This window comes from Pelodictyon luteolum DSM 273, from assembly GCF_000012485.1.
GTDB classification, from domain to species: Bacteria; Bacteroidota; Chlorobiia; order Chlorobiales; family Chlorobiaceae; genus Chlorobium; species Chlorobium luteolum.
In genome coordinates, this window is the sequence record NC_007512.1 from 1 (window position 1) to 105,000 (window position 105,000).

Annotated in this window: 98 protein-coding genes, 2 tRNA genes and 1 pseudogene (1 of these 101 only partly in view); 67 read left to right on the forward strand and 34 right to left on the reverse strand. The window is 57.5% G+C overall.

Going from position 1 to position 105,000, the window contains the following annotated elements:
- Positions 1-295 precede the first annotated feature (295 nt).
- From dnaN to PLUT_RS00015, 3 genes are all read left to right on the forward strand, one after another.
- Entirely contained in the window at positions 296-1,420 is a 1,125-nt protein-coding gene (gene dnaN, locus PLUT_RS00005; protein WP_041463698.1) for a DNA polymerase III subunit beta, read from the forward strand.
- A 134-nt stretch (positions 1,421-1,554) separates the two neighbouring features.
- On the forward strand, positions 1,555-2,664 hold the full coding sequence (gene recF / locus PLUT_RS00010) for a DNA replication/repair protein RecF (protein ID WP_011356770.1): 1,110 nt from the start codon (positions 1,555-1,557) through the stop codon (positions 2,662-2,664).
- Between the two features lie 2 nt (positions 2,665-2,666).
- Complete coding sequence (locus tag PLUT_RS00015) at positions 2,667-2,960, forward strand: DUF721 domain-containing protein (RefSeq protein WP_011356771.1); 294 nt, start codon at positions 2,667-2,669, stop codon at positions 2,958-2,960.
- 137 nt (positions 2,961-3,097) lie between these two features.
- Here PLUT_RS00015 and PLUT_RS00020 read toward each other — a convergent pair whose 3' ends face one another.
- The 3 genes from PLUT_RS00020 to mnmG all read right to left on the reverse strand — a co-directional run bounded on the left by PLUT_RS00020 (position 3,098) and on the right by mnmG (position 8,752).
- A complete protein-coding gene (locus tag PLUT_RS00020; RefSeq protein ID WP_011356772.1) occupies positions 3,098-4,321 on the reverse strand; it encodes an FprA family A-type flavoprotein in 1,224 nt (407 codons plus the stop codon).
- Between the two features lie 80 nt (positions 4,322-4,401).
- Positions 4,402-6,780, reverse strand: coding sequence for a DNA polymerase domain-containing protein (locus PLUT_RS00025; RefSeq protein WP_011356773.1), 2,379 nt, complete (start codon positions 6,778-6,780; stop codon positions 4,402-4,404).
- A gap of 106 nt (positions 6,781-6,886) precedes the next feature.
- Positions 6,887-8,752 (reverse strand): tRNA uridine-5-carboxymethylaminomethyl(34) synthesis enzyme MnmG, encoded by a 1,866-nt coding sequence (mnmG, locus tag PLUT_RS00030; protein WP_041463950.1) that lies wholly within the window; start codon positions 8,750-8,752, stop codon positions 6,887-6,889.
- 233 nt (positions 8,753-8,985) lie between these two features.
- Between mnmG and secD the strand changes: the two genes are divergently transcribed.
- The 3 genes from secD (at position 8,986) to PLUT_RS00045 (ending at position 13,104) form a co-directional block, all read left to right on the forward strand.
- On the forward strand, positions 8,986-10,773 hold the full coding sequence (gene secD, locus PLUT_RS00035) for a protein translocase subunit SecD (RefSeq protein WP_011356775.1): 1,788 nt from the start codon (positions 8,986-8,988) through the stop codon (positions 10,771-10,773).
- Positions 10,774-10,795: 22 nt separating this feature from the next.
- Positions 10,796-11,731: a protein translocase subunit SecF gene (gene secF, locus PLUT_RS00040; protein WP_011356776.1), complete on the forward strand. Its 936-nt coding sequence runs from the start codon at positions 10,796-10,798 to the stop codon at positions 11,729-11,731.
- A gap of 104 nt (positions 11,732-11,835) precedes the next feature.
- Positions 11,836-13,104, forward strand: a complete 1,269-nt coding sequence (locus PLUT_RS00045) for a peptidylprolyl isomerase (RefSeq protein ID WP_238974595.1) — start codon at positions 11,836-11,838, stop codon at positions 13,102-13,104.
- 158 nt (positions 13,105-13,262) lie between these two features.
- Here the strand turns inward: PLUT_RS00045 and gyrB are convergent, their stop codons facing one another.
- Positions 13,263-15,197, reverse strand: a complete 1,935-nt coding sequence (gene gyrB / locus PLUT_RS00050; protein ID WP_011356778.1) for a DNA topoisomerase (ATP-hydrolyzing) subunit B — start codon at positions 15,195-15,197, stop codon at positions 13,263-13,265.
- A gap of 119 nt (positions 15,198-15,316) precedes the next feature.
- The gene (locus PLUT_RS00055) at positions 15,317-15,934 is read right to left on the reverse strand and encodes a ribonuclease HII (RefSeq protein WP_041463699.1); all 618 of its coding nucleotides are present in this window, start codon (positions 15,932-15,934) and stop codon (positions 15,317-15,319) included.
- A 260-nt stretch (positions 15,935-16,194) separates the two neighbouring features.
- Here PLUT_RS00055 and PLUT_RS00060 point away from each other — a divergent pair, with 260 nt between their 5' ends.
- From PLUT_RS00060 to PLUT_RS00070, 3 genes are read left to right on the forward strand one after another with little or no spacing between them, the layout of a single operon-like run.
- Positions 16,195-17,907, forward strand: coding sequence for an Rne/Rng family ribonuclease (locus PLUT_RS00060; protein WP_011356780.1), 1,713 nt, complete (start codon positions 16,195-16,197; stop codon positions 17,905-17,907).
- Positions 17,908-17,923: 16 nt separating this feature from the next.
- Positions 17,924-18,787, forward strand: coding sequence for a 2,3,4,5-tetrahydropyridine-2,6-dicarboxylate N-succinyltransferase (locus PLUT_RS00065; RefSeq protein WP_011356781.1), 864 nt, complete (start codon positions 17,924-17,926; stop codon positions 18,785-18,787).
- Positions 18,753-20,486, forward strand: a complete 1,734-nt coding sequence (locus tag PLUT_RS00070; RefSeq protein ID WP_238974596.1) for a S41 family peptidase — start codon at positions 18,753-18,755, stop codon at positions 20,484-20,486. The genes PLUT_RS00065 and PLUT_RS00070 overlap by 35 nt, the downstream gene beginning before the upstream one ends.
- On the opposite strand, the gene PLUT_RS00075 is transcribed toward PLUT_RS00070, so the two are convergent.
- From PLUT_RS00075 to PLUT_RS00110, 8 genes are all read right to left on the reverse strand, one after another.
- Positions 20,476-21,171: a DUF3593 domain-containing protein gene (locus PLUT_RS00075; protein ID WP_011356783.1), complete on the reverse strand. Its 696-nt coding sequence runs from the start codon at positions 21,169-21,171 to the stop codon at positions 20,476-20,478. The genes PLUT_RS00070 and PLUT_RS00075 overlap by 11 nt on opposite strands.
- Positions 21,172-22,314: a geranylgeranyl diphosphate reductase gene (locus PLUT_RS00080; protein ID WP_011356784.1), complete on the reverse strand. Its 1,143-nt coding sequence runs from the start codon at positions 22,312-22,314 to the stop codon at positions 21,172-21,174. It abuts the gene before it with no gap.
- Positions 22,315-22,334: 20 nt separating this feature from the next.
- On the reverse strand, positions 22,335-23,804 hold the full coding sequence (locus PLUT_RS00085) for a glycine--tRNA ligase (protein WP_011356785.1): 1,470 nt from the start codon (positions 23,802-23,804) through the stop codon (positions 22,335-22,337).
- 60 nt (positions 23,805-23,864) lie between these two features.
- Positions 23,865-24,194 (reverse strand): ATP-dependent Clp protease adaptor ClpS, encoded by a 330-nt coding sequence (locus tag PLUT_RS00090; RefSeq protein WP_011356786.1) that lies wholly within the window; start codon positions 24,192-24,194, stop codon positions 23,865-23,867.
- 54 nt (positions 24,195-24,248) lie between these two features.
- Positions 24,249-25,199 (reverse strand): S66 peptidase family protein, encoded by a 951-nt coding sequence (locus PLUT_RS00095; RefSeq protein ID WP_011356787.1) that lies wholly within the window; start codon positions 25,197-25,199, stop codon positions 24,249-24,251.
- Between the two features lie 66 nt (positions 25,200-25,265).
- Entirely contained in the window at positions 25,266-25,532 is a 267-nt protein-coding gene (gene atpC, locus PLUT_RS00100) for an ATP synthase F1 subunit epsilon (protein WP_011356788.1), read from the reverse strand.
- A 13-nt stretch (positions 25,533-25,545) separates the two neighbouring features.
- Positions 25,546-26,934, reverse strand: coding sequence for a F0F1 ATP synthase subunit beta (gene atpD / locus PLUT_RS00105; RefSeq protein WP_041463700.1), 1,389 nt, complete (start codon positions 26,932-26,934; stop codon positions 25,546-25,548).
- Positions 26,935-27,005: 71 nt separating this feature from the next.
- Positions 27,006-27,078, reverse strand: a tRNA-Thr gene (locus tag PLUT_RS00110).
- A 185-nt stretch (positions 27,079-27,263) separates the two neighbouring features.
- Here PLUT_RS00110 and PLUT_RS00115 point away from each other — a divergent pair.
- From PLUT_RS00115 to PLUT_RS00125, 3 genes are all read left to right on the forward strand, one after another.
- A complete protein-coding gene (locus tag PLUT_RS00115) occupies positions 27,264-27,791 on the forward strand; it encodes a TlpA family protein disulfide reductase (RefSeq protein ID WP_011356790.1) in 528 nt (175 codons plus the stop codon).
- 149 nt (positions 27,792-27,940) lie between these two features.
- A complete protein-coding gene (locus PLUT_RS00120) occupies positions 27,941-29,806 on the forward strand; it encodes a phosphoenolpyruvate carboxykinase (GTP) (RefSeq protein ID WP_011356791.1) in 1,866 nt (621 codons plus the stop codon).
- Positions 29,807-29,960: 154 nt separating this feature from the next.
- Positions 29,961-31,346, forward strand: coding sequence for an OmpP1/FadL family transporter (locus tag PLUT_RS00125; protein WP_011356792.1), 1,386 nt, complete (start codon positions 29,961-29,963; stop codon positions 31,344-31,346).
- A 103-nt stretch (positions 31,347-31,449) separates the two neighbouring features.
- Here PLUT_RS00125 and PLUT_RS00130 read toward each other — a convergent pair whose 3' ends face one another.
- Positions 31,450-31,656, reverse strand: a complete 207-nt coding sequence (locus PLUT_RS00130) for a dodecin (RefSeq protein ID WP_041463701.1) — start codon at positions 31,654-31,656, stop codon at positions 31,450-31,452.
- 339 nt (positions 31,657-31,995) lie between these two features.
- Here PLUT_RS00130 and PLUT_RS00135 point away from each other — a divergent pair, with 339 nt between their 5' ends.
- The 27 genes and pseudogenes from PLUT_RS00135 to PLUT_RS00265 all read left to right on the forward strand — a co-directional run bounded on the left by PLUT_RS00135 (position 31,996) and on the right by PLUT_RS00265 (position 56,949).
- Positions 31,996-33,567 carry a 4Fe-4S dicluster domain-containing protein gene (locus PLUT_RS00135; protein WP_011356794.1) on the forward strand — a complete coding sequence of 524 codons (1,572 nt, stop codon included), beginning with the start codon at positions 31,996-31,998 and terminating at the stop codon, positions 33,565-33,567.
- Positions 33,568-33,586: 19 nt separating this feature from the next.
- Positions 33,587-36,454 (forward strand): molybdopterin-dependent oxidoreductase, encoded by a 2,868-nt coding sequence (locus PLUT_RS00140; RefSeq protein ID WP_011356795.1) that lies wholly within the window; start codon positions 33,587-33,589, stop codon positions 36,452-36,454.
- A gap of 97 nt (positions 36,455-36,551) precedes the next feature.
- Positions 36,552-37,509: pseudogene (locus PLUT_RS00145) on the forward strand (sulfite exporter TauE/SafE family protein).
- Complete coding sequence (locus PLUT_RS00150) at positions 37,506-37,934, forward strand: hypothetical protein (protein ID WP_011356796.1); 429 nt, start codon at positions 37,506-37,508, stop codon at positions 37,932-37,934. Before PLUT_RS00145 ends, PLUT_RS00150 begins: the two are co-directional and overlap by 4 nt.
- 158 nt (positions 37,935-38,092) lie before the next feature.
- Positions 38,093-38,602: a sulfur carrier protein DsrE2 gene (dsrE2, locus tag PLUT_RS00155; protein ID WP_011356797.1), complete on the forward strand. Its 510-nt coding sequence runs from the start codon at positions 38,093-38,095 to the stop codon at positions 38,600-38,602.
- Between the two features lie 23 nt (positions 38,603-38,625).
- The gene (locus PLUT_RS00160; RefSeq protein ID WP_011356798.1) at positions 38,626-39,099 is read left to right on the forward strand and encodes a rhodanese-like domain-containing protein; all 474 of its coding nucleotides are present in this window, start codon (positions 38,626-38,628) and stop codon (positions 39,097-39,099) included.
- A 48-nt stretch (positions 39,100-39,147) separates the two neighbouring features.
- Positions 39,148-39,384, forward strand: a complete 237-nt coding sequence (locus tag PLUT_RS00165) for a sulfurtransferase TusA family protein (protein WP_011356799.1) — start codon at positions 39,148-39,150, stop codon at positions 39,382-39,384.
- A 3-nt stretch (positions 39,385-39,387) separates the two neighbouring features.
- A complete protein-coding gene (locus PLUT_RS00170) occupies positions 39,388-40,824 on the forward strand; it encodes a cobyrinate a,c-diamide synthase (RefSeq protein ID WP_011356800.1) in 1,437 nt (478 codons plus the stop codon).
- Between the two features lie 279 nt (positions 40,825-41,103).
- Positions 41,104-41,439, forward strand: coding sequence for a TusE/DsrC/DsvC family sulfur relay protein (locus PLUT_RS00175; RefSeq protein WP_011356801.1), 336 nt, complete (start codon positions 41,104-41,106; stop codon positions 41,437-41,439).
- A 58-nt stretch (positions 41,440-41,497) separates the two neighbouring features.
- Positions 41,498-42,751, forward strand: coding sequence for a dissimilatory-type sulfite reductase subunit alpha (dsrA, locus tag PLUT_RS00180; RefSeq protein ID WP_011356802.1), 1,254 nt, complete (start codon positions 41,498-41,500; stop codon positions 42,749-42,751).
- Positions 42,752-42,892: 141 nt separating this feature from the next.
- Positions 42,893-43,972, forward strand: coding sequence for a dissimilatory-type sulfite reductase subunit beta (gene dsrB / locus PLUT_RS00185; protein WP_011356803.1), 1,080 nt, complete (start codon positions 42,893-42,895; stop codon positions 43,970-43,972).
- 17 nt (positions 43,973-43,989) lie between these two features.
- A complete protein-coding gene (locus PLUT_RS00190) occupies positions 43,990-45,726 on the forward strand; it encodes an NAD(P)-binding protein (protein WP_011356804.1) in 1,737 nt (578 codons plus the stop codon).
- Between the two features lie 58 nt (positions 45,727-45,784).
- Positions 45,785-46,156 (forward strand): hypothetical protein, encoded by a 372-nt coding sequence (locus PLUT_RS00195; protein ID WP_041463953.1) that lies wholly within the window; start codon positions 45,785-45,787, stop codon positions 46,154-46,156.
- A 46-nt stretch (positions 46,157-46,202) separates the two neighbouring features.
- Complete coding sequence (tusD, locus tag PLUT_RS00200) at positions 46,203-46,562, forward strand: sulfurtransferase complex subunit TusD (RefSeq protein WP_011356806.1); 360 nt, start codon at positions 46,203-46,205, stop codon at positions 46,560-46,562.
- Positions 46,563-46,568: 6 nt separating this feature from the next.
- Entirely contained in the window at positions 46,569-46,937 is a 369-nt protein-coding gene (gene tusC, locus PLUT_RS00205) for a sulfurtransferase complex subunit TusC (RefSeq protein WP_011356807.1), read from the forward strand.
- A 57-nt stretch (positions 46,938-46,994) separates the two neighbouring features.
- Entirely contained in the window at positions 46,995-47,288 is a 294-nt protein-coding gene (gene tusB, locus PLUT_RS00210) for a sulfurtransferase complex subunit TusB (protein WP_011356808.1), read from the forward strand.
- A gap of 26 nt (positions 47,289-47,314) precedes the next feature.
- Positions 47,315-47,758: an RsbRD N-terminal domain-containing protein gene (locus tag PLUT_RS00215; protein ID WP_011356809.1), complete on the forward strand. Its 444-nt coding sequence runs from the start codon at positions 47,315-47,317 to the stop codon at positions 47,756-47,758.
- The gene (dsrM, locus tag PLUT_RS00220) at positions 47,755-48,750 is read left to right on the forward strand and encodes a sulfate reduction electron transfer complex DsrMKJOP subunit DsrM (protein ID WP_011356810.1); all 996 of its coding nucleotides are present in this window, start codon (positions 47,755-47,757) and stop codon (positions 48,748-48,750) included. The genes PLUT_RS00215 and dsrM overlap by 4 nt, the downstream gene beginning before the upstream one ends.
- Before the next feature lie 2 nt (positions 48,751-48,752).
- On the forward strand, positions 48,753-50,402 hold the full coding sequence (gene dsrK, locus PLUT_RS00225) for a sulfate reduction electron transfer complex DsrMKJOP subunit DsrK (protein ID WP_011356811.1): 1,650 nt from the start codon (positions 48,753-48,755) through the stop codon (positions 50,400-50,402).
- Positions 50,392-50,772 (forward strand): sulfate reduction electron transfer complex DsrMKJOP subunit DsrJ, encoded by a 381-nt coding sequence (gene dsrJ, locus PLUT_RS00230; RefSeq protein ID WP_011356812.1) that lies wholly within the window; start codon positions 50,392-50,394, stop codon positions 50,770-50,772. Before dsrK ends, dsrJ begins: the two co-directional genes overlap by 11 nt.
- Complete coding sequence (gene dsrO / locus PLUT_RS00235; RefSeq protein WP_041463702.1) at positions 50,772-51,527, forward strand: sulfate reduction electron transfer complex DsrMKJOP subunit DsrO; 756 nt, start codon at positions 50,772-50,774, stop codon at positions 51,525-51,527. Before dsrJ ends, dsrO begins: the two co-directional genes overlap by 1 nt.
- Before the next feature lie 33 nt (positions 51,528-51,560).
- Entirely contained in the window at positions 51,561-52,736 is a 1,176-nt protein-coding gene (gene nrfD, locus PLUT_RS00240) for an NrfD/PsrC family molybdoenzyme membrane anchor subunit (RefSeq protein ID WP_011356814.1), read from the forward strand.
- On the forward strand, positions 52,733-53,200 hold the full coding sequence (locus tag PLUT_RS00245; protein WP_011356815.1) for a precorrin-2 dehydrogenase/sirohydrochlorin ferrochelatase family protein: 468 nt from the start codon (positions 52,733-52,735) through the stop codon (positions 53,198-53,200). The genes nrfD and PLUT_RS00245 overlap by 4 nt, the downstream gene beginning before the upstream one ends.
- Before the next feature lie 11 nt (positions 53,201-53,211).
- Entirely contained in the window at positions 53,212-54,579 is a 1,368-nt protein-coding gene (gene cobA, locus PLUT_RS00250) for a uroporphyrinogen-III C-methyltransferase (RefSeq protein WP_041463954.1), read from the forward strand.
- Between the two features lie 37 nt (positions 54,580-54,616).
- Positions 54,617-54,832 carry a hypothetical protein gene (locus PLUT_RS00255; RefSeq protein WP_041463703.1) on the forward strand — a complete coding sequence of 72 codons (216 nt, stop codon included), beginning with the start codon at positions 54,617-54,619 and terminating at the stop codon, positions 54,830-54,832.
- A gap of 133 nt (positions 54,833-54,965) precedes the next feature.
- The gene (locus PLUT_RS00260) at positions 54,966-55,667 is read left to right on the forward strand and encodes a uridine kinase family protein (RefSeq protein WP_041463704.1); all 702 of its coding nucleotides are present in this window, start codon (positions 54,966-54,968) and stop codon (positions 55,665-55,667) included.
- Positions 55,654-56,949 carry an MFS transporter gene (locus PLUT_RS00265; protein WP_011356819.1) on the forward strand — a complete coding sequence of 432 codons (1,296 nt, stop codon included), beginning with the start codon at positions 55,654-55,656 and terminating at the stop codon, positions 56,947-56,949. The genes PLUT_RS00260 and PLUT_RS00265 overlap by 14 nt, the downstream gene beginning before the upstream one ends.
- Before the next feature lie 43 nt (positions 56,950-56,992).
- On the opposite strand, the gene PLUT_RS00270 is transcribed toward PLUT_RS00265, so the two are convergent.
- Genes PLUT_RS00270 through PLUT_RS00285 form a run of 4 tightly spaced genes read right to left on the reverse strand, consistent with a single transcriptional unit; the run spans position 56,993 to position 61,432 of the window.
- Positions 56,993-58,612: a DHA2 family efflux MFS transporter permease subunit gene (locus PLUT_RS00270; RefSeq protein WP_011356820.1), complete on the reverse strand. Its 1,620-nt coding sequence runs from the start codon at positions 58,610-58,612 to the stop codon at positions 56,993-56,995.
- A gap of 12 nt (positions 58,613-58,624) precedes the next feature.
- Positions 58,625-59,623 carry an HlyD family secretion protein gene (locus PLUT_RS00275; protein WP_011356821.1) on the reverse strand — a complete coding sequence of 333 codons (999 nt, stop codon included), beginning with the start codon at positions 59,621-59,623 and terminating at the stop codon, positions 58,625-58,627.
- A 7-nt stretch (positions 59,624-59,630) separates the two neighbouring features.
- On the reverse strand, positions 59,631-60,104 hold the full coding sequence (locus PLUT_RS00280) for a universal stress protein (protein ID WP_011356822.1): 474 nt from the start codon (positions 60,102-60,104) through the stop codon (positions 59,631-59,633).
- On the reverse strand, positions 60,101-61,432 hold the full coding sequence (locus PLUT_RS00285; RefSeq protein ID WP_041463705.1) for a TolC family protein: 1,332 nt from the start codon (positions 61,430-61,432) through the stop codon (positions 60,101-60,103). The genes PLUT_RS00280 and PLUT_RS00285 overlap by 4 nt, the downstream gene beginning before the upstream one ends.
- Positions 61,433-61,642: 210 nt before the next feature.
- Here PLUT_RS00285 and PLUT_RS00290 point away from each other — a divergent pair, with 210 nt between their 5' ends.
- Together PLUT_RS00290 and PLUT_RS00295 are read left to right on the forward strand one after the other, a co-directional pair.
- Complete coding sequence (locus PLUT_RS00290; RefSeq protein ID WP_011356824.1) at positions 61,643-63,742, forward strand: sigma-54-dependent Fis family transcriptional regulator; 2,100 nt, start codon at positions 61,643-61,645, stop codon at positions 63,740-63,742.
- Between the two features lie 118 nt (positions 63,743-63,860).
- Complete coding sequence (locus PLUT_RS00295; protein WP_041463957.1) at positions 63,861-64,655, forward strand: DUF4412 domain-containing protein; 795 nt, start codon at positions 63,861-63,863, stop codon at positions 64,653-64,655.
- 3 nt (positions 64,656-64,658) lie between these two features.
- On the opposite strand, the gene PLUT_RS00300 is transcribed toward PLUT_RS00295, so the two are convergent.
- On the reverse strand, positions 64,659-65,543 hold the full coding sequence (locus tag PLUT_RS00300) for an SDR family oxidoreductase (RefSeq protein ID WP_011356826.1): 885 nt from the start codon (positions 65,541-65,543) through the stop codon (positions 64,659-64,661).
- A gap of 60 nt (positions 65,544-65,603) precedes the next feature.
- Here PLUT_RS00300 and PLUT_RS00305 point away from each other — a divergent pair, with 60 nt between their 5' ends.
- Positions 65,604-66,152 (forward strand): hypothetical protein, encoded by a 549-nt coding sequence (locus tag PLUT_RS00305; RefSeq protein ID WP_011356827.1) that lies wholly within the window; start codon positions 65,604-65,606, stop codon positions 66,150-66,152.
- Positions 66,153-66,170: 18 nt separating this feature from the next.
- Here PLUT_RS00305 and PLUT_RS00310 read toward each other — a convergent pair whose 3' ends face one another.
- Positions 66,171-66,608 carry an arsenate reductase ArsC gene (locus PLUT_RS00310; protein WP_011356828.1) on the reverse strand — a complete coding sequence of 146 codons (438 nt, stop codon included), beginning with the start codon at positions 66,606-66,608 and terminating at the stop codon, positions 66,171-66,173.
- 336 nt (positions 66,609-66,944) lie between these two features.
- Between PLUT_RS00310 and PLUT_RS00315 the strand changes: the two genes are divergently transcribed.
- Positions 66,945-67,412, forward strand: a complete 468-nt coding sequence (locus tag PLUT_RS00315; RefSeq protein WP_011356829.1) for a COG4315 family predicted lipoprotein — start codon at positions 66,945-66,947, stop codon at positions 67,410-67,412.
- 22 nt (positions 67,413-67,434) lie between these two features.
- Here the strand turns inward: PLUT_RS00315 and PLUT_RS00320 are convergent, their stop codons facing one another.
- Genes PLUT_RS00320 through PLUT_RS00340 form a run of 5 tightly spaced genes read right to left on the reverse strand, consistent with a single transcriptional unit; the run spans position 67,435 to position 72,599 of the window.
- Positions 67,435-68,628: a PLP-dependent aminotransferase family protein gene (locus tag PLUT_RS00320; RefSeq protein WP_011356830.1), complete on the reverse strand. Its 1,194-nt coding sequence runs from the start codon at positions 68,626-68,628 to the stop codon at positions 67,435-67,437.
- Between the two features lie 18 nt (positions 68,629-68,646).
- Positions 68,647-69,075: an ACT domain-containing protein gene (locus PLUT_RS00325; protein WP_011356831.1), complete on the reverse strand. Its 429-nt coding sequence runs from the start codon at positions 69,073-69,075 to the stop codon at positions 68,647-68,649.
- A gap of 16 nt (positions 69,076-69,091) precedes the next feature.
- Entirely contained in the window at positions 69,092-70,390 is a 1,299-nt protein-coding gene (locus tag PLUT_RS00330; RefSeq protein ID WP_011356832.1) for a phenylacetate--CoA ligase family protein, read from the reverse strand.
- Entirely contained in the window at positions 70,387-71,004 is a 618-nt protein-coding gene (locus tag PLUT_RS00335; protein WP_011356833.1) for an indolepyruvate oxidoreductase subunit beta, read from the reverse strand. Before PLUT_RS00335 ends, PLUT_RS00330 begins: the two co-directional genes overlap by 4 nt.
- Positions 71,001-72,599, reverse strand: a complete 1,599-nt coding sequence (locus tag PLUT_RS00340; RefSeq protein ID WP_011356834.1) for a thiamine pyrophosphate-dependent enzyme — start codon at positions 72,597-72,599, stop codon at positions 71,001-71,003. Before PLUT_RS00340 ends, PLUT_RS00335 begins: the two co-directional genes overlap by 4 nt.
- A 281-nt stretch (positions 72,600-72,880) precedes the next feature.
- Here PLUT_RS00340 and PLUT_RS00345 point away from each other — a divergent pair, with 281 nt between their 5' ends.
- Positions 72,881-74,107 (forward strand): type III sulfide quinone reductase, selenoprotein subtype, encoded by a 1,227-nt coding sequence (locus tag PLUT_RS00345; protein ID WP_011356835.1) that lies wholly within the window; start codon positions 72,881-72,883, stop codon positions 74,105-74,107.
- Positions 74,108-74,131: 24 nt separating this feature from the next.
- Here PLUT_RS00345 and PLUT_RS00350 read toward each other — a convergent pair whose 3' ends face one another.
- On the reverse strand, positions 74,132-75,346 hold the full coding sequence (locus tag PLUT_RS00350; RefSeq protein WP_041463960.1) for an ArsA family ATPase: 1,215 nt from the start codon (positions 75,344-75,346) through the stop codon (positions 74,132-74,134).
- A gap of 306 nt (positions 75,347-75,652) precedes the next feature.
- Between PLUT_RS00350 and PLUT_RS00355 the strand changes: the two genes are divergently transcribed.
- Together PLUT_RS00355 and PLUT_RS11860 are read left to right on the forward strand one after the other, a co-directional pair.
- The gene (locus tag PLUT_RS00355) at positions 75,653-77,107 is read left to right on the forward strand and encodes an NAD(P)/FAD-dependent oxidoreductase (RefSeq protein WP_011356837.1); all 1,455 of its coding nucleotides are present in this window, start codon (positions 75,653-75,655) and stop codon (positions 77,105-77,107) included.
- A gap of 59 nt (positions 77,108-77,166) precedes the next feature.
- Positions 77,167-77,325 carry a hypothetical protein gene (locus tag PLUT_RS11860; RefSeq protein ID WP_011356838.1) on the forward strand — a complete coding sequence of 53 codons (159 nt, stop codon included), beginning with the start codon at positions 77,167-77,169 and terminating at the stop codon, positions 77,323-77,325.
- A gap of 347 nt (positions 77,326-77,672) precedes the next feature.
- On the opposite strand, the gene PLUT_RS00360 is transcribed toward PLUT_RS11860, so the two are convergent.
- From PLUT_RS00360 to PLUT_RS00380, 5 genes are all read right to left on the reverse strand, one after another.
- Complete coding sequence (locus PLUT_RS00360) at positions 77,673-78,209, reverse strand: nitroreductase family protein (RefSeq protein ID WP_011356839.1); 537 nt, start codon at positions 78,207-78,209, stop codon at positions 77,673-77,675.
- The gene (locus tag PLUT_RS00365; RefSeq protein ID WP_011356840.1) at positions 78,206-78,817 is read right to left on the reverse strand and encodes a DUF1997 domain-containing protein; all 612 of its coding nucleotides are present in this window, start codon (positions 78,815-78,817) and stop codon (positions 78,206-78,208) included. Before PLUT_RS00365 ends, PLUT_RS00360 begins: the two co-directional genes overlap by 4 nt.
- Positions 78,818-78,867: 50 nt before the next feature.
- On the reverse strand, positions 78,868-79,944 hold the full coding sequence (gene prfA, locus PLUT_RS00370; protein ID WP_011356841.1) for a peptide chain release factor 1: 1,077 nt from the start codon (positions 79,942-79,944) through the stop codon (positions 78,868-78,870).
- A 17-nt stretch (positions 79,945-79,961) separates the two neighbouring features.
- The gene (gene rseP, locus PLUT_RS00375; RefSeq protein WP_011356842.1) at positions 79,962-81,326 is read right to left on the reverse strand and encodes an RIP metalloprotease RseP; all 1,365 of its coding nucleotides are present in this window, start codon (positions 81,324-81,326) and stop codon (positions 79,962-79,964) included.
- An 86-nt stretch (positions 81,327-81,412) separates the two neighbouring features.
- The gene (locus PLUT_RS00380) at positions 81,413-82,561 is read right to left on the reverse strand and encodes a 1-deoxy-D-xylulose-5-phosphate reductoisomerase (protein WP_011356843.1); all 1,149 of its coding nucleotides are present in this window, start codon (positions 82,559-82,561) and stop codon (positions 81,413-81,415) included.
- Positions 82,562-82,718: 157 nt separating this feature from the next.
- On the opposite strand from PLUT_RS00380, the gene PLUT_RS00385 reads away from it, so the two are divergent.
- Positions 82,719-82,792 (forward strand) — tRNA-Val (locus PLUT_RS00385).
- Positions 82,793-82,868: 76 nt separating this feature from the next.
- Here the strand turns inward: PLUT_RS00385 and ftsH are convergent.
- The gene (gene ftsH, locus PLUT_RS00390; RefSeq protein ID WP_011356844.1) at positions 82,869-84,989 is read right to left on the reverse strand and encodes an ATP-dependent zinc metalloprotease FtsH; all 2,121 of its coding nucleotides are present in this window, start codon (positions 84,987-84,989) and stop codon (positions 82,869-82,871) included.
- A gap of 238 nt (positions 84,990-85,227) precedes the next feature.
- Here ftsH and pyrF point away from each other — a divergent pair, with 238 nt between their 5' ends.
- The 9 genes from pyrF to PLUT_RS00435 all read left to right on the forward strand — a co-directional run bounded on the left by pyrF (position 85,228) and on the right by PLUT_RS00435 (position 93,707).
- The gene (gene pyrF, locus PLUT_RS00395; RefSeq protein ID WP_011356845.1) at positions 85,228-86,052 is read left to right on the forward strand and encodes an orotidine-5'-phosphate decarboxylase; all 825 of its coding nucleotides are present in this window, start codon (positions 85,228-85,230) and stop codon (positions 86,050-86,052) included.
- Between the two features lie 64 nt (positions 86,053-86,116).
- Entirely contained in the window at positions 86,117-87,961 is a 1,845-nt protein-coding gene (gene glmS / locus PLUT_RS00400) for a glutamine--fructose-6-phosphate transaminase (isomerizing) (protein ID WP_011356846.1), read from the forward strand.
- Positions 87,962-88,012: 51 nt separating this feature from the next.
- Positions 88,013-88,387, forward strand: coding sequence for a hypothetical protein (locus PLUT_RS00405; RefSeq protein ID WP_011356847.1), 375 nt, complete (start codon positions 88,013-88,015; stop codon positions 88,385-88,387).
- Between the two features lie 141 nt (positions 88,388-88,528).
- On the forward strand, positions 88,529-90,043 hold the full coding sequence (locus PLUT_RS00410; RefSeq protein ID WP_011356848.1) for a COG3014 family protein: 1,515 nt from the start codon (positions 88,529-88,531) through the stop codon (positions 90,041-90,043).
- A gap of 35 nt (positions 90,044-90,078) precedes the next feature.
- Positions 90,079-90,429 carry a YcfL family protein gene (locus tag PLUT_RS00415; protein WP_238974599.1) on the forward strand — a complete coding sequence of 117 codons (351 nt, stop codon included), beginning with the start codon at positions 90,079-90,081 and terminating at the stop codon, positions 90,427-90,429.
- A gap of 21 nt (positions 90,430-90,450) precedes the next feature.
- Positions 90,451-91,059: a penicillin-binding protein activator LpoB gene (gene lpoB, locus PLUT_RS00420; protein WP_011356850.1), complete on the forward strand. Its 609-nt coding sequence runs from the start codon at positions 90,451-90,453 to the stop codon at positions 91,057-91,059.
- On the forward strand, positions 91,053-91,322 hold the full coding sequence (locus PLUT_RS00425; protein WP_011356851.1) for a hypothetical protein: 270 nt from the start codon (positions 91,053-91,055) through the stop codon (positions 91,320-91,322). Before lpoB ends, PLUT_RS00425 begins: the two co-directional genes overlap by 7 nt.
- A gap of 18 nt (positions 91,323-91,340) precedes the next feature.
- Entirely contained in the window at positions 91,341-92,648 is a 1,308-nt protein-coding gene (locus tag PLUT_RS00430) for a CsgG/HfaB family protein (protein WP_011356852.1), read from the forward strand.
- 117 nt (positions 92,649-92,765) lie between these two features.
- A complete protein-coding gene (locus PLUT_RS00435; protein WP_011356853.1) occupies positions 92,766-93,707 on the forward strand; it encodes a TIGR01777 family oxidoreductase in 942 nt (313 codons plus the stop codon).
- Between the two features lie 117 nt (positions 93,708-93,824).
- Here PLUT_RS00435 and PLUT_RS00440 read toward each other — a convergent pair whose 3' ends face one another.
- Positions 93,825-94,097, reverse strand: a complete 273-nt coding sequence (locus PLUT_RS00440; RefSeq protein WP_041463706.1) for an RNA recognition motif domain-containing protein — start codon at positions 94,095-94,097, stop codon at positions 93,825-93,827.
- A 324-nt stretch (positions 94,098-94,421) separates the two neighbouring features.
- On the opposite strand from PLUT_RS00440, the gene PLUT_RS00445 reads away from it, so the two are divergent.
- The 3 genes from PLUT_RS00445 to PLUT_RS00455 all read left to right on the forward strand — a co-directional run bounded on the left by PLUT_RS00445 (position 94,422) and on the right by PLUT_RS00455 (position 97,104).
- The gene (locus PLUT_RS00445) at positions 94,422-95,753 is read left to right on the forward strand and encodes an ammonium transporter (RefSeq protein WP_011356855.1); all 1,332 of its coding nucleotides are present in this window, start codon (positions 94,422-94,424) and stop codon (positions 95,751-95,753) included.
- A gap of 16 nt (positions 95,754-95,769) precedes the next feature.
- Positions 95,770-96,111, forward strand: coding sequence for a P-II family nitrogen regulator (locus PLUT_RS00450; protein ID WP_011356856.1), 342 nt, complete (start codon positions 95,770-95,772; stop codon positions 96,109-96,111).
- Positions 96,112-96,192: 81 nt separating this feature from the next.
- The gene (locus PLUT_RS00455) at positions 96,193-97,104 is read left to right on the forward strand and encodes a C1 family peptidase (RefSeq protein WP_011356857.1); all 912 of its coding nucleotides are present in this window, start codon (positions 96,193-96,195) and stop codon (positions 97,102-97,104) included.
- A 6-nt stretch (positions 97,105-97,110) separates the two neighbouring features.
- On the opposite strand, the gene PLUT_RS00460 is transcribed toward PLUT_RS00455, so the two are convergent.
- Positions 97,111-97,671 (reverse strand): tetratricopeptide repeat protein, encoded by a 561-nt coding sequence (locus PLUT_RS00460; RefSeq protein WP_011356858.1) that lies wholly within the window; start codon positions 97,669-97,671, stop codon positions 97,111-97,113.
- Between the two features lie 225 nt (positions 97,672-97,896).
- Between PLUT_RS00460 and PLUT_RS00465 the strand changes: the two genes are divergently transcribed.
- From PLUT_RS00465 to PLUT_RS00500, 8 genes are all read left to right on the forward strand, one after another.
- Entirely contained in the window at positions 97,897-98,664 is a 768-nt protein-coding gene (locus PLUT_RS00465) for a segregation and condensation protein A (RefSeq protein ID WP_011356859.1), read from the forward strand.
- Positions 98,657-99,931, forward strand: coding sequence for a DUF1015 domain-containing protein (locus PLUT_RS00470; protein ID WP_011356860.1), 1,275 nt, complete (start codon positions 98,657-98,659; stop codon positions 99,929-99,931). Before PLUT_RS00465 ends, PLUT_RS00470 begins: the two co-directional genes overlap by 8 nt.
- A gap of 7 nt (positions 99,932-99,938) precedes the next feature.
- Positions 99,939-100,379, forward strand: coding sequence for a tRNA (adenosine(37)-N6)-threonylcarbamoyltransferase complex ATPase subunit type 1 TsaE (tsaE, locus tag PLUT_RS00475; RefSeq protein WP_011356861.1), 441 nt, complete (start codon positions 99,939-99,941; stop codon positions 100,377-100,379).
- Positions 100,376-101,080: a tRNA (adenosine(37)-N6)-threonylcarbamoyltransferase complex dimerization subunit type 1 TsaB gene (gene tsaB, locus PLUT_RS00480; RefSeq protein ID WP_011356862.1), complete on the forward strand. Its 705-nt coding sequence runs from the start codon at positions 100,376-100,378 to the stop codon at positions 101,078-101,080. Before tsaE ends, tsaB begins: the two co-directional genes overlap by 4 nt.
- A gap of 64 nt (positions 101,081-101,144) precedes the next feature.
- On the forward strand, positions 101,145-101,540 hold the full coding sequence (gene rsfS / locus PLUT_RS00485; RefSeq protein WP_011356863.1) for a ribosome silencing factor: 396 nt from the start codon (positions 101,145-101,147) through the stop codon (positions 101,538-101,540).
- Positions 101,541-101,664: 124 nt separating this feature from the next.
- Entirely contained in the window at positions 101,665-104,154 is a 2,490-nt protein-coding gene (gene gyrA, locus PLUT_RS00490) for a DNA gyrase subunit A (protein ID WP_041463708.1), read from the forward strand.
- Between the two features lie 59 nt (positions 104,155-104,213).
- Positions 104,214-104,441, forward strand: coding sequence for a CDGSH iron-sulfur domain-containing protein (locus PLUT_RS00495; protein WP_041463709.1), 228 nt, complete (start codon positions 104,214-104,216; stop codon positions 104,439-104,441).
- A 36-nt stretch (positions 104,442-104,477) separates the two neighbouring features.
- Positions 104,478-105,000 carry the beginning of a CTP synthase gene (locus PLUT_RS00500; RefSeq protein WP_011356866.1) on the forward strand. 1,271 nt of this gene lie beyond the right edge of the window, so 523 of the gene's 1,794 nt are visible here — the first part of the coding sequence; its start codon is at positions 104,478-104,480; its stop codon lies off the right edge, out of view.

A 105,000-nucleotide genomic window follows, 5' to 3' on the forward strand; every position in this document is an offset into this window, starting at 1 on the left:
CCTCCCCTGATTGAAGACGTTGACAATATGTTGACGTCCTGTTGGCGGAATATGGATAAGGACAAGGCTATCAACATATTCTTGAAGCACCCGAAACCATCAACAAACAGTAAACACCCGGAACAGTAACGCACCAACAGGTTATCAACATGAAATGGGCGCTGCTGAAGAACAGTAAAAAGTTAAAAAGTATAAAGTTACAGGTTCAAGAAGAAGAGTTATCAAGATATCAACACCCTCTACAGCAACAACAGTCTTCCTTTTAAAAAATTTCAAACAGTAAATGTTGGACCAGATGAAATTGACCTCCTCAATCCGGCAGCTGCAGGATGCAGTCAGTAAAGTTGCCCAGGCTATTCCTGCAAAATCGATCGATCAGCGCTTCGAGAACATCAACCTCTCCTTAGAACCCGGTGAGCTCACGCTGTTTGCTTCGGACGGAGAAGTTTCAATTACCGCAAAAAGCGGAGTCGAATCCTCTGACAGCGGCAATATCGGCATCCGTGCCAGGACGCTGCAGGATTTTCTCAGAAGCATGTACGACACCTCAGTCATGTTTTCGATCGAACGCCAGGAGATCAGCGATCACGGAACTGTAAGTATTTCGACCGACAAAGGCCGTTACCGCATTCCCTGCCTTTTCCAGAGCAAGCCTGAAAAACAGGACAAGCAATATGATATCTCCATTGAGATGGAGACATCTGAAATGCTCGATCTGATACAGAAAACCACCTTTGCCTGCAGTGTGGACGGCATGCGTCCTGCAATGATGGGTGTTCTGTTCGAACTTGAAGGAAGCATCATCACTGCCGTTGCAACTGACGGTCACCGCCTTGTGCGATGCCGCAAGGCCTCATCTGTCGATCTGAGCGAGAAAAACAAGGTGGTTGTTCCTGCACGGGTACTTTCCATCCTCCAGAAACTTGCCCAGACCGATTCTGTCACCATGCAATTCGACAGTGAAAGGAAGTTTGTCCGCTTCATCTGTGGAAGCATTGTGCTCGATGCCGCCCTCATTGTCGAACCCTACCCGAATTATGAGGCTGTCATCCCGGTTGAACACGACCGGAACCTCATCATCAACCGTTCAATGATCTATGATTCTGTCCGACGGGTCGGCAGGTTTTCGAGCATAGGCGATGTCAAGGTCGTTCTAGAGGGTCAGATGATGAAGATTATGGCCGAGAATACCAATGAGGGTGAGTCGGCGCAGGAGGAACTGGCATGTGAGTTCAGTGGTGAGGATATGGCCATCGGATTCAATTCACGTTTCATCGAAGCTGCTCTAGCCCATCTTGATGAAAACGAGATACGCATCGAATTGAAAAGCCCCACGACCGCAGTTATTTTCCGCCCTCATGGAGAAGAAGAGAATGACAACCTGATCATTCTTGTCATGCCTGTCCGCATAAACAACTGAGCCTGACTCTGAAAGCCGTCAGCACTGCGCAGTCGGCTTTTTTCTTCCCTGCATCTGCTGATCCTGCAAACAATGATGAGTGGCATCCTGAAAAGCGCCGATTTTCGACGAGTGCCTAAAATGAGGTACTCTCCTTGAGGCTCAAAAACATACAGGTTGAGAATTTCAGGAACCATCACTCACTTGCCTTCCAGCCTGAAGAGGGTATTACGGTGCTGTATGGTCCCAATGGATCCGGAAAAACTTCGGTGCTTGAAGCCATCCATTACTGTGCGCTTACAAAAAGCCTTCTGGGCGCGCCGGAATCCGAGTGTCTTGCGTTCTCAGAAGAGTATTTTATCATTTCCGGTGAGTTCGTTAGTACGCGTGGCACGTCGCTCAGTGTAAAGGTATCATACGGAAAAGACAGAGGGAAGCTGGTACAGCTGAACCAGAGTGAGGTTAAACCGTTTTCACAGCACGTCGGCACCATTCCCTGTATAACCTTTTCTCCTTCTGAAATAGCCATTGTCAACGGCTCACCGGGGGAACGAAGGCGCTTCCTTGACAATGCACTCAGTCAATCGGACCGGCGTTACCTTGACGAGCTGCTTGACTACCGCAGGGTGCTGCAGCAGCGCAATGCCCTTCTTCTGCAGCTCGCTTCTTCAAGCGGTGGATCACGAGAGATGCTTGATCTCTGGACTGAGAACCTGGCCGATCTTGCTGCCGGAGTTACCCTCAGGCGCATCAGCTTCCTTGGTGAGCTTTCGGTTTATTTCGAGCCACTGCAGACCAGTCTTGCCGGAAAGGGATCCCATCTGGTCACGTATCGTTCTTCATTCGGGACTATCGATTCAGGCCTTTCTCGTGATGAACTTCGGGACCGTTACATAAAACGCTTCAAAGAGACTCAGCGGCAGGAGCTACTTCGCACTCAGACAATGTCCGGGCCGCATCGTGATGATCTGCTGTTTCTTTCAAACGGCAGGGAAATTAAAAAATACGGTTCACAGGGTCAGCAGCGCGCTTTCCTCATAAGCTTGAAGCTTGCCCTCTTCCGCTACTTCAGCCATCGGCTTCCCGAAAGCCCAATATGCCTGTTCGACGATATGTTCAGTGAACTTGATGCAGAAAGGACATCCGAAATTTTCAATATCCTTGAGGATTGCGGCCAGACTATTCTAACCACGACGGATGGAAGCCTTCACCCGGCATCTCAGGCTGTCAGCGTTACAGCACTTCCGGGATACAGAGGGGGCTGAAGATGGCAAGAACTCGCAATCCTAAACCGTTCTCTGCTATTGCAGGGGAAATGTACCAGACGCTTGGCATGCGGGAGGCGTTCCTGCAGTTCAAGGCGCTTGAGGCCTGGGGCGGGGTTGTCGGTCCTGCAATTGCTCGTGCAACCACAGTAGAGCGGTTTTCGGACGGCCAGTTGTTCGTCAGGGTCCGCAACTCCTCATGGCGGATGGAGTTGAACTACCGCAAGGTGGATATTGTCCGGCAACTCAACGCAGTTCTTGAAAAACCAATGGTAAAGGAAATCATTTTTCGCTGATTTGCCGCGCCCCCTTCGGGGGTTCTTTTCTGCATCTTTGGCTGCTACGAGGCTTATCTGAAGCCGAAAACCCTCCTTCGCATGTAGCAGCGGGGGAGGGTTTTCTATTGAAGCAAGCCGTCTTATGGCCGTTCTGTTCAGATGTTGCAGCTAAGGCGGTACATTTCAATCATTTTCTCAGCGTAGGCTTTCCCAAAGTCGATGCACTCTTTGAACGCCTCTTCGTGTGGCTTGAACTTCACCATCATGTTGCGCTCGAATACCTTCAACTTGAGCATAGTGAAATTACCCTCAATCATTTTTGACGCCTCCCCGCTCCAGCCATACGACCCGAATGCAGCTCCAAGCTTGCCCTTGTCCCTGATGGGATTGATTGCACCGAAGAATCCGTAGATCTGCGGCAGAATGTTTTGATTGATGGTGGGAGAGCCGAGGATGATGCCTGATGCATGGGCAATCTTCTCTTCAAGCTTTGAGAAATGCATATGCTCGATATCGCACACGTCAATGGTGAAGTCGCAGGAACTCTTCAATCCTTCGGCAATTTTATTTGCCAGAAGCATCGTGTTCTCATAGGCCGAAACATAAGCAATGAGGATGTTCTTTTCGTTCGGCAGTGCGATGGCTCCCATTGCATAACGCTGCGACATGTCGACATACTTTTTCCAGTCGCTGCGCAGAATTGGACCGTGCCCGGGACAGATGACTGAAATGTCCAGGGGTTTTATCTTTTCGATCGCCTGTATCATGTATTTGCTGAACGGTCGTAGAATCGCGTCGAAATAGTATGTGAATGCGTCGTCGAAGTCCCCTACTTCATCATCGTACATTTTTTCATTGCAGAAATGTGAACCGAACGAGTCGCAAGTAAAGAGTACGCGCTCCTCCTCAAGCCAGGTGTAGATCGTATCGGGCCAGTGGAGATTCGGGGCATTTATGAAATGAAGTGTTTTGTTTCCGAGGTCAAGCGTGTCGCCGGTTTTCACAGCGATCGAGCGGAAGTCGTGGCCGGTCTGGTCGCGAAGAAATTTCAGCGCGTTGCCGCTGCCGACAACAGTGGCATTCGGCGCAATCTTGAGCAGGTTGGCAACGTTTCCGGAATGGTCTGGCTCGGTATGGTCTACTATGATGTATTCAATCTCTGCCGGATCGGTAACCTGTTTTATCTTGGCGAGATATTCAGGCCAGAACTTCTCTTTGGTCGTTTCTACGATGGCCTTCTTCTCAGCATTGATGAAATAGGAGTTGTAGGTCGTACCGTATTTAGTCTCCATGACGATGTCAAAGGTGATAAGTCCGGGATCAAGTACGCCGATCCAGGTCACGCTTGGGCTTACCGGGAGGATGTTCTTGTCTGTCATATTGATGTTCCGTGGGTTTGATGTTGATTCTTCAGATACCTTTACTACGCTTATACTTACAGTTATCGTTCCCTCCTGGCTTAATCCCCTTCTCCGGGCGAAAGGATCAGTTCCTGAAGCTCAATGCCTTCTGGAGAAAATGAGAACAGGGTGTCATCTGAAAATATAGAGCTGTAATCCTGCGGTTTAAAGAAAGGTATGAATTTCTGGCAGTATTCATCCAGCCGTTTCAGATAGAAGGAGGTATTTTCATCCGGTTTATCCCTGCTCCATTCCGCAGCTGGTTTCCCTCGGTCGCTCGCTGCTCCGCCCTGTCCAGTTCCTGCGATGTAGTAGGTGATCCGGTCGCCTTTCGTTACCATGATGGCGGAGCGGATGGCGGTTTCGTACGTGATCGATTTTGAGCGTTTTCCTGATGCTACATCTTCCCGGTACTGCTCAAGAGAACTCTTCATGCTCTCGGTGCGTGAAAAATCAGTAATATCCAGTCCGTGGTTCAGGATCTTGTTTCTGTACTCACGGTAGAGGTCGTGAAGTCCCGTGATATCCTCGGCAAGGAGCTGTTCAAATCCCCTTCTTATGAAATCCCTTCCAAACTTCTCACCACTACGGCTGGTCAGTGAAGAACCTTTCATTTTCATTATGCCGTTATAGTCCAGCAACGCATAGTTTTTTTTCAGGTAGGAAATCATTTTTCGGAACCGACCGTCAAAACCGATGTTGATGCCATCGGGCATCAGTTCAGAGACATCCTGAACCAGGGCCCGTTCTTCTGCCTCACTCTTGACGGAGTCGGGAGGAATGAAGAGAATTCCGTCAGTATCGACTTCGATGATCCTGCATCCTCTCGATTCGAATTCACGGATCATTTTCTTTGCGATGGACTGTCCGGTGGACGTCACCCTGTCGGCCTCATCAAAATCGTTGAACAGGCCGCCGCTGAATCCGAGATACCCGTACATTGCGTTGATGAGGATCTTGAACGATCCCTGCATGGCATCGTAATTTGCAGCCAGCGAAGTATTGCCCATTCTCTTTTCTTCACCGGCAAGGGCCTTGGCTTTCAGCCTGAGTTCTCGCAGGTCACCCAGTACGCCCGGAAAGACTTTCAAACTGTCACTTTTGGGGCAGACTCCGTACGAGAGCATAATCGACGGGTATAGCGACTCCACGTCAGCATAGACGATCGGCCCCAGCACCCCTTTCCTGAACACCTCGGTATAGCCTCCCGCATGCTGCTGACCAAGTGTCGGACGGGGGACGGAATGTTTGAGGCGGAGATATTCCCTGATGAACAGAGCTTCGATTTTTGCCGCCTGTCCGATTCTTGCAGTCATTGCATAGGTGTAGGGGAGCATCTGTGAGAGGTAAAAGCTGCTTCCGGAAAGAAGGGTGGAGAGTTCCCTGGTCTCACGAACGTCATCCAGAGCATAGGCCAGGAGTCTGTCGTCCCTCGTCCGCCACATTTCGGCAATATCGCTGTACTCCACATAGGTCCTGTTTTCCGAAGCAAATCCGAAGTGCCTGGCAACAGCTTTCAGTCCATAACTCTGCATCGAACGTTTTGTAATATCATAGCTTTGGACAAGGAAGAGCGTGTCGATGACGTGGCGTCCCGGAATGTCATAAAAAGGGTAATCAATGCTGCGTTCGGCAAAGCGGATGCTTGCGGGGTAGGATTTCGGCAAGGTGCCATTCCTTCCTATGGCGAAAGGAACGCGGTGTAGTTCACAACGAGCCTGTATATAGGGTAGATCGAAACTGAAGATGTTGTGTCCTTCAATCACGTCTGGATCTTTCTCTGTGATGATTCTGACCATCTCCCGAAGAAGCTCTTTCTCGCTACGGTCACGCGAGTGGATGGCCATCTCCCATCCGCGATTGTCTGACATCGAAATGATGATGATCTCATCTTCACCGATTCCGCGACCCTTCTTTGGCGGTTTGGCCGGATCATACAGGGTTTCTATGTCAAGCTGCATCCTGTAGAGCTCGTCGAATATCATTCCTTTGAAGAATGTCTTTCCGGTCTGCATCATGTACTGGGTAACCCCATCTCCCCGACTGTATACATTCTGAATGACTTCCAGTCCTCCTTCACCGGCGTCTATCCCTCTATTATCTTGTGCATCAGGCTTCTTTCCTGCAAGATGATCCAATGCTCCGCGAGAGCTTTTCAGGTTTCTGAATATCGCCAGGCTGCGATAATGGTTATCCCCGTCAAGCTTGATCAGCCAATATTTGCTCCCGTCCACAGGGATATAGCCTTCAAGAAGGATTGCGTCGGTCAAGAAAAAAAATGGATAGAGCGGTTCGTCATGCGATGTGACGCCTTCATTCGTGCGATTGAACAGCCGGATATGCGTATCTGAGATCGGGTATGCACCGACTATCCGCTCCTCTTTGTCTTTGCCGAAGAGCAGTTCATTTTTCAGAATGTCACTGATAATTGTATCCATAGTTAACGTTCGTCTTCTTCTGCCGCAGGGCCTCTTTCCCCGGACCTATAGGGTGATGTCTGGTGTTGCTGCGCCAAGATGTTCCACGTGAAACATCTGGCGTCATTTACCGGCCGATATGAACCATCAGCACCGAGATATCTGAGGGGGAGACTCCGGAAATCCGGGAGGCTTGGCCGAGGGTCTCCGGGCGGTGGCTGATCAGTTTTTCCACTCCCTCTGAAGAGAGCCCCTTGATGCAACTGTAGTTGTATTCAGAGGGAATCTGGAGGGCATCAAGGCGCGCAATTTTATCGGCAGTAAGTAGTTCTCGTTTAAGGTATCCTTCGTACTTCAAGTCAATCTCAACCTGTTGATGGGCCTCCTTGTCCGTGCTGATGGAGAGTAGGGCCTCCCTGAAGGGCGGTAGCGAGTTCATCAGGATTTCAAGGCTCATGCCGGGACGCTTGATTGCAGCGGATATCTTCTGTCCGCTTGCGGCATGTGGCTGGCCTTGCTTCGAAATCAAGGAGTCAAGAACTTCTGCGGGAATTGCTGTTTTTTCTGTAAGTGCCTTGATCTCCCCTATGGCCCGCATTTTTGTTCGGCATCGTTCCATTGCCGCATCACTGACAAGACCTGACTGGTGCCCGAAATGCATGAGGCGGATATCGGCATTGTCATGACGGAGCATCAGGCGGTGCTCAGCCGAGGACGTGAACATCCGGTATGGCTCCTTCATCTCTTTTGTGACCAGGTCATCAACAAGAACGCCTATGTATGCATCCGAACGCTTCAGGCGAAGGGCAGGTCTCTTCAGAATGTCTGCGGCGGCATTAATCCCCGCTAGAAGTCCCTGTGCGGCCGCTTCCTCATAGCCCGAGGTTCCGTTGATCTGCCCTGCAAAGTAGAGGTTTCTGATCCTTTTCGTTTCAAGGGTGCTGTGTATCTGGTACGGAGGAAAATAGTCATATTCAATGGCATACCCGGCCCTGATCAACTTTACCTCCTCCAGTCCCTTCATTGAACGCAGGCCGTCTATCTGGATATCTTCGGGCAGGGAAGTCGAAAAACCGTTTACGTACATCTCATTGGTCTCGAACCCTTCGGGTTCAAGGAAGATATGGTGCCCTGGCCTGTCGGGAAACCTGAAGATCTTGTCTTCAATCGACGGGCAGTAGCGTGGGCCGATACCCTGTACTTTTCCCGTAAAAAGTGGAGAGCGGTCGAATCCTGTCTTCAGGATCTCATGGGTCCGTTCAGACGAATGTGTAACATAGCAGGAGAGCTGAGCCCTGCCCTTGAGGGTGGGGGTGCTGAATGAGAACGGGGGCGGGTTCTCATCTCCCTTCTGCTCCTCCACTCTGGAGTAGTCGACGCTTCTCCTGTCGATTCTCGGCGGGGTGCCTGTTTTAAGTCTTCCGGCTTCAAAACCCGCCAGTATGAGGTTCTCTGTCAGTCCCGTCACCGGGGGCTCAGCTATAGTGCGCCCCCCGGGGTAGTGGTCCATGCCGATATGGATCAGTCCGTTCAGAAATGTTCCGCAAGTCAGGATTGCGGCCCTTCCGGTGACAAGCCGTCCCGAGAGGAGCCGGACTCCGCGCAGTATTCCTTCGCGCTGTTCAATGCCAGTGACGGTATCCTGCAGAAGGTCAAGGTTGACCTCCTCCTCAAGAGCGCGCTTCATATAGGCCGTGTAAGCCACCCTGTCTGCCTGGGCTCTTGGCGAATGCATCGCAGGACCTTTACTCAGGTTGAGCATCCTGAACTGGATCCCTGTCGAATCTATCGCTTTGGCCATTTCTCCGCCTAGCGCATCGATCTCCCGGGTAATCTGCCCCTTGGCAACACCGCCGATTGCGGGATTGCATGACATCCTTGCCACGGCGTTCAGGTCCGTTGTTACGAGCAGGCATGAGAGGCCCGACCTCGACACGGCAAGCGCCGCTTCTGTGCCTGCATGTCCTGCTCCTGCAACTATGACATCATACATGGCCATCGCTCTCTGCATTCAATCAGGTTATTGCGTAAATAATTCGCATTCTTCTTGGCTTGAGTATAAAGATACGAATAAATGGAGCCATTATTCATCCGGAGCCCGCCGCGGTAAAGCTTCCCCGCCTTTGGCTGGAGGCCGCTATGCCGCCCTCCCTGCGGCGTGATTGTTAGTTAATCACTGCCCTGTTTCATATATTGGCTGATCCGTCCATTTGCTGGTAAAAGACTATGTCATCAATGAAAAACAAACGATTCAATCTGCTTCTGATCGCTGTAGTTACGCTGGTCGCCCTCTGGTCTCTCTGGCCGACCTGGCGGGACTATTCATTTTCACGCCAGCTATCCTCGCTTTCCTCACAGCAGGACAGCCTGAACTACACACTCAGCCACCGGAACGAAATTGAGGACGCCCGGCAGAAAAGCCTGAAACTCGGACTCGACCTGAAAGGGGGCATGCATCTCGTCATGGAAGTCGACCAGGTTGACCTGTTCAGCGAGAAGGCATGGAACCGTGATGCCCGGTTTGACTCTCTCATGGCAGCGGTCGCTCAAGAGGCCCGGACCAGTGATGCTGATGTGGTCGACCTGCTCACGGCTGCATTCAAAAAAGACAATATCAGGTTGAGCCGCTACTTTTACGATATCCGCAACACTGATAGCGAAATACAGGGCAAGCTCCGGAATGAGGCTGGCGATGCACTGGTGCGGGCCCGCGAAATCATCAGAAACCGCATCGACCAGTATGGCGTGGCTGAGCCGATGATCACCACGCAGGGAAACCGTAAGATCATCATCGAACTTCCGGGCGTCTCCGATGAGAACCGGATGCGCAACCTCCTGAAAGGAACCGCCAAACTTGAGTTCAGGCTCCTGCGCGAACCCGATGCCCTCATCAGGACTCTGGACCGGATCAACAGCGCCATGGCTGCGGGTACCATAGCTGCCGCTTCAACAGGAAAGCAGTCGATTTCACCTCTCTATGATCTTGTCAGTGTTTCTCCTGGTGGAAGCGCTGTCATCGATGCCCGCAACCGCGACCTTGTTTCCGCACTGCTTCGCGATGCTGCAGTCCGCGATCTTCTGCCTCCCGACAGCGAGATGCTGATTTCGGCCAGGCCCGAAACGGGCAACGACGCCCTCAGCTACCACGATCTTTATCTCGTCAAGAAGACCCCTGAACTTACCGGCGGAGTCATCACCGAAGCCAAAGCAACTTTCGGATCGCAGGGTGTGCAGCCAGAGGTGCTCATGTCGATGAATTCCGAGGGGACCTCGAAATGGGCACGCATTACCGGTGCAAATATTGGTAAACGCGTTGCCATCGTGCTTGACGGAGCAGTTTACAGCGCACCTGTCGTGCAGTCGAAAATCCCGAACGGCAACTCCGTCATCAATGGCATTCAGAGCCTCGAAGAGGCAAAGGACCTTGAAATCGTCCTGAAAGCAGGAGCACTTCCCGCTCCAGTGCGGATTATCGAGGAACGTACCGTCGGCCCCTCTCTCGGCGCTGATTACATCCGCGCAGGGTTCCAGTCGATGATCTGGGGTTTTTCGGCGGTTGTCATCTTCATGATCATCTACTACCGGACAGCTGGACTTGCAGCAGATACCGCACTTGTCCTGAACGTTCTTATCGTTCTCTCGGTCCTTGCCGGATTCAATGCCTCGCTTTCCCTACCGGGTATCGCCGGCATCGTGCTTACAATGGGTATGGCTGTGGACGCCAACGTACTGATCTATGAGCGCATCCGCGAGGAGATCGCTGATGGCCGAACGGTTACGGCCGCCGTTACGCAGGGCTATGACAGGGCATTTTCCTCCATCCTGGATTCCCATGTCACCACGCTCGCCGCAGCTTTCCTGCTCTATACTTACGGCATCGGTCCGATTCAGGGTTTCGCCGTCACCTTGATGATCGGTACGGCGGCAAGTCTTTTCACCTCCATCGTCGTCACCCGCGAGATATTCCAGTTCCTGCTTTCACGGAACAAGATGACAGCTAAAAGCTTCGGTTAATTTTTTCAATACGCACGAACCCATGAGGATTTTCAATTCAACCAGCATCAATTTTCTCCGCTATCGGAAGATCGCTTACGGAGTCTCTCTTGCGATTCTTCTTGCCGGTTTCGTTTCCCTTGCGGTGAAGGGACTCAATTACGGCATTGACTTCAGGGGCGGTTCCGAGGTGGTCATCCGCTTTGAGAAAGACGTTCCTGTCGGCGAGGTCCGCTCCGTACTCCGCGATGCCGGGGTTTCGGGAACCTTGAAGCAGTACGGCCTTGACCGCTCATTCCTTCTCAGCACGGTATTCAGCGGCGAGACCAATGATCTCAAGTTGCTGATTACCAGCGCACTGAATGCACGCATGAAGGATGCTCCGCATGAGATTGTCCGTATTGACGCCGTCGGCCCTAGTATCGCATCCGACCTCAAGTGGTCTGCTGTTAAAGCCATGGTTGCAGCGCTACTGGCCATCCTGCTCTATGTCGGCATCAGGTTTGAGCTGAAGTTCGCAGCCGCCGGCGTGGTTGCCATCTTTCATGACGTGCTGATTGTACTCGGGCTTTTCAGCCTTCTTGGCGGCGTCTTTGACGTCATGCCGCTTGAGATGGACCAGAGCATCATTGCTGCATTCCTGACCATTGCCGGTTACTCGATTACCGATACTGTCGTGGTGTATGACCGGATCAGGGAAAGGATCCGCAACCAGAAGCCATCTGAGTATGAGCGGATTTTCAACGAGAGCATGAACCAGACCCTCAGCAGGACCATCATAACTTCGGGCACCACCCTTCTGACGGTGTTCGTCCTTTTCCTCTTTGCCGGTCCAGCCATCCGGGGGTTTGCCTTCGCCGTCTTCGCCGGTATTCTGATTGGAACCTACTCGTCGATTTTCGTCGCGGCTCCGCTTGTTTTTGACTGGCTAAGGCTCTCGAAGACTCCCGTCAGGCTCAGGGGCAGCAGCAAATCTTGAGGCGATTCATTCCCCCTTACGCCCTCATCATTTCATCACGAACAGCCAAGGTTATGAAAAAAGCATTGCACTCAGTTTTCGCAGTAATAGCAGTACTCCTGATCATGCCGCCCACTCTTTCTGCTGCCGTGGTGGCCGACAAGGTTGTGGCAGTGGTCGGCAGCGAAGTCATATTCAAGTCTGAGCTTGACAGTCGTGAGCTTATGACCCGTATGCAGTATCCCGGGCTTAAGGATGAGGCTTCCCTGCGCAGCACCATTCTCGACAATATCATCGACCAGAAGATCATTCTCACCAAGGCCAAGATCGACAGCGTTTCCATTGACGAGAACGCCGTGACATCGATGGCTGTCGACAGGTTCCGGCAGCTCAGCGGGCGGTTCACTTCGAAAGAGGATATGGAGCGGCGGCTAGGCCGAAGTGTTGATGCTATCCGGAGGGATCTTGCAGACGAACTCCGCGGGCAACAGATGATCGAAACCCTGAAGCGGAAAAAGTTCTCTTCGGTGACGATCGGTTATGGAGAGGTTATGTCCTTCTACAGGAGCAACCAGGCCTCCATGCCGAATCTTCCTGAGGAGGTATCGGTATCACAGATCCTGAAGTTTCCCGGCGTGAACTCTGCGTCAAAGGCCGAGGCACTTAAAAAAATACAGGAGATCCAGAAAAAGCAGGGGTCAGGATTCCTCAGTTTCGAGGAACTGGCCCGTCGCTACTCAATGGACCCGGGTTCGGCTCCGCTTGGAGGCGATCTGGGTTTTGTGCAGCGCGGTGAGCTGGTCAAGCCGTTCGAGGATGCCGCCTATGCACTTAAGGACGGTCATGTGTCCGGGATTGTCGAGACGCGCTACGGCTACCACATCATCCAGCGCCTCGGTCGTGAAGGGAGTTCCATCCATGTGCGGCATATCCTTGTGGCTTTTGAGCGTTCCGGTAGTGATGACGGCGAGGCCGCAGCGTTTCTTGACGCCATCCGCTCAAAGGTGCTGGCCGGAAAGGTTGACTTTGCGACAATGGCCGGAAGCTATTCCGATGACCCGGTGTCTGCGAGCCTTGGCGGGCTGGTTCTTGCCTCGGGGACTGCCGGAAAGTATCTTGATCCCTCCATGCTCCGACCTCAGCTTCGCGACATTGTCAATGCGCTTCGCACACCGGGCGACATCAGCAGGCCGACGAAAATCACTCCGCCGAAAGGCGATCCGTTTTTCGGTATTTTCCGTCTGAATGACCGTATCGTGCCGCATGTGCTTGATCCCGAGAAAGACTATCCTCTGCTTGAGCAGCTTGCCCTTGACAACAAGAAGCAGGAGCTGTTCGATGCCTGGGTGAAGGGCCTGCATAAAGAAGTGTACATGCGTCGTACGGACCGCTGACTGCCAGCCAGTTCCCGGCACCGGCGTCAGCCAAAGAGTTGCGGAAGCGGTTAGAAATTAAAACACCAGACCCCCGAAAAACATGTGTTATCATGTCGGGGGTCTGGTGTTTTGTTTTGTCGCAGTCTGATTCTCAGAGCGGGCCGGCTTTCGGGCGGTCAGACATCCAGACGGCGGACGTAGCGGGCATTTTTCTCGATGAACTCCCTGCGCGGTTCTACCTTGTCGCCCATGAGAGTACTGAACACCTTGTCCGCCTCCATGGCATTTTCAACGCTTACCTGAAGGAGTGAGCGGTGCTCGGGATCCATTGTTGTGCCCCAGAGCTGCTCCGGGTTCATTTCTCCAAGACCCTTGTAGCGCTGGATGTGCACATTGGCCTTTCCCTTCTGCATCTTTTTCATGGAGTCGGAGATGCTGTTGCGCTCGTCGTCATCCCATGCATACTGCTGCTCCTTGCCTGATTTGACGAGGTAGAGGGGGGGCTGCGCGATGTATACCTTGCCTGCTTCGATGAGCGAGCGCATATGACGGAAGAAGAAGGTCAAGAGCAGGGTCCGGATGTGGGCTCCGTCGACATCAGCATCAGTCATGATGATGATTTTCCCGTAGCGGAGCTTTTCAGCAGAAAACTCCTCTTCGCCGAAGTTGGTTCCGAGGGCGAGGATGATGGTCTTGATCTCCTCGTTTTCAAGCATTTTGTGCAGTCGTGCCTTTTCGACATTGAGGATCTTGCCCTTCAGGGGCAGGATGGCCTGGAAGCTGCGATCGCGACCCTGCTTGGCGCTGCCGCCTGCAGAGTCACCCTCCACGATGTAGAGTTCGCAGTGTTCCGGATCGTTGATCGAGCAGTCGGCAAGCTTTCCCGGCAGGCCCGAGCTCTCCAGCACCGATTTGCGGCGGGTCAGTTCCTTGGCCTTTCTGGCGGCCTCCCTCGACATGGCGGCCCCCTTCACCTTCTCGATGATCATCTTGATCACGTTCGGGTTGCTCTCGGCAAATTCTGCCAGCTGTTCGTTGAGTACGCTTTCGACGATGCTCTGGGTCTCGGAGTTTCCGAGTTTGGTCTTGGTCTGACCCTCGAACTGCGGTTCGGCTACTTTCACTGAAATGACGGCCGTCAGCCCCTCCTTGAAGTCATCACCGGTCAGGGCGAGCTTGAGGTTCTTCAAAAGGTCGTTTTTCTGTGCGTAAGCGTTCAGGGTCCTGGTGAGGGCTTTGCGGAAGCCGGTTACATGCGTACCGCCCTCATGCGTGTTGATGTTGTTGACATAGCTGAACACGTTTTCCTGGTAAGAGTCGTTGTACTCGAGGGCGATTTCAACGATGGTTCCATCCTTTTCACCGTATATGTAGATCGGCTCCTTGATCAGGTTCAGGCGGTTCTCGTCGGTGAAAAGCACGAACTCCTTCAGGCCGCCCTCAAAATGGAAGGTTTCCTGTTCGCCTTCGATATCCTGCACCACGATTTTCAAGTTGCTGTTCAGGAACGCCAGCTCCCGCATGCGGTCGATGATGATGTCCTTGCGGAACTCGGTGACCTTGAATATTTCAGAATCGGGCATGAAGGTGGTCTTCGTCCCGCGTTCGGTAGTGGTTCCGATCTCCTTCACATCGGCTTCAGGCACGCCCCTGTGGTAGCGCTGGAACCAGGCCTTGCCGTCACGGTAGACCTCGACTTCGCACCATTCCGACAGTGCGTTCACGACCGAGGCACCGACGCCGTGCAGGCCTCCCGAAACCTTGTAGGCGCCCTTGTCGAACTTTCCGCCTGCGCCGATGAGCGTCATGACGAGCTCCAACGCCGATTTTTTCTTGTCAGGGTGTATGTCAACGGGGATGCCGCGGCCGTGGTCTATGACCGTGACGGAGCCGTCGGGGTTCAGGGAGACGAAGATATAGTCGTTGTATCCGCCGAGGGTTTCGTCGATCGAGTTGTCGACAATCTCATAGATGAGGTGGTGCAGTCCCCGGCTGTGAATGTCGCCGATGTACATTGCCGGACGCATGCGCACATGCGCAATGCCGTCGAGCACTTGAATGTTGGTTGCTCCGTAGTTCGATTGTGGGGTCTGGATGTCAGCTTCCTGCATGATGAGGCTTTTCGATGGAGTTATGGGAATCGTACTTCAAGATAAGAAAAAAGACGCTATTATGCTTGCTTTTCAGGGCCGGGGGGCAGTCCCACAGCCCTGATTCCTCTGCGCGTCCTTTACTTCTCACCAAGCTGCCGGAGGCGGAAGCTTGTTCTGTGGATTGGTGAGCGGCCGTGACGCCGTATGGCCTCCACATGCTCCCGCGTCCCATAGCCGGCATTGCGCTCAAAGCCGTATTCGGGGTAGCGTTCTGCGTACTCCTCCATCATGCGGTCCCGTTCTGTTTTGGCCAGCACAGAGGCGGCGGCGATCGAAAAGACCAGTGCATCGCCCCCGACGATTGTCTGGTAGGGGACCGGGATATTCGGGGTGAACCGGTTTCCGTCGATAAGCAGCAGGTCGGGTTGCCGGGGAAGGGATTCCGCCGCGCGGTTCATGGCGAGCATGGTGGCCCGGAGGATGTTGATGCGGTCAATGGTTTCGTGGTCGACAGCCTCTACCGCCCAGCACTCCGCTTCCTCCCGGATGGCGGGGGCAAGCTCCCTGCGGAGTGATGGGGTGAGCTTTTTTGAATCGTTCAGTCTCCTCAGGATGCCTTCATCCGGACTGAACCAGCGGGGGAAAACCACCGCAGCGGCGACTACCGGTCCGGCCAGGGGGCCCCGGCCCGCTTCGTCAATGCCGCATACCCGCAGGAAGTCGTTCCAGAGCAGGTATTCTCGTACTGTATCCATAGGCATCATGTTCTCTCAATGTTTTAAGGGCCCCTATAATTTCTTATCTTGACGATTGGCTTGCAAGCCCTGTTTTCATTCCTCCGTCCGCGCTGATTCCCGGCTACTCGAACGAGAAGGGTCCGTCCCCCGCCGATGTGGCAAGGGGGGACGCATGAAGGGGTTCCGCCCATGACGGCGGCGATACGTGCAGGTTCTATGAATATGGCGGGGCCGTTTCCAGGCCCCCGACAGAATAACCAAGGTAAATGTTCTGACGTATGAAAAAGAGTGTTAAAAAACAGTTGCTGATGAACAAGACCGGCGACGAGATACAGGTTGCGCTGGTTGAGGACGGCAGGCTTGCTGAGCTGATCATCGAACGGCCTGAAAGCCGCCGCAGCATCGGTGATATCTATCTCGGCAGGGTTCACAAGGTCATCGAAGGCCTCAAGGCCGCCTTTGTGGACATCGGGCAGAAGTCGGACGGCTTCCTGCATTTTTCCGATGTCGGCACTACAACCGAGGATTACCGGGCTCTCATCGAGGACGATGATGACGACGACGAGACCGCAGCAGACGAGACCGGTACGGCAGAAGACGGCGCCGATGAAGAAGAGGCCCCCGTTGCCGCCGGGGCTCCCCAGGAGCAGCAGGGTTCGCGGCAGTCTTCACGGAGCGGCGGGCGCAAGCCCCAGCCCCAGCAGCGCAAAGAGGACGGTGCGGAAAAACGACAGTCCTACACCCAGCTGATTGCCGGCAAGCTCAAGGCCAACGACTCGATTCTTGTCCAGGTCATCAAGGAGCCCATCAGCACGAAGGGGTCGCGCCTGACTTCAGATATCACCATCGCCGGCCGGTTCATGGTGCTCCTGCCCTTCGGAGGGGGGCAGGTGGCTGTCTCACGCCGGGTCGTTTCCCGCAAGGAGCGGGCCAGGCTGAAAAAGCTTGTCCGCTCTATGCTGCCTGAAGGGTTCGGTGCGATCATCCGCACGGTTGCCGAGATGCAGGAGGAGACGCTGCTCAAGCAGGATCTCGAAAAGCTACTGGCCAAGTGGACGCAGATCGAGGAAAAACTCAAGGATGCCGCACCTCCGCAGCTCATTTTCAAGGAGGACACCATCATTTCGAGCGTGCTTCGCGACTCGCTGACCTCCGATGTGACTGAAATCGTCGCCAACTCTCCCTCCATCCACAAGGAGACCCTCAACTACATTGAGTGGGCCGCTCCCGAAATGGTGAAGAACGTGTCGCTCTATCAGGGCAAGCTGCCCCTATTCGAGGGTTACGGCATCGCCAAGGACGTTGAGTCAATTTTCTCGCGCAAGGTCTGGCTGAAATCCGGCGGCTACATCATCATCGAGCATACTGAAGCTATGGTAGTGGTCGACGTCAACAGCGGACGCTACGCTGCCAAACGGGAGCAGGAGGAGAACTCGCTGCGCACCAACATGGAGGCCGCCCGTGAGGTGGTCCGCCAGCTCCGCCTCCGCGACATCGGAGGCATCATCGTGGTCGACTTCATCGACATGATGGACGCGCGGAACTCAAAGAAGGTATACGATTCGATGAAGGGTGAGCTGCGCAATGACCGTGCAAAGTCGAACATCCTCCCGATGTCGGATTTCGGCATCATGCAGATCACCCGCGAACGCATCCGCCCGAGCCTCATGCAGCGAATGGGAGACCAGTGCCCCGCATGCGGTGGATCGGGTGTCGTGCAGGCCCGCTTCACCACGATCAACCAGATTGAACGCTGGCTGCGCAAGTACGCGCTGCAGCATGCCATGAAGTTCCAGCAGCTCGACCTCTACGTGAGTCCCACTGTGGCTGAACCACTGAAAAACAGCGACATGAACACTGAACTGAAGTGGTTTCTCCAGCATATGCTTTTCGTCCGGGTCAAACAGGACGAAAGCCTGCGGAGCGACGACTTCCGATTCTACACCAGAAAAGACAGCAGAGACATAACCGCCGAATACGGCGACCTTTAAGGGAGGAGAAAATACGATGGGGGCATACGACGCATTGAGAGAGGAGATTCTGGGATTTTCAGCACTGGGGGCCCAAGCTCTGCAGGAGATGGCTGCTGCACGGGAAGCGTTCCTGCGCTTCAAGGCGCTCCTCAACGACGGTTCGATCCGGGCCGCTGAAAAGGGCGCTTCAGGCTGGACGGTCAACACATGGGTGAAGCAGGGCATCCTGCTCGGCATGAAACTTGGCCGCCTTGAGGCGGGCCGGGTCGAGACCGGTGTTCCCGGCTCTTCATTTTCGTTCATCGACAAGGATACATGGCCGCTGAAGTCCTTCACGCTGGAGAGCGGCGTGCGCATTGTGCCCGGCGGATCGTCCGTACGCGACGGCTCCTACCTCGCCCCTTCCGTGGTGATGATGCCTCCCGCCTATGTGAACGTCGGCGCCTATGTCGACGAGGGCACCATGATTGACTCCCACGCGCTCGTCGGAAGCTGCGCTCAGGTGGGGCGGCGCGTCCATCTTTCCGCCGGGGTTCAGGTCGGTGGCGTACTTGAGCCCATCGGCGCAGTGCCGGTCATCATCGAGGACGATGTTATGGTCGGCGGCAACTGCGGTATCTACGAAGGGACCATCGTCAAGGAACGGGCAGTAATCGGCACAGGCGTCATCATCAACGGTTCCACGCCGGTCTATGATCTCGCCCGGGGCACCGTCCACCGAAAAACGGCGGATTCGCCGCTGGTCATCCCGGAAGGAGCTGTGGTCGTTGCCGGCTCAAGAGGCCTCAAGGGTGACTTCGCCGAAGAGCACGGCCTGTCAATCTACACGCCTGTGATCATCAAGTACCGCGACACGAAGACCGATGCGGCAACTGCACTCGAAGACGCCCTCCGCTGAGCGCATGGGAACGGCGCCCTTTGGTTCCCTGAAGGCAGTTGCGTTCATTGCAGCAGGCCTTTTCGCTCTGGGGGCCGCTGCCCCCGGTGCGGCATCCACGCGTGACGACCGGTACTTTGAAACTGCCCGCAGCATTGATCTCATGGGCGATGTCACCCGTCAGGTTGCAGAGAGTTATGTCGACACGGTCGACATCAGCCGGATGCTGTATTCCGGCATTGACGGCATGCTCGAAACCCTTGACCCCTACTCAGTCTTTCTCGACAGCGAAGAGTCCCGGGAACTCGGGGACCTCACCAGCAACCAGTATGCCGGCATCGGCGTCACCATCGCCGCTCTGGACGGCAGCATCTATGTCACTTCGGTCGAGAAGGGCTGGCCGGCCGAAACGGCCGGCCTAAGGACGGGAGACCGTCTCACCGCCATCAACGGCGTCCTCCTAGCCGGCAAATCCCTTGATGCCGTGCGCGAGCTGATCCGGGGTAATGTCGGCTCACCCGTCACCCTGCGGGTTCAGCGGCATGGAACTGAACCCTTCACATGCCGGCTCGTTCGCGAAGAGGTTCGGCTGAGCACTGTCGGGCATGCAGCTTTCCTCGACGGGAATGGAGGGATTGCCTACATTTCACTGACCAGTTTTGCCGACCGGTCAGGTGTGGATCTCAAAAGCGCGCTCGGACAGCTGCAGCGGGAGGCGGTGAGCCGCGCCATCCCGATGCAGGGCATCATCCTCGATCTCAGGGAAAACCCCGGAGGCCTGCTTGACGCCGCAGTCGACGTTACCGGATCGTTTGTTGCAAAAGGAAGCCCGGTGGTATCCATCCGCGGACGTTCCGCCGCGGCATCCCGTTCCTATGCAACCTCCGGCCCGCCTTTCGATGCATCCCTTCCCCTGGCAGTTCTCATCAATGCCCGCAGTGCCTCGGCAGCTGAAATCGTCGCAGGAGCTGTGCAGGATCTCGACCGCGGCGTCATAATCGGTGAGCGTTCCTTCGGCAAAGGGCTCGTGCAGTCGGTCATCCGCCTGCCCTATGAAAATGCCCTCAAGCTGACCACCGCCAAGTACTATACCCCGTCGGGCCGCCTCATCCAGAAAGAGGCTGGAGATGCGCACGGCTCACGTGATGTCCTGCCCAGAAAAAAAGCCGGGGAAGGGTCGGCTGAGGTGTTCAGAACCGCAAGCAACCGGAAGGTGTTCGGTGGTGGCGGAATCCTTCCCGACATCATTGCCACAGATCCCGAACCGTCCCCATACCTTGAATCGCTTGAGAGGAAAGGACTGCTGTTCCTGCATGCAGCTCTGTGGCGTGCATCGCATCCCCAGCCGCCGGCCCCTGCCGACAGTGCGGCGCTTGTTCAGAGCTTCAGCGGGTTCCTTGAGACGCAGGAGTTCACGTACCGTTCTCTCGCCGACAGGAAGCTGGAGGAACTGAAGAAGCTTCTTGCCGGGGAAAAAACGGATGCAGCCAAACAGGCGATGGCAGTGTACCGTACAATGGAGGTTGAGATTGCTGCCGGGCGGGAGCGCGAGATCGGCCGTGCGTCAGGAGAGGTTTACACTGCCCTTAGGGAGGAGGTTCTTCGCCATTACGACGAACGGCTTGCCGCCATGGAGGGGCTCCGTCACGATCCCGTGGTGCGGAAGGCCAGCGAGATCATCGCCAGGTCGCGCACCTACCGCAAACTGCTCAGCCGCTGAGAGGACGGCCCGTCCGCTTCAGCCGGTCCTGTGTGATGCTTTTCTGCGCCCCGATGGCGATCAGGAGGTTGCTGATGCTCAGGAGGCTTTCTGCCGCCCCGTGCAGAAGGTCATCGTGCGAGAGGGTCGGGTACCCTCTTATCCCGGTTGCCACATACATGCATCCGACTGTCACCAGGATGAAGACAAGCACGAACCAGAACCCTCCGACCGTTACTCCCGAAAACACCGTCCGATCCCGTTTCCATACCATCACGAGCAGTACGAGAAACGTCAGGTAGACGACGCTTGAGAGCTGCAGGATAAGGTCGAACACATCCTCCCCCATCCATGATTGCGGCCGTCCGGCGATGAGCATCGTGCCGATGAACACGGAGGCGGTTATTCCGCTCTCAGCGGGTTTCGGCAGACGCCTCAGAATGTTCATGGTCGCCAGAAGAAGGGCGATGCTTCCAAACAGGTTGATGACCTCCGACATATCGAGCATGAAGGGGATGGCGTCACCGGTGGCATGGTATCCGAGCACGAAAAAACTTCCAACCCAGTGCGGAAGCATGGACAGGCCGAAGATTCTGAGGGCAGGCCTTCCCGACAGGGACCCATGGCGGAACAGGAGAAATGCGGCACCCCCCCATTCCAGCGATGAGAAAACGTGGATGATCCAGTTCGGCAGGGATAGCAGCATTCAGCGTCCTTTCAGGAGGTGGTAGATATTCTTCGAGAAGATCTTCATCTGAACCGACCATGGTGCCGGCACCATTTTCTTGTAAAGATAAGAGTCGAAGGTGATCCGCTGCACGTCATCGTCAGCGCAAATCGCCACAAAGCTTTCCCTGAGGCGGTCGTTGCGGTAGTAAATGGCCTGCAGGGCTTCGAGTCCGAAGAATATCGGCTGGTAGAGCTTCCGGAACTCCTGCTCATAGGCGCTGAGCGGTGCGCCGGACTTGATGTGGCGAACCATTGCCTCGGCACCGAGCTTTCCCGAACGCATTGCGAAAAATATGCCCTCACCGTTGGCCGGCGTCACAAGTCCGGCCGCATCACCGACGAGGATGTTCTTTTCAGCGGCGAACATCTTTCGGGGCTTCATGGGGATTTTTGCGGCCTCGTCGAGGTACGACTCCGTCTTAATGCCGATTTTCTCCACAAACCGCTTCTGCAGGGCCTTGATGCTGTGCTTGCGGTCCTCGGTGCCGGTGCCGATGGCAAGATGGTCCGCTTTCGGGAAGATCCATCCATAGAAGTCGGGGGAGACCTCTCCGTCAAACCAGATTTCGACGATGTCGCGGAATTTTTCGATTTCCGGGGTGTAGTGGAACCGCTGCTGCATGGCGATGACCTTCAGCTCGTTCGGCGGGAACCCAAGTTCGTCGGCGGTTTTCGAGTTGGCTCCGTCGGCACCGATGATGTGCGTTGCCTCGAACGGCTCGACTTTGTTTCCGAGCGTGGATATGAGCCACCCTTCACCGGTCGGCATGAGGCTGTCCATCAGGCCTTCCATGACGACGGCGCCAGCCTTCTCGGCTTCGCTGCGCAGCCATCGGTCGAATTTCTCGCGGCGAACCATTCCCACATATCCGTTCGGCATGTGCATTTCGATCGTGCGCCCTTTCGGGGAGCGGGCGCGCATGTGCGAGAGCTTCTTTTCAACCAGTTCCGGCGGAATGGAGAACTCTTCGATGAGCCCAAGCGGTATGGCTCCGCCGCAGGGTTTCACATTCTCGAGGTTCCGCTCGAGCAGGATGGTCGAAAGCCCCGCCTTAGCCAGAACTGCTGCGGCAACGGCCCCGGAAGGACCTCCGCCTATCACTGCGACATCGTAACGCATGGTGGTGGGTTTGGGGTGGTTCAAGCCATCTTCGCCGTGATGAACGCCGCTGTCTGCGACATGTCGATGCGTTCCTGCTGGGCAGTGTCGCGGAAGCGGACCGTCACGGTTCCGTCCTCAATCGACTGGTGATCAACCGTGATGCAGAACGGGGTGCCGATCTCGTCCTGACGGCGGTAGCGTTTGCCGATGGAGGCCGCATCGTCATACTGCACGGGGAAGGATTCAGCCAGTTCATCGCGGAGTTTCATGGCAGCTTCGCCCATGCCTCCTTTCTTCATCAGCGGCAGCACTGCCGCTTTTACCGGAGCGACCTTCGGGGCCAGTTTCAGCACCACGCGCTCTTCGCCGTCTACCACGTCTTCAGAATAGGCATCGGAGAGGATGGCCAGGAACAGGCGGTCGCATCCTGCGGAAGTTTCCACCACGTATGGGATAAAGCGCTCGTTGGTGACCTGGTCGACATACTCCATGTTCTTTCCGGAGTACTCCTGGTGGCGGCTGAGGTCGAAATCGGTCCGCGAGTGGATCCCCTCGATCTCCTCAATGCCGAAGGGAAACTCGAACTTGATGTCGTAGGCAAGATCGGCGTAGTGTGCGAGTTTGTCGTGTTTGTACCAGTGCAGCTTTTCAGGCCGGATGCCGAGCTGGCGGGTGTACCACTGGTATCGTTCTTCTCTCCACGCTTCAAATGCCTCTGCCTGAGTGCCGGGCTTGACGAAGTACTGCATTTCCATCTGTTCGAACTCGACCATGCGGAAGATGAAGTTGCCCTTGACGATCTCGTTGCGGAATGCCTTGCCGATCTGGGCGATGCCGAAGGGGACTTTCATTCGGGAAGACTCGCGCACGTTGTGGAAGTTCACAAAGATGCCCTGGGCGGTTTCCGGACGGAGATATACCACGCCGGAGCTGTCGGCCACTGCGCCCATATTGCACTGGAACATGAGGTTGAACTGGCGCACCTCGGTCCAGTCGCCCGAGCCGGTGTCGGGGGCCTTGATGCCCTCGTCGATGATCAGCTCGTAGAGCGCGCGGTTCGGTTCTTCACTTGCTCCGCAAGCTTCGTAGGTCATCTGTACCCGCAGGGCATCAGCATCCTTCCCATCACGGCGGAGCTTTTCAATGTGGTTCTCTATCAGGTGGTCGGCCCGGTAGCGCCGCTTCGTCGTGCGGTCGTCGATCATCGGATCGTTGAAGCTGGCTACATGGCCGGAAGCTTCCCAGACTGTCGGGTTCATCATGATCGAGGCGTCGATGCCCACGATGTTCTGGTGTCGGCGCGTCATGGCGTTCCACCAGAGCTCCTTGATGTTGCGTTTCATCTCGCTGCCGAGGGGGCCGTAGTCGAAGCAGGAGGAGAGACCGCCGTAGATTTCCGAAGAGGGGAAGATGAACCCCCTGCGTTTGGCGAGGGAAACCAGTTTATGCATCACTTTGTCCGGCGACAGGCTGGTGCCCTGCACACGGGTGGTATCAGGTGTGGTCATGGCGTCAATAAGGTGTTTCGGGAAAAGCTTTTCTCGTGTGAATATATAACAAAGCGCCGGTCATACCGACTGGATTTCAGTTTTCAGGGCTATCTCCTCAAGAACCGCGCTGACCCGGATGCATCGCTCGATGAGGCCGCTGAACACAATAGCGCGCCCACTGTTGTGCACCTCCATGGTGAGTTGCTGGGCTTTCTGGCGGCTGCAGCGCACAGCAAGGATGATCTGGAAGATGACTTCGTCAAATGAGTGCTCCTCATCGTTGAACAGCACGACCCTGTATGCATCGCCGGTGTCGGTGCCCGGAGTTGCGGGGCTTTCAAGGGTTTCGTGTTTCGTTCCGGGATCGATGCAGGTGTACATATCTCTGGAGATGCGGAGTGGTTTCATGATGCGCTTCAGGGGTAAAATACGGCAGATGGCGCCGCGACGCAACTTCTGCGCTCAGGCCGTGATGACTGGCGCCGTTGCCCCTAGTGAAAATGCTCCGCTCCCGCTTACCTCCACACGACAGTGCGCCCCGACGGGCAGTGTCATAAGGTCTGCGACATGACCGTAGGAGAGCCCTGTCACCACAGGCCCGAGGTTCCTGCATCGGTCGGCATAGTAGTTGAAGATCCGAAGCAGCCGGTCCTCTTCCTCCTGCTGCACGCCTCCGTTGCTGAACTGGCCGAAGAGTATGGCGCGGCAACCCTCGAGCTGGCCGGCATTCAGGAGCTGAGCGAGCATCCTGTCGATGCGGTAGGACGCTTCGTTGACATCTTCGAGGAACAGCAGCGCGCCGTCGAGTGAAGGGAGAAAAGGCGTTCCGACCATCGAACTGAGCATGGTGAGGTTGCCGCCGATGAGGGGGCCTTCCGCTGTTCCGGGCCGAAGGACTGAAATCCTGTGAGCCGGGCAGTTCCGGATGGAGAGCGCAAAAAGGGGAGAGGTGAGCATGCCCCAGAAATGCTCTTCGGTGCAGGGGGTGGGGTCGTGCAGCTCTGTTGCGAGCATCGGCCCTGAAAAGTTGACGAGCCCCGTTTTGGCTAGAATGGCAAGCGAAAGGGCTGTGATATCAGAATAGCCGATGAAGATCTTCGGGTGTTTCCTGATGAGTTCGTAGTCGATGGAGCCGAGGAGGCGGGACGCGCCTGCTCCGCCGCGCAGGCAGATGACGGCACGTACTGCCGGGTCCTGGAACATGGCGTGCAGGTCGTAGAGCTTTTCGCGGTCTGCGACTTCGGGATCGGTACTGATGCGGTTGAGATGTCGGGAGGGTTTGACCCTGTAGCCGTTCTTTTCAAGATAGGATACAGCCTGCTCGATCCTCTCCGGGCGGGTGGAGTGGGATGAGGGGGAGATGAGGCCGATGGTCTCTCCCGGTGCAAGTGCATGTGGCAGGAGTTGCGTCATAAGTCCAAAAAAAAACCCGGCATTCCATTGCGTGGAGGCCGGGCTTATCGATTCAATGACATGGAATCAGGAAACGCTTTCGGTCAAAAGGATCGCCTTGTTTGCGCTGACTTCAAAAAAACCGTCAGAAATTGTGAAGGTCTTTTCGGTTTTGTCTGCGAGTGAAAGCCTGACCTTTCCGCCTTTGAGGGCGGAAAGGAGGGGGGCATGATTCTTCATGACCTGGAAAAGTCCGTCCTGTCCCGGTGCGATGACGCTCACCACCTCTCCGGAGAAGTGAAGCTTCTGGGGAGTGACGATGTCTACATCAAAACCTTTGTCGGATTTTGCCATGGTGCGCTCTTGATTACAGGGTTTTAGCTTTCTCGATGGCCTCTTCGATGGTTCCGACGAGGTAGAAGGCGCCTTCGGGAAGATTGTCGTGCTTGCCGGCAATGATTTCCTTGAAGCCCTTGATGGAGTCCTCGAGCTTTACGTACTTGCCTGCAAGGCCGGTGAAGGCTTCTGCGACGAAGAACGGCTGCGAGAGGAAGCGCTGCACTTTTCTTGCCCGTGCGACAACGAGTTTGTCCTCGTCGCTGAGCTCGTCCATGCCTAGGATTGCGATGATGTCCTGAAGGTCCTTGTAGCGCTGCAGGATCTGCTTGACGGACTGCGCGGTGTCGTAATGGTCGTCTCCGATGACGTTCGGATCAAGAATGCGCGAGGTCGAGTCGAGCGGATCGACAGCCGGGTAGATGCCGAGCTCGGCGATCTGGCGCGAAAGCACAGTTGTTGCATCAAGGTGGGCGAAGGCGGTAGCCGGCGCCGGATCGGTAAGGTCATCGGCAGGCACATAGATGGCCTGTACGGAGGTGACGGAACCGTTCTTGGTGGAGGTGATCCTGTCCTGCAGTTCGCCCATCTCGGTTGCCAGAGTAGGCTGGTAGCCGACGGCGCTCGGCATACGGCCGAGAAGCGCGGATACTTCGGAGCCCGCCTGGGTGAAGCGGAAGATGTTGTCGATGAATAGCAGCACGTCGCGGTGCTCTTCATCACGGAAGTACTCTGCGATGCTGAGGCCGGTGAGTGCAACCCTTGCGCGTGCGCCGGGAGGCTCGTTCATCTGTCCGAACACGAGCGCGGTCTTGTCGATGACGCCCGATTCCATCATTTCATGCCAGAGATCGTTTCCTTCACGGGTACGCTCGCCGACGCCGGCGAACACGCTGTAGCCGGACTGCTGCTTTGCGATGTTGTTGATGAGCTCCATGATGAGCACGGTCTTTCCAACACCTGCACCGCCGAAGAGGCCGGTTTTACCGCCGCGTGAATATGGCTCGAGAAGGTCAATGACCTTGATGCCGGTTTCGAACATCTCGGCTTTCGTCGAGAGGTCTTCGAACTTCGGTGCCGAGCGGTGGATCGAGTAGGTTTTCGTTGCGTTGACCGGGCCGCGGCCGTCAATCGGGTCGCCGACGACGTTGAGCATCCTGCCGAGCACGCCTTCTCCGACAGGCGCCTGAATCGGCCGGCCGGTGTTTGCTACGCTGAGTCCCCTGATGAGGCCGTCAGTGCTTTCCATTGCAACCGTGCGGACGCGTTCTTCGCCGAGGTGCTGCTGTGTTTCGAGCACAAGCCTGGAACCGTCGGGTCTTGTGATGGTCAGCGCGTCAAGGATCGACGGGAGCTGACCTTCAGGAAAATCGACGTCAACAACTGGGCCGATGATCTGGGAAATCTTACCTTCTTGCATAGTGACAGTGTGGATAGGATTTATGTTGTAAAGCTTACTATTCAGGCTTCCGGTCGTCATTTCCGGATACGAGCCACCTGAGGGACTTGAACCCACGACCTACTATTTACGAAACAGTTGCTCTACCAACTGAGCTAAGGTGGCCTATAGCATTCGTCTGATTCCCTGAAAAAATCAAGCCCAAATATAATTTTTTTGTCAAAGATTCGCAAAGATTAATAAGGGGCGCTTTGGGGGTGTTTAAAAAAAGGAGAATTCCTATATTTAGAAAGATGCAGACCCGCACTTTTTTTCTTGGAACCCCGCCCCCGGAACCGTATATGTAGATTATGAAGATGATTCGACGCACTGTTTTCCTGCTCACCGCTGCACTTTTGCTGGTCGTCCGACCCGCAGCAACACTTTCTGCCGAGCCTTCCACCGCTCAAGGCGTCAAGGCGCCCGTGTTTTCCGGCATCACCCTTGAGGGCAAGCGCATCAGTTCGGCATCTCTCGCCGGGAAGCCCTACATCGTCAACTTTTTTGCATCCTGGTGTCCGCCATGCCGGCATGAAATCCCCGACATGGTCGCACTCCAGAAGGTCTATGGTCCCAAAGGTTTCACCTTCATCGGTGTTGCGGTCAGCGACAGCGAACCGGCCATCCGGGCGTTTGTCTCTAAAGCAGGAATAACCTATCCCGTCATGATGGGTGACGAGAAGATAGTAGGAGCGTTCAGCGGCCAGGTACGCGGGGGAATGCGTTCCATTCCGACCTCCTTCGTCATCAACTCCTCGGGTCGCATCACGGAGGTCATCACAGGCGCCAGGAGCCGGGACGAGTTTGAGAAGAAGATTCTTCAGTCTTTCAAAAAGTGAAGCAGGGGGCCATGCATCCCGGGATATTACATCAGGTGCAATCCTGCGGGCGGTCACCTGCCCAATAAACAGTTTTCTCCGCATCCGCAGCCGCTGTTGAAGGCTGCGGTTGCTTTTTTTAACCGGCAGTCAAACGCAAACGAACAATCATGAGCGCAACGCAGATCAATGCCCCGGATTTTGTGACCAACAAGAAACTGCTCCAGTGGGTGCAGGAAACCGCGGACATGTGCTGTCCTGACAACGTCTACTGGTGCGATGGATCACAGGAGGAGTATGACTCCCTCTGCCAGCAGATGGTTGAGAGCGGCACTTTCATCAAGCTTTCCGAAGAAAAACGACCGAACAGCTATCTCTGCCGTTCCGATCCGAGCGACGTGGCAAGGGTCGAGGACCGCACTTACATCTGCAGCATCCGTCGTCAGGATGCCGGCCCGACCAACAACTGGGTTGCCCCGAAAGAGATGAAGGAGACCCTCCGCGGCCTCTATACCGGCTGCATGAAGGGCCGTACGATGTATGTCATTCCGTTCAGCATGGGTCCGCTCGGTTCCCACATCGCCCATATCGGCGTCGAAATCACCGATTCTCCCTATGTTGTAACCAACATGCGCATCATGACCCGCATGGGCCGCAAGGTGCTTGATCTCATCGGATCGGACAGCGAGTTCGTGCCCTGCCTCCACTCCGTCGGCGCTCCGCTTGAGCCCGGACAGGCCGATGTTCCGTGGCCCTGCAGCGACACCAAGTACATCGTCCACTTCCCCGAGGAACGTGCCATCATGTCCTTCGGCAGCGGCTACGGCGGCAACGCCCTGCTCGGCAAGAAGTGCTTTGCGCTCCGCATCGCTTCAAGCATGGCCCGCGACGAAGGGTGGCTCGCAGAGCATATGCTCATTCTCGGTGTCGAGTCTCCTGAAGGAGAGAAGACCTATGTCGGTGCGGCTTTCCCGAGCGCCTGCGGAAAGACCAACTTCGCCATGCTCATTCCGCCGCAAGCCTACGATGGCTGGAAAGTGACCACCATCGGCGATGATATCGCATGGATCAAGCCCGGTGAAGACGGACGCCTGCACGCCATCAACCCCGAGTACGGATTCTTCGGCGTTGCTCCCGGTACCTCCATGAAGTCGAACCCGAACGCCATGGCTTCACTCAGCCGTGACACCATTTTCACCAACGTAGCCATGACGCTCGACGGCGATATCTGGTGGGAAGATATGACTGATGAGCCGCCGGCTGAACTCATTGACTGGCAGGGTAAACCGTGGACCCCGGGTTGCGGCAGGCCGTCCTCGCACCCGAACGCCCGCTTCACCTCCATGGCAAGCAACTGCCCCTCGATCGATCCCGACTGGGAGAACCCGAAGGGCGTGCCGATCAGTGCATTCATCTTTGGCGGACGCCGCCGCGATACCGTGCCGCTCGTCTACCAGTCTGCAAACTGGAACTTCGGCGTCTACCTTGCAGCAACCATGGGTTCCGAAATGACCGCCGCCGCCGCCGGAACCATCGGCCAGGTCCGCCGCGATCCCTTCGCCATGCTTCCGTTCTGCGGTTACCATATGGGCGACTACTTCAACCATTGGCTCCATGTCGGCCGCACCATCCAGGATCCGCCGCGCATCTTCGGTGTCAACTGGTTCCGCAAGGACGAGAACGGCAAGTTCCTCTGGCCGGGATTCGGTGAGAACATGCGTGTCTTGCAGTGGATCGTCGGTCGCGTCCGCGGACGTGCTACAGCGGTGGAAAGCCCGCTTGGCTGGATGCCGAAGTACGACGCCCTCAACTGGTCCGGGCTGGACGCCATGACCCCGGAGAAGTTCTCCAAGTTGATGGAGGTCGACAGCGAGGCCTGGAAGAAAGAGCTGCTCTCGCATGAGGAGCTGTTCGAGAAGATCTACGATCGCCTTCCGAAGGAGTTCCCGCACATCCGCGAGCTCATGCTCTCGACGCTCTGGCTCTCCCCGGCACATTGGGCGATGGCTCCTGAGCGCTTTTCGGGCGAAAACTGATAAGCCTATGCTTTTCCTTCAGCCGGTGCAGGGGATTCGTCCCCGCACCGGCTGTTTTTTTTGTGCTTGGAATTAACGATTGTTAATATTATATATCACCATATCGCTATATCGTTAAAAGAGCAACCACAATCACAACCACAACCAGAGCATTATGTTCAGAAAATCATTTGCAGGTGCGGCCATCGCGCTTTCAGTCTGCTGTACCTCGACGGCGATGGCAACCAACGGCATGAACCTCGAAGGGTACGGCGCCAAATCACACGCCATGGGCGGTGCCGGCATGGCGTTTGATACCGGTAACTCAGCAGTCATGAACAACCCGGCAACGCTGGGCTACATGAAAGATGGCGTCAGCGAGATCGGTATTGGTATCAGGGGCCTGCACCCGAATGTAGACCTTAATTATAGCGGGATGACAGATGAGTCCGGAGCAACAGGATTTTACATGCCGTCGCTCTCGTATATGCAAAAAGATGGAAATATCACCTGGGGTGCTGCTGTGCTCAGTCAGGGTGGAATGGGTACCGACTATGGGAACGATTCGCCGCTCTATCAAGGTGGATATAGTGACGCTAGTGACGCTAATGATCCAATCCTTCTAAGCGGTAAGGATATCCGCTCTGAAGTCGGCGTTGGCCGTGTCATGTTCCCGATTGCCTACAACCTGACCGAAAACACCACCATCGGCGTATCGGCCGACTTCGTCTGGGCCAGCATGGATCTGCAGATGGATATGGACGGTATGCACTTCGGAATGATGGAGACCGGCGGCTCAATGCTCCCGACGGTGACTGAAGGGACACTCAACTACGTCCGATACGACTTCTCTAATGGAACTCCGTTCATCGGCAGTGCGGTCGGCTACGGTACGGGCTTCAAGCTCGGATTCACCCATAAGCTCAGCAAGCTGCTCACCATCGGCGGAACATACCACTCGCAGACGATGATGTCTGATCTGGAGTCGAGCAATGCAAAGCTTACAGTCGTCAATACCGTCGACAATACCGCTAGAACGCAGGAGGTGTCTGGAAAAATAAAGGTCAATGACTTCGAGTGGCCGGCAACCTTCGCTGCAGGCGTTGCCCTCCACCCCACAAACCGCCTGATGATTGCCGGCGACATAAAGTACGTCGACTGGTCGAGCGTGATGGATAAATTCTCCACCACCTTTGTTGCCGACAACACCACGGCAAACGGCGCCTATGCAGGCAAGACCCTTGACATGAGCATGAAACAGGACTGGCGCGACCAGACCGTCTACTCAATTGGCGTGGAATATAAGGCCACTAAGAGGCTCGCACTTCGCGGAGGAGCCAGTTTGTCTACCAACCCGGTGCCTGATGCCTACCTCAACCCCATGTTCCCCGCCATCACCAAGGATCATTATACCTGCGGTTTCGGTTACCGCGTGACTGACGATACCAAGGTCGGGGCAGCATTCAGCTATGCTCCCAAGGTCACTGAAACGAACGGCGAGGGTATGGTCATCTCCCACAGCCAGGCGAACTGGTCCTTCAACCTCGTCCATAATCTTTGATTGAGTGCGGGCAGGATTGATATCCTTGGATCAGCTGAGGATCTGAATGCAGAAGGGCGCCCTATGGCGCCCTTCATGCGTAATGGATGAACGGTTCAGGTGCTCAGTCGAGGGTGAAGCCGATCTTGCAGGTCACCTGGAAGTACGCGACCTTCTGGTCTTCGACATGGCAGCGGGTCTCCAGGACTTCCACCCAGCGGATGTTGCGGACTGATTCAGCGGCCTTGGCCACTGCGTTGTTGATGGCTTCCTCGATGCTGGTGGCGGAGGATCCTACGATCTCAATTTTCTTATAGACGTGTGCGCTCATTGGTGCAAGGGATTTGATTGATTGAAAAAAGTCGTGGTTGCGGGATGGGCATGATGCCCGGCCAGCCCGCATATTAGCAAAACGGGAGTAATGTTCAAAAAATGAACCCCGCCAATCCTCATTTCCGAAGGGGACGCTGCCGGGTGCGGGCGAATCTTGAGAAAAAGTACGCCTTTCCTCCGAATATTCTTTGGAGAATGGCTCTCTTATGTTATTATATATCTATTCGGTTATATAGTGATACGACGAAGAGGTTGATCTCCCGTGTTCCGTCTTTGCCGGGCGCATGCCTGAGGCAAGGGCGCATGGCCCTTCATAATACTTAGAACAAACCAGTTCATGAATTACGGTTTTGTCATTGACGCCCGCAAGTGCATCGGATGCCATGCATGCTCCGTTGCCTGCAAATCAGAAAACCAGGTTCCGCTAGGCGTGAACAGGACCTGGGTGAAGTATGTGGAGAAGGGGACCTTCCCTGATACCCGCCGCTACTTTACCGTGCTGCGCTGCAACCACTGCGAGGAACCCCCCTGCGTGGATATCTGCCCTGTCGAAGCACTGCATAAGCGGCCTGACGGGATTGTGGATTTCGACTCCCGCCGCTGCATCGGCTGCAAGGCCTGTGCTCAGGCATGCCCCTACAACTCCGTGTACATCGATCCCGAGACTCAGACCACGGCCAAGTGCAGCTACTGCTCGCACAGGGTCGAGATTGGCCTGAAGCCCGCCTGTACTGTGATCTGCCCTCAGCAGGCGATCATTTCGGGAGATCTTGATGACCCTCAGAGTGAAATCTCCAAACTGGTGGCAAACGAGCGCACTGTTGTCCGCAAGCCGGAAAAAGGGACAGGCCCGAATGTCTTCTACATCAACGGCGACGGCGCTTCGCTTGATCCGTTCCAGGCACCCGAAGAGGACGCCTATATGTGGAGCGCCCAGTCGCGCGGCGTCGGCCACTTCGCCAAGCATGCGGTGCACGGTGAAGGCCACGGTGTTCCCGATCGGTCTGCAGTCGGTTCGCACGGCGCGAAACCGAAAGCCGGAGCTCCCCGCAGGGTATACGATGCTCCCTCAAAGGGCTCCGTCTGGGGCTGGGAGGTTCCTGCATATGTATGGTCGAAGGCCGTGTCTGCAGGTGCATTCCTTCTTCTTTTTGCCTTCGCTCTCATGCCGGACGCTGCGCTTTCTCCCGCCATGCAGTGGGGGCTCTGGGCGATCTCGCTAGTGTTCCTCGCCCTGACCGGCGCCTTCCTCGTGAAGGATCTCGACCGTCCTGACCGCTTTACCTCGGTCATGCTCCGCCCTCAGTTCGGTTCGTGGCTCGTCCGGGGCGGCCTCACCATCACCGGCTACGGAGCATTCCTCGCCCTCTGGGGAGCCGGCACCTGGCTTGCGCTTCCGATGCTTGCTTCTGCTGGTCTCTGGGGCGGTGCCGCCATGGCGCTGCTGACTGCGGTATATACTGCATTCCTCTTTGGATCTGCCAAGGGCCGCGACTTCTGGCAGAGCCCGATGCTGTCGTTGCACATGCTCCTGAACTCGGTGATTGCCGGAGGCGCAGCCATGGCGCTTCTCTCTCTCTTCACCGGGATCGATGAGGGTGCTGCCGGGCAGCTCAGAATGGTGCTCACCGGCGCCTTCGTTCTTCATCTCCTCGTTATGGCAACGGAGCTTTACGGCCGCCACCCGTCCGTCGGTGCCGAACGTGCCGCCGAGGCGATCAGGAGCGGAAGCCTGAAGAACGATTTCTGGTTCGGAAGTGTCCTGTTGGGCAACCTGCTGCCTCTTCTCGCAGTCCTTGTGCCGACCGGCTCACTGACCCTCGCCGTGGCTTCCATCTTCGCCCTCGCCGGCGTTTTCTACACCGAAAAAGTATGGGTCAAGGCCCCGCAGACAATCTCATTAAGTTAACCCCGGAGCAGCGACAAGCATGAGTTACAAGCATAAACCAACCGTCATAGAGACCCTTGCCGAAAAGGTCGGCATTATTGCTGACCTGCACAGCGATACCGCGACCGGCGCAGTCCCGATGCCCATCGAAGGCCCTCCAGTAGCGTGCCCTCCCCCTGAAAAATGGGACAACTGGGTGGAGTATGATTCGAAAAGCTGGCCTGAGCGGAAGTCGAACGAGTACATGCTCATCCCTACTGCCTGCTTCAACTGCGAGGCGGGCTGCGGACTGCTTGCCTATGTGGACAAGAAGGACATGAAGATCCGCAAGCTGGTCGGCAACCCCTACCACCCTGCGAGCCGCGGGCGCAACTGCGCCAAAGGCCCCGCCACCCTCAACCAGGTCGAAGACCAGGATCGGGTGCTCTACCCGATGAAACGGGTCGGTAAGCGGGGCGCAGGCAAGTGGGAGCGGGTCAGCTGGGACAGTGTGCTCGACGACATCGCCGGCCGCATGCGCAAAGCCATCATGGAAGGCCGTAACAACGAAATCTCCTACCATGTCGGCCGTCCAGGCCACGACGGGTTCATGGAGTGGGTATTCCGTGCCTGGAATGTCGATGGCCACAACAGCCACACCAATGTATGCTCCTCGGGCGCCCGGTTCGGGTACGCCATCTGGGAGGGGTTCGACCGTCCTTCGCCGGACCATGCCAACGCCAAGTTCATTCTGCTCGTGAGCGCCCACCTCGAGTCGGGCCATTACTTCAACCCTCACGCACAGCGCATCGTTGAAGCCCGCATGAAAGGTGCCAAGCTCGCAGTCCTCGACCCTCGCCTCTCCAACACTGCAAGCATGTCCGACTACTGGATGCCGACCTACCCCGGCACCGAACCGGCTGTGATGCTCGCCATGGCGAAGGTGATCATCGAAGAGGGCCTCTACAACCGCGACTACCTGGAAAACTGGGTGAACTGGAAAGAGTACCTTGCCAACGAATATCCCGGCTCACAGGTTTCGTTTGAGGCGTTTATCGAGGCCCTTGCCAAAGAGTACGCAAAGTACACTCCGGAGTATGCCGAGAAAGAGAGCGGCGTTCCTGCCGCCACGATCATCGACGTCGCCCGCCAGATTGGCGCGGCCGGTACGCAGTTCTCCACCCATGTATGGCGCAGTGCCAGCAGTGGCAACCTCGGCGGGTGGGCCGTGTCGCGAACCCTCCATTTCCTCAATGTTCTTACCGGCAGCGTCGGCACCGTCGGTGGCACGGCACCGAGCGCATGGAACAAGTTCAAGCCGACGGTGCCAGCCAGCCCGAAGCCCCAGACCCACTGGAACGAGCTGCACCTTCCGAACGAGTACCCGCTTGCTCATTTTGAAATGAGCTTCCTGCTTCCGCACTTCCTCAAGGAGGGCCGCGGAAAGCTCGACGTATACTTCACAAGGGTGTTCAACCCCGTATGGACCTATCCCGACGGCTTTTCCTGGATCGAGGCGCTTGAGGATGAATCGAAGATCGGCATGCACGCGGCCCTCACCCCGACCTGGAGCGAGACCGCATACTTTGCCGACTACGTACTGCCGATGGGCCACTCGCCCGAACGCCACGACATCATCAGCTATGAAACCCATGCAGGTAAGTGGATTGCGTTCCGTCAGCCGGTGCTGAGGGTCGCAAGCGAGAAGATGGGCAAGCCGGTTACCTTCACCTGGGAGGCGAACCCCGGCGAGGTATGGGAAGAGGACGAGTTCTGGATCGAGCTCACCTGGCGCATCGACCCCGACGGAAGCCTCGGTATCCGAGAGCATGTGACCTCTCCCTACCGTCCCGGAGAGAAGATTACGATCGGTGAGTACTACCGCTACATCTTCGAGCACACACCCGGCCTCACCGAGGCTGCAGCAAAAGAGGGGCTCGGAGCTTTCGAGTATATGCAGAAGTTCGGTGCATTCGAGATTGAGAACAAGGTCTATGACGTGAACCGGAAATCCCCTTCACCAACTGAGCTGCAGGGCGCCGAAGTCAATCCCGAGAGCGGCCTCATCACCAGTAACGGCAAGGCTGTCGGCGTGGAAGTAAAAGGCGAAGCCTGCACCGGGTTCCCTACCCCTTCGCGCAAGCAGGAGTTCTACTCCCAGACCATGGTCGACTGGAAATGGCCCGAATACCGGCTTCCCGGCTACATCAAGAGCCATATCCATGAGGAGAAGATGGACCACAGCAAAGGCGAGTTCGTGCTTGTACCGACTTTCCGCCTGCCGGTGCTCATCCACTCGCGGTCCGGCAACGCCAAGTGGCTTGCTGAAATCGCCCACCGAAATCCTGTCTGGGTGAACGCCACCGATGCCGCAATGCTCGGACTGGAAAACGGCCAGCTGATCAGGGTCAACACGGACATAGGGTTTTTCATCAACCGCGCCCTTGTGACTGAAGGCATACGCCCCGGCGTGCTTGCCTGTTCTCACCACATAGGCCGCTGGCGGCGTGAAGAGGATGCTTCATGCAACCGTTGGGCGGCCAATACCGTGAAAATCACCAAGGAGGGTGGCTCGAAGTGGAAGATGCGGGTTGAGAAGGATGTGCAGGCGCACGAGAGCGCCGATGCCGATACATCGAGGATCTTCTGGAGCGACGGCGGTGTTCATCAGAATATCACTTTCCCCGTGCACCCCGATCCGATCAGCGGCATGCACTGCTGGCACCAGAAGGTCCGCATCGAGCCCGCGCATGAAGGTGATGAGTACGGAGATGTGTTCGTCGACACCGACCGCTCACAGGCCGTCTATCGCGAGTGGCTCGCCATGACGAGGCCGGCCCCGGGACCCGGCGGCCTCCGCCGTCCGCTCTGGCTGAACCGTCCGTTCCGTCCCGAGGAAAAGACCTTCTACCTGAACGAGGGGAAATAACCCCCGAAATGCAGCGGCTGGTCTCCCCTCCTGCCGCTGCCCCTCCAGGGGGGCCTCGAGCTAACGTATTTTTTCATCGACTACAGGAGTTTCAGTTATGCCGGTACCGACCAGGACTCTTTCCGTGGCCGCAGGCGCCGCAGCCGCATTTGCGCTGCTGCTTCTTTTAATTCCCTCCACGCTGCTGGCTGCTGGGCCGGAAGCGGCCTTTGAGGCCGCATGGTGGGTATGGGTGCTTCTGCTCTTCGTTTTTTCATTTGTCCTCGGCATTTTCGCTGTGCTTGCGGGTGTCGGCGGCGGGGTGCTCTTTGTCCCCATCGTCAGCAGCTTCTTTCCTTTTCATCTCGACTATGTGAGAGGGGCGGGTTTGATGGTCGCGCTTTCAGGCGCCATCTCTGCAGGCGCGCCTCTGATGCGCAAGGGGCTGGCTGACCTGAAGCTCGGCCTCCCCATGGCTCTCGTCGGTTCGGTGAGCTCGATTGCCGGTGCCATGGTTGGCCTCTCGCTTCCGGCAGAGACGGTACAGCTGCTGCTCGGCATCGTCATCGTCGCCATCGCTACCATCATGGTTCCTCTCCGGGAAGTCCGGCTACCCCGAAGTGAAGGTGCCTGATGCCCTCTCAAAAGCCCTGCACATTTCTGGCATCTATTATGAAGAGTCGATAAAGGAAGAGATCTCCTGGCAGGTGCACCGCACGCCGCTGAGTCTCGTCTTTTTTCTCATGATCGGCTTCATCGGCGGGATGTTCGGCCTTGGTGCCGGTTTTGCCAACGTGCCGGTCTTCAACCTCCTCATGGGAGTGCCCCTCAAGGTGTCAGTAGCCACGAGCGGCCTGGTGCTCTCGATCAACGGGGCGGCGGCCGCCTGGGTCTACATGTTCAAGGGCGCCATGCTTCCGCTGATCGCCGTCCCCTCAATCGGCGGCATGATGCTCGGTTCAAAAATCGGAGCGAAGCTCCTGACGAAAGTCAACACCGGGTCGGTCCGCGTCATCGTGGTCACAATGCTTGCGGTGGCCGGAATTCGTTCACTCTTAAAGGGATTCGGGATATGAAACAGGATACACTGGGAAAGCCGCCGGTCCAGAACGAGCAGCTTGCATACGCCGGCGTGCTCGACAAAATGTCGCACTTCGGGATGCTCTTCCTCGGAGGCAGCTATGCCGCCTATGTTTTTCTTCTGCTTCCTCAAGAGGTCACGATTTCGGACATGGCCGCCAACTGGCACCTGAAGGCATCGGTCATGCAGGCAAAGCTCAACGCCCCTGTCGGATGGTCGTTCATGGCAAGCCCGGAGAGCTTTCTGCGAGGGGAGGCTTTGAGTTATCTGGCCATCATCATGATCTGCATGATCCCGGTCGTCTGTCTGCTGGTAACCGCACCCGCCTTTTTCCGGGAAAAACGCCCGATCTTCGGCGTCATCGCTCTTCTCCAGGTGCTTATCCTGCTCGTTGCAGCTACAGGCATGCTCGTGCGGTAAGTGGCCGCCCCCTTAAAAAAGCCACCTTTTTTTTGGTGGTTACCTGCGCTTTTATTATCATCTATATAATTACTCGGTTATATAGTTATTATTGGGGAGCGGTGGGTTATGCCCTCCCTCCGCAACAACCCAACCACGTTCAACACTGGAGGACCACCATGGCTGAAACAAAAAAACTGGCGATCATCGCTTCACAGGGAACCCTTGACTGGGCCTACCCTCCCTTCATCCTCGCATCGACGGCCGCGGCTATGGATATGGAAGCAGTGGTATTCTTCACCTTTTACGGTCTGCCGCTTCTCAAAAAGGAGATTGACGCCAAGGTGGCTCCGCACACCAACCCTGCCATGCCGATGAAGATGCCGTTCGGCAGCAAGGATTTCCAGTCCATCAACTGGCCGGTGCCGAACATCATTTCCGGCAATATCCCGGGCTTTGACAGCATGGCCACCTCACTCATGAAGGAGACCTTCAAGAAGAAAGGTGTGGCCACCGTCGAGCAGCTCCGTGAGATGTGCCAGGAGGCCGGCGTGCGTTTCATAGCCTGCCAGATGACCATGGAGGTTTTCGGGTTCTCGAAAGAAGAATTCATCGACGGTGTTGAGTACGGCGGTGCAGCCACCTTCCTCGAATATGCAGCCGATGCCGACATCTCGCTCTTTATCTGAGGGCCACTTCACAACTGAACCCTATGACAACCCTTTCTGAACTGGTCGAAGAGTGTCTTCCAGATGTGCAGGAGATCATGCCCTGGCATCTCGTTGAGCGGATGGCCGGGGTCCCCGGCCTCCTCATCGTCGACGTGCGGGAGCCCTATGAGTTTGAGGCCATGCACATCGAGGGTTCCGTGTGTGTCCCGAGGGGGATACTTGAGGCTGCCTGTGAATGGGGGTACGAGGATACGCTGCCGGAACTGGCGGCAGGCCGTGACCGGGAAATCGTTGTGGTGTGCCGTTCCGGAAGACGGAGCGTGCTTGCCGCATATGCCATGCAGCGGCTCGGATTCCTGAATGTCCGCTCTCTTCGCACCGGACTCCGGGGATGGAACGACTATGACGAGCCGCTCGTCGACGCCGATGGCGCGGTGGTGGGGACAAACGACGCTGACAGCTTTTTTCTTAGCCGCCTAAGACCGGACCAGATGCCGCCGAAAGCCGGGAACTGAAGATTTACTAGTGCTGACATCAATAACAACAAACAAGGAGAAACTCTCATGAGCGCAATCGCTGCCGCAACAGAACTGGACTGCAAGGGTCTCAATTGCCCCCTTCCGATCCTCAAGACGAAAAAAGCCATCGACGCGCTCCAGAGCGGTGAGGTGCTGAAGATGATGGCCACCGATCCCGGCTCCGTGAACGACATGGCTTCCTGGGCCAACCGTACGGGCAACGAGGTCGTCGAACATACCGAGGACGGTGGAACCCACACGTTCTTCATCCGCAAAAAATAAGAGATGCCCGTGAAGAAAAATGAAGCAGTGATCGGGAGGCTTATGGTGTCGGCGCCCGGAAAGAGTTCCGGCAAGACCACCATTACGCTTGCTCTGACGCACGCCCTTTCCGCTGCGGGCGACAGGGTCATGTGCTTCAAGAAGGGGCCCGACTACATCGATCCGGCATGGCACCGCCTGGCCGGTGCAGAGGAATCGCACAACCTTGATCCCTGGATGATGGGCGAGGACGGCTGCTTGCAGTCGTTTTCGCGTTACGCCCTCCGGGGTTCGGCGGCCCTCAACCTCATCGAGGGCAACCATGGCCTCCACGATGGCATTTCTCTTGACGGATCTGACAGTAGTGCTGGTCTGGCTTCAATGCTCAAGGCACCGGTACTGCTCGTCGTCGACGCATTGAGTGCCGGGCGCGGCATTGCCGCAATCGTCATGGGCATGCAGCAGATGGAGCCGCATGCCGACATCAGGGGCGTGGTGCTCAACCGGGTCCGCACAAAGCGTCAGGGCGAAAAACAGCGACTTGCAATCGAGCGTTACTGCAAGGTGCCGGTGCTCGGCGCCATCCCGGTCGATGAACGTCTTGTCATTCCGGAGCGCCATCTCGGTCTTACGACGGTTGACGAAAGCGGTGAGGGTGCTGAAGCTGCCATCCGAGGTGCATCGGAAACCGTTGCCGCTCATTGCGATATGGAGGCCATCCGAAACATCTTTTTTTCCGCTTCACCCGTTCCTCTCGAAGATATGCCTGAAGCGGAAGCAGGGATTCCGCTCTCCGGACGTGCTCGAATCGGAGTGTTCCGTGACAAAGCATTCTGCTTCTATTATCCCGAAAACCTCGAAGCCCTCCGGGATCGTGGAGCAGAGCTTGTTTTCATCGACTCAATGAAGGACAAGAAGCTCCCGGCGCTCGATGGCCTCTATCTTGGCGGAGGATTTCCGGAATCATTTATTGATGAAATCGCAGCCAACCGCACCCTCTGCGACAGCGTCCGCCATGCTGTGGAATCAGGCATGCCGCTTTACGCGGAGTGCGGCGGCCTCATTTATCTTTCATCAGGAGCCACCTGGAACGGGAAACGGCATCAGCTTGCCGGTGTTCTCCCTTTGGAAATTGACTTCCAGAAGCATCCTGCAGGTCATGGCTACCTGGAGCTCAAAAGTCTTCATTGCTCGCCGTGGTTCAGCGAAAGCGAGCGGGTTCGTGCCCACGAATTCCATTACTCAAAGGCTGTTGCCATCAACGGACGTCCCCAATGGCAGTTCGATGTGGTCCGTGGGACCGGCATCAGCGGGGATTATGACGGGATTCTCCAGGGGAACCTGCTTGCCTCATACGCTCACATCCATGCTGTTGCGACTCCCGGATGGGCGGAAACGTTCGTGTCCCTCTCCGCCCTGTTTCGATCTTCCAGCCGTTCCTGCACGACCACATCTGCCTGAAAACGGGCTCCCTCCGTATGTCGGTAGTGTTCCTGCTGAATTTTTTTCACGGTAGGGATAAAAAAATCCTTAGAGAGCTTGTAAATCACCTCCCGTTTTGCTAACTATATTACTGAATAGTTATATTTGTCTTTGGTTAAGCAGGTCCGGATAGAAAAAATGCAGCCCGGATTTGGAAAATCGATTCCCCTTGCTTAATTATATAACTATATGGTTATATTAATGAGTTCGAAACTCTAGTCATTCTTTTCAAACAAACATTATCACAAGGAGAGGACCATGGGCATCACCATCAACGGAGTCACCGTAGAAACTGACGAGAACGGCTACCTCGTCAATCTTGAAGATTGGACCGAGGAGATCGCCGGCAAACTCGCCGAAGGCGAAGAGATCGATATGAAAGACGAGCACTGGGCGCTCGTGAAGTTCCTCAGGAACTATTATGACGAGTACCAGATCGCTCCTGCCGTCAAAGTGCTCACCAAGGCCATCGCTGCTGAACAGGGTATCGACAAGAAAGAAGCCAGCGAGTTCCTCTACGGACTCTTCCCGAAAGGACCTGCACTGCAGGCCTGTAAGGTAGCAGGGCTTCCGAAGCCGACCGGCTGCGTGTAAACAACAGCAAAAACGGCCATCGGCCTCAATCTACAGAGACATTAAAGGAGGAGAAAAAATGGAAGAAGCGAAAGGTGCGGGTTCATGCGGATCGCATCAGTGCGGACACTCCGGCGGCGGGTGCGGTGACAAGTTCCTGAACCCCACGCCGATGCTTGATGAACTCGAAAACGGCCCCTGGCCGAGTTTCGTCGGCGGCTTCAAGGAGCTTGCGGAGCGGACGAAAAAGCCGATGCTCCGCGGCGTGATGGACCAGCTTGAGTATTCCTACAATACCAAGATGGGATACTGGAAAGGCGGACTGGTGACTGTCGACGGTTACGGAGCCGGCGTCATCACGCGGTACTCGATGATCAAGGACAAGATCCCCGAGGCATCAGAGTTCCACACCATGCGCATTCAGCCCGCTCCGGGGCTTCACTACAACACCGAGATGCTCCGCGAACTCTGCGACATCTGGGAGGAGTACGGTAGCGGCATCATCACCCTGCACGGCCAGACCGGTGACATCATGCTCCAGGGCATCGAGCAGGACAAGGTGCAGGAGTGCTTCGACAGGCTCAACGAAAAAGGCTGGGATCTCGGCGGCGCCGGCGCCGGCATGCGGACCGCAGTATCGTGCGCGGGACCTGCCCGCTGTGAACAGGCCTGTTACGACAACCTCGAGCTCCATCTGCATGCGCTGCGCCACTTTGTAAGCCAGCTGCATCGTCCGGAATGGAACTACAAGATCAAATTCAAGTTCTCGGCCTGTCCGAACGACTGCACCAACGCCATCATGCGCTCCGACCTTGCCGTCATCGGCACCTGGAAGGATGCCATTCAGGTTGAGGAGCCTGCAGTCAAGGAATGGATCGAGAAGAACGGCGTCGACGCACTGGTCAACCAGGTCATCAACCTCTGTCCGACCCGGGCCATTTCGCTTGAGAACGGCGGCATGAAGATCGAGTCCCGCGACTGCGTGCGCTGCATGCACTGCCTGAACGTCATGCCGAAGGCGCTGTCTCCTGGAAAAGAGCGCGGCATTTCGCTGCTCATGGGCGGAAAAAACACCCTCAAGGTCGGCGTGAACATGGGCTCGCTCATCATTCCCTTCATGAAAATGGAGACGGAAGAGGATCGCGAAGCTTTCATGGAGCTGGTCGAGGAGATCATCGACTGGTGGGATGACAACGGGCTCGACCACGAGCGCATCGGTGAAAGCATCGAGCGTGTCGGGCTGAAGCAGTTCCTCGAAGGTGTCGGTATCGACGTCGACATCAACCAGGTTGCCCGTCCCCGCGATAACCCCTATTTCAAGGCGAAATACTAAGAGGGGCCCTAAACAGTCAATTAAGCCAACAACCAAGAGGCGGCCGCACCCCCGGGGCCCCGTCCCGTCCCCTTCCGGGGGGCGGGCGGAGCGAGGGCATGAGTCCGGCGGCCGACAGGCAAAACAAGAACGGAAATCAACATGAGCAGTCCTGAAAGAACCTGGAAGACCATAGAGTCAGGCCCCCATACCTACCAGGAGGCCCTTCACCCTGTGGTGAGAAAAAACTACGGCAAGTGGAAGTACCATGAAATCCCCCGTCCCGGCGTGCTCAAGCACGTGGCCGAAAGCGGAGACGCCATCTACACCGTCCGTGCGGGGACCCCGCGCCAGGATACGGTCGATATGGTCCGCAGGCTCTGCGAAATCGCTGACCGGTTCAGTGACGGCCATCTGCGCTTCACGGTCCGTAACAACGTGGAGTTCCTGACCCCGAATCCGGACAATGTAGAGCCGATGATCAAGGAGCTCGAGTCGATGGGCTTCCCTGTCGGCGGAGCGGGCAACTGCGTCTCCTCGGTGTCGCACACCCAGGGATGGCTGCACTGCGACATCCCGGCGACCGACGCCTCCGGCGTTGTGAAGTCGATGATGGACACCCTTTACCACGAGTTCAAGCACATGGAGATGCCAAACAAAGTGCGCCTCTCCACCTCCTGCTGCTCGATCAACTGCGGAGGCCAGGCCGATATCGCAGTTGTCGTCAAACATACCCGTCCGCCGCGCATCAACCATGAGCATCTGTCGATGGTCTGTGAGCTGCCCAAAGCGGTCGCCCGCTGCCCGGTCGCCGCCATCCGTCCGACCGTGGTCGACGGGAAGCGCTCGCTGATGGTCGATGAGGCCAAGTGCATCTGCTGCGGAGCCTGCTTCGGCGCCTGCCCGGCAATGGAAATCAACCACCCCGAGCACTCGAAGTTCGCCATCTGGGTCGGTGGCAAGAACAGCAACGCCCGTTCGAAACCCTCGACGATGAGCATCGTCGCCCACAATCTTCCCAACAATCCGCCCCGCTGGCCCGAGGTCACCGATGCAGTCGGCAGGATCCTCACCGCATACAAGGCAGGCGGCCGCCCCTGGGAGCGCGTCGGCGAATGGATCAACCGCATCGGATGGAAGCGGTTCTTCGAAGAGACGGGCCTCACCTTTGATGAGGACATGATCGACAGCTACCGTCACGCGAGAACCACCTTCAACCAGTCGGCCCATGTCCGCTTTTAGCCAAAGGAGATACTTTCATGCAGGTAGAATCAAATCCAATTCTTGACTTCGCGACGAACTGGAAGTTTCCCGCCTACAGCGAGCTGACAGGTGAGGATAAGATCGTTGCGTTCGGGGATCACAGCCACAAGTGCCCGGTGTATGTGCGTCAGACGCCGCCCTGTTCGGCCGAGTGCCCTGCGGGCGAGGACATCAGGGGCATCAATCGGCTCCTGAACGGTGTTGACCCTTCAGATGATCCGATGAAGGCGGCCTGGCAAAGGGCTGTCGACACCAACCCCTTCCCTGCGGTCATGGGCAGGATCTGCCCGCACCCGTGTCAGGGGGGCTGCAACCGCCAGTACCATGACGGAAGCGTCTCCATCAACGCGGTCGAGCAGGCAATCGGCAACTACGGCATCGAAAAAGGGCTCCAGCTGCCCGCTCCGGGACCTGATTCCGGAAAGCGCGTTGCTGTGGTCGGCGGCGGCCCTGCAGGGCTCTCTGCCGCCTACCAGCTACGCCGCATGGGACACGCAGTCACCATTTACGACGCCAACCAGAAACTCGGCGGCATGGTGCTCTACGGCATCATGGGCTACCGGGTCGACAGGAAGGTTCTTGAAACTGAAATCGGCCGCATCACCGCCCTCGGCATCGAGACGAAGATGGGGGTGAGGGTCGGACGTGACATCACGCAGGCCGAGCTTGAAAAAGAGTATGACGCCGTGTTTCTCGGCATCGGCGCCCAGGTCGGCCGCTCACTTCCCGTTCCGGGATTCGAGGGCAGCCTGTCGGCCACAAACGCTATCGAGTTCCTCCGCAACTACGAGGTGATGGGTGATGACGTGCCGGTAGGAAAGAAGGTGGTCGTCATCGGTGACGGCAACGTGGCCATGGACGTGGCCCGCCTCGCCCTCCGCCTCGGCTCGGAAGCCATCCTTGTCTCGGGCGTTCCCCGCGAGGAGATGGCCTGCTTTGACAACGAGTTTCTCGACGCAGTCCGTGAAGGCACGACGGTCCACTATATGAGCGGTACCGTCGAGGTTCTGCGCGACGGCGAGGCTGTCCGTGGACTCCGCTGCTCGAAGATGGTGAAGAAGGAGAAGGGTGAAGAGGGGTGGAACTCCCCGATCCCGTTCCTCCGCTACAAGAGCACCGGCGAGACCTTCGATATCGATGCCGATATGGTGGTTGCCGCCATCGGCCAGGGAACCGACTTCAGCGGCCTTGACGGCGTGATTGGCTCCGGTCCCTGGATGAAGGTCGACCGCCACTTCCGCATCCCCGGCCGTGAAAACGTGTTCGGCGGTGGAGATGCCCTGAAAGTGGATCTCATCACGACGGCAGTCGGCCACGGCCGCAAAGCCGCCGAGTCTATCGATGCCTTCCTGAAAGGCGAACCGCTTCCCGAGCCGGTGCGCCGCGAGGTGACGAAGGCCCAGAAGCAGGATCTTCTCTACTTCCTGCCGGTAGCTCCCGCCACACGGGTGAACCGCGAGCTGGACGTTGTCGTGGGCAATCATGACGAACTGCTCGAGGCGCTTTCTCCCGAGCAGGTGAAGGCCGAGTCGGAGCGCTGCATGAGCTGCGGTCTCTGTTTCGACTGCAAGCAGTGCGTTTCGTTCTGCCCGCAGGAAGCTGTGCTCCGCCACCGCGACAACCCCTCGGGGGAGAAGGTGGAAACCGACTATGTGAAATGTGTAGGCTGCCACCTCTGCTCGCTGGTCTGCCCCTCCGGGTATATCCAGATGGGCATGGGTGATGGTCTGTAACCCTCAACACCCGATCCCGCCGCCCTCATTGCGGCGGGATATGGACAACAGGAAAACCATGTACGAAGAACTCATAGCCCGGATCACCCGGGCCGTGGACGCCTCGGAAAAGTGGGCGGAAAACGGATGGGCGGTCACGTTCGGCCCGCGCGGCGAAGAGGTACTGAACCTCAAGTCTGCCGAAGCCCTCGGTCGCGCCATTTCGTTCAGGCGCGAGGCCATCAATTATTGGAAGCAGGCCCAGCTTACAGGCCAGGATGCAGCCGCATCCGGGCGGAAGGCGCTCCGGGCTCTCGAGGCTGGCGACGAACCGGCAGCAATGAATGCGCTGTACTTCTGCCGCTACATCGAGGCGCCGTTTGCTCAGCAGGCAAACACCTGGAGCCCTCTCTACGACAGTCTTTCGGCCAAAACTGCCTGCTGCTGTTGAACGCATCAGGGTCGGGCATCGACAACAATCAAAACAGAGGAATAAGGTGAACATAGGAATTCTTCTCAAGGAAGGGCCATACAACCATCAGGCGTCCGACACGGCGTACAAGTTCGCCGAAGCGGCCATCCGGAAAGGCCACAGGATCGACGCCGTCTTCCTGTACAACGACGGTGTCATCAATGCAACCAAACTCGGCGACCCGCCGCAGGACGACCGCAACATCGCCGAGCGCTGGAGCGCTCTTGCGACCGAGCACGGTTTTGAAGTGCTGGCATGCATTGCCGCCTCCAAGAGGCGCGGCATCACTGACGAACTGATGATCAAGGGCGGCTCCATAACGGGGCTCGGCACCCTTACCGACATCGCCATCCGCAACGACAGACTGTTAACCTTCGGAGACTGAACCATCATGGAAGAGAACATCAAAAAGATCATGCACGTGATGCGCCGTGCCCCCCACGGTTCGATCTACACCTATGAGGGGCTCGAGATGATCCTCATCATGGCTGCCTATGAACAGGACCTTTCGGTCGCCTTCATCGGCGATGGGGTCTACGCCCTGAAAAAAGGGCAGGAGACAGAGGGCATTTCCATGAAAGGATTCGCGAAAACCTTCATGGCCCTCGATGGCTATGATGTGGAAAAGCTCTATGTCGACCGTACCTCGCTTGAAGAGCGCGGCCTCACCGAAGAGGATCTGCTTGTCGACGTGGAGGTGCTCGACTCGGCCGAAATCGGCCGGAGGATGAACGAACAGGATGTCGTCATCCACCACTGAAGGTCGCTTCCCCTGGGGCGAGCCTGAACAGCAACCATTGAACCTGAACTGTCTATCATGCTGCACACCATCAACAAATCACCCTTTGAAAGCCCGTCGATGCAGGAGTGCATCCGCTTTGCGGCTCCCGGCGATCCCGTGCTCTTCATCGAGAACGGCGTCTATGCCGTCCAGTCCTCGGGCCGTTATGCATCCGACATCGCAGCCCTCCTGACTACCAACCCGGTCTATGCTCTTCAGCCGGATCTTGAGGCACGCGCCGTCGGATCCCTCGTCGAAGGCGTGGAAAGGGTTGGCTACGACGGGTTCGTGGACCTCGTCGAAGCTCACCGGGTCAACAGCTGGCTCTGAACTCACTTTACTTACCGTACCGAATTATGATGAACAACTGGATGCAGGCGGCCTCCCGGAACCGGTCCGCGCTGCTCGACCGCTGGATCAGTGCAGGACTCGGGATGTTCCCTGAACATATGTCTCAGGCAACCCCGGCCGGCGAGGCGCTCGCCGATGCCATGGGGACGGTGCTTGACAATATCGGCGGCGGAGACGACTGCCGGGAGGGGATCGAGCGCCTCACCCGCATCTTTGCCGTCCAGCCTCTCCCCCCGTCGAAGTCCCTCGCCCTCTTCGGTGCACTTTGCGACCTCATACAGGAGCTCATCCCGGAGGATGCCGGGCGCGAGGCATGCCGCCGCCGTATGGACGAGATGACGCTCGAAGCGTTCGACTGTTTCATGGAAAACCGTGAGAACATCTACCGCCTGAAGGTCGATGAGGCGCGCAGCCAGATGCACATGCTGCTGAGGAGGGCCGTTTCATGAAAAAAGTGTTCATGCCCCTTGTGATGGTTGCCGTCCTTTCCTGTATCCCATACATCGGGGTGGCCCATTTCGGCATGGGCTACCTGTTCGGCGTCATCATCCCTTATCTTGCAGTCCTGCTTTTTGTGGCGGGATTCGCCTGGAGGATGTACGACTGGCTGAGCCGTCCGGTGCCCTTCTGCATCACCACCACATGCGGCCAGGAGAAATCGCTTGACTGGATAAAGCACCAGAAGCTTGAAAGCCCCGCGACGAAGTGGCAGGCAACCCTGCGCGTGCTGATGGAGGTCTTTTTCTTCCGCTCGCTGTTCCGCAACACGAAAGCCGAGCTCCATACGGGTCCGCAGCTGGCCTACGCTTCGAGCAAATGGCTATGGATGGGAGGGCTTGCCTTCCACTGGTCGCTGCTTCTCATCGGCCTGCGCCACGCACGGTTCTTTTTCATTGAGCCGCCGCTGTTCGTTCAGCTCATTGAGCGTACCGACCGCTTTTTCGAGCTCACGCTGCCGGCATTCTACATGACGGACGCCATCGTGCTTGCGGCCATCACCTACCTTGTCGCCAGACGCCTGCGCGATGCGAAGATGCGGATCATTTCTCTGCAGACTGATTTCTTCCCGCTCTTCCTCATCGGCGGCATCGTCATTTTCGGCATGTCGATGCGCTACGTTGCCAAGGTCGACGTGCTCGCCATCAAGGCGCTGATGCTGAACCTCGCCTCCTTCAGTTTCGATGCGCCCGGCGCAATCAGTCCACTCTTCTACATCCACCTGTTCCTTGCTTCGGTGCTGGCGGCCTACTTCCCCTTCAGCAAGCTGATGCATGCCGGAGCGATCTTCCTCAGCCCTACGCGCAATCTGGCGAACAACAGTCGCGAAAAGCGGCATATCAACCCCTGGAACAAGAAAATCAAGTTCCGTACCTACAGCGAGTACGAGGATGACTACCGGGATAAGATGAAAAAAGCCGGACTTCCGGTCGAAAAGGACTGACCATGTCAAAATACGCACCCAAAAAAAACCAGCTCACCCGCGAGTTTCTGGAAAAACCCACCCCCCTGAAAGGCGACTTTGCCCGCGAGGAGTGGTGGGATATGCCGGTAGAGTTCCGCGACGGGAACTGGTGCCACTCCGCCAAGCCGGAAGTGCTCGGTGAGATCGGTTTTCCGAACCCCCGCAAATGGGCGGCTCCCGATGAGGACTGGCAGCTTCCTGAAGGGTGGGAGAAGACCATCCACGAGGGGTTGAAGGAGCGCCTTAAGAAGTTCCGCTCACTGAAGCTCTACCTCGACGCCTGCGTGCGCTGCGGGGCCTGCGCCGACAAGTGCCATTTCTTCCTTGGCACCGGCGACCCGAAGAACATGCCGGTCATCCGTGCCGAGCTGCTCCGCTCCGTCTACCGGAACGACTTCCCGATGGTGGAGAAGATCCTGAAAGGGTTCTCCGGATCGCGGAAGCTGACGAAGGAGGTCATCAAGGAGTGGCACATGTACTTCTACCAGTGCACCGAGTGCCGCCGCTGCTCCGTATTCTGCCCGCTCGGCATTGATACGGCCGAGATTACCATGGTGGCCCGCGAGCTGTTGAATCTGATCGGCGTCAACAACAACTGGATCCTTGCCCCGGTTGCCAACTGCAACCGTACCGGCAACCATCTCGGCATCGAGCCGCACACGTTCGTCCAGAACATCGAATCGCTGGTCGACGACATCGAGGACCTTACCGGCGTGACGGTGAACCCCACCTTCAACCGGAAGGGGGCCGAAGTGCTCTTCATCACCCCGTCAGGCGACGTGTTCGGCGACCCCGGCGTTTATACCATGATGGGTTACATGATGCTCTTCGAGCATATCGGCCTCGACTACACCATCAGCACCTACGCCTCGGAGGGCGGCAACTTCGGCCTCTTCACCACGAACGACATGATGAAGAAGCTGAACGCGAAAATGTACCATGAGGCCGAGCGGCTGAAGGTGAAATGGATCCTCGGCGGCGAGTGCGGCCACATGTGGCGCGTTGTCCACCAGTACATGAATACGATGAACGGCCCTGCCGGCTTCCTTGAGCAGCCGGTCTCTCCGGTCACCGGCACGAAGTTCCAGAACGCGGCCGCCACCAAGATGGTGCATATTGCCGAGTTCACGGCCGACCTGATACACAACAACAAACTGAAGCTGGACCCTCGCCGCAACGACCATCTCCGCACCACCTTCCACGATTCCTGCAACGTGGCTCGCGGCATGGGCATGTTCGAAGAGCCTCGTTACGTACTCAACAACGTCTGCAACTCGTTCAACGAGATGCCGGAAGACACCATCCGCGAGCGGACGTTCTGCTGCGGCTCGGGCAGCGGCATCAATGCCGAAGAGTTCATGGAGATGCGTATGCGCGGCGGATTCCCCCGCGCCAACGCAGTGCGGAGCGTCAAGAAATCGCACCGGGTGAACTCGCTGGTGACCATCTGCGCCATCGACCGTGCGACCCTGCCTTCCCTCATGCGCTACTGGAACCCCGGCGTTACCGTCTACGGTCTGCACGAGCTGGTGGGCAACGCGCTGGTGATGCAGGGCGAGAAAAAGAGAACCGTGGATTTGAGGGAGAATCCGATGGCCGGAACCGGCGAGGGGGAGAGCGATGCTCAATAAGAACACACTCATAGGCCTGGTCATCGTGGCCATGCTGGCCGCAGCTGCATACCTTGCCACGGGCGCCGAAATAAATGACGCTGTCCCTGCCGCTGATCCGGGCACAGCGGACAGCACTGGCTGCATCTACCCGAAAGAGTACATGCAGACCCATCACATGCAGGTGCTGGCGGACTGGAAAGAACATGCAGCCCATGAAGGGCCCGATGCCGTTATGACGACGCCCGATGGCCGGCGGTTCCAGAAAGATCTCGCCACCTGCCTTGGTTGCCACGACAACAACCGCTTTTTCTGCTTCAGCTGCCACAACTACGCGAACGTGAAGCCGAACTGCTGGAACTGCCACATATCTCCACAAGATCTACCGTGATGAACGAAGAGAGAAGGACATTCATGAGGAAAGCGGGCCTCGGCCTCATCGCCGGGCTGGGAGCCGCTTCGGGTATCATCGGCAACCCGCTCTTTGAGCGCGTATCGGCTTCCGCGTGGGCTTCCTCCCCCAAACAGCCGGGCCGGCGCTGGGGCATGCTGATCGACACGCGCCTTTGCCCTGCAGGCTGCACTGCCTGCGTCGACGCATGCCGTCTCACCCACAACGTCCCCACATTCAGCGACCCCCGCCGGAGGGTGGAGTGGATCCATAAGGAAGAGGGGCGCGCGCTCCTCGGTACCGCATGCGCCACGAAGCAGACGATGCCGGCTCTCTGCAACCACTGTGCCGAGCCGAGTTGCGTGCGTGCATGCCCTACGGACTCCATTTTCCGGAGAAAGGACGGCATCGTTGCCATCGACTACCACCGCTGCATCGGTTGCCGTTCATGCATGCTTGCCTGCCCGTACGGGGAGGTCAGCTTCAACTGGAGCGATCCCCGTCCGGCCATCAAGGAACCGACCCCTGACTACCCGACGAGGCAGCAGGGTGTCGTCGAGAAGTGCAACTTCTGCTCCGACCGCCTGAAAAAAGGACTTGAGCCGTCATGCTCCAGCCGGTGTCCGGAAGGGGCGATGACATTTGGTGACCTCAACGACCCGAAATCCGCCATACGCCGGCTGCTTCAGGCAAACGAGACCATGCGGCGCAAGGCAGAGCTCGGCACCGAACCGTCGGTATTCTACATCATTTAAGGAACACAAGACAGGAATCAGGGGAAATCAGCCATGTTCGAAAAAGCACTCAAAGGGAACGCCGCATACTGGTCCTGGATCGGATTTCTTGCCATTCTGGCAGGAGCCGGCATCCATGGATACCGGGTTCAGGGCGATGAAGGACTCGCTGCAACCGGCATGGGCGTCGGTGCGGTATGGGGCATTTACAACGCACAGCTGCCCTTTCTCGCAGGCCTTGCCGCTTCGGCCCTTTTCATCCTTGTGCCCGAACGTCTCCTGAAGCAGACGGAGCTGTCTGCGGCAGCCCCTCTTTCGGCGTTCCTCGCCGCCGTCGCTTCTGCCATGAGCCTGCTCTTCATCGCAGCCGGGCTCGGCATGCCTTCGCGCATCCCGACCCTATTGATGAACATGTCACCCTCTTCACCAGCCTCATGGCATGCTCCGGCCCTCATGGCCTACCTCGTCCTTTCTCTCGGTGCAGGGTGGGCGCTCCTTGCCTCACGAAGGAAAGGCACTACCCCGCCACGCTGGCTTCGTCCGCTCGTCATGCTTGCCCTACCTGTCGGGCTCGCACTCCCGGTCATCGCCGCCTTCATGCTCGCCGTCATGCCGACCTACGGACTATGGACGAGCGCCATGCTTGCACCGAGGATCCTGGTTTCCGGACTTGCCGCCGGCATGGGGCTCCTGCTTTTCATGGTGGTCGCATTGCGCCGCTCGGCGGGACCCGATGAAGGTAAAGAGCTGGTGGAGCGCCTTGCCGGCTATACAGCCCTTGCCGGCCTGGCCTCGCTGATCTTCATCGGCCTTGATGCCGGCACCGCGTTTCTCGGCAATCTTCCTTCGGAAACCTACGCTCTCCGGCTGCTCTACAGTGACATGGCTCGCCAGGCCCTGCCTCCGGCATATGCGCCGTTTGCTTCGCTGCCCTCCGTGCTGCTGGCGGCCGGGGCGGTCTCGGTTGTCCTGCTCCTCGTGCCGGCGGTCCAGAGGAAAGGCGGCATGCTTCCTGCCGCGGCAGGACTCCTTATCGCCATTTCGGCATGGTTCGACCGCGGACCCGGATTGATTCTTGCCGGGCAGGCTTCTCCGGACGGCGGAACGGTCTATGCGCCCGCAATGCCGGACATGCAGGTCACCATCGGAATCTGGGCCGGCGGCGCACTCCTTCTTACGGCTTTACTCAAGGTCACCATATCCGTCCGCAGGTCAAGGGAGGCGCTGTGAGCACCTTCATTCCTCTCAACATCCGCATCGACGGGCGACGGATTCTTTTCGTCGGCGGCGGTGCGCTTGTCATGCATAAACTGCAGTCGGTCCGGCTGTTCACCGGCGACATAACCGTCCTTGCGCCCGACATAAGTCCGGAGGTTTCGGCCACGGATGTACACCAGCTCCGGAAATCATACGCCACCTCTGATCTCGACGGATTTTTTCTCATATACGCATGCTCCGAGGACGACCGTCTCAACCGCCGGGTGCTCGCCGATGCGCAAGAGAAGGGTATTCTCTGCAACATCGTCGACAACCGCATGGACTCTGATTTCATCTCCCCAGCACTGTTCCGTCACGACGGGATGACGGTCGCGGTCTCCTCCGACGGCCGGAATGCCCGCCGTTCGGTCGAGTGGCGCAATGCCATCAGGGCTCTCTTTCTCGGCACAGAATGTCACCCAGCAAGCAACCTCTGAAGTACCCCGATATGAAAAAGAAAGACCAGCAGACGAAGGGATATGTCTACATCATCGGCGCCGGTCCCGGCGACCCCGATCTCCTCACCCTCAAGGCCGAACGCGCACTCCAGGCGTCCGACGTGATCCTCTATGACGATCTGGTCACGAGCGCACTCGTCGATCGGTTCGAGGGGCTGAAGATCTATACCGGCAAGCGCAAGGACAGCCACCACTTCGAGCAGGACGCCATCAACGAGGAGATTGTCCGCCACGCTCTGCGCGGCAAGACCGTCGCCCGTCTTAAGGGAGGCGATCCGTTTGTTTTCGGGCGCGGGGGCGAGGAGATCGACGTTCTCCGCCAGCACCGCATCGACTATGAGATCATCCCCGGCATCACGGCCGCGCACGGGGCGAGTTCCTACAGCGAAATCCCGCTCACCATGCGGAAGGTATCCTCGTCGGTCGCGTTCTGTACCGGCCATCCCATCAACAAGATCCAGGCGCCAGATGCCGACACGCTGGTCTACTACATGGTGGCATCGTCCGTTCATGCAGTGCTCGAGGCCGTTCTGAAAAAAGGGCGAAGCGAGTCAACGAAGGTGGCCATCGTCCAGAACGCCACCCGATACAACCAGCAGGTCTTTACTGGTACCATCGGTGAGTTCCTGCGGCGCGACAGGGTTGCATATTCTCCTGCCCTGCTCATCATCGGTGAGAACATCAACCACTTCATAGAGGAAAACTGGTACTCACGCAAGAAGAAGGTGCTTACGGTCGGCGGCGAGCCCGCCCAATTCAGCAGTCGGGAATATGTGCGGGTCAACTTCCCCTGCCGGAGGGAAGAGGCTGCCGAGCGCAGCGTGCTCGAGGAGTGTTTCCATGGCATCGGCGACTGGCCGGTCGTGTTCTTCCCGAACCGCTTTGCCGTCAAGTATTTCTTCGGCTACCTGATGGAGTTCGGTCGCGACGTACGTCACCTTGCGGGCGCCCGCATCTGCACCCTCGGCCGTCCGGCGGCCACGGAGCTTCAGAAGTACGGAGTCCTCAGCGACCTCGTACTTGAGCCCGAAAGCCCGTCGGCCATCGCCGGCATGCTGAGGGACGGGGGTATCTGCAACGATCGGGTGCTTCTTCCCGGCTCGAACCTCGTTGACAGCTACCTCGTCAACGCCCTTGAGGAAGAGGGCAATACGGTCACTCCGCTGTCGGTCTACCTGCACGGCAAGCATGAGCAGGAGGAGAGCATCGACCTGGACTTCATCGATGAAATCTGGTTTTCCTCGCCCTCATGCGTGAAAAACTTCAGCGCCCTCTACCGGAGCATCCCGGAGAACATCACGGTGACGACGGCTGACGTGGAAACCGCAGCGGAATACGCCCGCCTGTTTGGCAGCTGAACCTGTACACCAAAACAGAACAAAGGATCCCTTCCCGATGGCACCTGAACACGCTTCAGCACTCTTTTACCGATGCAGCCTCAACCGTTCTGAGGAAGCGGGTAGGGAGCCTGCCGCGGGCCGCGAGGGTGAGCCTTCGGTCCCCGACTCCTGCATCGGTGATGGATGCCGCTCCTGCGATACGGCCGGCAGGGAGCGGGGGCAGGGCTTTGTGGATGAGTGCGGCCGGGGGACAGAGGCCGAAGCGTATTAGCCGCCCCCGGCATGCGTTTTCCAGCTAAAACGCGTATATTCTCCCTGTCAGCGGGGCGCACCGTGCCCTTTCCTATCAAGCTGCAGGGGAAGTGACCTCCTCCGCATTCTCTTCGAACACAACGTTTTGCACTATGCTGGGTGATGTCCTCCTTATACGCGAACATCATGTCGCGGCCGCCGAAGTCATTGCAAGGCGGGTCCTTGCCGATATCCAGAAGCTCCGCCATGAACATCCCGGGCACAAGTACATCGTGGCCATTTCAGGAGAGTCCGGCAGCGGCAAGAGCGAGCTCTCGCATGCCCTCGCACAGGACCTCAAGAAGGCCGGAGAGCAGCCCAAAATCCTCCATACCGACAACTATTACCGGGTGGCGCCTTCCGAGCGTCTCGCCCTCCGCATTGCCGATAATTTCAAGCATGTCGGAGTCGGCGAGTACGACTGGGATCTCCTGAAAAGCAACATCGGGGACTTCCGCTCCGGACGCATGTCGCTCATGCCCTGCATCGACATCGTCAGCGGCCAGCTCGACCGGCTCATCACCGACTTCAGCAAGGTTGACGTGCTCGTCGTTGACGGTCTCTACGCCCTCGGCATCAAGGATGCCGACCTCTGCGTCTATATTGACCTTACCTGGCGTGAAACCCGCAAGAACCAGGCCCTTCGCGGCAAGGAGAGCGACGACCTGTACCGTCTCAGGGTCCTTGAAAAAGAGCATGAAGATGTGCTCGCCTTCCGGTACCGTGCCGATCTCATCATTGATCACGACTACCTTGTGCATGAAGCCCCGGATCCCGACGACGCTGCGGCAGAGGGTGACTATGCAGGGTTCTAACGATCCCCTTCGGACCGATGGGGCGCGCTCCATCAAAGCATCCCTTCTCTCGGCGTTCCCCGCCTTTCAGAGCCCGAACTTCCGCAGATACTTTCCCGGCCAGGTGGTCTCCATGGTCGGTACGTGGATCCAGATGGTCGCCCAGGGCTGGCTGGTGCTTGAACTTACCGGTTCAGCTTTCGACGTGGGTCTTGCTGCTGCTGCCTCGACTCTTCCAACGCTCTTTTTATCCCTTATCGGCGGCGTCATCGTCGATCGCTACCCGCGCCGTACAATCCTGTTCTGGACCCAGTCCTCGGCGATGGTGCTTGCGTTCATTCTCGGCATCTTCGCCCTCACCGGCACCGTCACGATGCCCATCATCCTCCTGCTCTCCTTTCTTCTCGGCTGCGTCAACGCCATCAACGTGCCAGCACTCCAGTCGTTCCTCAGCGAAATGGTCGAGCGGGAGCATCTCTCCTCGGCCATTGCGCTCAACTCCGCCATCTATAACGGCTCGAGGGTCATCGGCCCGGCCATAGCGGGGGTGCTCATCGCTGCGGCCGGAACCGGCACGGCCTTCATGCTCAACGGATTCAGCTTCTTTGCCGTACTGCTTTCTCTCTTCATGATCAAAGCCGGCCAGCGCAATCCCTCCGGAACAGAACCCGTTCACCCCGTTCGTGCCATCACGGACGGACTTCGCTACTCATGGCGCCATCCACTCATCCGGACCATCGTCATCTTCATTGCCATCATCTCCATTTTCGGCTGGTCGTATGTCACCATGCTGCCGGTTGTGGCAAAGCGTTCATTCAATATGGACGCCACCGGTCTCGGCTACCTATACGGTGTCTCCGGCATAGGATCCGTCATCGGCACCGTACTCATCTCCATGTACTCCGGTCGGGTGGATCGACTGGTGTTTATCGCAGGGGGAACCATCCTCTTCGCACTCTCCCTCATAGGATTTACCTATACGCTGTGGCTCCCCCTCGCGTTGTTCTTCCTCTTTCTCTGCGGATTCGGCCTTGTGGCCGCCGTGGCCACAATGAGCGCTACCATTCAGGGCACGGTAGAGGACCGGTACCGCGGAAGGGTTATGAGCCTCTATATGATGGTTTTCATGGGGTTCATGCCGATAGGCAACCTCCAGGTGGGGTGGCTCTCGGAGCAGTTTGGTACCGGTCCTGCCATCCGGTTCGGATGTCTTGTAACGCTCTTTGCCGCAGTTGTCATAATCTTCTACAGTCGTCGCGTCCGCAGTGATTACCAGCGCTACAGGGAAGAGTTGAAGTTGTGAGGGTTCTGGATGTTTGCCCTGTTTGCCGGACCCTTCTGCATTTTCAGTGAGCTTCCGGGGCATGTCCCTGGTCACCCTTTTTCTCCCTGATGAAGAGCAGGAGGGGTAGACTGCAGAGGAACAAAACGGCTATCAGCATGAAGGCATCCATGTAGGCAAGGTGGTAGCTCTGGGCCATCACGGTGCCCTCAAGCGCACGGTTGGCAAGGTTCTCGGCATCGGCAGGGGAGAGAGCTGCCCGTGCTCCGGCTGCCTGTTTAATGGCCTCCAGGCGTTCAAGCGCAGCGGAATCATACGCTGACATGTGGCCTGCGAGTTCCACCCGGTGTGCGGCGACCCGCTGTGCCACATAGGTGTTGGTAATGGCGATGCCGAATGACCCTCCGAGCTGGCGGACCATGTTGTTCAGTCCGGTCGCCTGTCCGATGTCGCGCCCGTGCAGGCCGGTGACGGCGAGCATGGTGACTGGAATGAAGATGAATCCGAGCGCCAGGCCGCGCAGCAACAGCACAGCGAAAAAGTTCTCCGCTCCCGATTGCAGGGTCTGTTGTCCAAGTTCCCAGGAGAACACCATGAAGGCCGCCATGCCGAAAGCCATCATCAGTTTCGCAGATGCGCCTTTCTGCAGGGCAATGCCGAGCGGGAGCGATATGGCGCCTGTCAGCATGGCGCTTGGGAACAGCACGAGCCCTGTCAGCACCGCGGTGAACCCGAGCAGGCGCTGCACGAACACCGGAAAGACGAACAGCGAGCCGTAGAGGCCGTAGCCTACAATGAAGGTGAGTACGGCGGCGATTGCGAGGTTCTTGCTGCGTGATAGCACACTGAGGTCGACTGCCGGGTGCTCAGTATGCAGCTCCCACCAGACGAATGCCACGAGCGAGGTGAGGGCGATGAGGGTGAACCAGGTGATGTATGGGGTATCGAACCAGTCCTTCGACTGGCCGCGTTCAAGAATGAACTGCAGCGAACCGATGCCGGCGGCGAGCAGCCCGATGCCGGTCCAGTCGATCTTCTGTACCTTGTGGCGGACCTTCGGTTCCCGGATGAATGTGAATGCCGACCATGCGGCAAGAAGGCCTACCGGGATGTTGACGAAAAAGCACCATTCCCAGCTGAAGTAGTCCACGAGGTAGCCTCCGAGCAGCGGGCCGATGGTGGGGCCGAGTACGAGGCCCATGGAGAAGATGCCGGTCGCCGCGCCCCGTTCCTCTGGTCGGAAGGTTTCATAGAGGATCGCCTGGGAGGTCGGCAGGAGGGCACCGCCGCCGATGCCCTGCAGGAAGCGGAAAAAGACCAGCGTCCAGATGTTGTCGGCGAGGCCGCAGAGCAGCGAAGCCAGAGTGAAGAGCAGGATGGATCCGATGAAATAGGCTCTCCGGCCGAGCAGATTGCCAAGGAACCCCGAGAGCGGGATGACGATCACGTTGGCGATGGCGTAGCTCGTCACCACCCATGAGACATCCTCGATGCTTGCGCCGAGGTTGCCGCTGATATGGTTGATTGCCACATTGACGATGGTGGTGTCGATCAATTCCAGCATGGCCGCCACAATCACCGTCAAGGTGATGATGGTACGGCGTACGCCGGTTTCATAGGCATGCGCCTCTGAGCCGTTCGCGACGGAGGGCATGCTGGACGGGTGTGCTGCTGCGCTTTTCATCTGCCGGGTCCTTTAGTCTACCCGTACGTCGACCACCACATTCATCCCTGTCGAAAGGTGGCGCTCGGGTTTCCGGTCGAAGACGATCTTCACCGGTACCCGCTGAGCCACCTTCACAAAGTTGCCGCTGGCGTTATCGGGCGGAAGAAGGGAAAACTTCGCGCCTGTTCCTGCTGAAATGGATTCAATCGTTCCCTCATACTCTTCGTCCGGGAATGCGTCTACCCTGATCAACACGTTCTGTCCAGGGCGGATCTTTTCCATCTGGGTTTCCTTGAAGTTTGCCACAACCCACAGCCGGCCGCTTCCGACCAGCGCGATGAGCTGCTGGCCCGGCTGCACGAACTGCCCCGCATGGACATTCTTTCTGGAGATATGCCCGTTGGCGGGCGCCTTGATGGAGGTGTAGGAAAGCTGGAGCTCGGCGTTTCTGAGTTCCGCCTGGCGGAGCTCAACCTGAGCGAGGGTCGACCGGTACCGGCTTTCTGCTTCTTCATGCCCTGCCGATGCTCCCAGCGCAGCTGCGTTCACGCCGTCAAGCTCAGCCTTTGAAATCACGTCCTGCCGGTGAAGATTCCGGCTCCTCATGAGGTCGGCCTGAAGTTTCATTTCGTTGGCAGAAGCAGCCGAAATCGACGCTCTTGCCCCTGCTGCCGCCGCCTCCGCATTTTTCAGGACGGCCCTGGCTTCGTCGCGGCGGACCACGAAGTCGAGAGAGTCGAGCGCGATGAGCCTCTCACCCTTTTTGACCAGCCGGTTGTCCTCGGCTGTGACCTCAAGCACCTTGCCCGGCACCCTTGATATCACCGGATAGATGTCACCCTCTATCTGTGCATTGTCGGTCTCTTCGTACAGTAATGAATGGTGGATCATCTGTCCTGCCCAGATAAGGCCTATGGATGCAAGTACCCCGAGGACTGCCATTTTGACGAGACTGACGGGGCCCTTTTTTCCTGATCCTGCTTTCGGCGCTTCCGGTGCAGCCTGCTGCTGCCGTTCTGGTGTTTCCATGTTGGGTTCAGGCGTTGGCTGTTTGTGATAGAAACTCCCGGAACTCGCTGCCTGCCATGGGTTCAGCCGCGATTTCCGGCATCCTTAGTATCGATACGGGGCAGTGCGCCTGGCGGAGGACTGTTTCAGCAGTGCTTCCGACAAGGAGCCTGGGCATGCGGTTCCTCCCGTGCGAACCCATCAGGATGAGCCCCGCTCCGTGCTTCCGTGCAAAGTCGACGATGACGTCGGCAGGGGTGCCGTATTCAACGGCGAATCGCACTTCCCAGCCCGAGCCCGCAAGGAGCTCGGAATATGCGGAGAACTGCATAAGGTGCTTTCTCAGAAGCGTCTCGCGGTCAGTTCCGTTGTCTTCGGCCACGTGCAGGATGAAGAGCTTTCCTTGTTCGGGATGCTGTCCTGCAAGGTACTGCAGGGTATTGTCTGAATCAGCGGAAAAATCCACTGGGCAGAGAACGGTGCTGTTACAGTGTCGATTCATTTGGCTTGGATTGATGGTTCCTGCATCAAAGGCATTCCTGAAGCCTTTCTGAATGCATACGTGTTCATGACAAAAGCGTAGCGCGCCTGAAGGTTGCCGAGTTCGGCCCCGGCGAGCGAGGCTTCCGTGTCGAGCAGATCGAGCGTTGTCGCCAGTCCGTTCATGTGGCGGATTCTGGCGTTTTCAGCCGCAAGCCGGGCCTGCTCGACCTGCAGCGCCGTGGTGGTGATCTTTTCGCGGCTGGTTTTCAGTGCCCTCGAAGTCTGGCGTACCTCGGCACGGACCCGCTGCTCTGCTTCAATCCGGTCCTGTTCGGCGGCCCGCTGCATGGCCAGCGCTTCACGCCGTCCCGCCGCAGTTCTGAAGCCTGTGAAGAGCGGCAGCTCGAGCTGCAGGCCCGCGGTGGTGCTTGTCCGCATGGTACCGAGATCCGGATCGGAATCGGGGAGCCAGCCGTTGCTGCTGCCCCAGGAGACGCTGCCGGTTATTTTCGGAAGGCCCTGTCTGCCTGCCAGCGATTTTTTCTCTCTGGCGGCACGGGCATGTTCCGTTGCCAGCTTTACTTCCAGTCTGTTCTGGAGCGCCTCGCTTTCGGGTGCCGGGGCCAGGCTCGGTTCCTCTGCCATGCTGAACGATCCCTTGAGTTCAAGTGGCTCGCCATCGGCAATGGCTGCCAAGCGGCGGAGAGAGATCTCCTGGTTGGCCAGTTCTGTTTCAAGGTCGAGTTTCCGGTTTTTTGCCGAGGCCAGGCGTACCTCGGTGCTGAGGAGGTCGAAGCGGGTTGCAACGCCTTCGCGGTAGCGCTTCATGGTGACGTCGAGGTTCTTTTCAAGTGCCGTGATCTCTTTCTCCTGTACCCCGATGGCCTCCCGAAGGAAGAGCATGTCGTAAAAAATCTGGATGGTCGCCCAGGAGAGATCCCGCTGGGTCAGGGCCAGCCGGTAGCCGGCTGCATTGCGGCCCGAAGTTGCGATCGTAACGCTCTTGGCGGTCCTGCCGAAATCAAAGAGCATCATCGAGGCGGAGATGCGGGCATCGTAGCTGTCGTTCGGCATGAACTGCATGCCGTCGAATTGCGAGACTCTGTCGTGGTAGCCGTAGGTCGCCGTTGCGGCGATCTCGGGAAACCATCCGCTCCGTTTGGCCTCTACCCCCGCGTCTGCTGCATTCACCCCTTCCCGGGCGCTCCGCAATGCGGGGCTGGTTTCATCCATCCGGGAGAGCGCAGCGTCCAGTGTCAGCTCCATGGCCCGTGCCCCGGTGCTGAGCGGCAATCCCGCGGTGGTGGCGGCAAGGAGGATGAGGGCTGAAGCGAAGGTCCTGTTCATGGTCGGTGGTGTTTTTTGTTGTAATGCAGTATATCCTGTGCAATTTCTATGCCAAGGCGGCATTTGGTAGAAATGTGTCATAAGACATTGCTTTTAAATGGCTTGTGTTTATGGTTCGCCTGCTCTGGATTTGGATAATTCCTGAAAATTCAGAATATTCTGGAAAGAGTGTTCCGGACTTTTCAGAATTATGGGATTTTCCTCCACCGTATGAGTGCTGAAATCCATCAGGAATCCCTCCGGCTGATGCAGTACATCAGCGACGCCGTGGGTACGCTCCGCGATCCGCGTGAGCTCTTCCATACTCTTACAGACAAACTCCGCCTGATCTTCGAGTTCGACTCGGCAGTCATCATCACCCTCGACAAGGACCGCCGCCATGTCAGCGTCTTTTTTGAGATGCTTCGTTTTGAGCTTCCCGAAGGGGTGACACGGGAAAAACGACTGATTGCGGGTTCGTGGTTCGAGCCGTTTCTGGCCGATCCGGCTGTCACCGTATTCAGTATCGAGCGTGAGCTTCAGGCGCATGGTGACGAAGCCTTTCCGGTCCTGAAGATCCTCCATGGCCTCGGTATGCGCCAGATTGTGCTCTCGCCGCTGCGCAGCGGAGGCAGAGTGATCGGATTCCTGAACTTCGTCTCCCGCGAGGAGAACGTCTGGAGCGCTGCCGATCGGGAACTGCTTGCCGGAGTATCCTCTCCCATCGCCATGGCGGTCAGTAATGCCATGGCCTACGAAGAGCTGCGCGAGAGGGAGGCTCAGACGGCGATGCAGCTGGCGGTAAACAACGCCCTCATGACCATCCGCGACCGGAGGAAAATGCTGCTTGCCGTCTGTGAGCAGATCAACAAGCTCGTTCCTGCGGCCTTTCTCGGCATCAGGGTCTTCGGCGATGACGGCCGGGCGCGCCTGTTCGACAACTTCATGAAGGATGAGCATCACCGGTTCATGCCCGTGTCGGTCGAAGAGCGCCTTGAGCTCGTTGAGCCGGAGGTGGCGGTGCGGGAAAGCCTTGAGCTCATAGGCCGCCCCGGCGTTTACTCAGGGGGAGTCTTCAGCCGCCTTGCCGAAGAGTACAGCCTTGTTGCCGAAGTGCGCGACAAATACCGGATCAGTACCCTCATCAGCGCACCGCTCTGGGATCTGCCAGGCAGCCGTGCGGGGGTCATCATCTCCGGCAGCGAAAGCCCATTCGGCGAGGAGGATCTGGCGACCGTGGGGCTCATTTTACCCCAGCTCTCACTAGCCCTGCAGAACTGGCTCGCGTTCGAGGAGATCGACAAGCTTCGCCGCAAACTCGAAGGCGAGCGCACTTACCTCGTCGAAGAGATCAGCGCCGCACACAACTTTGAGGAGATCATCGGCCAGAGCCCGGCGCTTGCAGCCGTGCAGCGCCGGGTAAGCCAGGTTGCGCCGACCGACGCAACCGTGCTGATCGAAGGAGAGACCGGTACAGGCAAGGAGCTCTTTGCCCGCGCCATTCATACTCTCTCTCCCCGCCGCAACAGCGTGCTGGTGAAGGTCAACTGCGCGGCCCTTCCCGCCACCCTCATCGAGTCCGAGCTCTTCGGTCATGAAAAAGGCAGCTTCACCGGAGCCGGCGCTCGCCGTATCGGCAAGTTCGAACTTGCTGACGGTGGCACCATTTTCCTTGATGAGATCGGAGAGCTCTCCCTTGAACTGCAGGCAAAGATGCTGCGGGTTCTTCAGGAGCGCGAACTCGAGCGGATCGGCGGAACAAGGGTCATTCCTGTCGACGTCCGTGTCATAGCCGCGACCAACCGCGACCTGCAGCGGGAGGTCGACGAGGGCCGGTTCCGCGAAGATCTCTTTTTCCGCCTGAATGCATTTCCCATTGCGCTCCCGCCGCTCCGGGAGCGGCACGGCGATATTCCGATGCTTGTCATGCACTTCGCTTCGAAATTCGCACGCGAGTTCGGCCGCCCTGCACGAGCCATCCGGGAGAACGACATGCACGACCTCGGTGGCCGGAGATGGAAAGGTAACATCCGCGAACTTGCCCATGTCGTCGAGCAGGCCGTCATCGTCAGCGAAGGCTCCACCCTTGATTTCTCCGCCGTGCTCAGCCAGCCGGTCGGCATCTCCCCCTCCGCCTCCGGGGAGATGCCGACCATGGAGGGGTTCGAGGAAGAGGTGCGCAGGATGCAGCGACAGCTCATCCTCGAAGCCCTCAAGAGTTCCAACGGGCGGGTCAGCGGCAGAGGCGGGGCAGCAGAACGCCTCGATATGCACCCGAAAACCCTCTACACCCGCATTGAAAAACTCGGTATACAGAAACACCACGTCTGAGACTCGAACAGTAGTGACGTGGCTGATGATTTGCTTACATTTGAACAGATGACGCCGTTGCAGTGCTTTCCCCCATGACCAAGGCAGCGATTTTTAGGGAACAATAATGCACACCGCCATGAAACAAGCCGTCCGCCTGCTCGTGTTCTCCCTTTTTTTCATTCTCCTCTTTTCTGCCTGCAAAGGCCAGAACTCCCCGGATGAGACTGTTCTGTACTCCGGTTCCGCTCAGCCGTTTGAGGGAGTGCTGACCATGAAGACGGTTATTGCCGGCGCCGGGACCACGACCACCAGTATCATGGTCGGCCATGAGGGGATCCGCACCGAAAGCACCGCCAGCCTTGCCGGGCTCTCCGGCCGTGTGCCGGTGACCGTCCTGTTCCGGGCCCGAGAGGCCGGAAGCATCTATCTGCTCAATGATGCAGCGAAGACCTATATGGTGTTCAATGCTGAATCGGGCTCCCCGGCCGGGGATGCCGATCCGCTCAGCGATGCCGTGGTGGCGAACCTCGGAGAGGAGATGGTGAACGGGTACCGTTGCACCCATGTGCGCATTGCTGAAAAAGATGGTTCGGGAGTCGTCGAGCTGTGGCTGAACCACGATCTGCTCGATTATGTGGCATGGACCCGCATGCAGGCCACCAATCGAAACACTGCTTCGCTGATTGCCGAAAAGCTCAGGAGGGTTGGGCTCGACGGGTTTCCCGTCCGGACCCTCCACCGTCCTTCCGGGGTGGTGACCGATCTTGTAAAGCTCGAGCGGATGAAGCCCGATCCTTCACTCTTCAGCGTGCCGGCAGGGTACAGGAAGGCGGAGATGCCCTCCGTTGAGCCGAAGATGCTGTCCGATGAGAGCCTCGACAAGCTGAAGGGAGCTGCTGAAAAGCTCCACCGGCAGCTGCAGGGACGCTGATCATCAACCCTGCTTCGCGACGAGTTCCCGGTAGAAATCCTTCAGGTGACGGGTTCCCGCAGCGGGAGCGACATTGTCGATTGTATTGACGGTGAGTGCGAAGGCAAGGACGTTTGCGATGGATTTATTGACAAAGCCTGCCATAAACAGCGCTGCCTCACCGATCCACACGGGGAGGTGGGTTGTCCAGGGTTTTTTGCCAAGGGCCTCAAAGGCCATGTCGACAGTTTCCTGAAACGTGTAGGTATCTGGTCCGCCGACCGGAACCTCCTCTTCTGTTCCTTCCGCCGCATTAACGCAGACCGTTGCCAGGTCGGCGCCGTGGATGGGATTGATGCGGTTCGTGCCATCGCCGAGGAGGAACATGTGGCCGCTCCGGACCATCGAGAAGAACATGCCCATGTCGGAAAAAAAGCCGGTGGGACGGATGACTGCATATGGCATGCCGGAGGCCTTGAGATCCCGTACAAAGCGTTCGTGGGCCTCGACGACTTCAACATCCGCCATGAGCTCTGCATTGAACACCGAGACATAGACGAACTTCCTGACTCCGCATTCCTCTGCGTCCCGCAGCAGGGCGAGGTTCCCAAGGTGGTCAACCGCTTCATTCGTTACATTGTCCTGCGGTTTGGTAAGCCCCATGCATGAGAAGACGATATCCACTCCCCGGCAGACGTCCTTCAGGGAGGCGGGATCGGTGGCATCCCCCTGCACCAGCTCGTCGGCAATGCCTGCTATGGCAGGTTCGAGATTAGGCCCCGGGGCCCGGAGGCTGTCGGGGTTGCGCACAAGGGCCCTTACCCGGTAACCCCGTTCAGAAAATTCTTTGACAGCGTACCTTCCGAGGTATCCGGATGCTCCTGCCACGAGAACGGTTTTCTGCTGCATGGGTGGTTGTGGTTCGGGTTGTTATCTTTGTCGTATGGATTTTCATCAGTATAAGAAGTAATGCAAACCCGTCAAACCCTGCCGTTCATGTTGCAACTCTCTTCGGGAGGAATGAAATGGCTCAAGGGCATCCACCTCATCGCCGTGGCCTGTTGGATAGGCGGCGCGGTGTCGCTGCTCTCGATGTACTTCCTGAAAGATGGCGTGAGCGATGGCGGCGTTCTCTACGGCATCAACCGGAGCATCCACCATGTGGATATGTCGATCGTGGTCGTGCCGGGAGCCATCGGCTGCCTCCTGACGGGGCTTGTCTACTCAATGTTCACCAGGTGGGGCTTTTTCAGGCACCCGTGGCTGGTGTTCAAGTGGGTTGTGACGGTTGGAGCCATCCTGTTCGGAACCTTTTTCCTCGGGCCGTGGGAAACCGCCATGATGGAGATTTCAGGGCGGCTCGGAACCGGTTCGTTCCGGGACGCCGGCTACCAATACAATCAGATGATGAACCTTGTTTTCGGCACTTTGCAGGTAGTCGTGCTTGTCGTAACGGTCTTCGTTTCCATCTTCAAGCCGTGGAAACTGAAAAAAGGAATTGCTTCAGCTTCTGCCTGAACCGTTCACTGGTTTTGTTCAGGCTTTTTCAATCCAGTCGGCCAGGTTCGTCTGCAGTTCGTCGCGCACCCGGCGGAATGCTTCGAGCCGTTCTTCTTCGCCCCCTTCTGTTGCGGCGGGATCCTCCATCGGCCAGTAGATGCGGTTTTCCTGTATGGCCATGCCCGGCCAGATCCGCGGACAGGTAGCATTGGCCTTGCTGCAGACGATGAAGAGGTAATGGATGAAGGTCTTGCCGAGGTAGGTCGCTATGTCTTTCGGGTACTGGCCGCTGATGTCAATACCGATTTCCTGCATGGCTTTGAGGGCAAGAGGATGAACGGCATCAGCGGGTTGGGTGCCGGCACTGAGGACCTCGAAACGGTCTCCTGCCATGTTGCGCAGCAGCCCTTCGGCCATCTGGCTGCGGGCGGTGTTTTCGGTGCAGAGGATGAGAACGGTCTTTTTCTTGTCCATGGTCGTCGGTAGGTCGGTTGCAGGGAAAATCGAACAAACAAAGATACCGTTCCCGTTCAATACTATCTGCTGGTCTTGCAAGGATGTAACAATTGCTTCAGGCTCTGGATTCGAGCTGGTGTAGTTTTTGCGGCTTTGGCGGAGAGCTATGTGCGTACAATCAAGAACAGCCGACGATCTGCAACTTTTTGAACGGCGTCGCTGGTTCCCGGACTATATCGGTTCTTTTCCGGTTATGTCTCCCCCCACCTGAATGATTGGCCCCTTGTGTTTTTCTCGAATGCAGTGCCGGTGATGTTGGTCATGTCAACGAAGAAACCATGGAGGAGATGAGCTATGAAGAAGATGGGATTGGTGATTGCTGCAGTCGTGATGATGCTTTTTTTCTGGAAAAGCGGCATGGCGGCCGAGCCGGACGTAAGAGTGATGCAGAAAGCGGGGGTCGGCAGCTATCTTGCGGACGCTGAGGGAATGACATTGTACTGGTACAAAAACGATTCCAAAGGAAGGAGTACCTGTACGGGTGCATGCCTTGATATGTGGCCGGCTTTTTATACCGGCGCGGTCCTGAGTGCGGCTCCGTCGATGAAGCAGGATGATTTCGGCACCATTCGGCGGCCTGAGGGAAAAATGCAGAATACCTTCCGTGGCATGCCGCTCTATTACTATTCAATGGACCGCAAGGTGGGGGATACGATGGGTCACAAGATGAACAATCTCTGGTTTGTGATTGACCCTCTGAAGTTCGTGGCCCCGGAGAAACAGTTCTACGGCAAATCGAAGCCTTCAGTGGGGAAAGAATAGGGTTTGCTGATCTCCCGTTTTCTTACCTGCAGCAGTCGCGGATGGCTTTGGCGATGAGGGGAATTCCCCGCTCGATTTCTTCAGGGCTGTTGTTGCAGTAAGAGAGCCGCATGGCGTTCATGCGCGTACCTTCCGGGTCGAAGGTGCTGCCGGTGACGAAGACGGCTCCTGCTTCAATGGCTTTTTTGAGGACATCCGCGGCATTGATTTCTTCGGGCAGGGTGAGCCAGATGTAGAACCCGCCACGCGGTTCGCTCCACCCTACATAGTCCGGCAGGTGCTGACGAAGTGCTGCAGTCATAAGGGCGGCGCGCTCTAGGTATGCTTTCCGTACCGTTTCAACGTAACCGCCCATCATGCCGGAGCGGATGGCGGCATCTGCGATGACCTGGGTGAAACTCGGCGAGCAGGCGTCGGCAGACTGCTTCAGGAGTTCGCATTTTTCATAGATCGGTTCGGGGGCGAGAAGCCAGCCGAGGCGAAGGCCGGGCCCGAGGATCTTGGAAAAAGAACCGGTGTAGCAGACATCGACTCCGTCAGGATTGATGGCTTTTATGGGCATTAGGCGCGCCCGGTCCTCTTCATGGAACCACAGGTCGCCGTATGCGTCATCTTCAATGAGGGGAATTGCCGTTCCCTGCAGGAGTTTGATGAGTTCCAGTTTACGCTTTTCACTGTAGAGGATGCCTGCCGGGTTGTGGAAGTAGGGGGTGGCGTAGAGGAATTTCGGGGCCGGTGTCCTCTGTGTTTCCTCCCTCAGGGTTCTGATATCAATGCCCTCAGAGTCCAGCGGGATGCTCCGGACATCGGCCCCGGCGGCTCGGAACGCGGCAATGGCCCCGATGAAACAGGGATACTCGGTAAGCACCCGGTCTCCGGGGTCGATGAAGGCTTTCGCGAGGAGGTTGAGCGCCTGCTGGGAACCGGTGGTGATGAGGAGCCGGTTGCTTTTGACCGGCAGACCTTTCTCTTCCAGCCAGCCTGTGAGGGATTCCTGCAGCATTGGGAGCCCCTCTGTGGGGCCGTACTGGAATGCAGCGCGTTTGGTTTTGTCGTCCAGCTGCATGAAGAGTTCTTCAACCTCCTTGACCGGGAACAGGTCATTTGCGGGCATGCCCCCGGCGAACGAGATGATGTCGGGTCGCGAGGCCAGGCTCATGAGATCCCGTATCGCCGAAGAACGCAGAGCGGAGACGCTTTTTGAGAAGGTTGCCATGCTGTCTTGTTCCTTTTTTCAGAGCTGGTATATATCACCGGCTTGAACAAGTTCGAGCCGGTGCTGGCTGAGCACCCGGATGGCGGCCTGCGGCACGGCGGTTCGGATAACCACCGTCGCCCGGCCTTCGGCCGAGGAGAATGCGTACATGTAGTCAATGGCCACGTCATTTTCCGAGAGAATGCCGAGCGCATGGTGGAGGCTGCCGGGTTTGTCGGGGACGATGAGGCAGATGACGTCGGTGACCTTGACGGCGAACCCTTTCTGACGGAGCACGTTTTCTGCGAGCTCGGGTTTGCCGACAATCATGCGCAGGATGCCGAAGTCGGTGGAGTCGGCAATGCTGAACGCCGAGATGTTGATGCCGTTTTCGGCCAGAACTCCGGTGAGTTCGGTAAGCCGGCCTGTTCGGTTTTCAAGAAAGACCGAGAGTTGACGGATGATCATGGTCCCCTTCCTCCTGTTAGCGTTTCCTGTTATCTATGACCCGTTTTGCCTTGCCCATACTGCGCTCTATGGTGCCCGGCTCGACAAGGCGCACGGTGGAGCTGATGCCGAGCATGCTGCCGATTGCGGACTGTATTTTTTTTCTGAGACCCTCCAGTTCCTTGACCTCGTCGGAGAAGAACGATTCCTCGACCTCCACCTGGATTTCGAGGGAGTCGAGGTTGTGCATACGGTCGATGGTGAGCAGGTAATGGGGTCTGGTCTCGCTCATTTCAAGCAGCACCGCTTCCACCTGGGAGGGGAAGACGTTGACGCCGCGGATGATGAGCATGTCGTCGGTGCGGCCGACACATTTTTCCATGCGGACGAGGGTTCTGCCGCACTCGCATCGCTCGGCGTGCAGGCGCGTGAGGTCGCGCGTGCGGTAGCGGATGAGCGGCATGGCCTCCTTTGTCGCGGGTGTGAAGACCAGCTCGCCGAGCTCGCCGTATGGCAGCACCTCGCCGGTGTCGGGGTTGATGATTTCGGGGATGAAGTGGTCTTCGAAGATGTGCATGCCTGTCTGGCACCGGCACTCCATCGAAACGCCGGGGCCGATGATTTCGCTGAGACCATAGATGTCGTAAGCCTTGATGCCGAGCAGTCGTTCGATTTCGGTGCGCATTCCTTCAGTCCAGGGCTCTGCACCGAAGATGCCGGCCTTCAGCTTGATGTGTTCTTTTTGGATCTTCTCTTCGATGATGGCTTCTCCGAGGAAGGCTGCGTAGGAAGGGGTGCAGGCAAGCACGGTGGAGCCGAAGTCCTCCATCAGCTGGAGCTGTTTTTTCGTGTTGCCGCCAGAGATCGGAATGACCGAGGCTCCGAGGGTCTCGGCGCCGTAGTGGAGGCCGAGGCCCCCGGTGAAGAGTCCGTAGTCGTAGGCGACCTGGATGATATCGGACCGGGTTACGCCGGCCATGGTGAGCGATCGGGCGACCACTTCGCTCCACATCGCTATGTCGTTCTTGGTGTAGCCGACCACTGTCGGCTTTCCTGTGGTGCCGCTGGAGGCGTGCAGGCGCACGATTCCCTCCTGCGGAACGGTGAAAAGCCCGAACGGGTAATTGTCCCGCAGGTCCTGCTTGGTGGTGAACGGGAGCTTCGGAAGGTCGTCCATGCTCCGTATGTCTCCAGGTTCGATGCCAAGTTCCTGCAGCCGCCGGCGATAGAAGGGTACGGTGTTCCACACCCGCGATACCATTGCTGATAGGCGCTCGCCCTGAATTTTGCGGAGCTCTTCACGCTCCATGCATTCATACTGCCTGTTCCAGATCATGTCATGGCGTTGGTTGGGGGCCCCTCAGGGGAGGCGGCCTGTTGCTGTGATGCTTCGAGCCCTTTACGGAAGGCGCGGGTGTTCATTTCCGCGATGTCGGCGCCTTTCCTTTCGAAGAGTTCGCTGATGCCGGCTTCGAGTCGCTCCGGCGGGATGCCGATGAATGGGGCGGCGGCTCCGAGCACGACCATGTTCGATGCCCGCCGGCTGCCGCATTCCTCTGCGAGCTGCTGGGCGTCGATGAGGATCGGCGCGCCGGTTTCAAGCAGTGAGCGCCGTACCGCCTCTATCCGGGGATAGCCCTCCATGTTGACGACCGGTTCCATTGCGGTGACGAGGCGCCCGGAAGGTGCGAGCCAGGGGCTTTGGCGCAGTGCTTCGAGCGGTTCAACAGAGATGACGAGGTCAGCGGTGCCGCGGGCGATGAGGTCGCTGTGGATTTCGCGGTCGGCTATGCGCAGGTGCGACTCCACGGCCCCGCCCCGCTGGCTCATGCCATGCACTTCCGCCTGGCGGATTTCGAGCCCGCTGTGGAGGGCGGCCAGGTCAATGACGGCCGCAATGCTGAGAATTCCCTGTCCCCCAACGCCGGCAAGGATGATGTTCTTTTTCATGTGTTCCGGTTCCTTTTTGCCGCCCGCTCGACGCACTCCCTTCGGGCAAGGATGACGGAGACCCCCTCGTAGGCGATCTCTTCACTGATCACTGCAATGTTTTCCTGAAGCCGGGGTTTCAGGGGGACGATGGTTCTGAGGTGCAGGGGGTCTACGCCGAGGCCGAGGCAGATGGCTTCAAGACGGCTGCCGGTAGCGGCTGAGTTCTGCCCTCCGGTCATGGCGGTGGTGTCGTTGTCGGTTATGATGATGGTGACCGACGAGCGCCTGTTCACTGCATCGAGCAGGCCCGTCATGCCGGAGTGGGTGAAGGTGGAATCGCCGATGACCGCCACAGCGGGCCGGAGTCCGGCTTCGGCCGCCCCTATCGCCATAGTGACTGATGCGCCCATGTCGACGCATGTATGGATGGCGCTGAAGGGGGCGAGCGCACCGAGGGTATAGCAGCCGATATCGGAAAAGACATGGTCATGCGGGTGTCCGGCCATGACGGTGTTGAGTGCCAGATACAGATCGCGGTGCCCGCATCCCCGGCAGAGTTCGGGCGGTCGAGGTACGACGATTTCGGGGACGGGTGCAGCGGGCGCGGGTTCCAGGCCGAGCGCCCGGGCGATGATGTCTGTATTGAGCTCGCCGGTGCGTGCGAGAGTGCCGTCGAGGCGCCCCAGCACCTGGCCGTTGCCGAAGAATCCCCGAAGCAGCTCCTCAATGACCGGATAGCCCTCCTCGGCTACAAGCACGCTGTCGCACTGGTTGAAGAGTTGCTGTGCGGCCCCGAGTGGAAGGGGGTACTGTCCGGTTTTCAGTACGGGAAAGTCCATATCAAAGGCCTCACGCACCTCCATGACATAGTTGTATGCAATCCCGAACGCGAGCACGCCGGTTGAGGCCGTGCCCTCCACCATGCGGTTCAGCCATGAACATTCGGCCAACTGCTCGATATCGCGCTGCAGGCCGATGAGTCGGGCGTACTGCCTTCTTGCATTCACCGGCATCAGGACGAACCGTTCTGCAGAAGGAAGCGCATCGGCCGCCGGAAGCGTGCGTTCCGGTTCCGGCTCCTTTGGAACTACCCCTGCACGCGAGTGCGCGAGGCGCGTGGTGAGGCGGACCATCACCGGAAGGCTGAGCGATTCGGAGAGCTGGAATGCATGGCGGACGCCGTCGTAGAGCTCCTGCTGGTTTGAGGGTTCGATGACGGGGATCATGGCGAACTTCCCGTACACCCGGCTGTCCTGCTCGTTCTGAGACGAGTGCATGGAGGGGTCGTCGGCGACGGCCAGCACCAGGCCTCCGCCAACGCCGGTGAGAGCGGAGTTGATGAATGCATCGGCGGCGACATTGAGCCCCACGTGCTTCATGCATACCAGCACCCGCTTTCCGGCGTAAGACATGCCGAGCGCCTCTTCGTATGCGGTTTTTTCATTCGTCGACCATGCGGCACGCACCCCGCGGTTTCGGGCAGCGGGAGAGTGCTGGATGAATTCGGTGATTTCGGTCGAAGGGGTTCCCGGGTAGGCATAGACGCCGGATATGCCGGCATCGATGGCACCGAGGGCTGCGGCTTCCGCCCCCAGAAGGAGCTGTCGTTCCATTCGCGGACTTGGTGGTTGTGGTCCCGCTTTGCACCCTGTGCTGAACGGGGGTTCCTGCAAATGAACCAAGATCAGAAATTTTCAAGCCAAAATAAAAGAATTGCGGGTTATTGCCCTCCACGGATCAACTACCGGCAGCTTGTTTGTAAATGTCCGGCACGGTCTATATATTCACATAATTATTTGAATATATAACTCTCTGGTGGCTGGGCGATGTTTTTGTGCTGGAGAGAAACTGCAACCGGGCGGGTATACCGTTCAATAAAGCCGGAGGGTTTGACATGGCTAAAAAAATCGTCGTCCTTGGAGCCGGTACCGCCGGTACCATCGTTTCCAACAACCTGCGCCGCCATCTTTCCGATGACTGGGAGATTACGGTCATCGACCGTGACGATCGTCATATCTACCAACCGGGGCTGTTGTTTGTACCGTTCGGCATCCAGAAGTCGAAGACGCTGGTGAAGTCGCGAAAAAAGTTCATCCTCCCCGGTGTGAAATTCGTGCTTGACGAAATCACCCATGTCGATCCCGAGAAGAAGGTGGTAAAGACCAGAAACAACAGCTTCGACTATGATTTTCTCGTCGTCAGCACCGGCTGCAAGGTCGTGCCGGAGGAGAACGACGGCCTGCTCGACGCCTGGGGGAAAAACGCGTTCACCTTCTACTACCTGGAGGCGGCCGATGTACTGCACCGCAAACTCCGTGAGTTCGATGGCGGCAAACTGGTGATGGATATCGCTGAGCTGCCGTTCAAGTGCCCTGTTGCGCCGATCGAGTTCGTGTTCCTTGCCGACTGGTATTTCAAGAAACGCGGGATACGCAACAAAGTGGAGATCGAACTGGTGACCCCGCTGCAGGCTGCGTTCACCAAGCCGAAAGCCGCCGCGGTGTTCAGCCGGTCCGCAAAGGAGAAGAACATCAAGATTACGACCGGTTTCGAGTTGAACCGGGTCGACGGCAAGGCCGGGTATATCGAGAGCGTGCAGGGCGAAAAGGTCAATTACGACATGCTGGTGGTAGTTCCCACCACTGTCGGTGACAAGGTCATCACCGATTCTGGCATGGACGACGGCATCGGTTACGTTCCCACCCATCAGAACACCCTCCAGGCGCTCAAGCACGAGGGAGTCTACGTCATCGGTGACGCCACCAACGTTCCAACCTCAAAAGCAGGCTCGGTGGCTCATTACGAGGCGGACGTGGTGGTGTTCAACATCATGGCGGAGATCCACGGGGTGAAGCCCGAAGAGATCTTCGACGGCCACTCCACCTGCTTCATCGTCTACTCGAAAGGCACCGCTTCGCTCATCGACTTCAACTACAAGATCGAACCGCTGCCGGGCCAGTTCCCCGCCCCGCACCTCGGACCCTTTTCCCTCCTCAAGGAGACGAAGGCCAACTGGTGGGGCAAGCTGGCTTTCGAGCCGCTCTACTGGAACGTACTGCTCGGCGGCCGCCATCTCGGTATGCCTCCGACCCTCGTCATGGCCGGCAAGGAAGTGGGCTGAGGCGCAACCCCGTTCCCCCCTCAGTCACCCTTCGGGGACTGCCGGGGGAGCCTGCTCTTTTCTCGTGAAGCTGATGGCGAGCCATCCCGCCTCGTATCGAGCGTCGCCGACACGCATGCCGGCGAGGAACACCGGAAGCACCACCCCTTTCTGGTAGTTGCCGATTCGCAGGGTGAGCGAGTCGCCGACCTGCACAACGCTGGCCTCCATGCGGTTGTCGAATACGAACGGCAGGCGCAGCTTCACGGTGTAGAGTCCCTCCCCGTCCTTCCGGATGCTGACATGCTCTTCGTGGTAGAAGATGTCGAGGGGGTTCTTTCCCGCGTATACCACCTGTCCGACCTTCCGCAGCATGTCGATGCCGAGTACCTCTCTCTTAAAGAGCGGCACCTTGGTGATGGGGATCGGGGCGAAGGAACGCTCGATTTCCTCGATGTGGCCTCGCTGGATTTCCTTCCACTCCTTAAGGAACTCTCCGTCGGCATCATCGGTGTAGACACGGTTGATGACGATCTGGTCGACGGTGATGCCGTAGAGGTTGAGGTATGTCAGTGCGCGCATCGACTCCTTGATGACCATCTTTTCCGGGTTCATGACGAGCCGCACGGTGGTACGGGTGCCATCGGAAAGAAGGTCGATGATGCCCTCGATGGAGGAGAAAAGGCTGTCGACCTGCTCATAGACGTCCACATCGGGTACATAGTCATGGAGCCGGCTTACCCTTTTGGCAAGCGGCCGGATCACCGGCTTCACCACATACTTCTCCAGGTTTCGCATCAGCTTCAGCATCCATCCGAAGGTTTCGGGGAGAGATAGCAGGCGGAGTGTTTCGCCGGTCGGTGCACAGTCGACGACGAGGAGATCGTACTCGTTGCTCTCGTTATAGCGTTTGATGTGGGAGAGTGAGAAGAGCTCCTCCATGCCGGGCAGGACTCCCATCTCCTCGACATAGATTCCCTCTATTCCCTGTACCTGCATGAGGTGCGCGAAGTGTTCGCGCACGATCTCCCAGTTGAGCGACATGTCCCCGTAGACGCTCACCTCCTGACCGTACAGCCGATCGGCGATCCTGACCGGAGAGGGGCCGAGCTCCATATCGAATGAGTCACCGAGGCTGTGGGCCGGGTCGGTGGATATGATGAGGGTGCGGTGGCCTGATTCGGCTGCCATGAGGGCGGTTGCGGCGGCAATGGAGGTTTTGCCAACCCCCCCCTTTCCGGTGAAAACGATGTTTCGCATGTGCATTGCTCTCCGGGGGGTGTTGAACGGTTGCAAGGGATGTAACCCGCTTTGCGGGCTAAGCGTTGCCGGCAGTACAGGCTAGGGAGGCGGGGAACTACAGGAAAAAAGACATATGGATTTGTTTTAATATGAGCATATGCTTATATAGCGTGAACGGGGCTCATGAGAGAGCTTCCGGAAGAGAGGGGCCCGGGAATTATTCAGCCTCTGTTCTTGTAGAACTATCTGCGCCTTCGAGCTTGAAAGGCACGCCGGGCAACCGGTGGAGAGCGTTACTCAATAATTGAAAAATACAGACCGCATATGGCAAAGGTCGTCGTTTTAGGCGCCGGTGTTTCCGGACATACCTGTGCTTCGTTTCTGAAGAAGAAACTCGGGAAGCATCATGAGGTAGTCGTGGTCACGCCGAACAGCTATTACCAGTGGATCCCGTCTAACATCTGGGTCGGAGTCGGCCAGATGTCGATTGACGAGGTCCGTTTCGAACTCAAGAAAGTCTATGACCGCTGGGGGATTGTCTTCAAGCAGGCCAGGGCCCTTGAAATCCATCCCGAAGGGGACGCCTCCACCGGGAAGGGCTACGTCACCATCGAGTACACCGCCGGCGACAACTCGGGCGTCAGGGAGAACGTGGAGTACGATTATCTCGTCAACGCCACCGGTCCGAAGCTGAACTTCGAGGCAACCGAAGGGCTCGGCCCCGACAAGAACAGCTACTCAGTCTGTACCTACTCGCATGCGGCGCACGCATGGGAACACCTGCAGGAGAACATCAAGAAGATGCAGGCCGGACAGAAGCAGCGTTTCCTCATCGGCACCGGGCACGCCATGGCGACCTGCCAGGGTGCGGCGTTCGAGTACATCCTGAACATCGCCCACGAGATCTCCAAGCGCGGGCTGAGCAAGATGGCACAGATCACCTGGATTTCGAACGAGTACGAGGTCGGTGATTTCGGCATGGGCGGCGCGTTCATCAAGCGCGGCGGATACATCACCCCCACCAAGGTCTTTACCGAGTCGATCCTTGCCGAGTATGGCATCAACTGGATCCGGCGCGCCGGTGTCTACAAGGTCGAGGACGGCAAAGCCTACTATGAGACTCTGGACGGCGAAGACAAGGTGCAGGAGTTCGATTTCGCGATGCTCATTCCTTCCTTCTCCGGTGTCGGCATGACGGCGTTCGACCGCGAGGGCAACGACATTACCGACACGCTGTTTGCTCCGAACAAGTTCATGAAGGTCGATGCGGATTACGCACAGAAGCCTTTTGAGGAGTGGTCTGCCGATGACTGGCCGAGCACCTACCAGAACCCGACCTACAACAACATCTATGCCGTCGGCATCGCCTTCGCCCCTCCGCATGCGATCTCCAAGCCGATGACGAGCGTGACGGGCCGTCCGATATTTCCGACCCCACCCCGTACCGGCATGCCTTCCGGCGTTATGGGAAAGATCACGGCACTGAACATCGCCGAGCGCATCCACGGCGCCACAGAGCATCGCCACAAGGCCTCGATGAGCCGCATGGGCGCAGCCTGCATCGTATCCGGTGGTTTCGGTTCGTTCGATGGCCTCGGTGCATCAATGACCGTGTTCCCTGTCGTTCCCGACTGGGACAAGTACCCCGAGTGGGGCCGCGATATGAAGTACTCCGTCGGTGAGGCGGGTCTTGCGGGCCACTGGCTGAAGGTGCTGCTCCACTACCTCTTCTTCCACAAGGCGAAAGGCTATCCGTTCTGGTGGCTTATCCCCGAGTAGAAGAGCGTTTCGGCACAGAGGTAGAAGAAGAGATACATTAACTTTCATTTCGATCAACCATGGGTAAATATAGAATCAAGGCATATTTCGACGAGGCCTATCCTCCGGTGCCCGAGAAATCAACGCTGTTCTGGCGCAAGTTCGTGCCGTGGCAGCTGATCCGTTTCATCATCCTGAACGTGAAGATGATCCGCATCGTCGTAGGCGGCCACTCCTGAACTGAGGCAGGCTGCGGCGGAGTCTCATCCGTTTCTCACGTTTCTTTCGAAAGGGCACAGAATAACCAGCATCCAGTGCTGGGGGGTTCTGTGCCCTTTTTCGTTCTGCATGGACGGGCCTATGGCGTTCGATTCCCTTTTCTGGCAACACCGGCATGCTGCGGCAGAACTCAGGTCGGTCGGTTGAGGGGGGCGTAAGAGGAAGTGCGGGCGCGTGGTTGATGGTGTGTATGCACCTGTTTCGGGTTGAAAGGCCGTCTTCCGTGCCCAGCATGGCTGTTGATCAACTCGGCAGGTTCGATATCCGCCTCGGCCGATGATGCGAACTCAGCCGCCTGCTTTCGCATTCAAAGATATGTTGCGATTTCTTCAAGCGGCTTTCGCTTTTTCGGTACGGGCGTGTATCCTTCGGCCGGATAGCCTAGAGGGGTAAATGCAAATACCTCGTCTTCACCCGTGAGACTGAGGGCTCTTCTCAGGCAGGGGAGGTCGAAAGCGGCGATCCAGCAGGTGCTGATACCTTCATTCTCAGCTGCGAGGATGATGTGGTCCATGGCGATACTGAGGTCGGTTTCCAGCGAGTTATAGCCGTCGGAAGCGCGAACCCATGCATCGCAGCGACGGCCTGTCACCACGAGAATCGCCGGGGCGGTCTGGAGCCAGTCGCGGGAGTAGCAGGCATGCACAGTCCTGAGGACTTCAGGCGTGCGTATCACGATGAAACGCCATGGCTGCAGGTTTTTTGCAGAAGGAGCGAGCCTGGCGGTCTCGAGGATGCGATTGAGGGAGTCCTGGGGAATGGGGTCCTGTGTGAAGCTGCGGGTACTGCAACGTGATGCTGCCAGTGCGTGGAAGTCCATGGTGGTCAGGGCTTGGTCGTTCATGCATGCCGGATATGGCCGAAATCCTTTGAGATGCTGTGGAACATCCGGTTGGTCGCGGTCTGCATGATCATCGACATGCCGGCATTGGTCATGGCTCGGATGATCTGTTCTGGAATGATGCGGAACGCGGGATAGAGGACGAACCGGACATCGATGCGGAGATCAAAATGCACTTTCGTCTGTTTTGGTTCCATCGGCACAAGGAGCATTTCGGCAAAGGCCTTGCCTTCGAACAGATAGTTCTTGGGGTCGTCGACCGGGTCTGAGGGCGCGTGGTGGTGCCAGAGGATCTTGCGGCCGACCATATGGCGGCTGATCATCTCGTCGGTTATCGATTCGGGGCCGATGCCATGTAGTTCCTCAGGAAGCTCCACCATCACCTCGTCGGTCTGTTTGACGTAAAAAATGACGTCAAACGGGTTCTGTTGCGGGTCGGTGACCCGGAAATGCCATCGGTAGACATCTGTCTCATCGGTCAGTTCGACCGTATGGCAGAAAGGGTTGAAGCCCAGAATTTTTTTCTGGTCAGAGAGGTAGTTGAGGGTACGATCGAACGTATCGGAAAAAATCCATTCACCCTTGCTTCTGCCTGTGGCATCCATTTCCATACGACTCTCCCTTCGCAGAGGACCATTGGTGTTAGTTGATTATGATGCCCCTAGGCCCGGGCGGCTTCCTGCAGCCGCTCTGTCTGGTCGTGCATCTTCAGGGCGTCGATCAATTCGCCGATCTCTCCCTGCATGAAGTGCGGCAGTCCGTGGCTGGTGAATCCGATGCGGTGGTCGGTCACGCGCGACTGCGGGTAGTTGTAGGTGCGGATCTTCGCGCTCCGATCCCCACTGGCTACCATCGTGCGCCGCATGTCCGCCCGTTCCTGCTGCTGCTCCTGGAGTTTGATGTCGTAGAGTTTCGCCATGAGCATCTTCATGGCCCGCTCCTTGTTCTGGAGCTGTGATCGCTCCTCCTGGCAGGCCGCCACGAGACCGGTCGGCTCATGCGTGATGCGGACGGCGGTTTCCACCTTGTTGACGTTCTGACCACCCTTGCCTCCGCTCCGGTATGTGTCGAACCGGAGGTCATCGCGCCGGATCTCCACATCAACCTCTTCAGCTTCCGGCAGGACAGCCACGCTTGCGGCGGAGGTGTGGATGCGTCCCTGCGTTTCGGTTTCCGGCACCCTCTGCACACGGTGTACGCCGCTTTCGTACTTAAGCGTGCCGTAGACGTCGTGGCCACTGATGGTCAGGGTGACCTCGCGGAACCCTCCGGGGCCGGAGCTTTCATTGTAGTCCAGCACTTCGCACCGCCATCCCTGGCGTTCGGCGTAGCGCTGGTACATGCGCATAAGGTCGGCGGCAAAGAGCGCGGCTTCCTCTCCGCCGGTTCCAGCGCGGATTTCCATGATGACGTTGCGCGAGTCTGCTTCGTCTTTCGGGAGCAGAAGGATCCGGAGCTCCTGCTCCAGACCCGGGATGCGCTCTTCAAGCTCCAGCATCTCTTCCCGGGCCATGGCCTTCATCTCGGGATCCTCTTCAGCCTTCTGCATGTGTCGCGACTCTTCGAGCTGCTGACGGGCGCTGGCATAACGGTCATATGCCTGCACGATCTCCTTCAGGTCGCTGTACTCCTTGTTGAGCCTGCGGAAGCGAGTCTGGTCGCCGGCCGCTGCTGGGTCTGCGAGCATTCGCTCGAGATCAAGGTGACGCTCTTTTATGGACTGCAGTTTATCGAACATCGGTTTCGCTTACGGCCTCAGGGATTCAGGATGTCGTTGATGAGTATGTAGGCGAAGAGCGCAAGAAGCAGCGTCATGCCGATCTGCTGGATGCGCATCTTGACTTCAATTGGAATCTCCCGCCCCATGACGCCTTCAGCGGCATTGATGACAAACTGCCCGCCGTCGAGTGCCGGGACCGGCAGGATGTTGATGATGGCCAGCGATATCGAGAGCACGGCAAGGAAGTAGAGGAAGCTGACGGGACCCTGCTCCGCACTGCGGCTTGCGATCTTGGCGATCTTTATGGGGCCGCCGACAGACTTGCGGAAGTCCTCCTGTCCGGTGAAGATCTTGGAGAAACCCTGTACGGTCATTGCGCTCATTTTCCATGTCTGGCTGATGCCGCTCTCAACCGATCCCATAAAGCCGAGCATGCGACGCTCGGAGGAGATAGTCTGTCGAAGCATGATGCCGATTTTGCCGCTTGCCGATGGTGTGATGGAGGCGGTGAACTCCTCGCCTTTCATGCGGATTTCGTCGGCAGTGGCCGGCTCACCCTTCGGTGTATCAAGCCAACGCCAGGTGAAGGTGATGGGTTTCGAGGGGTTCCTGGAGATGATTCCCACCACTTCGGTCCAATCGGAGACCGGGTGGCCTTCAATTGCTGTAATGATGCTTCCCGCCTGTATGCCTGCACCGGCAGCGGGATTGTTTGCAAGCACATCATCGATGACCGGAGGGACGATTGGGCGAATGCCGAACCCGTCCTGGTCACTTACTTCGGACATGAAGTGTTTGGGTGTGGCGAGTGTGGTATCGCGGCCGTGGGAACGGAGAACGGTGAAGACCGGGCTTGATGAGGCGAAGCGTTCAGGGTCGAGCGCCTCTTCCCAGCTCGAGACCGGATGACCGTCAACTGCAATAAAGCGGTCACCGGTCTGCATGCCCATCTTGCTGAACACCGACCCTTCTTCTACAAAGGCGGGGGCCGTGGTGCTGGTTCGGGATTCTCCGAGAGTCAAGGTGACGCCGGTGAAGATGGCTGCTGCCAGCATCATGTTCATCGTCACGCCGCCGGCAAGCACAATGAGGCGCTGCCAGACGGGTTTGGCACGGAACTCCCACGGTTGAGGTTCGCCTTGCCCGAAGTCCGTATCCATGCTTTCATCGACCATGCCGGCAATTTTCACGTAGCCGCCGAGCGGAAAGACCCCGATGCCGTACTCCGTCTCTCCGATCTTCTTTTTCCAGAGACGCATGTCGAAGAAGTCGAATCCGATGTAGAACTTGTCGACACGCATGCCGAAAATTCTCGCCGTGATGAAGTGTCCGAACTCATGGACGGTGACGAGGATGAAGATTGCGACGATGAAAAAGAATGTTGTGCTCAGAACGTCCATGGGTATCAGTTGCTGGAAACTGCCCGGGCTCAGGGCCCGGGATGCTTCCTGGTTTCATTGGTACGCGGATGCGCCTTCGGGGTGCGTTATCCGATGATTGCGTTTGCCGCCCGGCGTGCCCAACCGTCGGCATTGATATACTCCTCGAGCTCTACGGGGGTGTAAGCCTCATGCGCCTGCATGGTTTTGTCAACGGTTTCGGCGATGGCGGTGAAGCCGATCTTGTTGTTGAGGAAGGCCGCGACTGCTACTTCGTTTGCCGCATTCAGCACCGCCGGGTAAGTCCTCCCTGCCTTGAGGGCATCGAAGGCGAGACGCAGCGCCGGGAACCGGACCATATCGGGTTCCTCGAAGGTGAGGGTGCCGATGGTTGCCAGATCGAGTTTCTTGATGCCGCTTTCGCACCGTTCCGGCCAGGAAAGGGCGTAGGCAATCGGGGCGCGCATGTCGGGGGACCCGAGCTGGGCGATCACGCAGCCGTCGATGTACTCGACCATAGAGTGGATGATGCTCTGCGGATGGACTACCACGCCGATCTTTTCGGCGGGCATGTTGAAGAGCCAGTGAGCCTCGATCACTTCAAGCCCTTTGTTCATCATGCTTGCCGAGTCGATGGTGATTTTTGCGCCCATGCTCCACTGCGGGTGCTTGAGGGCCTGCTCGGGGCCGGCCTTCTCCATGTCGGCGAAGGACGAGTTGCGGAAAGGTCCGCCCGAAGCGGTGAGGATGATGCGCTCCACGTCTTCCTGACGGTGGCCCTGAAGCGACTGGAAGATGGCGGAATGTTCGCTGTCGACCGGCAGTAGCCGCACGTTGTGTTTCTTTACGAGATCGGATACCAGCTGTCCTGCGACGACGAGGGTCTCCTTGTTTGCCAGCGCGATATCTTTTCCCGCCTTGATGGCCTTGACGGTGGGGGTCAGTCCTGCAGCACCCACGATTGCCGAGACGACCATGTCGGAGCCCTCGGCGGCAGCAACGGTTCCGGCGCCTTCGATGCCGTGGCATATCTCGGGCAGGTCGGTGCCGAGGAGAGTTTTGAGGAGTTCAGCGGACCCGGCATCACGTACCGATACGATGGAGGGGTTGAACTCCCTGATCTGTTCTGCGAGCATGTTGACATCATGGCCTTCAGCCAGGCCGACAATCTTGAATCGATCGGGGTGCTGGCGGACGACATCGAGTGTGCTGAGTCCGATGGACCCGGTGCTGCCGAGAATCGATAATGCTCTCATGGTAGTGGGAAAAAATGGTTGCCGGATTGCGCTGAAAGGTAACGGGCTGAATTTATGCTTTTTCGTGAAGGCTTACAAACAGAGCAGATCCCGTTTCAGGGCTGCCGTTTTTTCTCTTTGCATTACAGGGAAAATATGGTATAATAAGCCCCCTCAAGGGTCTCTAGCTCAGCTGGTTAGAGCAACTGGTTTACACCCAGTAGGTCGGGGGTTCGAATCCCTCGGGACCCACATCAGGCATATGCCAGGGGCAGGTAAACAACCTGCCCTTTTTTCATTCCTTCTCCCCGCCCTTTTCTCCGTTCATCTAGTTGTCGGAGACGTTTCTGGACTGCCGCAACCGCTCGGCCGCTGCTTCGAGCTCGGCCAGTTCAGTTGCGCTGAGCCCGACCTTTTCCGTGCTCTCTGCGTCCGCCGTCGTTTCGGGTTCGTGCGCAACCATGCCGTTCTCCGCGGATTTCTTGCTGCAGTCAACCTCTCCCGAATCTTCTTCCTGGCCGCCGGGCCGCTTACCGAGGATCTCCTCGATCTGGCAGTACTGGAGCATCTCTTTTGTGAGCAGCTCCCGGGCCAGTGCCTCAAGCTTGCTCCGGTGTTCCTTGAGCATGGTTCTGACTGTGTCGGCAGCCGATTCCACAATAGCCTTCACTTCTTCGTCAATGAGGCGGGCGGTCTCGCCCCCGAACTTCTTCTCGACGCCGGGAGCTCCGTAGTAGGGGTTGTTGCTTTCGTAGTACGAGAGGTTGCCGATCTTATCGCTCATACCGTAAACCATCACCATGTTGTAGGCGATGCCGGTGATCTTTTCCAGATCGTTCTGTGCTCCGGTCGAGATCTCCCCAAACACGCTCTCCTCAGCGATGCGCCCGCCGAGCAGGCCGCAGATGCGCGCGAACAGCTCCCGCTTCGTCATGAGGTAACGGTCCTCGAGCGGGATGTTCATCGTGTAGCCGAGCGCGCTCATGCCGCGAGGCACTATGGAAATCTTCTGCACCGGGTCGTTTTCCGGCATCATCCAGCTGACGATGGCGTGGCCCGCTTCATGGTAGGCGACGATCCGCTTCTCTTTCGGGTTGATGACCTTGTTCTTTTTCTCGAGGCCCGCCACCACTCGCTCGATAGCGTCTTCGAAGTCCTTCATCTCGATGCTCTCCTTGTTGCGGCGGGAGGCGAGCAATGCGGCTTCGTTGGCAGCATTGGCGATCTCGGCTCCGGCGAACCCCGGCGTCTGCGATGCGAGCGCCTTCAGGTTTACGTCCGGGCTGAGCGACATGTTCTTGGTATGTACCCTGAACGTATCCATCCGTCCCTTGAGGTCCGGCTTGTCGACCATGATCTGGCGGTCGAACCGGCCGGGGCGGAGCAGGGCGGGGTCGAGCACGTCGGGGCGGTTTGTGGCCGCCATGAGGATGACTCCTTTGTCTGTCGCGAACCCGTCCATTTCGACGAGGAGCTGGTTGAGGGTGTTTTCGCGTTCGTCGTTTCCGCCCATCATGGCGCCTTTGCCGCGGCTCCTGCCGACAGCATCGATTTCATCGATGAAGATGATGCAGGGGGCCTTCTCCTTGGCCTGGCGGAACAGGTCGCGCACTCGGGCCGCACCGACGCCGACGAACATCTCAACGAAGTCCGATCCACTGATGCTGAAGAACGGCACGTCCGCTTCTCCTGCGACGGCTTTGGCAAGGAGGGTCTTGCCGGTGCCGGGAGGGCCGACGAGCAGCACGCCTTTTGGGAGCTTGCCACCGAGGCGGGTGTACTTTTTCGGGTCCTTGAGGAAGTCGACCACCTCCATCACCTCGGCTTTGGCTTCATCGAGACCAGCCACGTCCTTGAAGGTGATGCGGGTGTGTTCGTCAAGGTTTTCATAGAGTGCGGCCTTGTTCTTGCCGATATTCATGAACTGCGCTCCCGGACCTCCTGCGCCCATGCGGCGGAAAATGAAAAAGTAAAGGCCGAAAAGCAGGGCGAAGGGGAGCACCCACTGGATCAGTTCGCTGATCCAGGTGGTTCCGGGCGAGCCCTCATATCTGACTCCGTGGGTTTCCAGAAGAGCGGTAAGGCTTTCGTCACGGACGGGGTTTACCGTCACCTCGTTTTCCGGGGTTTTCGCGCCGGGCAGAAGCTTGCGGGTTGTATCATTGCCCTCTTCCTGCTTCGGCAGGCCGCTGTCGACGCCGGGCTTGAGCGTGACATAGATTTTCTCGGGCGCAATCCGTACGGATTCGACCTTGTTTTCCGTGATGAATGTCCGGAAGGTGCTGTAGGGTATTTCCCGTGACGAACCTGACCAGAAAAAGGCGAGCTGAAGGCCGATAAGCAGTGCGATGACCACCACGTAGTATATCATCGGGAGCTTCGGTCGTGGCTGGGGGGTTTCAGGTTCGGAATTATAGGGATTGGAGGGTTTCAGCGAGTTTTTTGCCATCAATCAACTGTCGTAATGGTAATTATAAATATCTGTTTCTATGGATCGTTATCGAATGTCGTGAATGATCAATTTACTGGATTCTTCCATTTAATGAAGCATATCGTTCCAAAACATATCATATATTGAGCAATTGTTTAAATGCCTTTCCCCAGCTATTAGTTTCCCTGAGGCCACGGGAAAGGGTGGCCAGATCCCTCTTGACGGCGGCCGTAATATCAGGGAAGGAGACAGCATTATGAACGCAGCCCGCGATAAGGCAAATCACCGGATCTCAACGTTGAAATCACTGCTGTGTGTCGGTCTTGATGCCGACAGGGAAAAGGTTCCTGCAGTGTTTTCTCGATTTTCGAGCCCGGTTCTCGAGTTCAACCGCTCCGTCATCCGCGCCACCCGAGATTATGCGGCGGCCTACAAAATCAATACCGCCTTCTATGAGGCGAGGGGAATCGAGGGGTTTCGCGACATGGAGGAGACTCTGGTGGAAATCCCTTCGGAGTGCCTCAGTATCGCCGATGCCAAAAGGGCCGACATCGGCAACACCAGCAGGATGTACGCCAGAGCATTTTTCGAGCACTGGGAGTTCGATTCCGTGACGGTGGCGCCCTACATGGGCTACGACTCCCTCGAGCCATTCTTCTCCTACTCCGACAAACTTGTTTTCGTACTCTGCCTCACCTCCAATGCCGGGTCCCGGGATTTTGAAGAGCAGCAGCTGGAAGGCGGCCTTCCTCTCTACCGCCGGGTGTTGGAGCGGGTTTCACAGTGGGGTGCCGGTGGCAACGGTGGCGTGGTCGTCGGGGCAACGAAGAGCGCCCTTCTTGCAGACATCCGCAACGCGGCACCGGGTCTGTTTTTCCTGATTCCCGGAGTCGGAGCGCAGGGCGGCTCTCTTGAAGAGGCCGTCGACCTTGGCGTGGACGCCAACCGTGAAGGAGCTCTGGTCAACATCAGCCGCAGCCTCATTTATCCCCCGGGGGAGTTCAGGGATATTGCGGCTTACGAGGCTGCGGTGTCGATGGAGGCTGAACGCCTTCACTCCGCCATGCGGAGCGTCCTCTAGACAGAGGCTCTCTGTTGTCGTATATTATAATGAAACAGCACGAGTACTAACCGGAATTGAATTTATGTGTGGAATCGTTGGATATATAGGAACCCGTGAAGCGGCTCCTCTTCTGCTTGGCGGGCTCCACCGCCTTGAGTACCGGGGATATGACTCGGCCGGTATCGCCCTGCTCAACGGCGGTCTGCCGTTCATGAAGCAGAAGGGCAGCGTCGCCGAACTCCAGAAGGCCTTCGATGCTTCGCCAGCCAGAATGCTTGGCGCCACCATCGGTATAGGTCATACCCGCTGGGCTACGCATGGTGATCCGAGCGACCGCAACGCCCATCCCCATCTGAATGCCCAGGAAGACATCGCCGTCATCCATAACGGTATCATTGAAAATTATTCGGTGCTCAAGCAGGAGCTGCAGGGGGAGGGCTATCATTTCCAGAGCGATACCGACTCGGAAGTGCTCGTTCAGCTCATTGACCGGATATGGAAAATCGATCCGTCGCTCTCGCTGGAGGCGGTCGTGCGGGCTGCACTGCGCCACGTTGAAGGGGCTTACGGTGTCTGCGTGATCTCACCCCGTGATCCCGACAAGATCGTTGTCGCCCGCAAGGGCAGTCCTCTGGTGATCGGAATCGGCGAGGGCGAGTATTTCATCGCCTCCGATGCGGCTCCCATCGTCGAGCACACCAACCGCGTGGTCTATCTTTCCGATGGCGAAATGGCCGTCATCACCCGCAGCGGCTACCAGGTTCGCACCATCGAGAACGTTGCCATGGAGAAGGATATCACCGAACTCGACTTTTCGCTTGAGAAGATCGAAAAGGGCGGATACGAGCACTTCATGCTGAAGGAAATTTTCGAGCAGCCGGACGTCATGCATGACGTGATGCGCGGCCGTGTCAGGACCGAAGAGGGGCGGGTGGTGCTTGGCGGCATCGAGGACTATCTTGACCGCCTGAAACAGGCCAGACGCATTGTCATCTGTGCCTGCGGAACCAGCTGGCACGCAGGCCTCATAGGCGAATACCTCATCGAGGACTTCGCCCGAATCCCGGTGGAGGTCGATTACGCTTCCGAGTTCCGTTACCGCAACCCGATCATCGGACCCGACGACGTGGTCATCGTGATTTCCCAGTCCGGCGAAACCGCCGATACCCTCGCAGCGCTCCGTGCGGCAAAGGAAAAGGGTGCTATGGTGATGGGGATCTGCAACGTGGTTGGCTCGACCATCGCCCGGGAGACCATGTGTGGCATCTATACTCATGCCGGTCCCGAGGTCGGCGTAGCGTCGACCAAGGCGTTTACCGCCCAGGTGATCGTGCTTTACATGCTTGCCCTGGCACTCAGCAAGGGACGTACGATTTCCCATGATGAGATGCGCCTCAGCCTGAAGGAACTCTCGAAGGTTCCGGAGCATGCCGCGAAAATTCTCGAGCTGGACAGCCAGATCCAGCAGATCGCCGACGACTACAAGGATGCACGAAACTTTCTCTACCTCGGCCGCGGCTATAACTTCCCAGTAGCGCTCGAAGGCGCGCTCAAGCTGAAGGAGATTTCCTATATTCACGCCGAAGGCTATCCTGCAGCCGAGATGAAGCACGGTCCCATCGCCCTTATCGATGAGGATATGCCGGTCGTCGTCATTGCCACCCGCGACAGTTCCTACCAGAAGATCCTGAGCAATATCGAAGAGGTGCGAAGCCGAAAGGGCCGGGTGATAGCCATCGCCAGCGAGGGCGACACCGAAGTGGCCCGTCTTGCCGAGCATGTCATCTACATTCCGCAGGCTTCCGCCCAGATCATGCCGCTGCTTACGGTCATTCCGCTGCAGTTGCTCTCATACCACATCGCCACCCTCCGCGGCTGCAATGTGGACAGACCGCGCAATCTGGCGAAGTCTGTCACTGTTGAATAGGTGCGCCGGCGGGATTCACATTTTCATTAACAATAATTCTGATTACCTCTCATGAGTGAACGTGAACTGGGCGCAAGCCCCGATATGCAGGGGGATGCGAGGTTCGCTGCAATCCTTGCAGACCTCGAAACGATCTCCCGGGAACTGCGGGAGGAGGGCGTCCTTGACACTCTTACCGGTACAGAGGGTGGAGCGGTGACGATCGAATTCGGTGTGTGGGGCGAGGGTGATGAGGCAGAGCCGTCCGTTATCGTGAGCATCGATTCGCCTGAAGATTTTGACGGCGACGATGAAATGATCGATGATTTCGAGGACGAAGTGCTTGAGCGCCTTGAAGCCGCATCCCGCGGCTGGTCCACGGAGGCCACGGACCTGCTTGGCGATGATCGGCAGGTGGTGTTGCTCTTCAACGGCGAAGAGGTCTGAGCTCGGCGCTTTTCGCGCAGGATTACTTATATTTCCGTGTAGTTTGTGTTATATTGACATTATCTGGACAGCCCTGTTGGACTTTCATGTCGCAGCGGGCCGGTCCGTGATGTTGCTACAACCCTCTACCCCCTCTCCGATATGACGCCCTCATCCGTGCGTATGGCAGTGCAGTGCATTGCCGTCTGGGTTGTTGTCCTTCTCTTTCTCCAAGGCGCGGCTTACGCAGGCCAGAAGAAGGATATCGAGAAATTCAACATTTTTTTTGAGAACGCCCAGTACGACCAGGCCGCAGATTTCGAACTTGAACGCATAGGCGGCAAGCGGCAGGACAAGGCAAAGCTGCTGCAGTCGATGCAGGCTGCTGCCGCGTTGCGCTACTGCAACCGGCTGGAGCTGAGCTCACTGCTGTTCGATGAGTGTGAAGCGATCATCAAGGAGCATGATGAAAAACTCTTTGCTTCCAATGCGGCATCAAGTGCAGGATCGGTGCTGCTGAATGACAGCTCGCTTGATTATAAGGGGAGCGTCTACGATGGCGTGATGGTCAATACTTACAAGGCGTTGAATTTCTGGCAGGAGGGGAAAATCGATCTTGCCCGAATTGAGTTCAACCGGGCCCTTGACCGGCAGCGCCGGGCTGTGGAGCGGTTTGCCTCGGAAATTGCCAGGCAGAAAGAGGAAATTGCGCGCAAGCAGGCGGACGGAAGCGCTCCCGTCGATCTTGAAGGGAGCGCCAATAGTCCGCAGGTAAGACGCGCTATCGAGAATACCTATTCCAACCTCTTTGAATTTGCGGCTTACCCGGATTTCGTGAACCCGTTCACCACCTATGCCGCGGGTCTGTTTTTCATGTCGCAGGGTGATTACCCGAAAGCCTCCACCCTCTTTAAAGAGGTTGCCGGTATGACACAGGGCAATGCAGTGGTTATGGGTGATCTTGCCGAGGCAGACGGCCTGCAGGCGAAGGGTCGGCATGTCTGGGTGGTCTTTGAAAACGGCTCCGGCCCGGTGAAGGAAGAAGTAAGGCTTGACCTTCCGCTGTTTCTTGTGACGAGTCAGATCAAATACACCGGTATCGCGCTGCCGAAGCTGGTACTCAGGGAGAACGGCTGCCAGGGGCTTTCTGTAATGGACGGGGCGCAGGTGGTCGGCAGTACCGAGCTGCTTTCAAGCATGGACCGGGTGGTGCAGACTGAATTCAAAAAACGCTATCCCGCCATCCTTCGTCGCGCGATTCTCTCGGCTGCCATGAAAACAGTGGTCCAGAACCAGGCACAGAAGCAGTTCGGCGATATCGGTGGTATTCTCGGAGGCCTCATGCAGCGGGCAACCACCATTGCCGATACCCGTATGTGGACGGCGCTTCCCAAGGAGTTCCAGATTGCCAGGGTTCGGGTGCCGAAGAGTGGTGTTCTTGACATAGAAACGGCTGGCGGCAGGGTGTTCAGCGTAACAGTGCCCATCGACGGAAGCTCGATGGTGTATGTGAAGGTGCCCGCCCCCGGGGCTACGCCATTCTGCAGCGTGACGCCGATGAACCCTGTGCCGGTTGCTGCAGATGAAGAGCGGCCTGTCGCAGTTGCCGGCCCTATGGAAGGGCCGGATGAAGCGCATGGAGAAGAGATTCATTCACATCAAGACATGGAGAAATAAGCATGCAAAGGAGTTCAAGATTAGGGGTGTTGTTTATGCTGCTGCTGTTCATCGGCGGGTGTGCCAGCACGCGTCTTGAAGAGCGCCGGGTATCGTTTGTAGATGGTTCGCTGAAGGGTGACATGCTTCTGACCGACTTTGTTTCGGTCGTCAACAGCAGCGGGTTGATGGAGGTGCAGGTGACGGGCAGGAACAAAACCTCCAGGTACCGCCTGCTCGAGTACCGCGTGGAGTGGTTTGAGGGAAGCGGGTTGCAGGTGCCGAGCGTCATGACGCGATGGACGACGTGTCCTGCTTTTGAAAAAGCGAACTTCTCATTCAGTGCCGTTGCCCCGAAACCGGGCGTTTCGGATTTCAGGATTTTAATCAGGAAAGCTAAAAAGTAACCGACAACCATAGGGAGAACCATGAAAGGAAAAAACATTCTGGCCGCTCTGGCGGTGGCCGTTACCATGAGCGGCTGCGCTACCTCCGTCCAGCACATTGACACGAGCAATGACCGGGGCAAGGCAGTTATGGGCCTTGATTACCGCGATTTCCAGACAGCTGCCGCCGAGGCGGTCGGCTCCATGCTGCAGTCCGGCGCCCTGAACAAAAGGGACGGTGGCCGTTATGTGCTTGTCGTTTCGCGTGTCATCAATGACACGATGCAGCGCATCGACACCGACCAGCTCGTCAAGAAGATACGCATCGATCTGCTCCAGAGCGGGAAGGTTGTCGTCACGACAGCCGTCGGCCCGAACGGCCCCGAGGACCGGATGGCAATGCAGACCCGTGAGCTGCGCCAGTCCGAAGAGTTCAACCAGTCGACCGTGGCCGGCAAAGGCAGGATGATCGCCCCCGAGCTCAGTCTTTCAGGCAAGATCCTGCAGAGGAACATCCGTGTGAGCAGCGGGACCCAGCAGGTCGAGTACTATTTCCAGCTGACCCTTACCGACATCAACACCGGCCTGGCGTTCTGGGAGGGTGAGAGCTTCATCGGCAAGCGGGGAAGCAACAAGAGTGTATCGTGGTGAAGAGGGCGTTCATCACACTGCTCGTGCTGACAGGGCCGGGGGCTCTCGCCGCTTCCCCGGACGGCGGGTATCCGGCAACGTCGGATCCGGTTGCGGTCAGCCCGGCTGCGCCTGCAGATTCGGAGATGCCGGTCGACTCTCTTGCTGTCACGCCAATCCTCATCCCTATGCCGGCTGATTCCGCGGCCATCGCCGGATCTCCGGACGAGGAGCCGGTTCCGGTGAGTCTGCCTCCCGAGCCTGAATATGACTGTGATTTCTAACGTTATGCGATTCTCCCCATGAGTATTTTCAAACAGATTTTCCTTGTGATCGTTATCCTTCTGCTGCCCATCCTGGCGCAGGCTGAATTCGTGGTTTCCCAGCTCGACGTGAAAGGGTACGGGGAGACGCGCTCTGAAGCGGTTCAGGATGCCCTGCTTGAGGCCATCCGTCAGAACCACGGGGTTGACATTCAGTCAAAAAGAGAGCTGGTGAGGGAACTTCCGGCTCCGGGTGCCGTGACGGACAGCGCAATGACCACCCCCGACAGGCATAACGCCGTCGTTCGCGACGAAGTGCGCGAGTCGGTTCGTGGAGCAGTCCGGCAGTACCGGGTGCTTGAGGCCCACGAACTCGCGGCCGGACGGTGGGAGGCAAGAGTATTGGTTGCATTCACCCACTACAAAAGCCCCGGCCTCAACGCCTCCAATCGGCGGCGGATAGCGGTAATGCCGTTCCGGACGGCCGGCATTCCGATGCTGCTCGACGGACAGCGGGTTCCTGCTGAAGAGGTCTCTGCGGAACTGGTTCAGCAGGTCGTGACGGAATTGACCCAGAGCCGGAAATTCACGGTACTCGACCGAGATTACATGGACGCGTATCTCAGTGAAAAGTCCCTTCTGCTCTCTCCGGATGGCGAAGAGTCGGAAATGATGAAAATGGGCAGGGTTCTCGGCGTGGACTACATGCTTGTAGGCAGTATTTCAGGGGGAGTCGAGCGCCGAGCAGAAGATGTGTTAGCCCTCACCGGTGAGCGGGTACAGCATGGTGCTGCTTCGCTCAATGTGGATTACCGGATCATCGTGATGCCGACGAGGGAGGTCAAGTGGTCGGGCAGCGAGCGGATTGTGCTTGAGGGGTCGGCTATGCCCAGGGAGGATGCCGTGTCGGCCGCCCCTGATGCCGTTCGCCGCGCTCTGGTTCTCGGTGCGGCTCGGATGATTGTGCGGCGCTCGCTCGATAACATTTACCCGCTTCGCGTCGTCGGCCGCAACGCAGCCGGTGAAGTGCTGGTGAACCAGGGCGGTGTGACCTTGCAGGACGGTGACCTTCTTGATGTGTTTGCCGCTGGTCCCGGTGTGAAGGATCACTATACAGGAGAGTCGCTGGGCGCTGTGGAGAGCCGGATCGGCAGAATCAGGGTGGTGCGGGTTGCCGCTAAAAAGTCCTACGCGGCGGTTGTTGATGGTGAACTGGCTCTCATGGCCGATGGCAGCATCTGCCGCAGGCTCAGCAGTGGAGGTGATCTCCCTCCTGTAAACCCCGGCCGCCCGACCGATGTCCGTTTGTCTGAAGACGGCGGTGCGGTGCTGCCGTTCGACCGCTGATTTTCAGTTCTCTTGTTGTTGCCGGGAATTATTCTTTCCCGGCGTCTGTTTAAAACACCTCTTGAACGGCCCCCCCTTGAAGGGGGTCTTTTTCATCACATAAATCCCAAAGAGGTTATGGAGGGTCATATCGTCATCACCGGCGCCACCGGCGTCATCGGCACCGAACTTGTCGCAGCACTGGAAAAAAGGGGCGAACAGGTAGTGGTCCTTGCTCGCAGCCCCGAAGCGGCTAAAGGGACAGTGCCCGGCGCCGCCAGATACGTCCTGTGGGACTCCGATATGGCCGAAGGGGAATGGACAGGCCTTGTCAGCGGAGCAAAAGCCGTGATACATCTTGCCGGCAAACCCCTGCTTGAGGCCCGTTGGACGGAAGAGCACAAGCAGGAGTGCTACAACTCCCGCATACTCGGCACTCGCCACATGGTGGCTGCCATCTCGAAGGCGCCGGTGAAACCGGCTGTCTTTATTTCCGCATCGGCCATAGGCTATTACGGATCAATGGCGCGTTGCGCTGATACGCCCGACATTCTTGAAAACGGGTCTGCCGGCAGAGATTTTCTTGCCAAAATATGTGAGGACTGGGAACGGGAGGCTCTGGCGGCAGAAAAAAGCGGAGTGCGCCTCGTTCTGCTTCGCACAGGCATTGTCCTCTCCACCAGAGGCGGCATGCTGCAGAAACTGCTCGGACCCTTCAATTTCTTCGTTGGTGGTCCTGTCGGAACAGGGGAGCAGTGCATTTCATGGATCCATCTCGATGACGAGATCGACTGCATTCTTGCAGCACTCGACAATGAGGACTGGAGCGGCCCCGTGAATGCTGTCGGACCGAAACCGGTTTCAATGAAAGAATTCGCCCAGACGCTCGGCTCCGTGCTCGGCCGCCCGTCGCTGCTTCCCGTACCAAAGATGGCGGTGCAGGTTCTTCTGGGAGAGGGCGCAGAGTATGCCGTAAAGGGGCAGAAGGTGTTGCCGGGATTCATGACGGCGCATGGCTTTGTGTTTCGTTTCCCCTCGCTTGCCGCAGCGCTCAGGGATCTGGTTCAGCGCGAGCACTGAGAGTCGTACTATGAAGATGGCCGGCCCTTTTCGGGGGATGCGGAACGGGCAACTAAAAAAGCCGGACGGAACCTGTGTGTTCCGCCCGGCTTTATCATCTATTACTGGAGACAGCGCTCAGTAGCTGCTCCTTCTGGGAGCCCTTTCTTCCCGGGGCCTTGCCTCGTTCACTTTGATGGTTCGGCCTTTGAACTCCTGCTCGTTCATCGCCTCGATGGCGGCACGGCCTGCCTCGTCGCTCGACATGTCAACAAAGCCGAACCCCTTTGAGCGTCCGGAAAATTTGTCCATGATGATGTTTGCGCTGTCGACCTGCCCGAACTGGGAGAATGCATCGCGAAGATCATCTTCTGACACGGAGTACGGCAGATTGCCAATATAAATATTCATTTTTAGGTCTTGGTATACATGGTGCATTGATAGAAAGAGGCGCTCTGCAGATAACCAAGGCACAAATTACCTGTAAGCGACCAGCCAACCATTGGCTGGTTTCTAAGCGGTAATTTATGGTAATGCGAATTTGTTTTCAAAAAAATAAAATCGCCCTGGACGGGTTGTTTTTGCCTCGTCCGCGTCACTTCCTCTGCCGTAATACGCGGATAATCATAATTCTGTTGCTCGCGGTGCTATTGTTTTGCTTTTACTTAAATAAATAATTATTTACTCTTCATAGTCTTAAATTTTTTAGGGTCAAATAAAACCTAAACGCCGGTTATGAGGAAAAGAATAGCAACGGCCATGTTGATGCTTCCCGTTCTGATGCAGGTATCCGCTACGGCCGCGGCCGCACCCGAAGTCTATACAGATTCGGGCACCACATCCTGGATGCTTACCTCCACTGCTCTTGTGTTGCTGATGATTCCCGGGCTCGCGATGTTCTACGGCGGCCTTGTACGCACGAAAAACGTGATCGGTACGATGATGCACAGCTTCGGTGCGATGGTCATCATCGGGGTGCTCTGGCCGATGGTAGGCTACGCCCTGAGTTTCGGTCCGGGAGTACTGGGCGGCTTTGTTGGCTGGGATTCGAAGTATTTCATGCTGCAGGGGATCGATGAGTCCATTCTGCCGTCGCACATTCCCGAATATGTCTTTGCCATGTTCCAGGGCAAGTTCGCCATCATCACCCCGGCCCTTATTGCCGGCGCATTCGCCGAACGGGTGAACTTTCGCGGCTACGCCCTCTTCATTGCGCTCTGGAGCATCATTGTCTACAGCCCCATATGCCACTGGGTATGGGCTTCTGACGGATTTCTCTTCAATCTTGGAGCGGCCGGAGCAATCGACTTTGCCGGCGGCACCGTTGTTCATATCTCTTCGGGTGTGACTGCGCTGGTTGCGGCGCTGTATCTCGGCAGCCGCCGGGGCTATCCCCGCAACGTGATGCATCCGAACAACCTGGTCATGACACTCACTGGCGCAGGACTGCTATGGGTCGGCTGGTTTGGTTTCAATGCCGGCAGCGCCATCGCCAGCGATCTTGCCACCGCCCGGGCCCTCACAGTCACGCAGGTGTCTGCAGCGGCAGGGGCGTTTACCTGGATGGTCATTGAAATGCTGCAGCACCGCAAGGCCACCAGCCTCGGCGTCGCCTCCGGTATTCTGGCCGGTCTTGTAGCCATAACGCCTGCGGCAGGCGTTGTGCAGCCTTCCGGGGCGTTCGCGCTTGGTGCTCTCGCCTCCATTGTATGTTATTGCGCGATCCTCATAAAAAACAAGATGGGATACGACGACAGTCTTGATGCGTTTGGCGTACACGGAGTCGGCGGCATCGTCGGTGCTCTTGCGCTCGTCTTCTTCATCCGTCCCGCCTGGATGGCTGATGCCGCCGAAAAGGCCGGCGGCAGCTGGACCGTGATGCAGCAGCTAGGGGTGCAGGCAACAGCCGTCGGCATCACCGTCGTCTATGCTGCGGTTGTGTCGCTTTTTCTTCTGGTGCTCATTGACAAGACCATTGGCATGCGCATCAGCGAAAACGACGAAATGTCGGGCCTTGACCACAGCATGCACGGCGAGCACGGATACGGGCTCATCAACCTCAACTGAATCAACCCTTCGATCAATGAAGCTGATTACCGCCATCATCAATCCCGACCGGCTTGACCACGTCCGCGAAGCGCTGATACAGGCGGACATCACCCGTATCACCGTCAGCCGGGTGACCGGCCATGGCCGTCAGGAGGATATTGACATCTACCGCGGCCAGAAGATCGCACCGAACCTCATTCCGAAAATCCGCCTTGACATAGCCGTCAACGATGAGTTCGTCGACGTCACCGTTGACACTATAATCAATTTCGCGAGCCATGACCCTGTGGCCATTGGCGACGGCAAGATCTTCATCACCCCACTGGAGGAGTGCATACGCATCCGGACCCGTGAGCGGGGTGGCAAGGCGGTGTAGTGCTGTTATTTGTGTAGTATGCCTACGGGCGTGCATGCACTGGCGTCTTTTCCTTCCCCAACCGCAAGAATGGAGGACGCCATGTACCCGAAGCAGCAGATGCTACCTGCAGCAGGTCACCCGAAACCGGTCGGTACCGGGTGGCTCCCCCCGATGCCCGACCTTCGCGACTACACCCCGTCCCATCCTGACATTGCCGGTATGGTCCGGAAGCTCGGCGTTGCAGAAGGCTCGGGCAATCTTCCTTCTTCCATGGACCTCAGGCAATGGTGCCCCCCGGTCGAAAACCAGGGCGGCATAGGCGCCTGTACGGCGCAGGCCGCGGCAGGTATGGTCGAGTACTACGAGCGCCGTGCGTTCGGCCGCCATATCGACTGCTCCCGTCTCTTCATCTACAAGACGACCCGTAATCTCATGGGTGTCGTGGGTGACGGCGGAGCCTGGCTGCGAAACACCATGGGTGCCCTTGCGCTGTGTGGTGCACCACCTGAAAAGTACTGGCCATACAGCGACAATGATACCGACTATGATCTCGAGCCAACGGCGTTCGTTTACGCTCTGGCCGACAACTTCGAGGCGCTTCGTTACTGCTGCCATGATCCCATGGGGGCGGGTATGGAGCCGGCGACGGTGCTTGGCGGAGTGAAGCGCTTTCTCAGCGCCGGGGTGCCCTCGGCTTTCGGGTTTTTCGGTTTCCCCTCGTTCGACGAGGGCGCCGCTCCGGGCGATATCCCGATGCCGTGCGCCGATGAACAGGCGGAGTGGGGGCATGCCGTGCTTGCCGTAGGGTATGACGACAGCCGTGAAGTTGGCAACAAGCGGTGCGGGACCGCTTCAAAGGGAGCTCTGCTCGTCAGAAACTCCTGGGGCAGGGAATGGGGGGAGGACGGATACGGATGGATCCCCTACGGGTATGTCACGCAGGGATTGGCGATGGATTTCTGGTCGCTCTTCAGCATGGGCTGGATCGATACCGGCCAGTTCGGCTCATGAGTTTCCCTACGACGGGCCGCCGGCCAGTGGCATCTCCCTCCAGCCTGGGCAGTAGGTGTTCAGCCAGGCTTCGGCGTTCAGGTCGCCGAGACGCGCGGCCTGCCGGAAATCCTCCTGTCGGCCGGGGAAGTCTCCGGTTTTGCTTCGGGCGATGGCCCGGTGGAAAAAGGCTGGAGCCATTTTTCCGTCGAGTGCAATGGCTTGTGAGAAATCCGCGGTGGCACCCGAGAAGTCGCCGGTCATGTTTTTGACGATTCCCCGGTTGTAGTACCCAACAGCCCTGAAGTTGGTCTCGCCGCAGTTGATGACCATGGAGTAGTCGCTGAGTGCCTGCTGGTATTTCTTTAGCTTCTGGTTGGCGGCTCCCCGCATCTGGTAGGCCATGGCGAAAGCCGGGTCGATTTCGATGGCTTTCGTGTAATGCTCCAGGGCGTTTTTAATGTCACCCTGAATCTGGCAGTCGAACCCGCGGTCAAACCAGTTGTTTGCGGACTCGGCTGCAGCTGGCGAGGCCAAGCCCATCGCCACGATAGCGGTCAAGGCGAGGGATAGCAGGATCTTCTTCATGGGATGCGGCCGTTGGTGTTTGCAGGGAACCACTCATGATCACGATTCGCCTGTACTGCGCGGCATCGTATACATTTTATCATAATATACAATGTCACGAATTGACCGGGAAATTTGAAACGGCCATATTTTTTGCCGGTGGTTCAGTTCTTTGCTTATGCTTGGGCATTTCTCCCCGCTTTTTCTATCTTGATCCAGTGAGTTTTCCAACGCACACCCGACCGTATGTTCAGGATCAGCCTTGAGGAATTTGAAGGTCCGCTCGACCTGCTCCTCTTCTTCATCAAGAGGGATGAACTGGACATCTACAATATCCCCATCTCCAAAATCACCAACGATTTCGTTACCCATATCCACGGGGCCAGAACCTTGAATCTCGAGGTGGCGGCGGAGTTCATTTACATGGCTTCGATGCTGATGAGCATCAAGGCGGCCATGCTCCTGCCCCGTCCTTCTATGGAGAATGGCGATACCGATGAATTCGATCCGCGAACCGAGCTGGTGCAGCGGCTGCTCGAGTACAAGCGCATCAAGGAGGCGAGCCTGCAGCTTGCGGAGATGGCCGAGGCTCGTCATGAACTCTTTGCACGCGGTTTCTTCGAGGAGTACGATCAGAATGTCGTGGACGAAATGGACGAACCGGTCAACCGGCCGACCATCTATCATCTCATCAAGGCCTACCGCTCGGTGCTCGACAACATGCCGAAGCCAATGACTCGAAATGTGATGGAGGCTCCGGTTACGGTGCATGAGCAGACAGAGCTGATTCTCCGGATGCTCGGCGAGCGGGTGCAGGTTTCGTTCACCTCTGTTCTTGAAGGCGTCACCCAGCGCATCATCCTCGTGGTGACATTCCTCGCCGTGCTGGAAATGTGCAAGAACCAACGCATCATGGTGCTGGTGAAAGAGGGGTACGACGACTTCTGGATCGCCAGAAGGAACGCTCCGCCCGAGATAGACAACAACCCTTTAGTCCTGTTCGCCGATGCCTGAAATCATGCCCTTTGCAGGACTGCTTTACAGCCCTGCCCTTCTGGAGGATGCCTCCAACCTGATCTGTCCCCCGTATGACGTCATCCCTCCCGCACTGCAGGATGAGCTCTATCAGCGATCCGAAGTGAACGCCGTGCGCCTGGAACTTCCAAAGGAGGCGGATCCATATGCGGCGGCCGCCGGGCGGATTGCTGAGTGGCTCCGGAGCGGAGCGCTCAGGGTTGATGACCGCCCGGCGCTTTACCCATACTTCCAGACCTTCACCGATCCCTCCGGCCGTGAGTTCACGCGCCGCGGTTTTTTTGCCGCCATGCGCCTCTCTGATTTTACGGAGAAAAAGGTGCTGCCGCATGAGAAGACCCTTTCCGGCCCGAAGGCGGACCGGCTTAACCTCTACCGAAGGACCCGTACGAACATCAGCCCGGTGTTCGGCATATACGCCGATGAGGCGGGCACTGCCGACCAGCTGATGAAAGAGTACGCGGAGGCCCACCAGCCGGTGCTCGATGCAATGCTGCAGGGGGTCAGGAACCGGATGTGGCGCATTGACGAGCCCGGGCTGCTCCAGCGCCTCCAGGGGTGCCTCTCGGAGCGTACGGTCTACATTGCCGATGGCCACCACCGCTATGAGACCGGTCTCAACTACCGCAATGAGCGTGCCGCCGCAAACCCCGGCCATGATGGAAGCGAACCCTACAACTTCATTCTGACCTATCTGGCCAACATGTACGATGAGGGGCTGGTGGTTTTTCCCATCCACCGCCTTCTTCACGGCATCGACGGGTTCGATGCCGCAGCCTTCACCCGGCGGCTCGGTGAGTATTTCACGGTGACGGAGCTCGGCGGGCGCGACGCGCTCGATGCATTTCTCGACGGTGAGCCCTCAAGTTACGCCTACGGGGTGGTACTGCCGGACAAAGTCCTTGGCATCGTGCTTGCCGGAGAACCCGACAGTGTCCTCGATTCTTCATGCCCCGATGCGCTCCGGCGTCTGGGGCTTGTAGTCCTGCACGATCTGGTGCTCGGACGGCTGCTCGGCATCGGGGCGGAGGCCTTGGCAGGTCAGAAAAATGTGGTATACCGCAAGGATGAGGACGAGGTGTTCCGTGCCGTAGGGGCGGGTGAAGCGCAGGCGGGATTCGTGGTGAAGCCGACCACCGTCAGGCAGGTGATTGACGTGTCGGAGGGCGGGGACGTCATGCCGCAGAAGTCGACATTTTTCTATCCGAAAATCATGACGGGGCTGGTGTTCCACTCTCTTGGATGAACCAGGTATGAACGACGTTTTCCGCTCCGCTTCCGCTGAAGAGACCCGGGCTGCCGGCCGGAGCTTTGCGGCAACATTGTCTGAGGGTGATGTGGTCTCCCTTTCCGGCGAGCTTGGTGCGGGCAAGACTGAGTTCATGCGCGGAGTGAGCGAGTATTTCTCCTGTTCGGAGCAGCTCTCAAGCCCCACCTTCCCCTTGATGAACGTCTATACGGGATCCGTTGGGGGCCGTGAGGCCACCCTGCACCATTTCGACCTCTACCGACTCGAGACGCCCGAAGAGCTTGAAGGAATCGGATTCGGCGAGTACCTCTCTTCGGCCTGGGCCTCGTTCGTTGAGTGGGCGGAGCGTTTCCCGGAGTATGAGGGATGCTACACGGTCAGGGTCTCTATTGCCTATGACGGCCCTTCGGGTCGTACCATCACCATCACCGGGAGGGGACGATGAACATCCTTGCTATCGAGTGTACCCACGGGGTACTCGGCATCGGCCTTCTGCACGGGGGTGCAGTCCGGGACATGCGCGGGGCTGCCTGGCAGAAGACGGCTGAAAGCATTGTGCCGCTTATCGACCGGATCATGATGGATGCGGGAGCCCTCCCCGGGTCGCTTGATGCGGTCGCGGTATCCTCCGGTCCGGGTTCCTTTACGGCTCTGCGAATCGGGATGTCGGTGGCCAAGGGCGTAGCCTGCGGGCTCGGTATTCCGGTTGTACCTGTTCCTACACTGCCGTCGATGGCGGCTTCCCTCCCGTCGGGATTCGGGGCGGAAGCGGTGATGGCGGTGGTCGAGTCGCGGAAAGGTGAATATTATTACAGCGTCTTCCGCACTGCCGATCTTGCCGCATTCAGGTGGGATGCTCCGGTAGAGCGTGGCGGTGCTGAGGCAGTGCTCGCTGAACTCGCCAGTCATCCACACGCAACGGCCGTCGTGGGGCGCCATCTCGAACCGCTTCAGGATGCGCTCCTGGCCGGTGGTGCGAGGGTTGTCGGCGCGGATTTCTTTACGGCGGCAGCTCTCTTTCCTATGGCAGGACGGCTGCTCTCGACAGGCGGTGGAGCGGACGCGGGGTCGGTGGTGCCGGACTATCATCAGGAGTTTGTGTCCGGAAGCACGCAGGTAGGGCCGGGCGGAGTTGGCGGGAAGTGAATGATTGCTATATTCCTGCCGTGCGGATTATGTACTGTCAACGGTTTGAACTGAACGGAGTGTTATGGGAGCCAAGAAAAAAGAAGTGACGGCGGCACCGAAAGGGGTGCGTGAAGTTGAAGTCGGCGAACTGCTCGCCCGCCGTGCGGCAGAGCTGACGCTGGAAAAGAAATGCGAAGAGGTCAAAATCCTCGACCTCAGGGCGTTGACCACAATGACGGATTTCTTCGTCATCGCCACCGCCGATTCCGACCGCAAGGCAAAGGCCGCGGCCGATCATGTGGTTGATGAACTCCGCCATGACGGCGAACGTCCCCTCAACGTTGAGGGTATGGAGACCATGCGCTGGATCCTGCTTGATTATGTTGATGTTGTCGTGCATATCTTTATGCCTGATGATCGTCGTTTTTATGATCTGGAATCCTTGTGGTCCGATGCGCCGGTCATAACGGTAAGCTGAATTTTCATTGTATGTTCTCTGTTTTTATCCTCATCAGCGAACCCGCTGAAATCGGTAATTATCGGGGAATTTTATACATTACCCTGTCGCAGTATCTATAGCCAATATCACTCCGGATTGCCCTATGCAGCGCCAAAGAATACTCCCTGTCACTATTGAGGAAGAAATGCGGGGGTCTTACCTCGATTATTCCATGTCGGTCATTGTCAGCCGCGCATTGCCCGATGTGCGCGACGGCTTGAAGCCGGTCCACAGGAGGGTGTTGTACGGTATGCATGAACTCGGCCTGCAGGCAGGCAAGCCGCACAAGAAATCGGCCCGCGTGGTCGGTGAAGTGCTCGGTAAGTTCCATCCCCACGGCGATACTGCTGTCTACGACAGTCTTGTACGCCTCGTTCAGGACTTTTCGCTCCGCTACCCGCTCATCGACGGCCAAGGCAACTTCGGTTCCATCGATGGCGACTCCCCTGCGGCTATGAGGTACACCGAGGTCCGAATGAAGCAGATTGCAGGCGAAATGCTCAAGGATCTCGACAAGGAGACCGTGGACTTCGCCCTGAACTTTGATGACTCCCTTGAGGAGCCGACCGTTCTTCCTTCTTCGATTCCGAACCTGCTCGTCAATGGCGCCTCCGGCATCGCCGTCGGCATGGCGACCAACATTCCGCCCCAGAACCTCCGCGAGGTGGTTGACGGCATGATTGCACTCATCGGGAACCCGGAGCTTGAAGTCTCGGATCTGATGAAGTTCGTTATCGCCCCTGACTTCCCGACGGCCGGCATTATCTACGGATACGAAGGGGTCCGTCAGGCATATCTTACCGGCCGGGGCAAGGTGGTGATCCGAGCAAGGGCTCTCATCGAGGTGACCCAGAAGAACGGCCGTGAGTCGATTGTGGTTACCGAGCTGCCCTACCAGGTCAACAAGGTTCGTCTTATTGAGAAGATTGTCGAACTCGTTCACGATAAGAAAATTGAGGGCATCGCTGATATTCGTGACGAATCCGACCGCGATGGCATGCGCCTTGTCATCGAGCTCAAACGCGATGCCGTTGCGAAGGTGGTGCTGAACAACCTGTACAAGCATACGCCGATGCAGGATACGTTCGGCGTCATCATGCTTGCCCTTGTCGATGGCGTGCCGCGGATTCTCAACCTCAAGGAGATGATGCAGTACTACATCAAGCACCGCAACGAGATCGTGCTTCGCCGCACGCGCTTTGACCTTGCGGCTGCCGAAAGGCGTGCACACATCCTCGAGGGTCTCAAGATCTGCCTCGACAACCTCGACGAAGTTATCACCACGATCCGCGAATCCCCCGATGCCAATACGGCTCAGGATCGTCTTATGGAGAGGTTCGCCCTGTCTGAGATTCAGGCGAAGGCAATCCTCGAAATGCGTCTCCAGCGCCTCACCGGCATGGAACGCCAGAAGATCGACGCTGAATATAAGGAAACCCTCGCCACCATCGACGAGCTCCGTCTCATCCTTCAGAGCCCCGAAAGGCAGATGGAAATCATCCGCACAGAGCTGCTCAAAGTAAAAGAGGTATACGGTGACGAACGCCGGACGGAAATCGTGCCCCAAGAGGGAGACTTCTCCATCGAGGACATGATCGCTCAGGAGGACGTGGTCATCACCGTCACCCACGATGGCTTCATCAAGCGCTTCCCGGTCTCCGGGTACCGCCGTCAGGCCCGCGGGGGCAAGGGGGTGACGGGAGCTCAGGCCAAGCATGACGACTTCATCGAACACATGTTCGTGGCCTCTACCCACAACTATATTCTCTTCTTTACCAATACCGGACGCTGCTACTGGCTTAAGGTCTATGAGATCCCCGAGGCAGGACGCGCTGCTAGAGGCAGGGCGCTGGCCAACATCATGGAGCTGCACCCGGACGAGAAGATCAAGGCCTACATCAACATCCGCAACTTCGATGAACCGGGCTATATCATCATGGCTACGGCCGACGGTATTGTCAAGAAGACGGCGCTCGAGGAGTTTTCGCGTCCCCGGCGCAACGGCATTGCCGCCATCACCATCGATGAGGGTGACGCGCTGCTCGATGCCCGCCTCACCGACGGAGACCATCAGGTGATTCTCGCCAAGAGTTCAGGTCTGGTTGTCCGCTTCCCGGAGGTGCAGGTCCGGCCGATGGGCAGGACCGCCATGGGCGTCAAGGGCATCACGCTCGATCGCGGAGAGAAGTGCATTGCCATGGTCACCACCAAGCGGACCGATACGGCTCTGCTTGCAGTGACCGACAACGGGTTCGGCAAGCGCAGCAGGGTTGAGGACTACCGCCTGACGAAGCGCGGGGCCAGGGGCGTCATCACCCTCAAGGCGCATGAGAAGATTGGCAGCCTGGTCGGCCTGCTTGATGTCAATGACGATGATGATCTGATCCTGATCACCACGCATGGCATCGTGAACCGCCAACACGTTTCCGACATCCGCATTACCGGCCGCAATACCTCGGGCGTGAAGCTTATCAGGCTTATGGCTGGTGACACGATCTCCGCGCTTGCACGGGTGCCGAAAAGCGACGAGGAGACTGATTCCGACGTCCTGCTTGAGGATCCCGACGGCCAGATGCCGCTTTCGTTCGAATGAGAACCGGGCGCAGGCGAAACCGACTGATCAACTGAACCGTTTTCCATACGGAGGTGCCAATGGAGAAGAAAGGACCATACATCATCACTGAACAGCCGGGCACGAAGTATTACTGCGCCTGCGGCATGTCAAAGACCCCTCCATACTGCGATGGTTCGCACAAGGGGACCGGCAAGCACCCCTCGAGGGTCGAGATCCTGGAGGAGAAGGAGGTCGCTGTGTGCAGCTGCTGCCGTTCAGCGGATTTTCCCTGGTGCGATGGATCCCACAACGCACCCGGCAACTGACTAATTCCACTACACCAATAAACGAGGGACAGCTTCATGGCTCGGCCGAAAAATGTGAAATATGTTTTTGTGACAGGCGGGGTCATCTCCTCGCTTGGCAAGGGAATCCTTTCCGCATCACTGGGCATGCTGCTCAAGTCCCGCGGACTCCGGGTGGCCATACAGAAATATGATCCCTACATCAACGTCGATCCCGGCACCATGTCGCCCTACCAGCACGGAGAGGTCTATGTGACCGACGACGGTGCTGAAACCGACCTCGACCTCGGCCACTACGAACGCTTCCTCGACGAGTCGACCTCCCAGGCGTCGAACCTTACCATGGGCCGGGTCTACAAGTCGGTCATCGACAAGGAGCGAAAGGGCGAGTACCTCGGTGGCACCGTTCAGGTCGTTCCGCACGTGATCGATGAAATCAAGGACAGACTTGCCGAACTGGCAAAGAAAGGCAATTACGATGTAATAATCACCGAGATCGGCGGCACCATCGGCGATATCGAATCGCTCCCGTTCCTTGAGGCTATGCGGCAGATGAAGCTCGACATGGGCGAGCGCAACC

Bases quoted from the DNA above. Each gene is read 5' to 3' on its own strand.
- dnaN (WP_041463698.1), top strand. From the start codon at position 296: ATGAAATTGACCTCCTCAATCCGGCAGCTGCAGGATGCAGTCAGTAAA.
- PLUT_RS00015 (WP_011356771.1), top strand. From the start codon at position 2,667: ATGGCAAGAACTCGCAATCCTAAACCGTTCTCTGCTATTGCAGGGGAA.
- PLUT_RS00020 (WP_011356772.1), bottom strand. From the start codon at position 4,321: ATGACAGACAAGAACATCCTCCCGGTAAGCCCAAGCGTGACCTGGATC.
- PLUT_RS00025 (WP_011356773.1), bottom strand. From the start codon at position 6,780: ATGGATACAATTATCAGTGACATTCTGAAAAATGAACTGCTCTTCGGC.
- mnmG (WP_041463950.1), bottom strand. From the start codon at position 8,752: ATGTATGATGTCATAGTTGCAGGAGCAGGACATGCAGGCACAGAAGCG.
- secD (WP_011356775.1), top strand. From the start codon at position 8,986: ATGTCATCAATGAAAAACAAACGATTCAATCTGCTTCTGATCGCTGTA.
- secF (WP_011356776.1), top strand. From the start codon at position 10,796: ATGAGGATTTTCAATTCAACCAGCATCAATTTTCTCCGCTATCGGAAG.
- PLUT_RS00045 (WP_238974595.1), top strand. From the start codon at position 11,836: ATGCCGCCCACTCTTTCTGCTGCCGTGGTGGCCGACAAGGTTGTGGCA.
- gyrB (WP_011356778.1), bottom strand. From the start codon at position 15,197: ATGCAGGAAGCTGACATCCAGACCCCACAATCGAACTACGGAGCAACC.
- PLUT_RS00055 (WP_041463699.1), bottom strand. From the start codon at position 15,934: ATGGATACAGTACGAGAATACCTGCTCTGGAACGACTTCCTGCGGGTA.
- PLUT_RS00060 (WP_011356780.1), top strand. From the start codon at position 16,195: ATGAAAAAGAGTGTTAAAAAACAGTTGCTGATGAACAAGACCGGCGAC.
- PLUT_RS00065 (WP_011356781.1), top strand. From the start codon at position 17,924: ATGGGGGCATACGACGCATTGAGAGAGGAGATTCTGGGATTTTCAGCA.
- PLUT_RS00070 (WP_238974596.1), top strand. From the start codon at position 18,753: ATGCGGCAACTGCACTCGAAGACGCCCTCCGCTGAGCGCATGGGAACG.
- PLUT_RS00075 (WP_011356783.1), bottom strand. From the start codon at position 21,171: ATGCTGCTATCCCTGCCGAACTGGATCATCCACGTTTTCTCATCGCTG.
- PLUT_RS00080 (WP_011356784.1), bottom strand. From the start codon at position 22,314: ATGCGTTACGATGTCGCAGTGATAGGCGGAGGTCCTTCCGGGGCCGTT.
- PLUT_RS00085 (WP_011356785.1), bottom strand. From the start codon at position 23,804: ATGACCACACCTGATACCACCCGTGTGCAGGGCACCAGCCTGTCGCCG.
- PLUT_RS00090 (WP_011356786.1), bottom strand. From the start codon at position 24,194: ATGAAACCACTCCGCATCTCCAGAGATATGTACACCTGCATCGATCCC.
- PLUT_RS00095 (WP_011356787.1), bottom strand. From the start codon at position 25,199: ATGACGCAACTCCTGCCACATGCACTTGCACCGGGAGAGACCATCGGC.
- atpC (WP_011356788.1), bottom strand. From the start codon at position 25,532: ATGGCAAAATCCGACAAAGGTTTTGATGTAGACATCGTCACTCCCCAG.
- atpD (WP_041463700.1), bottom strand. From the start codon at position 26,934: ATGCAAGAAGGTAAGATTTCCCAGATCATCGGCCCAGTTGTTGACGTC.
- PLUT_RS00115 (WP_011356790.1), top strand. From the start codon at position 27,264: ATGAAGATGATTCGACGCACTGTTTTCCTGCTCACCGCTGCACTTTTG.
- PLUT_RS00120 (WP_011356791.1), top strand. From the start codon at position 27,941: ATGAGCGCAACGCAGATCAATGCCCCGGATTTTGTGACCAACAAGAAA.
- PLUT_RS00125 (WP_011356792.1), top strand. From the start codon at position 29,961: ATGTTCAGAAAATCATTTGCAGGTGCGGCCATCGCGCTTTCAGTCTGC.
- PLUT_RS00130 (WP_041463701.1), bottom strand. From the start codon at position 31,656: ATGAGCGCACACGTCTATAAGAAAATTGAGATCGTAGGATCCTCCGCC.
- PLUT_RS00135 (WP_011356794.1), top strand. From the start codon at position 31,996: ATGAATTACGGTTTTGTCATTGACGCCCGCAAGTGCATCGGATGCCAT.
- PLUT_RS00140 (WP_011356795.1), top strand. From the start codon at position 33,587: ATGAGTTACAAGCATAAACCAACCGTCATAGAGACCCTTGCCGAAAAG.
- PLUT_RS00150 (WP_011356796.1), top strand. From the start codon at position 37,506: ATGAAACAGGATACACTGGGAAAGCCGCCGGTCCAGAACGAGCAGCTT.
- dsrE2 (WP_011356797.1), top strand. From the start codon at position 38,093: ATGGCTGAAACAAAAAAACTGGCGATCATCGCTTCACAGGGAACCCTT.
- PLUT_RS00160 (WP_011356798.1), top strand. From the start codon at position 38,626: ATGACAACCCTTTCTGAACTGGTCGAAGAGTGTCTTCCAGATGTGCAG.
- PLUT_RS00165 (WP_011356799.1), top strand. From the start codon at position 39,148: ATGAGCGCAATCGCTGCCGCAACAGAACTGGACTGCAAGGGTCTCAAT.
- PLUT_RS00170 (WP_011356800.1), top strand. From the start codon at position 39,388: ATGCCCGTGAAGAAAAATGAAGCAGTGATCGGGAGGCTTATGGTGTCG.
- PLUT_RS00175 (WP_011356801.1), top strand. From the start codon at position 41,104: ATGGGCATCACCATCAACGGAGTCACCGTAGAAACTGACGAGAACGGC.
- dsrA (WP_011356802.1), top strand. From the start codon at position 41,498: ATGGAAGAAGCGAAAGGTGCGGGTTCATGCGGATCGCATCAGTGCGGA.
- dsrB (WP_011356803.1), top strand. From the start codon at position 42,893: ATGAGCAGTCCTGAAAGAACCTGGAAGACCATAGAGTCAGGCCCCCAT.
- PLUT_RS00190 (WP_011356804.1), top strand. From the start codon at position 43,990: ATGCAGGTAGAATCAAATCCAATTCTTGACTTCGCGACGAACTGGAAG.
- PLUT_RS00195 (WP_041463953.1), top strand. From the start codon at position 45,785: ATGTACGAAGAACTCATAGCCCGGATCACCCGGGCCGTGGACGCCTCG.
- tusC (WP_011356807.1), top strand. From the start codon at position 46,569: ATGGAAGAGAACATCAAAAAGATCATGCACGTGATGCGCCGTGCCCCC.
- tusB (WP_011356808.1), top strand. From the start codon at position 46,995: ATGCTGCACACCATCAACAAATCACCCTTTGAAAGCCCGTCGATGCAG.
- PLUT_RS00215 (WP_011356809.1), top strand. From the start codon at position 47,315: ATGATGAACAACTGGATGCAGGCGGCCTCCCGGAACCGGTCCGCGCTG.
- dsrM (WP_011356810.1), top strand. From the start codon at position 47,755: ATGAAAAAAGTGTTCATGCCCCTTGTGATGGTTGCCGTCCTTTCCTGT.
- dsrK (WP_011356811.1), top strand. From the start codon at position 48,753: ATGTCAAAATACGCACCCAAAAAAAACCAGCTCACCCGCGAGTTTCTG.
- dsrJ (WP_011356812.1), top strand. From the start codon at position 50,392: ATGCTCAATAAGAACACACTCATAGGCCTGGTCATCGTGGCCATGCTG.
- dsrO (WP_041463702.1), top strand. From the start codon at position 50,772: ATGAACGAAGAGAGAAGGACATTCATGAGGAAAGCGGGCCTCGGCCTC.
- nrfD (WP_011356814.1), top strand. From the start codon at position 51,561: ATGTTCGAAAAAGCACTCAAAGGGAACGCCGCATACTGGTCCTGGATC.
- cobA (WP_041463954.1), top strand. From the start codon at position 53,212: ATGAAAAAGAAAGACCAGCAGACGAAGGGATATGTCTACATCATCGGC.
- PLUT_RS00255 (WP_041463703.1), top strand. From the start codon at position 54,617: ATGGCACCTGAACACGCTTCAGCACTCTTTTACCGATGCAGCCTCAAC.
- PLUT_RS00260 (WP_041463704.1), top strand. From the start codon at position 54,966: ATGCTGGGTGATGTCCTCCTTATACGCGAACATCATGTCGCGGCCGCC.
- PLUT_RS00265 (WP_011356819.1), top strand. From the start codon at position 55,654: ATGCAGGGTTCTAACGATCCCCTTCGGACCGATGGGGCGCGCTCCATC.
- PLUT_RS00270 (WP_011356820.1), bottom strand. From the start codon at position 58,612: ATGAAAAGCGCAGCAGCACACCCGTCCAGCATGCCCTCCGTCGCGAAC.
- PLUT_RS00275 (WP_011356821.1), bottom strand. From the start codon at position 59,623: ATGGAAACACCAGAACGGCAGCAGCAGGCTGCACCGGAAGCGCCGAAA.
- PLUT_RS00280 (WP_011356822.1), bottom strand. From the start codon at position 60,104: ATGAATCGACACTGTAACAGCACCGTTCTCTGCCCAGTGGATTTTTCC.
- PLUT_RS00285 (WP_041463705.1), bottom strand. From the start codon at position 61,432: ATGAACAGGACCTTCGCTTCAGCCCTCATCCTCCTTGCCGCCACCACC.
- PLUT_RS00290 (WP_011356824.1), top strand. From the start codon at position 61,643: ATGAGTGCTGAAATCCATCAGGAATCCCTCCGGCTGATGCAGTACATC.
- PLUT_RS00295 (WP_041463957.1), top strand. From the start codon at position 63,861: ATGAAACAAGCCGTCCGCCTGCTCGTGTTCTCCCTTTTTTTCATTCTC.
- PLUT_RS00300 (WP_011356826.1), bottom strand. From the start codon at position 65,543: ATGCAGCAGAAAACCGTTCTCGTGGCAGGAGCATCCGGATACCTCGGA.
- PLUT_RS00305 (WP_011356827.1), top strand. From the start codon at position 65,604: ATGCAAACCCGTCAAACCCTGCCGTTCATGTTGCAACTCTCTTCGGGA.
- PLUT_RS00310 (WP_011356828.1), bottom strand. From the start codon at position 66,608: ATGGACAAGAAAAAGACCGTTCTCATCCTCTGCACCGAAAACACCGCC.
- PLUT_RS00315 (WP_011356829.1), top strand. From the start codon at position 66,945: ATGAAGAAGATGGGATTGGTGATTGCTGCAGTCGTGATGATGCTTTTT.
- PLUT_RS00320 (WP_011356830.1), bottom strand. From the start codon at position 68,628: ATGGCAACCTTCTCAAAAAGCGTCTCCGCTCTGCGTTCTTCGGCGATA.
- PLUT_RS00325 (WP_011356831.1), bottom strand. From the start codon at position 69,075: ATGATCATCCGTCAACTCTCGGTCTTTCTTGAAAACCGAACAGGCCGG.
- PLUT_RS00330 (WP_011356832.1), bottom strand. From the start codon at position 70,390: ATGATCTGGAACAGGCAGTATGAATGCATGGAGCGTGAAGAGCTCCGC.
- PLUT_RS00335 (WP_011356833.1), bottom strand. From the start codon at position 71,004: ATGAAAAAGAACATCATCCTTGCCGGCGTTGGGGGACAGGGAATTCTC.
- PLUT_RS00340 (WP_011356834.1), bottom strand. From the start codon at position 72,599: ATGGAACGACAGCTCCTTCTGGGGGCGGAAGCCGCAGCCCTCGGTGCC.
- PLUT_RS00345 (WP_011356835.1), top strand. From the start codon at position 72,881: ATGGCTAAAAAAATCGTCGTCCTTGGAGCCGGTACCGCCGGTACCATC.
- PLUT_RS00350 (WP_041463960.1), bottom strand. From the start codon at position 75,346: ATGCGAAACATCGTTTTCACCGGAAAGGGGGGGGTTGGCAAAACCTCC.
- PLUT_RS00355 (WP_011356837.1), top strand. From the start codon at position 75,653: ATGGCAAAGGTCGTCGTTTTAGGCGCCGGTGTTTCCGGACATACCTGT.
- PLUT_RS11860 (WP_011356838.1), top strand. From the start codon at position 77,167: ATGGGTAAATATAGAATCAAGGCATATTTCGACGAGGCCTATCCTCCG.
- PLUT_RS00360 (WP_011356839.1), bottom strand. From the start codon at position 78,209: ATGAACGACCAAGCCCTGACCACCATGGACTTCCACGCACTGGCAGCA.
- PLUT_RS00365 (WP_011356840.1), bottom strand. From the start codon at position 78,817: ATGGAAATGGATGCCACAGGCAGAAGCAAGGGTGAATGGATTTTTTCC.
- prfA (WP_011356841.1), bottom strand. From the start codon at position 79,944: ATGTTCGATAAACTGCAGTCCATAAAAGAGCGTCACCTTGATCTCGAG.
- rseP (WP_011356842.1), bottom strand. From the start codon at position 81,326: ATGGACGTTCTGAGCACAACATTCTTTTTCATCGTCGCAATCTTCATC.
- PLUT_RS00380 (WP_011356843.1), bottom strand. From the start codon at position 82,561: ATGAGAGCATTATCGATTCTCGGCAGCACCGGGTCCATCGGACTCAGC.
- ftsH (WP_011356844.1), bottom strand. From the start codon at position 84,989: ATGGCAAAAAACTCGCTGAAACCCTCCAATCCCTATAATTCCGAACCT.
- pyrF (WP_011356845.1), top strand. From the start codon at position 85,228: ATGAACGCAGCCCGCGATAAGGCAAATCACCGGATCTCAACGTTGAAA.
- glmS (WP_011356846.1), top strand. From the start codon at position 86,117: ATGTGTGGAATCGTTGGATATATAGGAACCCGTGAAGCGGCTCCTCTT.
- PLUT_RS00405 (WP_011356847.1), top strand. From the start codon at position 88,013: ATGAGTGAACGTGAACTGGGCGCAAGCCCCGATATGCAGGGGGATGCG.
- PLUT_RS00410 (WP_011356848.1), top strand. From the start codon at position 88,529: ATGACGCCCTCATCCGTGCGTATGGCAGTGCAGTGCATTGCCGTCTGG.
- PLUT_RS00415 (WP_238974599.1), top strand. From the start codon at position 90,079: ATGCTGCTGCTGTTCATCGGCGGGTGTGCCAGCACGCGTCTTGAAGAG.
- lpoB (WP_011356850.1), top strand. From the start codon at position 90,451: ATGAAAGGAAAAAACATTCTGGCCGCTCTGGCGGTGGCCGTTACCATG.
- PLUT_RS00430 (WP_011356852.1), top strand. From the start codon at position 91,341: ATGAGTATTTTCAAACAGATTTTCCTTGTGATCGTTATCCTTCTGCTG.
- PLUT_RS00435 (WP_011356853.1), top strand. From the start codon at position 92,766: ATGGAGGGTCATATCGTCATCACCGGCGCCACCGGCGTCATCGGCACC.
- PLUT_RS00440 (WP_041463706.1), bottom strand. From the start codon at position 94,097: ATGAATATTTATATTGGCAATCTGCCGTACTCCGTGTCAGAAGATGAT.
- PLUT_RS00445 (WP_011356855.1), top strand. From the start codon at position 94,422: ATGAGGAAAAGAATAGCAACGGCCATGTTGATGCTTCCCGTTCTGATG.
- PLUT_RS00450 (WP_011356856.1), top strand. From the start codon at position 95,770: ATGAAGCTGATTACCGCCATCATCAATCCCGACCGGCTTGACCACGTC.
- PLUT_RS00455 (WP_011356857.1), top strand. From the start codon at position 96,193: ATGTACCCGAAGCAGCAGATGCTACCTGCAGCAGGTCACCCGAAACCG.
- PLUT_RS00460 (WP_011356858.1), bottom strand. From the start codon at position 97,671: ATGAAGAAGATCCTGCTATCCCTCGCCTTGACCGCTATCGTGGCGATG.
- PLUT_RS00465 (WP_011356859.1), top strand. From the start codon at position 97,897: ATGTTCAGGATCAGCCTTGAGGAATTTGAAGGTCCGCTCGACCTGCTC.
- PLUT_RS00470 (WP_011356860.1), top strand. From the start codon at position 98,657: ATGCCTGAAATCATGCCCTTTGCAGGACTGCTTTACAGCCCTGCCCTT.
- tsaE (WP_011356861.1), top strand. From the start codon at position 99,939: ATGAACGACGTTTTCCGCTCCGCTTCCGCTGAAGAGACCCGGGCTGCC.
- tsaB (WP_011356862.1), top strand. From the start codon at position 100,376: ATGAACATCCTTGCTATCGAGTGTACCCACGGGGTACTCGGCATCGGC.
- rsfS (WP_011356863.1), top strand. From the start codon at position 101,145: ATGGGAGCCAAGAAAAAAGAAGTGACGGCGGCACCGAAAGGGGTGCGT.
- gyrA (WP_041463708.1), top strand. From the start codon at position 101,665: ATGCAGCGCCAAAGAATACTCCCTGTCACTATTGAGGAAGAAATGCGG.
- PLUT_RS00495 (WP_041463709.1), top strand. From the start codon at position 104,214: ATGGAGAAGAAAGGACCATACATCATCACTGAACAGCCGGGCACGAAG.